Raw genomic sequence first — 115,343 nt, 5'->3', positions numbered from 1 at the left:
TTTTATCTTTAACTAATTTCTTGTCTTCGACAGCACTTGATGGTACGGAAACCTTAGTAGAATCTTCAAAATTCCCTGGTTCATACTCTAAAGAATTTATTTTAGCCGAAGTTTCCTTCCTTACAGGGTATGGATTGTATTTATCGTCCCCAGCATTACTAGCAGTAACATGAGTGCCATTATCGTAATCTGCCTGAAAAGAACCATCGTCTAATTGATACCAGTAAATCCCTGGTTTAGCTGGTGCACTAGCGCTAACTTTCTTTGTAACTACTTGTCGTACTTGGGGGCCTGGCGGATTGATGATACTGTCAGACGGGTAGCTCTCTCCTGATACAAAACTAATATCAACTACTGCCATAAGGATAACTGTGTGAATGAGGGAGATTAAAAATACTATTTTTAATAACTTCATATTCTTTATCCCTTAATTTCACTTTGTTTCTGATGTGAAAATGCCAGCATATGTACCATCATCTGAATAAATGGTCTTTCCAACAGAGATGTCATCTTTCCCACGATATCTCTCTACTGAGGATGTGGTCCACAACCTAGTTTCTTTCCCAACTTTAAAGAAATCACTTCCTCCATCTGTAGTGAGCGTTTTAAAACCAAACCGCTTCGATGTAGAGCTAAACAATCTGTAACCTCCCTGCAAATCGGTTTTCAGACCGTTTGTATAACTCCGATTATTGAACCCTTGTTTAAGCGGTAGCACAGAAGAATCAATGAACACTAAATAAGACTTCTCAAAAAAGGGTGTCTGCTCATCCACAAACATCCGTCCATAAATACTTCCCGTCTGGTCCGCGCTCAAACCACTCATGAAAATATAATGATATATTTTAACTTTTCCAGTATTGTTTCTTAGGCTTACGTCCTTGCCCAGGATCGTTTTAAGCTCATGACCCTCAGCATACTGATACGCCGGAATCACCGTCCGGAGATTCGTCCCCGTCATCCCCACTTCCCGCAGCTCGTTCAATCCCTTGAACGCGCTTGGCGCCTTCGTCTGCGTCGTCTCGTAACGCTGAATAATCACCGCCACCTCCGCGCGAGTGGTCGTTTTGCCGCCGCCAAAGCTGTCGTCCGGGTACCCGGACATCAGTCCCGTTCCCAGCATGACCGACACATACGGATAGTCGGCCTTGTTCAAGCCGCCCTTGTAATACTCCGTCACCGGAACGATAGTGTCCTTCGTGTCCTCGATCGCCTGCTTGTACTCTCCGTCGCGGGCCGCCAGTCCCGAGGCCATCCACTTCGCCATTTCCACTCGCGTCAGCGGAGTGCCGGGCTTAAAGCCGTTTGCATAATCGGCCGGACTGAAAAAGCCCTTCCCCGCTGCCTCGCTCACTTCCTTTTCGCTCCAGTGCCCGGCCAAATCGGAAAATGCCGCTGCTCCGCCAGCGTTTTCGTTCTTCGACACCCTGGCCAGAATTGCCGCAAATTCAGCCCGTGTAACCGGGTCGTTCGGTCTGAATTTTCCGCTGCCGTCTCCTTTGAGGTAACCTTTGGTTACCGCATCGTTAATGGCCTGATACGCCCAGTGGGACGCCGGCACATCCTTAAAGGCCGCCGCCGCTGCGGCCGGCACGGGCTGCTCGATTGCTCCTGCCGTTCCAAGAATTATCGCCCCGGCAAAAATGGTCATCAACATCGCTTTGAACATACTTCTTCCGCTCCAATCTTTTAAAATATGCAGCTTCTTGAATTTCCTATTTCCTCAAATTCCCTGATCCACTAGCTTCCTTATCCTCCCTGACATTCTGGTACAATCTAACTTTCTACTTATTCCCGGACCGTCTGTGTTGCTGTTCGCTTTGTAGTTCTAAACTTAAACTCTCTTGCTAAAAAATATGTTTTCTTAACCGACGGGACTGCTTGCCCACGCGTGGCCCTAAGCAGCCACACCTCCTTATGTATTCCTGTGAAACTTCTTACCTATTTAGCATAGGACTACTTGCAGTATACTACAGGATTTTCGCAAAATTTGTCATTAATTGTCATTATACATCATCACCTCAATTATATGGGTTTAATGGATATATAAGATGTGTGTTCTACAAATAGTTTTACGACGCCCGACACAAAAAAACAAAGCAGGAATGCATTCCTGCTTTGCCATGTGCTTCATGCCAAACGAATAACTTTATATTGTCCGTACTTTTATCAGCTAGAACAAGCAATATTTAACGACGCCAATCCTTTATTTGCCCGAAAAAGCGCCCGCCTGAACCTCACCGAACCGGTTCGGCCGAAACGCTCCACACCACTCCGGCAGCGGCTTGCCCTCCACGCTATCGGCGATCAGCGCGGCCGTGACCGGGCTGAGCAGGATGCCGTTGCGGTAATGACCCGCAGCCACAAAAATATGGCCGGCATCGTTCAGCCGCCCGATCAGCGGCCGGCCGTCCAGCACCGCCGGGCGCAGTCCCGCCCAGCGGTGAAACGGCTGCACCTCACCAAGAACAGGCAGCACCTGTTTGTTCCACTCCGTCAGCCGCCGGATCCCTTTGTCCGTGACGGACGTATCGAACCCGGCGATATCCTCCGAGGCGCCGCAGACAAGCGTTTCGTTTGCTTTTTGGACCAGGTACCCTTGGCTGGTGAACACCAGATGCCGAAGCGGCTCGCGCTCCTCGTTCCAAGTGTAGGCGCAAATTTGCCCCCGGATCGGATGTACAGGAATCCGGATGCCAAGGGGTTCCGACATCTCCTGTACCCACGCACCGGTGCTGATCAGCAGCCGATCCGCTTCAAACCGATCGCCACTCTGCGCCCTCAGCGCAACCCGCTCCCGCCATTCAGCCAGCTCGATCCGGCCAAGATGCTCATGAATCTGCACGCCGGAGGCCAGGCAGGCCCTTTTGACCGCTTCCGTCAAATCCGGGGCATACACATGGCTCTCCACCGGAGTCCGCAAGGCAGCAACTGCCTCGCGGGTCAGCCCCGGCTCGGCATCGAACAGCGCGCTCCCCGTTAATATTTCGCCACCGGAGCCCCAGCTCCGCTGCCATTCCAGCCGGCTCTCCAGCGCCAGCAAATCCGCCTCGTGCCTCGCGACGTACAAGCTGCCGGTTTCGGCATATTCGAAGGAGACGCCGGAGATGTCCTTCACCGCCTGCTGCCACTGCGGATACAGCGACAAGCTCTCGCGGCACAACCGGAAGAACTCGTCCGGCGACTCCACGTTCTCCGAATACGGAGCAAGCATTCCTGCCGCCGCCCCAGAGGCCTGCCCGCCGCAGGGACCCTTTTCGAGCAGCGTGACGTTCAGGCCGCGGCGGCGCAGCTCCAGCGCGCAAGATAATCCGATGATGCCGCCTCCCATGACGATGATGTCTCCGCTCATTGTTACAGCCCCCTGTCCATCCTTTTTTATTCGATGACGAGCGATTCCAGGCCGCTGCTGGCCGAAGCATATTTCTTCTTCGGAATCCGCCCGGACAAGTAAGCCAAACGCCCCGCCTCAACCGCCAGCCTCATCGACCGGGCCATCATTACGGGGTCTTTGGCTTTGGCCACCGGGGTATTCATCAGAATGCCGGAGACTCCCAGCTCCATCGCGAGCGCCACGTCGCTGGCTGTCCCGAGCCCCGCATCCACGATGACAGGGACCGACAGCTCCTCCACGATCAATCCGAGATGGTACGGATTCAGAATGCCGAGGCCGGTCCCGATGGGCGCTGCGCCGGGCATAACCGCGGCTGCTCCGGCCTCCTCCAGCTTTTTGCAGATCACCGGATCGTCGGAGATATACGGCAGTACCGTAAAACCTTCCTTGACCAATATTTCCGTCGCTTTTAACGTTTCAATCGGATCGGGCAGGAGCGTGCGCTTATTCGCGCTAATCTCCACCTTGATCCAGTCGCTGAGTCCCGAAGCCCGCGCCAGGCGGGCAATCCGGACCGCCTCATCAGCCGTTGTCGCTCCGGAGGTGTTGGGAAGATAGATGTATTTCTGGGGCTCCACATGCTGCAGAATCGAGTCATCCTCCACCGAATCGAGATGGATCCGGCGGATGGCGAACGTCAGCACCTCAGTTCCCGAAGCTTTGATCGCCTCCATCTGCACATAAGGATCGGGGAACAGCCCGGTCCCCAAAAACAACCGCGACGACAGTTCCTGTCCGCCAACCTGCCAATTATCTATGCTCATTTTTCCCCTCAACCTCCCGCTACGAAATGGACCAGCTCCAGCTTCATTCCAGGTACAACCGGAGTCGTCTCCCACTGCTCAATCTTCAGCACCTGTCCGTCCGCTTCCACCATGACCGGCCTGCCGGACAGCCCCAGCAAGCGGAGGACATCGGCTACCGTCTCGGCCGCCAGCTCCCGCTTTGTTCCGTTAACGACCAGTTCCATCCGCCGCTCCTCCTCTACCTTCAAGCTTGTGAATGAACGCCCGGCATACCGCTTCCGGGTCAGGGCTGCCGACGATTTCGCTCACCGCGCAGACGCGGCTCGCACCGGCCCGGATCACTTCGTCCACGTTGCCCAGCTTGATGCCGCCAATCGCCACAAACGGGATGTTAATGACCCCGGCGACTTCCCGAATGTACGAAAGACCGACCGGATCCACCACATCGGCTTTCGTAGCCGTCGCATAGATCGGCCCGACGCCGATATAATCCGCCCCTTCCGCTTCGGCGAGCTGCGCTTCGGAAATCGCATGGGTGGATATGCCGATGATCTTGGAACCGACAAGCTTTCTGGCTTCCGCGATCGGCATATCGCCTTGACCGAGGTGAATCCCGTCCGCATCCACCTCCATCGCGATATCAACGTGATCGTTCACGATAAAAGGAACGCCGTAGCGGCGGGTCAGCTCCCGCAGCTCTGCTGCCTTGCGCAGCAGCTCTTCCCTGCCGCTTGTTTTGTCGCGGAATTGAACGATGTCCGCGCCTCCCCGAATAGCTTGCTCCATCACGTCCACCAGCCGGCGTCCCGGATGGAACGTCTCGCCGGTAATCGCATACAGACGAAAATCGACCATGACTGCTTCTCCTCTCTTCCCTTTGCCATTCCCTCCATTTCATGCCGGCTTCTATCATCGCGAAGGGTAAGCCCTCGTCTTGCGAAAGCGCCCTCTTACCCGGTTAACACAAAAAAACCATTCGAGAAATACACGAATGGCACCGCAATTCGAATGATATTCTCTACGCCAGCATTACCTGGATCAGATTAACGGTCCGCAGCATAAGGCTGCCATCTCAGCCGGACTTCATCCAGCACCCGCATTCCTATTTAATTTCACAACCACTATAGCCCAAACTGCTGACTTTTGGCAATAGCCAGAGTGAGATCACCGGCATCGGAACGCTTATCTCATCCATAGCAGCGATTCTCGCAAAATTTCATATATTTGGGTGCGGCAAACTTCTTATTTTATCTCTTGCGTCATCACATATCGTCCCCGCCCGTGAATATAAATGTTTAACAAGCCAAAGTTTGTGCTGAGTATGGGAACATGGGAGGTGCCTGAACATGCCATCAGACGATCATTCGCTGTTTGTGGTGTCCAAGGAGGACTGGTCACTGCACCGGAAAGGGTACCAGGATCAGGTCCGCCATCAGGAGAAGGTTAAGGAAATTATCAAGCAGAACCTGCCCGACCTGATCACAGAAGAAAACATCGTGATGTCGGACGGTAAGCAAATCATCAAGGTGCCCATCCGGAGCCTCGATGAATACCGTTTCATTTATAACTACCAGAAGCAAAAGCATGTCGGCCAGGGAGACGGCGACAGCCAGGTGGGAGACGTGCTGGGCAGGGATCCGGTGCAAAAGCCGGGTCAAGGCGAAAAAGCCGGTGACCAGCCCGGCCAGGACATTATGGAAGCCGAGATCAGCCTCGAGGACTTGGAGAACATGCTGTTCGATCAGCTGGAGCTGCCGAATATGAAGCCGAAAGAGCAGCAGGAAGTCGAAACCGAATCGATCACGTTCAACGACATCCGCAAAAAAGGCATGCAGTCCAACATCGACAAGAAGCGGACGATCCTGGAAAATCTGCGGCGCAACGCCACCAGCGGCAAGCCGGGAATTCACCATATCAGCCCCGACGATCTGCGTTACAAAACGTGGGAGGACATCGTCGTTCCCCATTCCAGCGCGGTCATCATTGCGATGATGGATACGTCCGGGTCGATGGGCACGTTTGAAAAATACTGTGCGCGCAGCTTCTTCTTCTGGATGACCCGCTTCCTGCGCCGCCAATACGAAAAGGTCGACATCGTCTTTGTGGCCCACCATACGGAGGCCAAAGAAGTCACCGAAGAAGATTTCTTTACCCGGGGCGAAAGCGGGGGCACGATCTGCTCGTCCGCCTACCAGAAAGCGCTGGAAATTATCGACCGGCGCTACCCGCCCGCCAAGTACAATATTTATCCGTTCCATTTCTCGGACGGCGACAACCTGACTTCCGATAACGAACGCTGCGTGCGGCTGATTGGCGAGCTGCTTAAAGTCAGCAACATGTTCGGTTACGGAGAGGTCAACCAGTACAACCGGAGCAGCACGCTGATGTCCGCGTACCGGAATATCAAGCTCGACCAGTTCATGTATTACGTCATCAAGGAAAAGGGCGAGGTCTACCAGGCGCTGCGTACGTTCTTTAAAAAGCAGGAAGGCGCACTGACCTAAGCCGAAACACCGCCTCCTCGAACGCAAAATTATGGCATATAAAAAGGTCGTTGTCCCGTTACGCGAGTAACCGACAACGACCTTTTTGCATGGCCGGGTGACCTCTATATAGCATGACCCTCGATTTGCAGCCTTTTTCCCACAGTCGACTGATCCTGACTCCTGCCAGGCCCCTCACTGACGGCATGCTCCTCATTGCCAGCGTGCTCCTTACTGCTGCCAAGTTCTTCACTCCCGCTAGGCCCCGCACGCACGACGTGCATGTTTCGTACTTCCGCTAGACTTCTTCCGCCTGCAGACGGTCCCGAACCTCCATCAAGGCAAAGCCAAGCAGGTTCTTCCCTTTCCACAGCAGCGGGTTAAGGACCGCTTCGTCGTCCGCGGCCAACCCAACGCCCCAGATCGAATCCACGGGACTTGCCTCTACCAGCACCCGCTGCCCGGTGCCCAGCAGAAATTGCTTCAAATCGTCGTTTTGGGAAAACTTCGCTTCATTTCCCCGGACCACAATGGAGTACCCTTCCCGGTCCCATGCGGCTGGATCGAATCCTCTCACCTTCCGCCCCAGATCTTTGGCCTGCTTCGGATGCTTGGCAGCAAGAATCTGTTCCCGGATCTCTTCGTCACCGAACAGCCTGGCTTTCTCGGCCATCATATAATGCTCGGCACTTGCATATTCCACACCGTCCACGGTAAACTTTGCTTCCCACCACTGGCTGAAGCAGCTCTTCGTAATAGATCCGTCCGCCGCGGGCTGGTGCCCCCAGAAAAAAACATATTTCAGCTTGGTCCCTTTCCGGAATGCCTTCCGTAGTTCTTCCAAGGTATACATCCAATTCCCCCCTATAAGAGCTTCGGGCGTACTTAAGCCCTACAATCTAAAGGTCCTGTGACCCGCAAGCCCGTTGATCCCCGCCTCAGGCATCCAGACTGGCCGATCCCTTGCGGTACGCTGCTCGTTCGCCTCCCGGTTCAAGCGGAATATCCCATGGCGCCTTCCGGGAAGCGAAGGTACCCATCCCCAGAAGCGTCTGCCCGCGGGTCATGATGTGGACCATATTCCCAAACTGCTCCTCCGGTTTCCAAAAGCGGCTGGCGGCCATAAATGCGATCAAATACTCTTCCCAGCTGCCGTAGTGCTGCTGCACGTACCCGGCGGCTTCCAATTTAATGGCCCAGGCCTCTTCCTTCGTCAAATATCCGTAAGCGAGCCCAACCCGGCTCAAGAAAATCGCCCAACCGCCCCCGAAGGCAGCTATTTCTCCGGCAGGCAGCTGCGGCAGAAACGTCTGAATCACGCTCATCCGCGCATATTCCGGATGATCTTTGGACGCCTCCATCCAGTTTTGCCTTGCCTGTTCCGGCAGCGCCGACAGTTCGGCGTGCAGAGCCTTATAATCGTCACGGTTCCCGTCCTCCAGCAGCCAGCGAATCCGGGTCTTTAAGGACTCGGCATCCTTGATGTCCCAGAGCCGCAGCCCCTTTTTCAAAACCCGGTTCCCGAGGTAACGCTCAAATTTCAAAAACTCGTACGGCACATAATAATAAGCCAGCACGCTGTCGATGCATACGCTGGAGAGACTGCGGAAGTACAGCTCCAGCTGTTTGATTTGCTTCTTCTTGTAATCGCTGCGCATGTCGTCCTCCATTATCTAGGTTGATAGCACCCGGTGTGCTCTTAACGTTCTGTATAAATACCACAGCAGAATGGCCACGAACACCCCCGTGACGATAACGGGCACGTCAAAAAACAACTGCAGCACGATATACACAAAAATATAAAGCCAAGTTAACCGAAGAAATAAAAAACCGTCGAATATAATATTGTTTTTGACCACTTTGCGGTGCTCGGCCGGGTCGATCTTCCCCTGATCGTAGTGATGCTTATTTGCCGTAGACGACCAGTACATCAGGGTGCTCATATGCTGATTGTTTGTGTCAAAAGAACGCTTCATCCGTTCCTTGGCCTCCGATATCCGTCCCATCGCGGTGAGGCACCGTCCCGCCAAACAGAGTGCATCCTGATCTTCCGGATGGGCAGCCAAAATGCGCTCGCAATCCGAAAGCGCCTCTTCATACCGCTGATCATCGTATCGAAGCTGTGCCGCGTAACGATAAGCCTCCAGATCATCCGGCTGCAGCAGGATCGCATGGCCGAAACATTTCAGCGCTTCCTGCCGGTTGCCCACGGCCAGGTTATATTTTCCCCATAGCAGCTGCAGATCCAGATCGTCGGCAAACCACGCCGAAGCTTCGGACAAGCACGCTTCCGCTTCTTCCAGCTCTCCTTCCATCAGCATATCCAGCGCTGACTCCCGCAGATCCAAAAATCTCTCAATGTCCGCGCCATCCCCTACGGGAGCGTTAGCGAGCGAGCCATAACGCAGCTCCCGTGATCCGTCCAGCTGCTGCAGGATGTATTCGGCAAAATACGTTGGATACCGCTCCCGCAGTTCTTCGGGATCTTCCGTAAAGTAAAACGTGCCGTCCAGCAGCTGCCAAACGTCTCGCGGGAGATGCCTGCAGGACATCAGAAAGGACACGAACGCATGCTGCAGCTCCGGCCCGCGTTCGACGTCCCATACGATATCCTCGTTCAGCAGCCGCTCCCACGACTCCACCCGAATCCGTGCCGGAAAGTCGTCGTACAGCTCCCCTGCCTGATGAATCCACAGGCTGATTGGATCTGCGCTTGCTGTGGCTTGGAATATTTCATTTGAATATGTGGTTTGTGCAATAGGCGCGCCATGTTGATCAACTTCCCCTTTGGTATCCTCCGGCGGGTAGAACGGCATGGAAAGCTCATCCTCAGCCTCAGCCGGCTCACGTACCGTTGTACTGGCCTCCTTGGCGAACTTGGATGCCGCCTCATAAGCTTCCCGAAGCTGCTGATAGCCCTCGGGATCGTCCTCGGGATGATGCTGCTTCAGCTTGGCGGCATAAGCCTTCTTGATGATGCGCAGCTCCGTGGTCCGCTCGATCCCCAACCTTTCCCAGATGTTCATGTGAAGCTCAACCACCTTTCCAGCTGTTCCAATCGATCCTTGAAGACCTCGGCAGCTTTTTTGATTTCGCGGTCATCCTGGGTATGCAGTGCCTTTTCGAACTGTCCGATATAGGCAGCGATCACTTCCCTGCTCTCGCCCAGCGCCTCTTCATACAGCCGCTCGCCCCTGGCCAGCAGCAGCCGGTTTTCCGCCCGGTCTCTCGGGTGAATTTTGATATCCTGAAGCTCCAGCAGCCGCGCCTCGATCTCTTCCTTCGTCATGCTGCCGGCGTTCTTCTCGATGACGGCGCGCTTCTTCTCGCCGGTCGCAACGCTGGTCACCTCGACCTCCAAAATCCCGTTAATGTCATAGGTATAACGGACGTCAATCTTCTGCTCGCCGGCAGGGGCCGGCGGCACCTTAATGTGGAGCTCGCCGAGCTTGATGTTGTTCTCGACACGCCGGCTCTCGCCCTGATAAATATCAACGGTTAACCGCCGCTGATTGTCAGACACCGTGCAGAGCCGCTCAATCCGGCTGACCGGGATCGGCGTGTTGCGCTCGATGATCGGGAAGAAATGCCCCGATGAGAATCCCCCTTTGCCCAGTTCCTGCACAATGCTGGTACCCAGGGTATAAGGGCACACGTCGGTAAGGATCATCTCGTTCAGCGCCTCATTTCGCTCCTTCAGCGCCGACTGGATGGCCGCGCCGACGGCAACCGTCTCATCCGGATTGATGTCGCTGTACGGCATGCGGCCGAACATGCGGCCGATGACGCTTTTTATAAGCGTCATTCGGGTGGCTCCTCCGATCAGGATCACCGCATCCAGATCGGACGGGGACAAGGACGCGTCTCGCAGCGCCCGCTCGATCGGCTGGCGCAGCCTCAGGAGCAGCGGATGGGCCAGCTTTTCAAATTCGTTACGGTCAAGCCGCACTTCATACCGGGTTCCATCGATCGTCAAAGCCATTTCAGCCGACGCCTCCCGTCCCAGGGCAAGCTTGCAGCTCTCCGCCTGTTTATGTATAGCCGATCTTGTTTTCGGGTCCAGCGCCTCCCACTCCATTTGGTGCGTCTCCAGAAAATGCGTCACAAGCAGCTCCGTAAAGTCCTCACCGCCAAGGAAATTGTCCCCCGCGATAGACTTCACCTCCATGACTCCCTCGAACAGTTCCAGGATGGAGACGTCAAAGGTTCCTCCGCCCAGGTCGAACACGAGAAACTGGGTTTCCGGCTGCTCTTGGTGCAGACCGTAGGCCACCGCCGCCGCGGTCGGCTCGCTGATCAGCCGCTCGACACGCAGACCGGCGATTTCGGCTGCGTGCTTCGTCGCTTTGCGCTGGGCATCGTTGAAGTATGCCGGGACGCTGATCACCGCCTCCGTCACGGGTTCGCCCAAGTAGCTCTCGGCGTCCTCCTTCAAAGCCTTTAATATAAAGGACGACAGTTCCTCTGGTGTAAAGGAGTGAGGGCCAAGCTCGTATTTTTTCTCTGTTCCCATAAACCGTTTAAAAGTGGCAGCCGTCCGCTCCGGATGGGTAATCAAGCGCTCCTGGGCAATCCGGCCGACCACAATTTCGCCGTTTTCGTCCACGCTGACGATGGACGGTGTCAAATGTTCTCCGAGCACGTTGGGAATGACCACCGCACGGTCCTGTGCCCAGCAGGCCACCAGGCTGTTGGTCGTTCCCAGATCGATTCCGATCACAGCCAATGAAATCCCCCTCTTTCCTGTTGAATGTTACCTATTCATTAGCCGGCCCGAGCCTTAGGCTCCAGGCCAATCTAGCAATCCGTTCTCTATTCTACCAGCAGCCCCCTCTTTAATCCAATAATTGGGCTGGCTTAAACAAGGCTTCCAAAATAGTTGCTGTACGGAACAAACGCCTTCAGTACCTCCTCGACCCGCTTGATCCGCTCCTCCAGCGATCCCCTTAATGGGATGTAAGGAATCCGGCGCTCCTTCAAATCGGCGATAATCTGCTTGTGGAATACATGCCGCTTCTGGTCCCCGCTTCGGTCCCACGTATCGTCATATGGGATATCGTCCTCGCACAGGAAAAAGAGATCGTATCTGCCGGCGTTCTCCAGCGCCAGCCGGGTCAGCAGCTCCGGAGCCCGGCCGTGATAATCCAGCGCGAACATATAGGTCGTGATGGCGTTCGTGTCCACGAACAGATACCGGTTCGCTTCCAGCAGCGCCTTCTCTTCGCGCTCGATATGCCCCGTTGCAATCTCGCCAAAAGCCTCGAAGCTGATCCGCCGGTCCACCTGATGCTCCGTCCAATAATCCCGGCCGTACTCGCTGGCATAAGTTGTGTTGTATTTGCCGGCCAGCGCCTCCGTCAGCGTTGACTTGCCGGTCGACATCGCTCCGACGAAGACCACCTTCGTAATGAGATCACGGTATACGATGTCGCTTACAAATTGCCGGTGCTTATACGGGTCCTCCCGGATCATCGTCGCCGAAATCGGCACCACGCCCCTCGCCTCATCGACGCGGCGGTCCACGGCGCCGAGCGCCTTGCTCATGTGCTCGCCGTAAAACTCGCTCGAGTAGAAATGCGTAACCTGCTCGCCGTCAAGCAGCCCCAAAATATACTGCTCCTCCCGAATTTCATGCTCCCAGTCATTCGAATAGCCGTCCGGACCGTCCCACGCTTCGATCACCCTGACGCCCGGATACAGCTTCCGGATCCAGCCTGCGCGGATATGCAGCGGAATGGTCGTGACCGTCGTATCGTAAATGACCACGATCAGTTCATCCACTTCCTTCAACGCCGTCTCCACCATGTATTGATGCCCTTTATGAAAAGGGGCGAATTTCCCCAACGTCAGTCCCAGCTTTTTCATCGGTAAGCCTCCTTTGCCCCTTTGGTCCAAGTGTAATAACCGTACGCCGCATTGATGAGATACGCGCTCCACATGACGATCATGAGCAGCCCGTCAGGACTGCCGTCCAGGGTACGCAGCACCCACAGCAGCACGGTAAAAGCATTCAGTACGATATACACCAGCCATTGTTCCTTATAACGCCATACCATCAGGAAGGTTGAGACAACCGACAGCACGTTGGTGATCGCATCGATGTACGGCGAATTTTGCGTCGGTATCAGCGACAGGAAAAAACCGATCATCACGCTGCCCAGCACGCAGGCGGCTCCGGTCCACAGAATCCCTCGAAGGCTCATGCGGCGCATCTCAAGCTTGCCGCCATCCTGATGCTTCCGCCACAGGAAAAAGCCGACCACGTTCATCGGAACGAAGAACAGCAGATTCAGCAGCATCTCCCCGTAAATCCCGTTCGTATAAGCCAGGTACGCGTACCCGAACGTGTTGTACATCCCGAATACATAACTCATCAGGTTGCCCTTCGCTGCCAGCACCACGCACAGCACGCCGGTCAGAAACACGGTAAACCCGAACAGGCTATCCTTCATGATCACCGTAAGTCCCACCGCAATTCCGCAAAATACGCCGAGCCATACCAGCTCGTAGGCGCTCCATCCTTTAAACCATTTTCCCATGTCCGTTCCCTCCAGCTGCTCCATTACGCCTTCACAGATCACCGTGACCGATGAGGGTAATGATGAGATATCAATAATATCAATTTGATATTATCAATTTGTTGTTTACATCTTAGCAGGATGTTCTCCCGGAAGCAATGGTTTTTTGGAAAAAAACAAAAAAGGGCCCCGGGATACATCCCGGGACCCTCGTTCCTCTGATCAGGCCGGCTTATTGAGCGCTTCCGCTCCAGAGCTCGACTCTTTCCTTGATCAGTTCCGTATATTGTTTTTCGATTTCTTTAGCCCCTGCAGCATCCAGCTCTTTCAGCATATTGTCATAAATGCTGTCGAACTGTTCCGGCTTCGCCAAGATGGCTTCCGGAATCCGCTTGCGGATAATATCCTGCGTTTTTTGGTAGATAACATTATAATTGCCGTCCTGAGGAGTAGCCATATTGTAGGCTGCGCCCCAAGGTTTGACAGGGAAGTCCTTTTCAGACGGGAACAGGTCTTTCCAGGTTGTTGCGCCATACGCTTTCAAGGTATCTTTCTCCGGCTGCGTATAGGAAGCTACGATTTGATCCGGGAAGTTCGTCGTGTAGTAGTTGCCGGATGGATCTTTCACGCCGTCGCCGTAGTGAGCGGAGAAGGTGGTGTACAGACCGATGCCGGACGTTTTCGTAAAGTTGGCGTTATCGTTGACTTTCTTGTCCTGCACGTCATCAGGAATAACGCGCTTGCCGTCCACCATGTTGTAGTGTTTGCCTTCGATACCCCAGTTGCGCAGCACTTGGCCTTCGTCGGATGCAAGGAAGTCCAGGAACTTGATCAAGCGGACCGGATCCTTACATGCCGTAGTAATGCCTACGCCCCAACCAGCTACAAATCCGGTATCCTGGAAGGAATGGTCTTTGTATTCATCCGACAGCGTTACAGGGAAATGAGCATAAGTGCGCTCCGCTTTGCCGGCGGTCTTGAGCGCATTCTCGGCGTCGGAATAGCCCCACTCTTGGTCAATCAGACCCAGGACGCGGCCGCTGGCGATCTTGGATTTATATTGGTCACTCTTTTGCACGAACGTATCCTTATCCAGCAGACCCACATTGTACATATGATTCAGCCAGCGGAAGTATTCTTTCTCTTCCGGACGCTTGTAGTGCAGCTGAGCTTCGTTGGTTTCAGGGTTAATGAAGTATTCTCCGTCATCCGGAGCGCCTGTCGTCAAGAAGGCCGGGTTCGTTACGGTGATCATGATTCTCCAGTCATCCGCGTCCAGTGTCAGCGGAATCGTCGGCTTGCCGTCGATCGTCGGATGTTTGTCTTTATATTGCTGGAGAACGTTTTCAAAATCCTTAACGGTTTTTACTTCCGGATAGCCAAGCTCTTTCAGGACGGCATTCTGGATCTCGAATCCGCCGCCGGCGTCAAAGTACTGCTGATCCACCGCTCCGTTCGTTGGAAGCACATAGATGGCTTTATCATCGTTGCTGTACGGCAGACGGTTCATGTACTTGCCGTATACCTTCTTGAGGTTCGGGCCGTACTTGTCGATCAAATCGGTCAGGTCGATCATCGCGCCGGCTTCCACCAGCTTGTCGACATCGCCTTTGGCAAAGATAAAATCAGGATATTCTCCGCTCGCAGCCATCAGGGATATTTTATCGGTGCCTGCGCCGGATACGGCATACTCCGCATTGATGGTCACGCCAGTTCTCTTCGTAATTTCTTTACCAATCTCATCCTGCATCTTGTTCCAGTTCGGGCTGGCGTCAGCGCCAAAGAACGAGAACGTGATCGGGCTCGTATCGTCAGCCTTCGCATCCTGCGCCGCATTGGAAGACGAGCTGCCGGAACCGGCGGATTTGCTGTCGCCCCCTGAGCTGCTGCAGCCTGCGGAAACGAGCAGCACACTGGCGAGGAGCAGCATTCCAAACTTCTTCTTCGTGTTTCCCTTCATGTGAATCATATCCCCCTTCATTACTAATGGAATTACTTCGTGCTGCATTCAAGAGCCGGCATTGCATCAACGTCGTACGGACGCTGGGCACTGCCGCATGTTGTGCCGAAACCCAGATGAATTGAATACGTTTACAAAACTCAGATAACTAAACTTCCTCACTTCACATCTCTGGTTTCTTGTTCGACTCCACCTCTTTGTTTAAAACGTTTTCGAAAACAGCCTGCAGGGAAAATGTGTAATGAAAGTGCTTTCACATTTGAATCATAAAAGATTTAAAAACGACTGTCAAGTCATTTTAATACATATTTTTAAATTTAATTTTTGATGCGTTTACGATCGGCAATTCTAATAAAAACGTTGATAGAACAGTAAATTTACATCTTTATATTATATAAGGTATAGAGATAAATTAAGTCACAAAAATCCATCACAAATAGGACCTACTGCTATGAGCAGGCCCTACCTGATGAACTTATTGCTCTTTTTTAAAAATTCGGATTACTTCGCTTCGGTCGTTCCGCCCCACAACTCGACACGGTCCTTCACCAGCTCGGTGTATTGCTGTTCCATTTTTTCCGCACCGGCTGCATTCAGTTCCTTGATCATGTTGTCATAGACTGCGTCGAATTTGTCCGGCGTCGTCAGGATCGCTTCCGGAATACGCTTGCGGATAATGTCCTGCGTTTTCTGGTACGTTACCGTGTAATCAGAACCTTCTTCAACCGAAATGTTGTACGCTGCTCCCCAAGGCTTCACAGGGAAATCCTTTTCCGAAGGGAACAGGTCTTTCCAGGTCTTAGCGCCGTAAGCTTTCAGCGTTTCTTTCTCGGCTGGTGTGTAGCTGGCTACGATTTGATCCGGGAAGTTCGTCGTATAGTAGTTGCCGGATGGATCTTTCACACCGTCACCATAGTGGGCGGAGAAGATCGTGTACAGGCCGATGCCCGATGTTTTCGTAAAGTTGGAAGCGTCGTTGATTTTCTTATCCTGAATTTCTTGAGGAATGACGCGCTTGCCGTCCTCGACATTGTAGTGCTTCCCTTCGATACCCCAGTTGATCAATACTTGCCCTTCGTCGGAAGCGAGCCAATCCATGAATTTAATTGCCCGAACCGGATCCTTACAGTTGTTCGTTATGCCGATCCCCCATCCGGATGTAAAGCCTGTATCCTGGAAGGAGTGGTCCTTATATTCTTCCGACAAGGTTACCGGCAGGTGAGCGTAAGTTCTCTCGTCCTTACCTGCAGCTTTCAGCGCGTTCTCCGCGTCGGAATAGCCCCATTCCTGGTCGATCAGGCCAAGCACGCGTCCGCTCGAAATTTTGGACTTGTACTGGTCGCTCTTCTGTACAAACGTTTCCTTATCCAGCAGGCCTTCGTTGTACATATGGTTCAGCCAGCGGAAGTACTCTTTTTCCTCCGGACGCTTGTAGTGCAGCTGAGCCTCATAGGTTTGCGGATTGATAAAATATTCGCCGTCGTCCGGTGCTCCTGTTGCGAGGAACGCCGGGTTGGTAACGGTGATCATGATTCTCCAGTCGTCCGCATCCAGCGTCAACGGAATGGTTGGCTGGCCGTCAATCGTCGGATGCTTCTCTTTATAAGCCTTCAGCACGTTCTCAAAATCCTTGACGGTTTTTACTTCCGGATAGCCCAGCTCTTTCAGCACGGCATTCTGGATTTCAAATCCGCCGCCGGCGTCAAAATACTGCTGGTTCACCGCCGCATTGGTCGGCAGCACATAGATGGCTTGGTCATCATTGCTGTACTTCAGACGGTCCATGTAGTCGCCATATACCTTCTTCAGGTTCGGCGCGTACTTGTCAATCAGATCGGTCAGGTCGAGCATTGCGCCGGCATCCACCAGCTTGTTAACGTCACCTTTAGCGAAAATAAGGTCCGGATAGTCACCGCTTGCGGCCATCAGGGAAATCTTATCCTGCCCTCCGCCGGATACAGCGAACTCCGCATTGATCGTAACGCCTGTCTTCGCAGTGATTTCCTTGCCGACTTCATCCTGCATTTTGTTCCAGTTTGGACTCGCATCCGCACCGAAAAAACTGAAGGTGATCGGCGATGTCGTATCACCTGTATCTTTGGCCGCGGTATCCTCCTTGCCTCCGCCGCAGCCCGCAACCGCTAGCATTGATGCGATGATCAGAGAAATTGCGGTTACCTTGAACGCTTTCTTTGGCATTGCGTAAACCCTCCCCATGATGTCTAATCTTTTTCTTTATCTATTTTGTATAACAGGCTAGCCTGCTGATACCTCTATATAAGAATGTAACTTCTAAAAAAGCGTTTTTTACGATTTGACCGCGCCCAGCGTCATGCCACTCACAAAATATTTCTGCAAGAACGGATAGACGATCAGGATCGGCACGGTCACGACGATGGTAATGGCCATCTTGATCGATTCCGGCGAAATCTGGGCCATTTGTTTGGCCATATCGTTGGCGTTGATCGCTCCGCCGCCCTGCTGCGTGCTCTGCAGCACCTTCATCAGCTCGTACTGCAGGGTGGTCCAGGTGGCGTTGCTGCCGTTGTACAGGTACGTATCGAACCAGGAGTTCCACTGACCTACGGCAAGGAACAGCGCGATCGTCGCAAGCACCGGTTTACAGAGCGGCAGGATAATGCGCCAGTATACCGTAAAATCGTTGGCTCCGTCCAGCTTGGCCGATTCCTGAAGCGCATAAGGCAAGCCGTCGATAAAGGAACGGACGATAAATACGTTGAATGCACTGACGAGACCCGGCAGAACATATACCCAGAACGTGCCGATCAGGTTCAGGTCGCGCATCAGGATGTATCCCGGGATCAAGCCGCCGGAGAAGTACATCGTCATCGCCAGGAATGTCGATACGAACTTCCGGGCCTGAAAATCAGGCCGGCTGAGCGTATAGGCCAGCATCGATGCGCTGAGCAGCCCCAGAACAGCACCGACGATCGTACGCAAAATGGAAATTTTCAAGCCTTGAAGCAAAGTGTCATAAGCAAATATCGTCTTATAGTTTTCAAATGTGAACGCACGCGGCCAGATGGTGATGCCACCACGCACCGTATCGATGGAATCGTTCAGCGATATGGCGAGCACGTTCAGAAACGGATACAGCGTAACGATCAGCACGATCGCCATGAAGATGATGTTGCATATATCGAAGATCTTATCGGATCGGGTCGCATTAAACGCTTTGTTTGGCATCTCGACTTCTCGCCTCCTACATAATGCTTTCTTTCGTAACCTTTTTGAAAATGCCGTTAGCCGTAAACAACAGGATGATGCTGACTACGGAGTTAAATATGCCAATGGCGGTACCGTATGAGAACCTGCCCATATTCAGACCGTAATTCAGTGCGTACAGATCGAGAACCTCCGAGTAATCCGTCACCAGGTTGTTGCCGAGCAGGAACTGTTTCTCGAAGCCGATGCTGATCAAGTGGCCAATCGACATAATCAGGAGAACCGAGATCGTCGAGCGGATGCCCGGCAGCGTAATGTGCCACATCTGTCTCCAGCGGCTCGCGCCATCGACACGGGATGCTTCGTACAGCTCCGGATCAATCCCTGTAATCGCTGCCAAATAGATGATCGTATTCCAGCCTGTTTCCTTCCAGACATCGGAACCGGTTACAATGTACCAGAACCAGCTTCCCTTCGCCATGAACTGTATAGGTTCGTCCGTGAGGTGGAGCGCCATCAGAATCTGGTTGACCGCGCCGCCGTCGATTGAAAGCATTTTCGTAATAATGCCTGCTACAACGACCCAGGATACAAAGTGCGGCAGGTAAGAAACCGTCTGCACGAACCGCTTGAAGAACATACCACGCAGCTCATTAAGGAGAATCGCAAAGAAGATCGGAACCACGAATCCCAGAATGAGGCCCATGAAGCTCATCGCCAGCGTGTTCCGCAGCACCAGATAAAACCGGTCGTCTTGGAACAGCTCGTGGAAATATTTAAATCCTACCCATTTTTGCTCGGAAAATGACCTTGCCGGTTTGTAGTTTTGAAAGGCCATCGTCCAGCCCCAAAGCGGCAGGTAACTGAACACGAACACCCAAATGACAAAAGGGAGCGACATTAAATATAAATATTTTTGCTGGAGCACCGTACTCCAGAAGCCGCGCTTTCGTTTACGCTTTGGTGCTTTAGCAGTATCTTGACCGCTGCGGGGAATGGTGTTAGGTGTGAGCGCTTCCATTCAATAACCCCTCCTCTAATTGATAACTCAATCTTACTAAATGAAGCGCTTATAAAAATACCCATCGGATTTCACCTAAAATCATATAAAAATTAGATATAACGCTTTCAAAGTCGAAATTTGACATGACTTTACACAAAAACCCCCCCAAAAATCTAATTTTCAGGGGGGGAATTCGCCTCGAAAACGTTTTTGAAAGACGGTATAGCCAAGATCTTCCCGCAGGCTCTTGAAAGCTAAGAGACTACTCGGAAGGCTCCTTTTTCCGGAAGGACGACGGGGACGCCCCGACGTATTTCTTGAATTTGCTGTGAAAATAGTCCACGTTCGCATATCCGACACATGCCGCCACTTGATGCACCTTGAGTCCCTGGGATAACAGCTCCTTCGCATGCTCAATCCGCACGTTGTCGAGGAACGCGTTGAAATTCTCGCCTGTATAGTTTTTGAACATTTTCCCCAAATAAGCGCTGTTGTAATTAAACACCTGGGCCAGGAGCTCCAGCTTCAGGTTCTCCTTGTAGTTCCGGTGAATAAAATCGATCATCTGCTTCAGCACCGCATCCTTGCTCCCGCCGCCGATCCTCTCGATAAGACTGCTCAAATGGGCGGCCGCTACTGCTTTCAGCTGCTCCCATGTCGGCTGGCGGAACGCTTCCGTAATGAACAGCGGCGCATCCTGCAGCAGCGGATACAATGCCTGGTTCTGTCCCGACAGCTTGTTGATGGCCATGGTCAAAATATGGGTCACCGCCGACTTCACGGCCTGCTCGGCCTGCCCGAAACCGACAACCCGCTCCTCCAGCTCGTCAAAAAAGCGGCCGACCGCTTCCATGCTCCGGATGTCCAGCGCATAATACAGCATATCCGACAGTTCGATTTCTCCCGTTGGATCGAGCGGCGCCTTCTCCGGGTATGACTCTGCCATTAGGGTCAAATCCCCGGGCAGCATCAAACGCTCTTCATGGAACAAAAAACGATGGTGCAGCAGCTCGGCGGCCTCCGCATACGATTGTCCAATGAGCGAAATATCGGTGACCGTTCCCCCGGCGGCGGCAAACCAGCCCTTGTTATCCGGCAGCAGCGCATTCCATACCGCGTAACAGTGGGCAGCATCGTCTTCCCGGGACATCCCCCGGTCCCACAGCAAAGCTTCATATGCCCCCGCTGGAAACACAATGACGCGATCCGCTTCGTCAAAATGGCCCGACAGCTTTCGTCTTAAGGCGGCTAAAGGTGCATCGTCCGCCGATCCATGGATTTCGAGCAGGACGATCTGATACCTCGGCCAGTCCAGCCCCAGCTGCATGACCGTCGCCGGATCCCGAAGCGCTTCTTCCTGCAGCAGAAAGGATTCAAGCAGATGCGCACGGTAGACATGGTCCTCTTCCGCGGAACGATGCGATTGCTTCTCCCGGGTCAGAATCGCCCCGATCCGCTGCAGCTCCTCCCCGAGCTCCTCCTCATCCAGCGGCTTCAGCAGGTATCCGTTTACGCCGTAACCGATTGCCCGCTTGGCATAATCAAAATCGGCATATCCGCTCAAGATTAGAAAATGCGTCGAGATCATGGCGGCCCGGGCCTCTTCAATGACGTCGAGACCGGTCATGCCCGGCATGCGGATATCGATGATGGTCAGATCGGGCTTCAGCTCTTTGATTTTATCCAGCCCATCCCGGCCGTTGGCCGCCGTATCCACCACCGTAAACCCGAAGCTCTCCCAGTCGATGATCGTCTTGAGACCTTCGCGGATCATCGGTTCGTCATCCACAATCAAAACGTTAAACATGTATTTCTCCCCCTGTTGGTATCATGAATTCCATCTTGGTTCCCTGTCCTGGGATACTCGTAATATGCAGTCCGAAGTCGTCTCCATACGTCAGCTTAATTCGCTGATGGATGTTCCGCAAGCCGATGCGGTTGCCTTCCCCTTCTTCCGCATCCAGCGTCGCCAGAACAAATTGCCTGCGTTCCTCCGACATGCCGGCCCCGTTATCGATAACCTCGACATGCAGCATATCTTCCTTCATCGAGCAACGGACGCGCAGCATCCCGTCCACTTCCTTGCCTTCCAGGCCATGGATAATCGCATTCTCCACCAGCGGCTGAATAATCAGCGGCGGAAGCAGCACCCGTTCGGTTTCCGGCTCGACGATCAGCTCGTAGTTCAAGCGGTCCTCATAGCGGAATTTCTGGATTTCCAAATACGCGCGGACAATTTCCATTTCCTCTTTCAGCGTTTTTTTCACACTGCCGATTTCGAGATTTTTGCGCATCAGCTTACCCAGCAGCCGCACGATGTTGGCGATCTCCTTCTCCCCGTTCAAATGAGCCTTCATCCGGATCGATTCCAGCGCATTGAACAAAAAGTGCGGGTTGATCTGGCTGGCCATCATTTTGAGCTTGATTTCTTTTTGCGCCACTTCAAGCTTGGTGTTCTTCTCATTGCTCTCGTACACCTGGTTCAGCAGGTCGTTGATGCTTCGGACCATATAGTTGAACTGGCGGGAGAGCTGCCCGATTTCGTCGTTGCCGTCCAGGAAGGAAATCGTATCGAAGTTCCCCCGGGCCACCTTGTTCAGCTGTCTGCTCAAATGCAGAAGCCGGTTGGTCGTCAGCTTGGATACGACGAATATCAGCGTAAGTGCCAGGATCAGCACACCGATCACCAGCGCCATGCCGATCCATCCGACCTTTTTGGCGTCCTGGACAATGCCCTGGGTCGAAAAGACCGACACGACGCTGAGCCCGTTCAAGCTCGTCTGCGGCGTCAGCTTGTCCACGATAATGTTGGAGGACACCCCGTTGACGCGCCGGCTGATCGTCTGTTCCTGTCCTTGATGCATATCGATGTTCAAATCCAGCTGTTTCAGCGTTTTGCCGACGTTCTGCGGATTTTTGGCGGCCACAATGTATCCGCTATCATCCGCGATGAGCGTATTGAACGTTTCCTTGCTCAGGATCGAGTTCAGCATGCTCTGGTTGAGCGTAATGACCAGCACTCCCGGGGTTCGGTAATCCTTGAACTTGATCCGGCGCACCAGGCTCAGCTTCTTTTCGGTGCCGATGTCGCTGCCTTCCATAAAGAACCAGCCGATCCGCGGGTTGTTCATGGCCGTTTGGAACCATTCTTCCCCCTCAATCTTGGCGGTAACGTTAATAAACTGAGTGTTGTTGATCATCGTCCTGTTGTAATGGTAGAAGCGGACGTTGCTGATTTCGTTATAAAGCCGCGGAAGCTCTTCAAAATCGTTGTATTTCGAATAGGCCTGCACCATTTGCAGAATAGTCGTGTAATTTGTATTGACCAGGTCCTTCAGGTTATCGTCCAAGTACAGCTTGTTGGAAATCGAGATCGGCACGGACAGCATGGTGGACAGCTGGCTTTTGATTTTATCCACATCGTTGGCTGTCTGCTCTATCGCATTGTCTAGTGCATCCTGTCTGAAATAGGCGGTAATGATGCCCCCAACGATCAGCACGGGGATCATGACGACGAACAGGTAGGAAAAGATCAATTTATTCCGGATCCTCATGTTGTTGGTTGCTTGCACAAAGTACTTCCACATGGTAACACAGTCACCGCCCGCAAAAATATAAAACGCTTTCGTAAATAGGAAACCTTAGAGTCATGCTCTTATATTCTAACATAAATCGACATGAAGACTGCATTAATTTCCGGGCTGCTGGGATTTGCCAGCAACATGATCCGGGACCGAATCCGGACTTTCGGCCGGCCATGTCAGTTCATACTTGAGGTGCTGCTGAATATATTGAAATATAGTCCCGATATCATATTTTATTCTTCCGCAGAAGGAAGGAGCAATGAACGAATGAGCGACGAGATCAAACAGCTGGAATACGCCATTAGTGAAATTATGGAGATCGCTGACGGCTTCGGCCTGGATTATTATCCGATGCGTTACGAAATTTGTCCGGCAGACATTATTTACACCTTCGGTGCTTACGGGATGCCTACCCGTTTTTCACACTGGAGCTTCGGCAAGACGTTCAACAAAATGAAAATGCAGTACGACTTCGGCCTGAGCAAAATCTATGAGCTGGTCATCAATTCCAATCCGTGCTACGCCTTTCTGCTCGACGGCAACTCCCTGATCCAGAACAAGCTCATCGTGGCCCACGTCTTGGCGCACTGCGACTTTTTCAAAAACAACTACCGCTTCTCCGCCACCAACCGCAACATGGTCGAGAGCATGTCGGCCACCGCGGAACGGATCAGCCAATACGAACTCGAGCACGGCACCGAAGTTGTGGAGCGTTTCATCGATGCCGTACTGGCCGTCCAGGAGCATGTTGATCCCCAGCTGATCAAGCCGCAGCACCTGGATAAGCAGCGATATATGGAAATGAAGCTGAAAGCGCAAAAAGAGTCCGGCAAAATCCAGACCCAGCCTGGCGAATACGACGACTTGTGGAACCTCGATCACAAGCCGGAGCCCGAGGCCCAGGAAAACACGACTAACCGTAAATTCCCGCCTGAACCGGAAAAGGACATCGTCTGGTTCATCCAGGAATTTTCCGAAGTGCTGGAGGACTGGCAGCGCGACATCATGACGATGCTCCGCGACGAAATGCTCTATTTCTGGCCGCAGATGGAGACCAAAATCATGAACGAAGGCTGGGCTTCGTACTGGCATCAGCGGATCATCCGCGAGCTGGACCTGACAAGCGACGAGACGATCGAATTCGCCAAGCTCAATTCTTCGGTCGTGCAGCCATCCCGGCACAGCCTGAATCCATACTATTTGGGTCTGAAAATCTTTGAGGACATCGAGCGCCGCTGGGACCATCCGACCAAGGAGGAGATCGAATTCGGCGGCCGCAAACCCGGGCAGGGCCGCGAGAAAATTTTCGAGGTGCGCGAATTCGATTCGGACATTTCCTTTATCCGCAACTACATGACGAAGCAGCTGACCGAGGATCTGGACCTGTACGTCTTCGAGAAAAAGGGCCCCGAGTGGAAAATCACCGACAAAAGCTGGGAGAACATCCGCGACCAGCTCGTCTTCGCCCGAGTCAACGGCGGCAGCCCTTACCTCGTCGTCGAGGACGGCGATTATCTGCGGACCGGCGAGATGGTGATCAAGCATATGTACGAGGGCATCGAGCTCGACCTGAAGTACATGGAGCGCACGCTGCCTTACGTGTACCAGCTGTGGGGCCGCACCGTACATCTCGAGACCATCGTCGAGGACAAAAAGGTAATGTTCTCCTACGACGGCAAGAAGCTGCATCGGCGGTTCGTGTGAGGGAGGTTCTCTCGCCCGTTGCTGCATACTCCGGTGGCCACTTTGCTTTTTAGCCGATCGTAGGCAGTCTTCTTATTGCATAATCAAAGAAGCGGGTCTTACTGATGCCAAATGTTGAGCTTCGATGACCGCTCCGATGCCGGATCGTTCTTCCGATCGCTGTTGCCCCCAGATTTCCTGATCGGTAACATGCCTAGGTGGAAATCCGGGGACAAAGGCGACCGCTGCCCGCTTCTCCAGAACGATTCCGTCCTCTCCGCTAGTTCGTGCAATCCCGGTACGTGTGTTTAACATCCAGTACCTCTGACCAAAAGAAATCTTTACGCAAAAACCTCCCAAGCTGCATGGTGAACCCTATGCACACTTGAGAGGTTTTTGGGTTGGTAAGGAAAAGCCCGAACAACCGACACTCAATCAGAGTATCATCCGCTACATATCACGCTAACTGATGAGCTATGCAACTATGCAAACCTAACGCTCTGCAGCCAAGCATAACTCCGCAATGATGATCTTCATCCTCCCTATCAAAAAGAAGCTTCTGACCCCCCAGCTTTCTTGGGCTTCATCCTTATACCCAAAATGATAAAGGCCACATAAATTACGATCGCAATCGAGTCGATTAACGTATCCGTAAGGGACGAAGCGTCTTGAAATGCGGTTACGCCTAGAATGACCATCAGCCGTACGATCAGAAGCGACACGATCATCCAAGCGACAAACCGGACCTTTGATCGATCGCTTTGGAATGACATCCAAATAAACATGACCCCGAAAACCAGATTTTCCGCCGTAATTATGTGCCAAACACACATGAATACCGTCCGTGTCCCCATCGTGATCGCACCTATCTGGAGCTCCGGAAGAACAGCGGATTGCCCGTTCCATGCGTGCGTAGCGGCAAACAGTAATGCAAAAATGCCTGCGATCAGGTAATAAAAATTGCTAACTTTGATGCCCATCACATCCCTCCCCGAAAATTTGAGTTTCCTTCTTACGGATACCCTGATAAATTTCGCGCACGATCTCCGCCAGCCGCTGGTCTTTTTCTGGATTGAAGTCTCTTAACGTATCGGCGGCAACGTCGAGCAGCTGACTGACCTTCTGAAGATGCGCAATCTTTTTGCGTGTCTCGGCATTCTTGGCATCGAGGAACGCAGCAATCTCCTGGCAGTAAGCAGGGTCTACCTTCTCCATCCTGTGGAACCCAAACTTCCCCTTGATTTCGTCGAGAGAAAAGTCCGCATACTGCATAATTTGAATGTTCATCAAGTCGATGAGGTCGTTCTTCGAGTACCTGCGGTACCGATTGTTTTCCCGCGTCGGCGAGACAATTCCGAGACGGTCATAATAGCGGAGCGTATCCTTCGGGATCCCCAGCATCCGTGAAGCTTCTTGTATAGAATAAAGTTTTTCCATGAGTTCACAATAACATTGGAGCAGACTCCAAGGTCAAGTCGGTTTTTACATTTTTTTCTTATAAAAAAATCAAGAATCGCCCTCTACCTCCATTCGTTGAAGTTCTCCAGGTGGACTGAACTCCGGGGCTCGCTAACTATACAAAAAAGCCACCACATTGAGTGGTGACTTATTTTCTAAATATGACCGCCATCGCCTCGAGCATAAAGCCAGATCGGCACGTTCCAAGTTTCACCTGCTAACATGCCCTCTACAAAGCACTACCCCTTGCCTGCCCTCGTCCTTGCGGTGCTGCACAGCCACCGCAAGGACCTTACTCCCCCACTCGCCGCTGGCAGCAGCGGAGCGGGCTTCCCCGCACACATGCGCTCATCCGTCGAGCGCTCAGAACGCGCAACCTGCAGCGCCGCCGCTCTGCTTCGAAGCAGTATCACGCGCTCACTGTCGTCCCGCAAGAAGCCTGCTCAGCAGCACGCATAGCACGCGCCAGCCGAACACTCTGCATCGGAGCATCGCCCACACCCACTAGCAGGTCCTTGCGGTGCCGCACAGCCACCGCAAGGACCCTACTCCCCCACTCGCCGCTGGCAGCAGCGGAGCGGGCGGAATCATGCCGGAGAAGCGGCAGCGGTCGCCTTTGTCCCCGAATTTTTACCTTCGGTTCCATTCCCGAAAAATTCGGGGGCAACAGCGATCGGAGGCATGATCCGCACGCGGAGCGGGCTTCCCCGCAGACATGCGCTCAACCGTCGGACGCTCTGAACGCTTTACCTGCTCCGAAGCGCCAACGCTCGAAGCACGGCCCGCGCTCACTGTCGCCCGCAAGAAGCCTGCTCAGCAGCACGCACTTCACGCGCCAGCCGAACACTCTGCATCGGAGCATCGCCCACACCCACTAGCAGGTCCTTGCGGTGCCGCACAGCCACCGCAAGGACTTACTCCCCCACTCGCCGCAGGCAGCAGCGGAGCGGGCGGAATCATGCCGGAGAAGCGGCAGCGGTCGCCTTTGTCCCCGAATTTTTACCTTCGATTCCATTCCCGAAAAATTCGGGGGCAACAGCGATCGGAGGCATGATCCGCACGCGCAGCGGGCTTCCACGCACATATGCGCTCAACCGTCGAGCGCTCAGAAGGCGCAACCTGCAGCGCCGCCGCTCTGCTTCGAAGCAGTATCACGCGCTCACTGTCGCCCGCAAGAAGCCTGCTCAGCAGCACGCACAGCACGCGCCAGCCGAACGCTTTGCATCGAAGCACAGCCCGCACCCATCCCCGTCCTTGCGGTGCTGCACAGCCACCGCAAGGACCTTACTCCCCACTCGCCGCTGGCAGCAGCGGAGCGGGCGGAATCATGCCGGAGAAGCGGCAGCGGTCGCCTTTGTCCCCGAATTTTTACCTTCGATTCCATTCCCAAAAAATTCGGGGGCAACAGCGATCGGAGGCATGATCCGCACGCGGAGCGGGCTTCCCCGCACATGCGCTCATCCGTCGAACGTTCTGCATCAGAGCATCGCCAACGCTCTGCAACGAAGCACAGCCCGCACGAAGCCTGCCTAGCAGCACGCACAGCACACGCTCCGCCGCTGACCGCGGCGATCACTTCAGATGGACCACATACGTCACATTGATCGAATTCTCGCCTTCGTACACGGTCTGGTACACCATCAGCGACTTGCTGTCCGGGCTCCAGACGGCCGGGGAGTCATAGGCCTGGATTTCCGTGGACAGCGGCGTCGTTTTGCCGCTCGCCTTGTCGAACACGTACATGCCTTTCATCCCCTGCTCGCCCTCGGTGTACACCGAGAAAGCGATTTTGCTGCCGTCCGGCGACCAGCTCGGCCGGCCGAGAAGCGTTCCTTTGGCCACGGTTCCGAGCTTCTTGCCGCTGGCATCGATGAGCTGAAGCTCGGCGTCCTTGGTCGTGTTCCACTCGCGTTTCTCCAGGGCGATCGCGCTGCCGTCCGGCGACAGGCTGAACGTCACGACGCCTTCCTGGATCGTCTTGGCCTCAGGCGCCGATGCCGTAAACGACTTCAGCACGGTGTAGCCTTCGTGGACGCCCAAATAGTAATAACGGTCGCCCGCTTTGCTCGCCATGCGCGGCACGTTGTCGGACAGCTCCGGATCCGAGAATTGGACCGGGTTCCGTTTGCCCTGCAGGTCGATCAATTGAAGCTTGCTGTCATCCGTGCTGACGAGGACATGCTGCGGATCGGCCCAGAACATATCGGACAGCATGGAAAATGCGCCCGTTTTCGTTACGGTTCCGGAAGCCGCATCCAGGAGATACCCCCCGATATCATACTTGTCTTTCGGGTTGCCCCCCGTAAAAAAGACATGCTCCCCGTCCGGCGACGCGGCGGCCAGATATTGACCGGCCGTGGCCGGATTTTCCGTCAACTTGCGTTCGATATTGGAGGCAAAGTCATGGATCATCAGCACATGATTTCGTTCCACGATAGCTTCGTGGTCCGACAGCCAGGTCCGGCCGTACACGTCTATAAGCTTTTCGATTTGCTCCACCTGGATTTCTCCGGTATTTTTCCGGCCCTCGGCAGCCGTATCTATAACAGTGATCTGCTTGCCCGGCTTGTCAATGACCTCGCGGCTTGCATTACTCTGCGGCGAACCGCAGCCGGCCAAAAGCGCACCTGCCATCATCACGCCGATCACTGGAGGAAGTAGTTTATGTCGTTTCATCATGAGCTTCATCCCTTCCTGATTTCTTACCCCCATCCTACACGCCAATGATATCCGGCATACGTCGAAATGTTTCCAAGTTGTAAACTTTTATTAAAAAAGCATCAGCTGAAGCTCAGTTTACTCCCTGTGTGAGAAACATCGGCAATGTTCTCCTAGTTCTCCCGGCTGGATTGCCGCGGAAACGAAACGGTAAATTCGGTCTCCTCCGCAACCGAACGGACGAGTTCAAGCCGGCCCCCCTGCTTCTCCGCGAGCTGGGACGCCAGCGGCAGGCCCAGGCCGGTTCCGCCGGTGGAGCGGGCGCGGTCTTGGTGCAGGGTGGAGAACGGCTCGAACAGATGCGCCCACCATTCCCGAGGAATGATCCGTCCCGTGTTGCGGACCGATACGCTCACTTCGTCTTCCGAAGCCCGGCTTTGTATGACAATCCGGCCGCCGGGCCGGTTGTATTTGATCGCATTATCCAGCAGATTCATAAAAATATGAATGAAATGGTCCCGGTCTCCCCATACCCGGACAGGCACGAAGTCAGTCTGTATCGTTAAATCGTATTTGGTGGCCTTGGCGCTGATCCGGGATACGACATCCTGCAGCAGATCCGCAAGCTCCACCTCTTCCGCCTGGGATTCAAAATCGTACTTTTCCAGCAGCGACAGGCGCAGCACGTCCTCGACCAATTGATACAACCGCTCGGACTCTTTGGCAATCGCACTGCGCGCTTCCTCGATCAGCTGCGGATCGTCACCGTACATGCCCAGCAAATCCGTATAAGCCTGGATCGACGTCAGCGGCGTTTTAAACTCGTGGCTCACGTTATTGATAAACTGCTTCTGCTGCTGCTCGAGCGCCTGCAGCTTCTCCACGGCCAATTGCAGATGGTGCTTTTCTTCCTGGAGCGCAGCCATATGCCCTTTGATGTCACGGCTCATATGCAGAATGCCGGTTCCGAGCTGCCCGAGCTCGTCTTTCCGCCGCAGCGGGGAGCGCTCCGGGTACTCCCCGCGGGAGATCCGGTCCGCCTCCGCCTTCAACTTCACGATATCCCTGACCTGACGGTATACATAAATAAATCCCAGAATAAAGCTGAGCAGCAATACGATGCCGCCGGTCCAAACCAGCCGGTACGCCATCCGGTTATAAAATTCATGCTGCGCTTTCAGCGACGTATGGAGCTGGACTACCCCCAGCATGCCGTCAGGCCCCTGCATCGGCGCAAGATAGATCAGGGAATCCGCTTCGGTAATATAGGCGATTTTACCTTTCAGCGCATAAGACAGGGCATCTCCGACATCCGGTTTTTCCGCCAGCGGCAGGGAATTGCCCACCTCTTGGCCCTTCGCGTCGTACAGGATCACCCGCATATTGGTGGAAATGCCAAGGTCCACGGCCAGCTCCTGCCCCTGTTTTCCCATAAAATCCACCGGTTTCAGCCGTTCACCTGTCAAATAATCCTGCTTGACCCTCATTTCGGCTACGTCGGCCTGCCGCTGCAGGCTCTCTTCCATCTGCTCGCGCTGATTGGTCTTGATTCCGCTGAGTACAAGCCAGCTGAGCACGCCGGTCGTAAACACCAGCAGCACCGCCAGGAACAGCGGAAACTTCCATTTCAGGCCGAGGCTCATGTGCCCTCCTCCAGCGCCTTATAGCCGATCCCGTATACCGTCTGCAGCATATAGTGGGCGTCGCCCAGCTTTTTCCGCAGCCGCTGGATGTGAATGTCCACCGTTCGGGTGCCTCCCGCATACTCCATTCCCCATACGAGATCCAGCAGATCCTCACGGGTGTACACCCGCCCAGGATGAAACACGAGCAGCGACAGTAGATCGAATTCCTTCGGCGTCAGTTCCAGCAGCCGGCCGCTGAGTTCTGCTGTGCGCTTGGCGGCATGAACGGTCAGCTGTCCAAGCACGGCCTTTTTCCCGTCCGGCGCAGGCGCGGGATCTTCCACTTTATCCAGCCGGCGGACGATCGATTTCACCCGTGCGACCAGCTCGCGGATATCGAACGGTTTGGTCATAAAATCGTCGGCCCCAAGCTCCAGCCCCAGAACCTTGTCGACGATATCGTTTTTAACGGTCAGCATCAATATGCCGAGTCCTTTGCGGTTTTCCAGCCGGCGCAGCACCTCATAGCCGTTTGCCTTGGGCATCATGACGTCCAGCACCAGCATATCCGGGCGGAAGGCATCCGCCTGCTGCAGCGCCTCCTCACCGTCCGCGGCCGTCTCAACGACGAACCCCTCCCGTTTGAGCGCATAGGAAATCGCGCTGCGGATGCTAGGCTCATCGTCGGCCACCAGAACTCTTTTTTCCTCCATCGACTATCACGTCACTTTCATCCGTTGATTATAAGCAGTGCCTGATTTTCTATCATTATAAGATATTGTGCACCATTCACAACATTTCTTGACCTAAGCACCTGTCCTTTGCAACACGCGGAAATTAAATCCGATCTTAAATGACCAGACAGGACGCAAAAAGGGACATGCCTGCCCGGCACATCCCTTTTAACGCGATTGATCTTCAGAAACCTTCACTTTGCCGGTCGATTGGCGGATAACCAGGCTGGCCGGCTCCATAATTTCCGGTGGCGAGTATTCCGGATTTTCGATCATGGAGATCAGATGCTCAATCGACCTTGCGCCGATATTGTGTATGTTCTGGTTCACGGTCGTCAGGCTTGGCTTAAACACCTTGGCCTCAAAAATGTTGTCAAAGCCGACAACCGAAACATCCCCGGGAACGGAAAATCCCCATGCTTCAATTTCATGAATCGCCCCCATCGCAGCCATATCCGAAGTACACACGACAGCCGTCGGGGGAGACTGAAGATGAAGGAGCTTTCTCATGGCGACCATGCCGCCTTCAAAAGAATAATCACACACTTCCAGATACTTGTCCCTGTATTCGATGGAACAGTCCGCAAGGCCCTGCTTGTATCCCTGAAGCCGCCGTTCGGCTACCGTATGGCCGAGGGTACCGGCGATATAGGCGATATCCCGGTGACCCAGCCCGTACAGATGGGAGACGGCCATATGAACACCGTTCACGTTATCCGACGTAATATTTCCGACCCGGTTTCCCATGACGTCCGTATCCACAAACATGGTAGGAATATCGGAGCGGATCAACTCGCCGATAATCCGGTGGTCCCGCTCCACGCCGAAGATGACGACCCCATCCAGATTTCTGCTCTCGCAGTGGTCGATAAAAGAATAACTTTCGTCGTTAAGCCGGGCCGAGAGGCGCATGAGATCATAGCCGCTGTTCTCCAGCGCCGTTTTGATGCCTTCCAGCAGCTCGGCCACATAAGGGTTCGTAAAGGGAATGTTGATCAGCACACCCACGGTCCACGATCTCCCGGTGACGAGTCCGCGTGCAATGGCATTGGGCCGGTAACGAAGAAGCTCAATCGCCGATCTTACTTTTTTCCTTGTTTTATCGCTGACGTCCGGATAATGGTTAATGACTTTGGAAACGGTTGCGACAGATACTCCAGCCTCTTTCGCCACATCATGAATGGAAGCCACTATACAATCACCTCAAATACAAATCAGTTGCCGATCAATTCAAAAATTTACGATTTCGAATATTCATGATGACGAATCTATTATACCTGAATGGCGAATGATGAGGTACTGGAACAAATGAAGCTTCCTTGACGCTCCTCGTCGGCGTTTACTGGTGATTCTGAATCTCCGCAAGATCCAGCGTCAGCTTCTCGATCGTCTTCACGAAAGCCGCCAGCTCCTGGGAGCTCTCCGCCTGTGCCCGGGCATGGACCGATGTCTGCCGGGTTTCCTGCTGCACGCTCTCCAGCCGGACCATGATGCCCGACACTTTATCCTGGATCGTCTCCAGCGCTTCCCGCGAATGGGCTGCGAGCTTGCGCACCTCGCCGGCCACGACGGCAAAGCCTCTGCCGGAATCCCCGGCATGCGCCGCCTCGATCGCCGCGTTCAGTCCGAGCAGATGCGTCTGGTCGGCGATGCCCTTGATCAAGCCGCCCATGTTCTCGATTTGGGTGACATCCTCCTGCAGCTCGTCCATCAGCGAATGGGCCAGGTCCTGGGAAGCCGCGGTCACTTTCGCAGTTTCGGCGATTTGGCCGGCACTCTCGTTCAGCTCGGCAATCATGCCGGTCAGCTGCAGAACGACTTCGGTTACCGCCCGAAGTACCTGCTCCCGCTCGTCGGCAAGCTCTTGGATCTTTTCCTTTTCCTTCATATCATAAGCTTCCAGAACCAATTGCGAATCGAGGTTGAACATCTTGGTCAGGGGATGGATCACCTCGATCCAGCGGTCCGGAATGGCCTTCTTGAACAGCTCAACAGCGATGTCCAAATAAACCATGTAGCTGCCGAGATAATAATCCGTATTTAAGCCAACGCGCGAATGTACCAGTCCGATGGCGATTCTTTTCTCCAGAAACGGCTCGTCAATGACACCTTCAGCCAGCGACATCCAGTATTCCCGCTGGGTCGTCTTCAGTCTGTCGATCGTCGTTTTCCGTTCAATGATGCGCATGAGCTCCGGCTCCGAAGTGATATGCCGATAAAAATGGTCCACGACTTCATCGACCACCTTGCTGAATACGGGCTGGTGCGTCCGCAGAATCTCCAAATCCTTTTCCGTCAGTCCAATAAATTTCAGCTGCTTATGCCGCGCTTCCGATACTTGAATCATGTAGAATGGCTCCTTTAGAATTTCCCTGATTATACCAATTTTAAATAATCTAACTTTGTCTATTATAGTCTATATCGACGACTAAACAACTAAAATATAGTGCATCCGACTTATATTTTTAGTACGGCTTTACGAATGAATGGGTATAGCTCACGGTCCATTCCAAAATGAAGGGCGTATAATAATTTTCAACCATAAAAAAAGACCCCTGAAATGAATCAGGGGCCATTTGACGCTGGAATAAATAGAGTTTCTGCTGATTACCGGTTCAGCAAACTTCCCACATAGCGCAGCAGCTCGTTCGCGCATACCGGGCAGTAGCCGTGCTCGTCGATCAGCCGTTTGCTTACTTCGTTAATCCGCTTGAGCTGGGCGGCATCCGGCGTTTTGGTCGACGTCGTTATTTTTACGATATCCTTGAGGTCTGTAAACAGCTTCTTCTCGATCGCTTCGCGCAGACGGTCATGGTTATGGTATTCGAACTTTTTGCCCTTGCGGGAATAAGACGAAATCCGGATGAGGATTTCTTCGCGGAACGCTTTTTTGGCATTTTCGGAAACGCCGATCTGCTCCTCGATGGAACGCATCAGCCTTTCGTCCGGATTCATCTCTTCATCGGTGAGCGGGTCGCGGATCTTCGTCCAGTTGCAGAACGCCTCGATGTTGTCGAGATAATTCTCGAACAGCGTTTTGGCCGACTCCTCAAAGGAATACACAAAGGCTTTCTGTACTTCTTTTTTCGCCAGCTCGTCGTATTCTTTCCGGGCCACCGCGATGAAGTTCAGATAACGCTCCCGTTCGTCCTTCGTAATGGAGGCGTGCTGGTCAAGACCGTCTTTGATGGCCCGCAGCACATCCAGCGCGTTAATGCATTGAAGGTCCTGCTTAATCAAAGCACTGGAAATCCGGTTGATGACATACCGCGGATCGACACCGGACATGCCTTCTTCCAAATATTCAGACTGCATTTCCTTCAAATCGGCTTCTTTATAGCCTTCAATCTCTTCGCCATCGTACATTCTCATCTTTTTGACGAGGTCCATTCCCTGCTTCTTCGTCTCCTTGAGACGGGTCAGAATGGAGAAAATCGCGGCGGAACGCAGCGCATGCGGCGCAATATGGATATGCTTCATGTCGCTTTGCGAAATGAGCTTGCCGTAAATCTTTTCTTCATCCGATACCTTCAGGTTATAAGGAATCGGCATGACGATCATCCGGGACTGCAGCGCTTCGTTTTTCTTGTTGGCGATAAAGGCCTTGTACTCCGATTCGTTCGTGTGGGCAACGATGAGCTCGTCGGCGGAAATAAGCGCAAACCGGCCTGCCTTGAAATTGCCTTCCTGTGTGAGCGAGAGCAGGTTCCACAGAAACTTCTCGTCGCATTTGAGCATTTCCTGAAATTCCATCAGGCCGCGGTTGGCCTTGTTCAGCTCTCCATCGAAACGGTAGGCGCGGGGGTCAGATTCCGAACCGTATTCCGTAATGGTAGAAAAGTCGATGCTGCCGGTCAGGTCGGCGATGTCCTGGGATTTCGGATCTGAAGGGCTGAACGTACCGATACCGACACGGCTGTCTTCCGAGATCAGCACCCGGGTAACAGGCATTTTCTCGATATCGCCGTCGTATTCGGTTCTCAGGCGCATCTGGCAGGAAGGGCATAAATTGCCTTCGATCCGCACACCCAGTTCTTTTTCCACTTCTGCCCTCAGTTCCAGCGGAATGAGATGAAGCGGTTCCTCATGCATCGGGCAGCCGTCAATGGCATATACCGCGCCTTGCGGCGTTCTCGAAAATTTCTCAAGCCCCCGCTTCAGCAGGGTCACAATCGTCGATTTCCCGCCGCTGACCGGTCCCATCAGCAGCAGAATCCGTTTACGGACGTCGAGCCTGCGGGCCGAGGAGTGGAAGTACTCCTCCACCAGCTTTTCAATGGCACGATCCAGGCCGAAAATTTCCTGCTCAAAAAATTTATAACGTTTATGGCCGTTGACCTCTTCCACGCCGTATGATTTGATCATGTCATAGACGCGGGCATGCGCCGTCATCGCCGGTGATGGGTCCTGACGAAGAAGGTCGATGTATTCTTTAAAGGTGCCATTCCATGCCAGTTGATCGCTCTCTGCCCGATATGCCGCTACGCGTTCGAAAATATCCATGCAAGTACCTCCTATGACTCGGTTATGAAATCGCAAGCTACTCCTACAAAATGCGTCAAGGGTCAACTGCTCCCATCGATTCTTAAAAAGTGTATTACATACCTATGCGGGACCGTGGGATTAGTTGACCTCTTTTTTCGCCCATGTCAGATTGTCTTTTTCTATAAAAGCAAGGGTGCTGCGACTTTCCCGGCGGGATATCTGCCCTTAGGATTCGGGTTCTTCATTTGAAATGATATAATGAACAAAGAATTCAGAAGCGGATCACCGCAGAAGGAGAGCCTGAACATGTCCGTCCAGCATGAAACCGAACTTTACGAGCCATTGAAGGCTTTTTTTGAGCGGCAGGGCTACGAGGTCAAAGGCGAAGTTCGCCACTGCGACCTGGTGGGCCTGCATCCGGACGAGGAAGAGCCGCTGATCGTGGAAATGAAAAAGACGTTCAACCTCTCCCTGCTGCTGCAGGGAGTCGAACGTCTCAAGCTGAGCCCTCATGTATATTTGGCGGTGGAGCGCAACCGCAGCAAGCGGGGGGCCGTGAACCAGCGCTGGGATGACATCACCGGTTTATGCCGCAGACTGGGCGTCGGTCTGATCACCGTCACCTTCTATAAAACCAAGAAGCCGCTGGTGGAAGTGCTCTGCGAGCCGGGAACGCCTTACGTGCCAACCCGCAGGATGAAAGTCCGCAAGTCCCGGCTGCTCTACGAATTCCGCGAACGCAGCGGCGATTATAACGTCGGCGGCACCACCCGGGCGAAGCTAATGACGGCTTACCGGGAAAAAGCGCTTCGCGTCGCCGGCGCCCTCGCAGGCGCACCGGAAGGCGGCCTGTCGCCCGCGCATTTACGGGAGAAAAGCGGCGTGCCGAATGCGGCGGCCATCCTGCAGAACAACTATTACGGATGGTTCCAGCGGATCTCCCGCGGCCGCTACCTCCTGACGCCGGCAGGCACCGCCGATCTGGAGCGCTATGCCGGCATCCTGGAGACGGGGGCATCCAGTTCGCCCGCTCTTGTGGAAACGGCCACGCCGGCGCGCGCCTCACGCCGCAAAAAGACTTAGCTGCGCGCCGTAAATTCGCCGATCGCTTCGCCGATCAGATTCATGCCCAGCAGCAGCTCGTCACGGCCGGGATGGGTGAAATTCAGCCGAATCCAGCCGCTTCCCCGCCCGTCCGGGTAGCACAGCGTGCCGGGGAGAAAAGCTGCGCCCTTACCCAAGGCGCATTTCAAGAGGGCCAGACTGTCCAGCCCATCCGGCAGCTGAAGCCAGATAAACATCCCCCCCTTAGGGATGACGTAGCTGGCATCCTGCCAAGCCGGCCGCTGCAGCAGCCCGTTCATCAGCTTCAGGCGGGTGTCGTATTCGCGGTTCAGCATTTTGATATGCTCATGAATATCGAAAGCGGAGGATTCCAGCATGTTGTGCAGGAAGCGCTGGTTCAGCGTGCTGGACTGCCAATCGGCCAGCTGCTTGGCGGCGGCCAGCATATCGATCAGCGGCCGGCTTCCGGCGGCCCAGCCCGTACGCAGCGCCGGGGCGATCGTTTTACTGAACGAACCGATGTAAAGCACCCCCTGTCCGCTGCCCGAGCCGTCCAGCGCAAACAGAGAGGGATACAGACTGGTGAATTCCCGCTGCGATAACTTTTCAAAATGAAGATCCCCGTATGAATTGTCTTCTATAATGAGGATACTGTGCTCCCTGCACAGGTCAAGCACTTCCTTGCGCCGTTCCAAGCTCCAAAGGACCCCCGTCGGATTGGAGAAATTCGGTGAGGCTACCAGCAGCTTCGGCTGCGTCCGCTCAATCTGTTCCAGCAGGCGTTCCGGAATCAGGCCATTCTGGTCGCTGTCCACCGGAATGACGACAGCCCCCTGCATCTTGAACACCTGCAAATATCCCGGCGAAGCCGGACTTTCCACAAGGACGCGGTCCCCCGGCTCCACATAGACGCGGGCGAGCAGATCCATTGCCTGCTGCACGCCGGTCGTCAGCAGAATTTGATCCGGACCCACATCGATGCGCTTGGTGCGCTTCCAGTCCTCCGACAACCATTCGCGCAACGGCAAAAAGCCCTGCGGCTCCCCATACTGAAGTGCCGTAGGACTATTCGAAATCACTGCTGCCGCTGCTGCCTCCAGGGAAGATACGGGAAATAGCTCTTCGGCCGGAAGCTCCTCTGCAAAAGAAATGAAGGATTCCCGATTTGCCAAGGACCGGATGAGATGAAGCGGTGACGACAGCATGACCTCCGTACGGGCTGCAAAGGAATACTGCATGGTCTCTCCTCCCATTTATCTCTTATTGGGTTCGGTCTCTCTATATAATTTACAACCCTAAAGTATGTATTCAGAGACGCATGGAATTATGCCGTATTCAAATGTACATCGCTCGCTTCTGGCGTGAATGAAGCGCAAATTTTTCGATGGCCTGGGCTCGTGTGGACACCCCTAGCTTGACGTAAATTTTGCGCAGGTAGTTATCGATGGATCTTCGGCTGACGGTAATTTCCGTTGCGATCTTATCGTAGGTAATCCCCTGTACGATCCGTTCCATAATAAAAATCTCCGTCTCGGTCAGATCAAACATTCCTTCCGCCGAGGGAGCCGCCTGCATCTGCCAGATCCCCTGCTTCAGCCATTCAATCGGCAGGGCGGCAAAGCCTTCGCGCAGCCCGTCGATCATCAGCATGAGCTGGGAGGCCGAAGCCTGTTTCGACAAAATCCCGCTTCCCCCGTGATGAATGATCGGATGCAGCAGCTTCAAACCGTCATGATCCGTCAAGATGAGGACATGACTCTCCGGAGAACTGCTCTTCAGCTTCTCCAGCAGCGGTTCCGCCGTTCCCTCGGGCATCTGGTAGTCCAACAGAACCAGATCGGGCTGGTGCTCGATCACCAGCACCAATCCTTCGTCCCAGGTTGAGGCCATCCCCGTTACCTTCAGATTCTCTCGTTCCTCCAGTATCAACTTGGTGCCCAGCATACTCGTGGGGTGGCTATCGATAATCACAACCCGCCAAACTCTCGTCATTTCAATGGTAACCTCCTGGTACTGATCGTATTGAATATAAAGTACAGCAGCGTTTCTCCTCCGCTCACAAGCGCGTTAAACGCTTGTTTTAAGACGTTTCTATTTTCATATCAAGGCTCGCTAAACGGTTATGTATAATATAAATCTATCAGTCTTAAACAGATTGTATCGCACCCCTATTATTTCGTGCAATCTATTTTTAGGTATTTTTATGACTTGTATTCATTTTTGCGAAAATAATAGGGTAATGATAGAATGGGGACTGGAAAAAATTCTACGAAAACCGAGGTGATGACATTGCAAACTTCGACAGGGCCTTCCGCACCATTCGGAAACCAGCCCAAGAGGGAGAAGCAACCCTCCGTCAAGTTCGTGCTCCTGATATGGATACTGCTGATTGTACTGGGCATCGGCGCTGCCTATTTATATAGCAATCACGTAAAACAGGAAATGATAAAGCAGCTTCAGGCAAGTACGGAAAACCAGATGAACGATTTAAAAAAGAGTTACGAGGCTCAGTTTAACGAACTGGCGGGGCAAGTTAAGGAGCTGGAGAGCAAGGTGCAGTCTTTTAACGAACTGCTGACGTTCACCAAGGATAACGCCACGAGCAAAACCGATAACAGCAACAAGCTGTACACCCAGCTGAACGAAGTGAAGAAACAGCTGGACACGCTGCAGAAAAAGATGGATCTGCTCAAATGAATGTAAGCATCAAACAGATCAACCGCTTTTTTCTGCTCGTGACCGCTCCGTTCGTTGGATTGTTCATCTATTTGCTGTTCAGCTTAGGTTCCCTACATATCCAGGTCGATACCGCAGCGTACGTTCCGGCAGATACGCTTAAGCCGCATACCGACTCGCTGCTGAAGGAGCTGGACAAGGCCGACAAAACTGTGAAAGTAACCATTTCGTCCATCAGCAAGACGTCCAGGCTGTACAAGCAGACGACTTCAGCGATGAATGCGATCGAGGCAACGGCCAAGACACAAGCCGGACGTCCGGAGTTCATCTACAATAAACGGATTACGTCCAAGCTCGGCGTCCCTATTGAACGCGTCGATAGCGACCGAATCCGGATCGAGCTCTACAAGGTCAACCCGGGTGTGTATAATGGATATGCCATGAAGGTGAAGCTCAAGGATTCCTCTGCCATGGGCATGAGCCTTGCCAAGGACAAGCTGGGAAGCTCCGAAACGACGCTGCAGGCTGTAAGCCGGCATGGCGCCGTGGCCGGGATCAATGCCGGAGGATTTGCCGACACCAGCGGCAAGCGTTATCCGCTCAGCACCACCGTCATGAATGGAGAGTATCTTACGGGATTCCAGTCCAGCTTCAAGGATCTCTTCTTCGTGGGGCTGAACAAATCCGGCAAGCTTATCGGCGGCAAGTTCCAGAATCAATCCGAACTGGATCGCCTGCAGCCCAAATTCGGGGCGACCTTCGTGCCGATGCTGCTAAAAAACGGCCAGCCCGTTGAAATCCCGCTCAAATGGAAGCAGTCTCCCAACCGTGCGCCGCGGACCGTGATCGGCAAATACAAAGACGATCAGCTGCTGATCATCGTCGTGGACGGGCGCAACGAAAACGGCAGCTCGGGAGCCACCCTCCAAGAGCTGCAGAGTAAAATGTTCCATCTCGGCGTCATCGATGCCTATAATTTGGATGGGGGGGGCTCTTCGACCCTGGTGCTTAACGGCAGGGTGGTCAACCACCCGTCGGACGGCAGCATGCGCCCGGTCCCGACCAACTTTTTATTTTATAAATAATGTATCCTTAAGCTGCAAAAAAATTATGAACAAAATGACGAATTCATTTATTTTTCCAGCAAGTGTGGGTATAATAGGCTTATTGAGCAATGGTAGTTCAGCGGGAGGTGGCCTTAAATGTCGTTCTCATTAACTTTTTGGATTTGTATGGTGGTGCTGCTAATGTTCCTGGTCGGCATCCTAACCGCAGCTTATAACGATGATAAAACTAAAGGACTGTAAGGCCGAAGAGGCTTCCTGTATAGGAAGCCTTTTTTCATGGAACCTGATCTGATCCATAAAAGCGATCCAGGTTATTAACAGAACTGGCTATAAAAGAAAAACACCACGAAAACTCGTGATGCCCAAATGAATGTTATGCATGCTTTTGCAATTGCAGCATGTCGGATTGACACTGGCCGCAAATATACCGCTCTTTGAATTCCGTCACTTCGTCCATCGAACCGCAAAACACGCATTTCGGACGGTAACGTTCCAAAATGATGTGGTCCCCCTGCACCAGAATCTCGACAGGATCTCCTTCGTTCATCTGATAACGTTTTCTAAGCGACTTCGGCAGGACGATTCTTCCGAGCTGATCTACCTTGCGTACAACACCGGCAGGTTTCATGTTCAACACCTCTCCCTATGACTAATCGAATGTAAAGTGATTAGAAAGTACCCCCTGTGATCATTATTCATACTTTCCAATCCAGAAATATGGGTCTTTTCTAATAGTTCGATGTGACGATGTCGAATCCTGCTCCGGATTAAAATTTTATTACTTTATTTTAGAAGCTGAATTTTTCCGTGTATGGAATCCAAATACAGTCCTTATTCCATCCCCGGATAATCGAGCTGCCGCAGCGCTTCGTACACGATGATCGCCGCCGAATTGGACAGGTTCAACGACCGGACCTTATCCGTCATCGGCATACGCATACACGTATCTGGGTTGGCGGCAAGCAGTTCTTCCGGAAGTCCCTTCGTTTCCTTGCCGAACACGAGAAAATCCTCGTCCTGGAACTGAAAGTCCGTGTATCGATTGTCGGCTTTTGTCGTCGCATAGAAGAAACGCCGGCCGGCGTACATCTCCTGCACCTCTGCAAAAGATTCATGGTATTCAATATGAACCGCATACCAGTAATCCAGACCCGCGCGCTTCAACGTCGCGTCATCGGTGCGAAAACCAAGCGGTTTCACGAGATGCAGATGAGCTCCTGTCGCTGCGCAGGTTCTGGCGATATTGCCGGTATTAGCGGGAATTTCAGGTTCAACAAGTACGATGTGCAATGCCATAGATCGTTTTCCACTCCATTCATTTTCTATACAAAATGAACTAAAGGTTAATCATGCTTCACCTTTTTAGTTCAAATGATATTGCTAAAGTTTAAAAAGCCTCTCGCCGAAAAACGGCGAAAGGCGCTCACTCATGGATGTTCTGGCTTCAGGCTTCATTACCCATGATTCTTTTGAAAATGGTTCATAAAATCAGCCAGTGCTTTAACATTCTCGTAAGGAACGGCGTTGTAAATCGAAGCGCGCAGACCGCCGACACTGCGGTGTCCCTTCAGACCTACAAAACCTTCCTGTTCCGATTCCTTAATAAACTGCTTCTCCAGCTCTTCGGAAGGAAGACGGAATGTAATATTCATAATCGAGCGGCTGCCAGCCTCTACCGGTCCGCGGTAGAAGCCTTCGCTGCTGTCTATTGTATCATAAATCAAGCCGGCTTTCTCCCGGTTGATCTTCTCGACTCCGGCTAGAGAGCCTTGTTCTTCGATCCACTTCAGCACTTCGTTGACCATGTATACCGAAAAGGATGGTGGGGTGTTGTAAAGAGAGTTGTTCGCCGCATGCGTGCTGAAGCGCAGCATCGTCGGAATATGTTTCGGCGACTCAGCCAGTAGCTCTTCCCGGGCGATGACGACGGTTACGCCGGAAGGTCCCAGGTTCTTTTGCGCTCCTGCATAGATAAAGTCGAACTGATTGACGTCGAACTCGCGGCACAGGATGTCGCTGGACATGTCCGCAATCAGCGGTACGTTGCCTGTATCTGGGTACTGCTGGTACTGGCTGCCTTCGATCGTTTCATTGGACGTTACGTGCAGGTATGCGGCATTTTCCGGAATTTCGATGCTGCTCAGATCCGGAATCGACATAAACTTATTGTTCTCCGAAGAAGCGGCAATATGCGTCTCCCCGATCAAGCGCGCTTCCTTCTCCGCTTTGCTGGCCCAGCTTCCTGTCAGGACATAGCTTCCGGTCTTGCCGGCTGTCAGAAAGTTCATCGGCACCATCGCAAACTGGGTGCTGGCACCCCCCTGCAGAAACAGCACCTTATATCCCGAAGGATTGCCCAGGAGGGACAGCAGACGGCTTTGCGCTTCGTTATGGACTTCCTCGTAGACCTTGCCGCGGTGTGACATCTCCATGATGGACATCCCTGTCCCCCGGAAATCCACGAATTCAGCTTGTGCGCGTTCCAGCACTTCCAGCGGCAATGCAGCAGGGCCGGCGTTAAAATTGTATGCTCTCTTTGTCAAAACAACTCCCCATCCTCTCTCTTATAGCGAATGATAATATGGCAATGATAGCAGTATTCCCAAGGGCCATCAAGTACAAAAAAGCACATAGTATGACGCCTTGCGGACGTTTGTTTTTATCTATTACTTTAACACAGTTTATTTAACGGAGTAAAGCACTGCAGAAAATGGCAGATCAAATGTCGACAGCATTCGGCAGAACCAGTTGGGGGGTCCTTCGACGGTTAAAACAACACGCGAGTAGAGGGATGCGGTGGACGCGGAGCGACCCCACAGAATGCGGTGAGAGCGGAGCGCTGCTGACGGCGTTGCTTCATGATCTACCTGCAGCCCTGCCTCCCTGAACAACCCAGACCGCTTCCCGAACAACCCACACTTACTCCCTCGCCCAGCGGAGCGGACACCGCAATTCCGGAACAGCGCAGCGGTCGCCTTTGTTTTCCCGTTTCTACCGCGGTCAGCGGCTAGTTCAAGAAACGGGAAAACAACACGCGAGTGGAGGAATGCGGTGGAGGCGGAGCGTCCCGCAGAATGTTCGCGAACGCTGGCCCTGCATGGCATATGCTGCGCATGCAGGCTTGGCTCTCCTTAGCAGACAAATCACCCTCATCGTGAAGTCTGCTGTCGTGTTGTCTCCCTGAGCACCAGCACAACTGCTTCCCCGAACTACCCACACTTACTCCTCCGCCCAGCGGAGCGGACACCGCAATTCCGGAACAGCGCAGCGGTCGCCTTTGTTTTCCCGTTTCTACCGCCGACAGCGGCTAGTTCAAGAAACGGGAAAACAACACGCGAGTGAAGGAATGCGGAGTACGCCGAGCGCTTCTACAGAATGCGGTCAGAGCGGAGCGCTGCTGTTGCTTCCTGAGCTACCTGCAGCCCTGCCTCCCTGAACAACCCAGCCGCTTCCCCGAACTACCAACACTTACTCCTCTGCTTAGCGGAGCGGACACCGCAATTCCGGAACAGCGCAGCGGTCGCCTTTGTTTTCCCGTTTCTACCGCCAGCGGCTAAATTCAGGAAACGGGAAAACAACACGCGAGTGGAGGAATGCGGTGGACGCGGAGCGTCCCCGCAGAATGTACGCGAACGCTGGCACGGCATGGCATATGCTGCCGCATGCAGGCTTGGCTCTCATTGGCAGACAAATCACCCTCATCGTGAAGGCTGCTGACGTGTTGTCTCCCTGAGCACCAGCACAACTACTTCCCTGAGCCGCCCACACTTACTCCTCTGCTTAGCGGAGCGGACACCGCAATTCCGGAACAGCGCAGCGGTCGCCTTTGTTTTCCCGTTTCTACCGCCGACAGCGGCTAAATTCAGGAAACGGGAAAACAACACGCGAATGGAGGAATGCGGTGGCTGCGGAGCGCCCCCACCAACACGCGAGTGAAGGAATGCGGTGGACGCGGAGCGTCCCCCAAACAAAGAAGCTGCCCTCTCCAGTCATCCCTGACCGGAGAGGGCAGCCATTTCTTGATACGAATTAGCAGTCGAAGTACAGACCGTACTCGTGCGGATGCACGCGGATCGAAACGGCTTTCGCTTCAGCACGCTTCAGGCTAACGAAGTTATCAATGAATTCTTTGGTGAATACGCCGCCTTCCAGAAGGAAGTCGTAATCAGCTTCCAGAGCGTCCAATGCTTCGTCCAGGGTGCCCGGTACGCTGCGGATTTCCGCTTTTTGATCGTCGGAGAGCTCATAGATGTTTTTGTCCATCGGTCCGTATCCGAGCTCAACCGGATTGATTTTGCGCTTGATACCGTCCAGACCAGCCATCAGCATAGCCGAGAAGGCCAGGTAAGGGTTCGCCGTGGAGTCCGGTGTACGGAACTCGATGCGGCAGCCTTTAGGCGTTACAGCGGCGACTGGAATACGGATCGCTGCCGAACGGTTACCTTTCGAGAACACGAGGTTAACCGGTGCTTCGTAGCCAGGAACCAGACGCTTGAAGGAGTTTGTCGACGGGTTCGTGATGGCAATCAAGGCCGGAGCATGGTACAGGATACCGCCGATGTAGTTCAGCGCCATTTCGCTCAGGTTCGCATATGCGCCTTTTTCATAGAACAAAGGCTCGTCGCCGTTGAAGATAGACTGGTGAACGTGCATGCCGCTTCCGTTGTCGCCAAAGATCGGTTTTGGCATAAAAGTAGCCACTTTACCGTATTGACGGGCTGTGTTGTGAACGATGTATTTGTACAGCAAGAGGTTATCCGCTGTTTTCTTCAGGGTATCGAAACGGAAGTTGATTTCCGCTTGGCCTGCAGTGGCCACTTCATGGTGATGACGCTCGATGCGGAGGCCGGCTTCTTCCAGCAAACGACACATTTCGCTGCGGATGTCTTGTTGGGTGTCGACCGGTGCAACAGGAACGTATCCGCCTTTCACGCGTACTTTGAAGCCAAGGTTGCCGCCTTCTTCTTTACGGTTCGTGTTCCACGAAGCTTCTTCGGAATCCACGAAGTAAGAAGAACTGTTCATGCCGCTTTCGTAACGGACATCGTCAAAAATAAAGAATTCGGATTCAGGTGCAAAGAAGGCTGCCGTACCAACGCCGCACTGTTGCAGATACTCTTCGGCTTTGGCTGCAATGCTGCGCGGATCGCGCTCATAGCGCTCGCCGTCCGGCGTGTTGATGTTACACATGATGTTCAGTGTCGGATGAGCGGTGAATGGATCGACAAAAATCGATTCCGGATCTGGCATCATAACCATATCCGATTCTTCGATTCCCCGGAAACCGGCGATGGAAGAGCCGTCGAACGCAACCCCGTTCACGAACGTTTCTTCATCCACTTCAGAGGCAGGCAAAGAAATGTGATGCGCACGGCCAGCCAAATCTACGAAACGGAAATCCACCCACTCAATTGCTTTCTCCTGAATTGTTTTTAATACGTTTTCAACCGACATGCTCTCTTCCTCCCAATTTCCGAACATTTCCCCGCATTTAAAACGTAAACGTTCAGTATCTAATGATTTATGTCGTCATTATAAAACTTCAAACCTGACATCGTCAATATGTATGTAAGGTATTTTTAAAAATGGTGTGAGGTATCCTTACACTTTTCAACACTTTATTTGCACTAATTGCAAATAGCCTGCACGCACCGATTTTCTGGGGAAAATCAGCCGGCAGGCTTAGATGTCTATACGGTATTACCGGGGAAATATTATACCCCTACTTTAAAGGCTTCAGCAGGCGCCTTGGACGTACTGAATGTGCGCCCGACGAGCGGAGCCAGCTTCTCCAAGTCTTTAAGGAGCGCGGCGAACTGGTCCGGGAACAGAGACTGCACGCCGTCTCCGGTCATCGAGTTGTCCGGGTCTGTATGCATCTCGATAATCAGTCCGTTAGCCCCAGCTGCAACCGAGGCTTTGGACATAGGCTCAACCAGCTCTCTGCGGCCCGTGCCATGGCTCGGATCGGAAATGACCGGCAGATGGCTCAGCTGCTGCAGGACAGGAATAGCCGACAGATCCAGCGTATTGCGGGTATAGCTTTCGAATGTACGGATTCCGCGCTCACAGAGCATGACGTCCGGGTTGCCGCCAGCAAGGATGTATTCCGCCGCATTCAGCAGCTCATCGTAGGTGGCGCTGAAACCGCGCTTGAGCAACACCGGCTTACCGCAAGTTCCCAGCTTGCGCAGCAGGTCAAAGTTCTGCATATTCCGCGTACCCACCTGCAAAATATCGGCATATTCGGCGCAGATATCCACGTATTCCGGTGTCATGACTTCCGTAATAGTCAGCAGGCCGTGCTTTTGTCCGGCTTCAGCCATCATAATAAGACCTTCGACACCGATCCCCTGGAAGCTGTATGGTCCTGTCCGTGGCTTGAAGGCCCCGCCTCTCAGCACCTGTCCGCCGGCAGCCTTCACCAAGCCCGCAATTTCATCAATCTGCTCAGGGGATTCAACCGCGCAGGGTCCTCCCATGACGACGAGCTCGTCGCCGCCGATTTCCACGCCTTTTATCTTGATCACCGTGTTCTCCGGATGAAAATCACGGCTTGCCAATTTGTATGATTTGGTAATCTTCACTACATTCTCTACTCCCTTCATTTGACGCAGGTGCTCAGCAAGCTGCGGGTTGACCTGACCGATCAGCCCAATGACCGTCCGGTCTGCGCCTTTGGAAACAGAAGCCTGCAGTCCTTCCTTCTCAATCACACGCACAATATCCGCAATTTGTTCTTCCGGAGTTGTATTGGATGTAATTACGATCATGGCTATCATTCCTCCTGTGAAGCGCCTCGCTTCAGCGCACGCTTCTAGTATATTTTCAAATGATTCGGTATCTTTATCTGGTCTACCGTTCTCGCCTCTCACTTCACTAATACGCTTAAACGCGTTTTCGCTTTTAAGCTTTTATCCGCTAAAGCAACTATATCGGAAATCCACCTATCCGTCAACCCTAAATCTAAAATGGGCATCCTCCCCCTACCGATCTGTTCTATTTTCTTCTGTAGGGCCAGATCATATCAGGGACAGCAAATCATCATGGTCTAGAAAAAAAAAGAAGCAGGCCTCCATTAAAAGGAAGCTCTGCTTCATCTCATTCGTCATTACGCCTTGGTGCTACCTGCCGCTTTTACGGGCGGAAGCAGTTTCTTCATATTGACCGTGCGCTTGGTTTCCCACGTATCCGGGTTCTCCGGATCGTATTGTTCCAAATATGCGATCACTTCCTTGGTGATCGGGGTCGGCGTGGAGGCGCCGGAAGTAACAGCGACTTTGGATATGCCTTCAAGCCATTCGCGTTTCAGCTCGGTAATGTCGGCAATCCGGTAAGCCTTGACGTTGGCAATTTCTTCGGAGACCTGAGCCAGCCGGTTGGAGTTGTTGCTCCGCGGGTCGCCGACAACGATCACCAGATCCGCTTGTCCAGCCTGCTCCGCGACCGCTTCCTGTCGCACCTGGGTGGCCAGGCAGATCTCATTGTGGACCTCGGCGGACGGATACAGCTCCAGCAGCTTTTTCATAATGGCCTTAATGTCCCATTGGCTCATCGTCGTCTGGTTCGTAATGATGATGCGGGAGGCGGATATGCGCAGATTGGCAATCTCGTCTTCCTTCTCGATCAGATGAACGTGATCCGGCGCAATGCCGATGGCGCCTTCGGGTTCGGGATGGCCCTTCTTGCCGATATAAATCACCTCATACCCTTCCGCCACCTTCTCGCGGATCAGGTCATGAGTCTTGGTGACGTCCGGACAAGTCGCGTCAACGGTCGTAAGACCTTTGTCCCGGGCCAGCTTCCGGACTTCCGGCGAAACGCCGTGGGCGGTAAAGATAACCGTGCCTCTGTCCACCTGGTTCAGGATCTCCATCCGGTTCGGTCCGTCGAGCGTGATGACCCCTTCGTCTTCAAAAGAATTCGTGACATGACTGTTGTGCACGATCATGCCCAATATATAAATCGGTCGGGGGAGGTCCAGGTTCTGGGCCGCCTGGCGCGCCAGCACCATGGCATCGACCACGCCGTAGCAGTACCCCCGGGGCGAAATTTTAATCACTTCCATGACTTTCACCTGCTTTCTCTGGCATGCCTTAACCTAACCATTATACCCTATTCCAAAGGGACGGGAAAGACGACCGGCAGCCAGATAATGAAGGTAGTACCTTCTCCTTGACGAGTAACGACCTCGACCGAGCCGTTCAGCTCGTCGATAATCCATTTGGCGATGGACAGGCCCAGCCCGATGCCCTCCGTCATGCCGCGGGACTGATCCGCACGGTAGAACCGGTCAAAGATATACGGCACCTCGTCCTTGTCCATGCCGATGCCCGTATCGGCAATCCGGATGCCCACCTGATCTTCATACAGCAATGCGTCAAACGTCACTTGGCCTTCAGGCGTATACTTAAATGCGTTTTCAATAAAAATGAACAGCATCTGCTGCATATAGTCCTTATTGCCGTTGACATAGACACCGTTCAGGATCGAAAAGTCACCGGTAATCCAATCGGCCTGCCGCGGCAGGAATTGGGCCCTTCTGGCCACTTCCTCCACGAGAATTTCGAGCGGAATCGGCTGCTTGTCAAACGTCCGTCCCGTGTCGGCCCGGGCCAAAGAGAGCATGTCGCCGACCAGCCGGCTCATCCGCTTGGACTCGTCGGCAATGTCGCTGATGGCCTCCCGGGTCATCTGCTTCAGCGTCGCTTCGTCCAGCTTCGGACGGTCTCCTTCCTCGTCTGACCACATTTTCTCAAGAAGATCCACGTTGCCGCGGATTGTTGTCAGCGGTGTCCGCAGCTCATGCGAAGCGTCGGATACGAACCGGCGCTGCGTCGCGTAAGATTCCTCGAGGTTTTTATAAAAGCCCTCCATCCGCCCCAGCATGCTGTTGACCGTATCGATCAGCTGCCCGACTTCATCCTGGGGCCCGTCGTAATCGATGCGGACGCTGAGGTCCTGGCCGTTCTGGATCTGGCTCGCCGCTTCAATGACGTTGCCGATCGGGCTCATGGATTTGCGGGCCAGGAACAGCCCGAGCGAGGAGGCCACGATGATCATGATCGTTGCGCTGATGACCAAAATATTCCGCAGCAGGGTCAGCAGCTCCACTTCATGCCCCGTATAAATGGCGATCTGGAGCATTGCAACCACTTGACCGGTACTGCTTTCCGTAATGACACCCTGGTATAAATAAAATGGATTTCCCTGGATGTACACGGTTTTAAAACCCTGCTCTTTTACCGCATGGTCGTAATCGGGATAAGGGAACTTAATTTTCTGCTCTCCGAGTTTTTCGGACACAGATAATTTATTATTGACGTAATCAATCATCTGCACAAAAGTCTGCGAAGCCAAATCGGAAGGCGCCGAAAAACTCAAATAATTACTATTCCAGTTCAAAACCACGGTCGGCTTGATTTTGTTATACTGCTGAGCCAGCCGCTCTCTTACGGAATTATACGTATTATAATGAACGACCCCATAGACCGCCGAACCGAACACGATCAGCGTTACGGCCAGGATGGCGGTGTACCAGGCGGTCAAGCGCAATCTTATGGACATCTCTTATGAATCCCCTCTCAGGATATAACCTGCGCCGCGGATCGTTTGAATGACACGCTTCCCTCCGTGTTCTTCCGTCTTCTGACGGAGCATCGCAATGTACACTTCCAGCACGTTGGACTCACCGCTGTAATCGTAACCCCAGATTTTATCCATAATTAAGTCGCGGGACAGCACCCGTTTCGGATTTTGCATAAACAAATGAAGGAGCTCAAATTCCTTGGCCGTCAGCTCGAGGCGCTTGCCGCCACGCAGCACTTCCCGGGAGTCGACGTCCAGCACGATGTCCTCATAGGTCAGCCGGTGGTCGCCGGCTTCCTCCTGCCCCGGCTTCCGGCGCAGCAGCGCGCGCACTCTGGCCAGCAGCTCTTCCAATGCAAACGGCTTGACGAGGTAATCGTCCGCCCCAAGGTCAAGCCCTTTGACCCGGTGCTCGATTTCATCCTTGGCGGTGAGCATCAGGATCGGCACCTGACTGCCGCCCTCCCGAAGCCTGCGGCACACTTCAAATCCATCCACCTGCGGCATCATGACGTCCAGCACGACGATATCGGGCTCCCCGTTCAAAATGACCTTCAGTCCCTCTGCCCCATTGTTAGCGGTAATGACGTCGTACCCTTCAAATGCCAGCCCCCTGCGCAGCATGGAAATGATTTTTTCATCATCGTCAATAATCAAAATTTTCGATCGCATGAACGGACTACTCCTTTATCTCTTTATCTTGTATCATGGCACAAGCCTCTGCTTCTTATTGTAGCAGTGAACATTTTCCTTTGCACCATGGTACGACAACAGCGGAAGGGAGTTCCCTTCCGCTGTCATCTCGAAGCGTATGGTTTACTGGCCGCTGACCGCGCTGTTGTCCGTGAATTTATTTTTGTCGCCGATGGTGACCTGCAGATCCATCTTCTTGTTGTTGCGGACGATGTTCAGCGTTACTTTCGAGCCGACCTTTTGTTTCTGAATATACTCAGTCAGTTCGGTGTTGGTTTTAAAACTCGTACCGTTCACGCCGGTAATAATGTCGTAAGGGCGGAGGTCCGCTTCGTATGCTGGGGATTTGTACACAACCTCGGCTACAACGGAGCCTTCTTTTACATCGGTGTCCATTTGTTTAGCCACTTCTTCGGTCAACGTCATCAAAGAGGCGCCAATAAACGGAACCGGATCCTTCGGAATTTCCTGGTTTTTCTCCAGCTTGTCGACGACGTTCTTGATCGTGCTCGTCGGAATCGCAAAGCCGATGCCTTGGGAATCGGCGCTGACGGCCACGTTCATGCCGATGACTTGGCCGCTCAGGTTGAGCAGCGGTCCGCCGGAGTTCCCCGGATTGATCGAAGCGTCGGTTTGCAGCAAATGCTGATATTTGCGTGTACCGCTTCCCGATTCCTCGCTGATATCGATGGAACGTTCACGGGCGCTCAGTACGCCTGTCGTTACCGTATGGTCAAAGCCCTGCGGGTTACCGATTGCTACAACCGGCTCGCCGACTTTCAGGCTCGAAGAATCGCCGAGCGGTACTGTCGGGAAGTTGTTATTGCCTTCGATTTTCAGAACGGCAAGGTCGAGATCCTTGCTGCTGCCCAGAAGCTTCGCTTCGTAGATCTTATCGTCGTTCTCGATGGTGACCTGAATGACGTCGGCATTCTCGACCACGTGCTGATTGGTCAGGATATAACCTTCCTTGTTATAGATAAAGCCGGAACCGATGCCGTATGGAACAAGCTGCGAAGAATTCGAACCCGAACCCGAGCCTTGGGATTGGGAATCCGATCCCGATCCGCCGTTACCCGAATCGCCGCCGAACTGGTCTCCGAAGAAATAGGAGAACGGATCGTTCAGATAAGGATTACTTTGGGAATTGCTGCGGCTGCCTTGCTTAACGAGCGTTTCAATTTTAACGACCGCCGGACCCGCTTCTTGAACTACCCCGGATACATCCGTCGGCTTCGAAAGCGGCAGCGAAGTCGTATTCGCCTTGCCGGTAGTCTCGCTGTTGTCGGCTGCAGCCGATACTGTCGTGGCTGCTTCTGATGTGAGCGACGTATTAGGCGTAAAAAGATTCATGCGATCCGCCGTAAACATCAGCCCGGTGATGACAACCATGCCGGCGAGGAAGGAAATCAGCACTGTTTTAACCGATGTCTTCGGACGTTGGTTAAACTGCCAGTTACTGCCGTTACCGCCGCCATTGTTACCGCCACCGCCACCTGAACCTCCACTGCGTCCGGGGCTGCCGGACTCGCCGGAGTTGTGGTACTGGCTGGAGGTTACCGGAAGCTGTCTGACCGGATTCGGAGGAGTGATCTCCACTTCCTCCGAGTGCGGCCTGTCGGAGGACTCACTGCCTGGATGCTCTGTATTGTTGTCTTTTCCAAGGGACTTAAACGGCCCGTAGGAATAGTAATAAGATGAATTATTCGAATCGGAAGACGGCTGTTCACGCTTTGTTGGCTCTTGATCAAACGAATCTTCCGGCTGGCCAAATCTGTTTCTTTCGTCCATGTGATTCATGCCTCCTGCTTTCCCTGATTTATAGCGTTCCGTAAGGGATATTGTTTAACTGTTTATATCATGTACTATAAACCTTAATGACAGATTAAAAACAATTAAAAAGCAGATAAAACATGTCGGGAAAGGCTATGACTGCACCCATCCTTTGCGGTGGGCATAGATGGCCAGCTGCGTCCGGTCTTCCAGCTCGCATTTCATCAGCAGGTTACTCACATGGGTCTTAACTGTTTTGATGCTGATATGCAGCTCCTCAGCGATATCCTTGTTGCTTTTGCCTTCGGCGACGAGCAGCAGCACTTCCTTCTCGCGTTCGGTCATCCCGGTGGAATCCCCCTGAACGGTCCGCTGGCGGATGCCTCTAGTCAGCGCCTGGGACACATCCCCCGTCATGACCGGCATGCCCCGGTTGGCCCCTTGCAGCGCATAGATCAGTTCGTCGGCGGAGACGGTCTTCAGCACATAGCTGACAGCTCCGGCTTCCACCGCGTCCACCACCAGGTCGTCTTCGAGAAAGCTCGTCAAAATGACGATTTTGATCGAAGGGTATTTCGCCAGAACGGCCCGCGTCGTTTCGGCACCGTTCATTACCGGCATCATCAGATCCATCAGCACCAGATCGGGATGCTCCTCCTGCGGCCGCTGGTCCAGCCAGTCCAGCAGCTCTTTGCCATTGCCTGCTTCCCCGATCACTTCAAAGGAGGGCTCCAGCATCAAATATGTTTTCAATCCCATTCTGACCATATCGTGATCATCCACGATGACCACCTTCACGCTCTCTGCCATTTCGATTTCCCCCTGCCTGTATTGATGAACCGTTCAAGATAAACTTATGTAAACTTCGGTATATGTACACGGATGGTCGTGCCCGAGCCTTGGCGGCTCATAATTTCGACCTGTCCGCCCAGCTTCTCGGCCCGCTCCCGCATCGTTGAAAGTCCGTACGATCCCGGTCTGTGCGGAATCGAGTCAAACCCCTGGCCGTCGTCACTGATGCTGAGCACCACTTGCCGGCTCTCTTCGCGAAGCGACATGCTGACCAGTCTGGCGTGGGCATGCTTCACAATGTTCGCCACCGCTTCCTGAATGATCAGAAACAGCTGATGCTCGATCGCTTCCGACAGGCTGCCCTTCAGTTCGACCTCCTTCATGCCTTTGAGGCCGTTCTGCCGGCAGTAGTCCGGGAACCACACTTCCAGCGCCTCGGCAAGGCTCTTGCCCTCCAGCTCGACGGGACGAAGCTGTGCAATCAGCGCCCGCATCTGCTTCTGGGCCATCTGGGACATCGTGATGAGCTGCTCCATAACGACTTTGCCCTGCTCCTCATTCCGTTCAAGCACCCTCGGCAGCGACGACGCCGACATATGAATGGCGAACAGCTGCTGGCTGACGGTATCGTGCAGATCCCGGGCCATCCGCCGGCGCTCCTCGATAACAGCCGATTCCGCGGCTTTTTCCTTTTCGATAACTTCCTGCTCGCCCATCCGCTGCAGCAGCTCCATTTTCTTTTCAATCGAATCCATCACATTGTTGAACTCATGATAGAGCCGGGCAAACGTCGGGTCATCGGTTTCGCCGATCCGCACCGACAGATTCCCTTTGGAAACCTGAAGCATGTTAAGCTCCAGCACATCGATGCGCCTCTGAATCCGCTGACCAGCCATGTATCCGATGATGATCGACAACAGCAGAAACCCCAGGCAGGAATAAATCCATACCCAGGTTCCTTTAATAACGAGATATCCGCTGTCGCTGCCGATATAGAAAATCGCCGTCATCAGAAGGCCGGTCAGCAGAAAGTAAAACAGCAGCATCCATTTGGTATTTTTCATGATACTTTTCATACGATCAACCTACTTTGTTTACTTTAATATCACCGATAAACGCGCTGATGTTAATTTTGATTTTTTTGCGCGCTTCCTTGTAATACGGCGTTCGGGTCGAAATGTTGCCTGCAAATCCGCTCCGCGATTCGTTCAGCACCGACATATCCCCGATAAAGGAGCTCGAGTTCACCGTGACGCCCAGATCGGTATCATCCGGGATGTACACCTTGATATCGCCGATAAACGCAGAGATGTTGATTTTGGTTTCCCCATAAGGAATATGCGCCCGGGTCAGATCCAGTACCGTGTCTCCGATAAATTGGGACAAGTTGGTCGGCTTCAGCTGGAAGGAATCGCGTCCGAGATAAATATCCCCGATAAAAGAGGACTTGTTGATTTTCCCGTCGTGGTCGGATTCGCTGAAAGGACCGTGGTGGTCCCAATCATGATCATCCGGTTCACGGAACGGCCCGCCCCGGCGGGCTTCCTCTCTGGCGTAGTGCTTGTAGTATCTTTTGTAGTGCCGCTTGTACTTGTTCTTGTAGTGCTTCTTCATCCGGTCCATTTCGTCGTCATCGTCCGAATCAAAATCGTCCATATCAACGTCTTCCTCATAGGAGGATTTCGGCGGAACGCCCTGCGGTCCCTTCTCCTTGCTGTACGGAATGCCAAACTTTTCCTCGAACTGCCGGTCCAGGGACGAACCGTCAAGCTCTACCGGCTCCGGCGGTACCGGAGGTTCCGGCGTAAACGCAGGCTCCTCGGGACGGCGCTTGTCGGCTGGCGGAGGAGTCCGGTCATTCGGTTTGAAAATGACATACAGTCCGCCGATAATCAGCAGCGCAGGAATGATGATTTTAAACAGATTGCCTGGCGAGATCCAGAGCCATCCCAGATTACGGCCCAGGAAATAAGCCCCGATCAGGAGCAGGATCGCCCCGCCAAAGAATGAGCGCCGGCCCTTGGCCAGCTCTTTGAGCCCCAAAACAACCAGAATCACCGGCCAATAGTCTCCGATCAGTCCCCAGAAGCTGACGTCGATATATCCGAGCTGATTCAACAAAAACACAACTCCGATCGCAATCAGCACCAGGCCTCCAAAAAGGCGGTCCACCCATTTTTTTTGCATAACCGTATCTCCTTTAACTCCATTGTTCATATCCTATAAAGTTCGCATCGCTTGCGAATCTGATATCAGTGTACAATAATGGCGACCAGGCCGACAGCGGCGGCGGAATGATCCTGTTCTCGGTCCCCAGACCGAGGCGGATTACTTTTTTTTCCAAACAAAATAAAACACCCGCTTTTCAGCGGGCATTTTAGCAAACTTGACGAAAGAATGATTATTGTTGATCGTTTTGTTTGAATTCTTCGTCAAACTTTTGGTTAGGTGTTTTGAAGTTGCTGCTTTGGAATTTTTGTTTTTGCGAAGTGGAAGATGCGCTCTCGTTTCCGATTTCTGCAAACTCCTCGTCAAACTTTTCGTTTGGCGTTTTGAAGTTGTCTTGTTTCTTTTGCATTTGGGTTCACCTCCCTGTAGCTTGTCTGGCCGGGGATCCAAGCATCGCTTTGCCCCTGTCGTAGTATGTGAAGCCTCCTGGAATTTATACCGTTCTACGGCAAATTTGAAGAATGGAAAACGATACATAAATGGCATCCAAAAACAATAAAAGCCCTGGAGCGCCGCATTTCGGGCCCAGGGCTTCCTTCTTATTAAGTTTAAACCGCTTCATCCAGCAGCGAAGCCGGGACGGTCTTATACGTCTGGATCGCTTTCCCCAACGTCTGCAGCATTTCCTCGCTGCATTTGCCGTTCCCCCGCTTGATCACAAACACGTCCACCTCTTTTTTTCCCCACTCCTTATATACCTGCTTGGTCGTGGAGAAATACAGGTCAATCTTACGGCCCTTGATGGCCGAACCGGTATCGGCAACAACACCATAACCGTAGCCTGGAACATACAGGATCGTTCCGAGCGGGAACCATTTCGGGTCGGCCGCGATCGTCGAAATCGTATTTTTGTCCCTGCGCACCTTTACACCGGAATACGTAATGCCGTATGACGGATGGCTCGGATGTTTGCCCGTGGATTCATAACCCGCGGTGTATCCAGTCGCCGTGACTTTCACCTTGCGGATGACCTGCTCCTGACGCGGCATCAAGACCGGCATGGACGGCTCCTTAACGGCACCTGCCTCCTGCTGCGGCTTAACCTCGGCTTTGCTGATCGCGGGAACAGCCGCCTTGGCCGTATATTTGGGCATGAACTCATTTTGCTTAAATACGTTCTGCTCCGCCCGCTTTTTCAAATCAACCACCTGAAACATTTCCGGCTTCGTTGCATATTTTAACGGCTTTTGATAATAGTCATTCGCCGCCAGCATCGGATTCTTTGCACTTTCATTCCCCGTAACCCCGTCACTCTCCAGCAGCGAGAAGGATGCCGCATACATCTTGGGCGCCCCTGCAAGCATGCCAAACAGAAACATACAACACAAAATCCTCTGCCATGTTTTCACCTTGTTCATATGAAATCCTCCCCCTTTACTTGCGAGGATGTCCATATGTTCCGGCGTTTATACATGTAAAAGTGAAGTCGTCTCACTTTGCAGAGGATTGTGCAAGCTTATCAAGTTATCGTTTTACACGAGTTTGTAGCTTAGAAAATTTCGCGTTTCGCGATTTGTTCACGGAGCAGCAAAATCGCCTCATCCACGGTTTTGGCCCCGATGTCGCCTTCGCCGCGTTTGCGGATCGACACGGTTCCCGCGTTCATTTCGTTATCGCCGACGATGAACATGTACGGTACTTTCTCAAGCTGGCCTTCGCGGATTTTGTAGCCGAGTTTCTCGTTGCGCACGTCCGCTTCCACGGATACGCCCTGAAGCTTCAGCTTCTCGGCCACTTCCTTGGCATAGCCTTCGAATGCGATGGAGACCGGAATAACCTTGACCTGCACCGGAGACAGCCACAGCGGAAGGTTGCCCGCAAAATTCTCCAGCAGGAAGGCCGTAAAGCGTTCCATCGTGCCCAGAATGCCGCGGTGGATGACCACCGGACGGTGCTTCTGCCCGTCGTCGCCTACGTATTCCAGTTCGAAGCGCTCAGGCAGCAGGAAGTCCAGCTGTACGGTGGACAGCGTTTCTTCCTTGCCAAGGGCGGTGCGGATCTGCACGTCGAGCTTCGGACCGTAGAAAGCGGCTTCGCCTTCGGCCTCGAAGAACGGGATGCCTGTCTCTTCCACAACCTCGCGCAGCATGCGTTGGGACATTTCCCACATGGCATCGTTCGGGAAGTACTTCTCGGTATCCTCCGGATCGCGATAGGACAGGCGGAAACGGAAATCGTGGATGCCGAAATCTTCATACACCTTCGTGATCAGCTGAATAACACGCAGGAATTCTTCCTTGATCTGATCCGGACGGCAGAAAATGTGAGAATCGTTCAGCGTCATCGCGCGTACGCGGTGCAATCCTGTCAGTGCCCCGGACATTTCGTAACGATGCTGCATGCCGAGCTCGGCGATCCGGATCGGCAGATCGCGGTAGCTGTGCATTTCGCTCTTGTACACCATCATATGGTGCGGACAGTTCATCGGACGGAGCACCAGCTCTTCGTTGTCGAGCTCCATCTTAGGGAACATGTCCTCTTGGTAATGCTCCCAGTGGCCAGAGGTCTTGTACAGTTCTACGTTACCGAGAACCGGCGTGTAGACATGCTGGTACCCCAGGCTTTCTTCAAGGTCCACGATGTAGCGCTCGAGGGTGCGGCGCAGCTTGGCGCCTTTCGGCAGCCACATCGGCAGGCCTTGTCCCACGAGCTGGGAGAAAGTGAAGATGTCGAGCTCTTTACCGAGCTTGCGGTGGTCGCGCTTCTTGGCTTCTTCAAGGAAGTGAAGATGCTCATCCAGCTGCGCTTTCTTAACAAAAGCGGTTCCGTAGACCCGCTGCAGCATTTTGTTCTTGCTGTCACCGCGCCAGTAGGCACCGGCCACGCTCATCAGTTTGAACACCTTGATTTTGCCGGTGGAAGGCAGATGTGGTCCGCGGCACAGGTCGAAAAATTCGCCCTGCTCATAGATGGTGATGACACTGTCTTCAGGCAGCGCGTTGATCAGTTCGAGCTTGTAGGGATCCCCGAGCTCGCCGAAAATGTCCAGCGCCTCCTTGCGGCTGACTTCCTTGCGGACGATCGGCAGGTTTTCGCCTACGATACGCTCCATTTCTTTTTCGATCTTCTGCAGATCTTCCGGATTGAGCGGATGCTCCAAATCCATGTCGTAGTAGTATCCGTCCTCGATGACAGGTCCGACGCCGAGCTTGACCTCTTTGGCCCCGAACAGGCGCTTCACGGCTTGGGCCGTCAAGTGCGCCGTACTGTGGCGCATTACTTCGAGGCCTTCCGGCGAATCAAGCGTAACGATTTCCACCGCGGCTCCTTCCACGAGCGGGGTGGACAAATCGACGACAATGCCGTTCAATTTCCCTGCGGCCGCATTTTTCTTCAGGCCGCTGCTGATCGAAGCGGCGACGTCTTCAATAGTGCTTCCGTCCGCATATTCGCGAACCGAGCCGTCTGGCAGTTTGATGCTTACTGACACGTTGTATTCCTCCTTGGCATTTCGGCGGACAGCCGCCCTTTTCAAAATCGTACAGGCAACGCAAAAAACACCCATCCCTATACAAGGGACGAGTGTTTGTACCCGTGGTTCCACCCAACTTCGACAGACCTCCATATTCCCTGTTCCCGGTGAATACGAGATGGCTGTCCTTCAGCATCAGATAACGGAATGACCCGGCGGCTTATACTGAGCTTCCCCGACTGATCAAGAATCCGGGTAAACAGGTTCCAAACCGCAGCTGTAGAGGGGTAGACCGAAGCCGGAATTCGTGAGGAAATTTCAGCCAAGTTCCCTCTCTCTGACCGTCCGTATCTTCAGGTCCATGTCTCTGTCGACGCTTTTATCGAATTATGTGTAATTATAAATCCCTGTCCAGCGGCGAGTCAAGCTATATCTTCCCTGTTTCGCGGAAATAGGCATGGCAGTCCGGGCAGTAACGGCAAATTTCCACCCGCTCATCGAAAATTTGCATCAGCGTGCGAACGACGGTCATATGGGGTTCCCGCGTATGAATGACGATTTTGGCAGGGGACACGGAAATCAGCGTCGTGACGACCGTATCCTCCATTTGCAGGTCCTGCTGGTCCAGCCGCTCCACCACAACACCTTCGTCATGACGGTACTCCAGCGGCCTTAAGTCGCCGTCCAGCACGAGCAAATCCTGGCCTCCCTTATGAATGACATGGGCGATCGGCACCTGCGGCTGCTGGAAATAGACGAAGTATTTCAGAATACTGACAAACTCCTCATACTGCCGGTCCATCAAAAACTCATCCACCGCGTACTCCACGACTTCCTTCAGCTCTTTAATGTAAGCAGCGGCACGAAAGGTCAGAAAACCGTCAACATGGAGCAGCGGCCGTTCGCTCAGGCACTGCTTGATGCCGCGAACGAGCATATCGTAACGGCGGGACCATGCGCCCCCTTCGGAGCTTTTTTCCAGGCTCATCCGGCAGTGCTTCAAAATTTGCTTTTTTTCCTCCGGATCGGGAAAATCAAAATCATCGGCCAGAATCTTCTCGATCAGCCGCTGCTCTTTTTCCTGCAAAATATAATGGGCCACCGTCTTGGCGGCAGCGGCGTACACCTGCTGCAGATGATGCTCCTTGAAGAACCGCGGATCGTCCTCCCGGCAGCTCCACAGCATCATCTCCTCATGGACCGTACAGCTGATTGCGAGTGATTTGTACTTGTTATGTAAAACCTGGTTCGCTTCCGAAACCATGCGCTTATATTCCTCCGCTTCCCGCGGACTAAAGGTTCGGGCTGCTATGCTGAACAGTTCCATGGAGAACACTCCTTTCAAATTCCTTCTTACAAAGTATATGTTTTAGCCGGGGGGATATACGGGAGGGATCGATGGAAAACAGGCTAACATTTCTCAGTTAAAATCGACATGAAATGCTTGGTAAACGGGGGTTTCCGCTGAATAAAAAAGGTACCTTTTGCCGGGAAATAATAAGGGGCCTCCCCCTTTGAACACCAAAGGAAGAGGCCCCTATTCATATCTGAAATCGATGGGTTGTCAAGTCAGCCGGCCCGCGGCCTTGACCTTTACGAGCAGTGCGTTGCCCTGCACCGGTACGTACCCTTGGCCTTTTGTACAACACAAAAAACCGCCTCGCATAAACGAGGCGGCCGGTCGTATCAAAAAATATTTAAGATCCGTTCTAGTTCTGCATGACGAAGTCGCGTTCCACCTGGGAACCTTCTTCAAAGACGCGAAGCGTTTCGTATCTCGTGTTCCGCTGCGCCGGGATTTTACCTGCTTCGCGGATGAGCTGCAGGATGGAAGTGATGTTAACCTTGTGCACCGCACCGGCGGAGGACACGACGTTCTCTTCCATCATGGTGCTGCCGAAGTCGTTGCAGCCGTAGCTGAGCGACAATTTGCCCACTTCCGGTCCCATCGTGACCCAGGAGGACTGCAAATTCGGCACGTTGTCCAGCACCAGGCGGCCGATCGCCACCGTCTTCAAATATGCTTCCGGCGTTTCGCGTTCCCGCTTCAAGCCCGTATTGTCCGGCTGGAACGTGAACGGAATAAAGGCGAGGAAGCCTTTGGAGTCGTAGCCGTTCGCAATACATTCGTCCTGCGCGTCGCGGATGCGCAGCATATGCAGGGCGCGCTCTTCCATCGATTCACCGAAACCGATGACCATCGTGGCCGTCGTGTTCATGCCGATTTTGTGCGCCATCTGCATGACGTCCATCCAGTCGCGCCAGGTTCCTTTATGCCGGCTGATCTTGGAGCGAATCCGGTCGTCGAGGATTTCGGCGCCGCCGCCCGGCAGGGAATCCAGTCCCGCCGCTTTCAGCTCGCGCATGACTTGTTCCAGAGACAGCCCCGATACTTCCACCATTTTGCGGATTTCCGCCGGCGAGAAGGAGTGCATCGTGATGTTCGGGAACCGCTGCTTGATGCCCTTCAGCAGGTTCGTGTAGTAATCGAACGGAAGGTACGGGTTCGTTCCGCCCTGCATCAAAATTTCCGTGCCGCCTACGTCTTCGGTTTCCTTGATTTTTTGGAAAATCACTTCGTCCGGCAAGGTATACCCTTCTTTGTGCCCAGGGACACGGTAAAATGCGCAAAATGTGCAGTATGTATCGCACACGTTTGTATAATTGACGTTCCGTCCGATGACGAAAGTCGTAATTGGATCGGGATGAACCCTCTTCATCATGATATCGGCAGCATGACCCATTTTCTCCACTTCGTCGCTTTCGAACAATGTCACGCTGTCTTCCAAATTCAGGCGTTCGCCCCGCAGTGCTTTATCCAGGATACGGTCAACCGCACTCATATTTGGCAGCCTCCTATCATATGTGAATTTTGTAACATAAATTAAAACATGACCAATACCATCTTAACACAATTGGCGCACAGGGCAAACGAAATTCATAGAATCCGTTGGCCGAACGCAGGCTGACGCGGGCATCTCGGGCTGGACGAAGGAAAGGCACCGCCGAAGCGGTGCCTGTTTGATGATTTAACCTTGAAGCGCCTGATCCAGATCGGCGATCAGATCGTCGACGTCCTCGAGGCCGACCGAGAAGCGGAGCAGCCCGTCAGTAATGCCGCGCTCCAGCCGAACCTCTGCCGGCATTGCCGCATGGGACATCATCGCCGGATAGGACAAAATGCTCTCCACCGCGCCCAGGCTGACGGCCACGAGCGGGATCTGCGCGCGGTTCAGCACCTGCTTGGCCCGCTCGCCGGAGCCCACGTCAAACGAGACGACGGCCCCGTAGCCGGTGGACTGCTTCTCGTGAATTTCTCTGCCGGGATGATCGATGAGCCCCGGGTAAAAGACCTGCGTAATATCCTGGCGCCCTTTGAGCCAAGCGGCCAGTACGGCCGCGCTCTCTTCGCTGTGCTTCATGCGTGCCTGCAATGTTTTCATGCCCCGCATCAGCAGCCAGCTCTCCTGTACGCCCAGCACCGTTCCCAGGCCGTTCTGCAGCTGCTTCAGCTGGCGGCCGATTTCCTCGGTACGGGCGACGGCCAGACCGGCCAGCACATCGCTGTGTCCGCCAAGGAACTTCGTGGCGCTGTGCAGTACGATATCCACACCCACCTCGATGGGACGCTGGTAATACGGCGTCATAAACGTGTTATCTACCATGGTGAGCAGATCATGTTCCTTGGCCCACTTGGTGACGGCTTCGATATCGGTAATTTTCAGCGTCGGATTCGACGGGGTTTCCATATATACAGCCTTGGTGTTCGGCTTCAGCGCAGCCTTCACCTGATCCAGGTCGGTCATGTCGACGAAAGTGCTCTCAATGCCGTGCCGGTTCAAAATGCTTGTAAGCAGGCGGTACGTTCCGCCGTATACGTCCTCGGTCACGATCATGTGGTCGCCGGCCGACAGAAGCATAAACGTGCTCGAAATGGCCGCCATGCCCGACGAATAGGCGAACCCGCGCACCCCGCCTTCGAGCAGGGCGATATAGTCTTCCAGCGCCTGGCGCGTCGGATTGCCCGAACGGCTGTAATCATGCACCGGCGGATTGAAGATATCTGCATGGTGGAACGTAGATGCCTGATAGATCGGCACGCTGGAGGCTCCCGTCGCGCCATCGATTTCCGAGCCGAAATGGAGCAGCTTGGTCGCGAATTTCCGCTCCTGCTTGCCTTTGTCCTGATGTCCTTTGCCCAAATCACTCATCCTTGGCTGCTCCCTTCCACTTCCTTGATCGCGGCATCCAATGCGCCGCCCAGATCCGCAATCAGGTCATCGATATGCTCGATGCCCACCGAGAAACGGAGCAGGCGGTCGTCGACGCCGACGGCTTTGCGGATTTCTTCCGGTATATCGGCATGCGTCTGCACGGCCGGATAGGTCATCAGCGACTCGACGCCGCCAAGGCTTTCCGCAAAGGCGATCAGCTGGATGTGGCGAAGCACGGGCTCTACGTACCGGGCATCCTTCACCTTAAAGGAGAAGATCCCCGTATTCCCCCGGGACTGCCGGCTTTGGATGTCATGTCCCGGATGGTCCGGAAGCGCCGGATAGAACACTTCGGCAACCGCAGGATGCGTCTGGAGGTACTTGGCCATCGCCGTTGCGTTGCTTTCATGGCGCTCCATCCGCAGGGCCAGCGTCTTCATTCCTTTCATGAGCTGATAGGAATCCGTCGGCCCGAGCACTGCCCCGATGGAATTGTGCAGAAACGCTATTTCCTCGGACAGCTCTTTGCCTTTGGTCACGATCAAACCTGCAAGGACATCGTTATGTCCGCCCAAATACTTGGTCGCGCTGTGTACGACGATATCCGCGCCGAGCTCGATCGGACGCTGGAAGAACGGCGTGAGGAGCGTATTGTCCACGATGGACAGCAAGCCGTGGCGGTGCGCCCAATTGGAGACGGCCTCGATGTCCGTAATCATCATGAGCGGATTCGTCGGCGTCTCGATAAACACCGCTTTTGTATTCGGGCGTCTGGACTGTTCCAGCTCGTCCAGATTGTTGGTGTCGACATACGTCGCGGTAACCCCGTATTTGGAAAGGATTCTTTCCAGCAGACGGTATGTACCACCGTACAGGTCCAGCGAAACGATCAGGTGATCGCCCTGGCTGAACAGGGTGAAGATGGTTTGCAGCGCAGCCATGCCTGAGCTGCAGGCAAAGCCGGCGTCCCCGGATTCCAGCTTCGCTGCCGCGGCTTCGAGCACTTTGCGGGTCGGGCTGGCGGTCCGTGCGTAATCAAAACCGGTGCTTTGCCCAAGCTTCGGATGGCGGAAGGCGGTTGCCTGATAAATCGGGAAGTTTACCGCTCCGGTCACGGGTTCTTCGACGGAGCCGATTTGGGCCAATCTGCTTTCAATTTTCCATGGTTCCTTTTCCATATGCGTATCCTCCTGTAGGGTCGACTAAATTTGCGGCCAGACTTCAAGACTCTCCCCGATATCATAAGGAGTCTCCTGATATACATAGTAATTCAGCCAATTTGAGAATAATAAGTTGGCATGCGAGCGCCAGATGGCGAGCGGAGCCTGATTCGGATCGTCGTTCGGGTAGTAGTTGACCGGAATTTTCATGTCCATGCCTTTCGCGATATCGCGCTCATACTCCCATTTCAGCGAATCCGGATCGTATTCGGAGTGGCCTGCCACAAAGATCTGCTTGCCGTCCTTGCTTGCTACCATATGGATGCCGGCTTCCTCTGACTCCGAGAGGATCTCCAGCTCCTCCACATGCTCAATATCCTCGCGCCGCACCTCGGTGTGGCGGGAGTGCGGTACATAGAATACATCGTCGAAGCCGCGGAGAAGCTTCACGTTGTTCTTCATCACCCGGTGCGGGAATACGCCGAAGCATTTCTCCTTCAGGTCCCACTTCGGAATGCCGTAATGGTGGAACAATCCGGCCTGGGAGGCCCAACAAATATGCATCGTCGAAGTGACGTTCGTTTTGGTCCAGTCCATAATCTCGCGGAGCTCATCCCAATAGTTCACGTCTTCAAAATCCATTTTTTCGACCGGCGCGCCGGTGATGATCATACCGTCAAAACGGCGGTGCTTCACTTCCTCGAACGTTTTGTAGAACGACTTCAGGTGCTCCGAAGGCGTATTCTTGGAAATATGGGAGCCCGGATGAAGCAGCACAATGTCGACCTGCAGCGGCGAGTTCCCAAGCAGGCGGAGAAGCTGGGTTTCTGTCGTTTCCTTGGTCGGCATCAGATTGAGAATCGCGATGCGCAGCGGACGGATGTCCTGGTGATACGCTTTGGTATCGTCCATGACGAAAATATTTTCCCGGGTAAGGACTTCTTTCGCCGGTAAAGTGTCGGGAATCTTGATCGGCATCGTTATCATCTCTCCTTTTTTCTGAAGACCGCGAAAATCGTAGCTTGAGAAGAAGCCGAGTATACAAAAATGACCTTTCCCACACAAAAGAGAAAGGTCATTACACGCTCATTACCGCGCCTCTCTCATCTGTCAGGAGACAACGCCTAAAGGCCGCTGCCATGCTCCTGCAAGAATTAGCACCGTGCGTAAATACCGCCGGTTGCCGGGTTTCATCGGGCTAGTCCCTCCACCTGCTCTTGATAAGATTTCGCTGTATTCAATTTTTCATTGTCTTGTTCCTTACTTTAAATCATAAGCCCATCCTTCGTCAAGACGCGGATTTGTCATTTTCGGCAGCATTTCGTGCACCGATCGAAGGTCGCTTCCATACCCTGTTATCGGGACCTGCCGGCCGCCATTTTGTTCTTGAAAGGAATAAAACCCGGCGTTATACTAGACAAGTGTTTCATACCCCCGATATGACTGAGGTGACATGAAAGATGGAAGGCGACCCGAGCCCGAAGCTGAATGCATGGAAAACACAACTGCATAGACCTGAGATCAGCTTGCCGGCAGAGGGAAGTTTTCGTTTTCATGCCCGTACGTTTATTCAGTACTCCCCCAAATCCCGCTGACCGGCAGCGCTGATTTCTTTTCTATGCTCAAACATCTTGAGCAAGGAGTGAAGTCATATGAAAATCCGGTTGGTAAACGAAGGAGTATTTACTCCGATCGATGACCTTCAAACTGTACTAACCCCGCCTTTGGCCGGCTTTTACTGGATCGACGCCGACGTCGACGACCTCGCGGAGCTGCAGCCGCTGTTTTCGCTGCATGATCTGGCGGTTGAAGACTGTCTCAGCGAAGAGGAGCAGCGCCCGAAGATCGAAATTTACGAAAACCACTATTTTATCGTGGTCAACAGCATCCGGTTTGACGACGAGGAGATTTTTCTGCGCGCACTGAACGTTTTCCTCGGAAGACACTTCATCATTACGGTGACGAAACAGAAAATCAACGAGCTGCGGACGCTGAAGCCGATCCTGTGGGAACAGGAAGTCAGCGGACCGGACCGTTTTCTGTACCTGCTGATCGACCTCGTGGTTGACAACTACTTTGTAGTCGGCGACCGGATCGAAGCCAAAATCGAGAAGCTCGAAGAAGACATTCTCATGCACACGAAAAAGTCCCATTTGAACGAAATTATCGGTCTCCGAAGCGAGATTCTGTGGCTTAAAAAAGTGCTGGGTCCGCAGAAGGATGTCATAAATACGTTAAATAAAAAAGACCTCCGGCTGATTGACGATCAGCTGCAAAAATATTTCAGCGACATTTACGAAAATGCGGTCAAAATTTCCGAAACATTCGATACGTACCGCGATCTGATGAGCAACTTGCGCGAGGCCTACCAGTCAAGTATCGCCAACCGCGCGAACGAGATCATGAGAGTGTTTACGGCCATGACCGTGATTTTCATGCCATTGACGATCATTACAGGAATCTATGGCATGAACTTCGATAACATTCCGGAAATTCATTGGAAATACGGTTATTTCATGATCCTCGGCATCATGCTCGTCCTTGGTCTCGGCATGGTTGTCATTTTCAAGAAAAAAGACTGGATTTGAAAGTCAGCGCATCACCCCATCATCATGCATTGGAAAACAGGACGAAGGAGACGGCCGCATGCGGTTAGAGCCTTCGTCCTTTTTGCATGGTCACCATCCGTAACTCCGGCGGGGAAGCATACCGTTCACCCCACGCTTCTGCGGCTGCCGGGCTGCCGGCGGTACCGGATGCGGATCAGCCGGATCCGCTCATAACGCTGCTCCATGCCGCTTCCCGAGGCGGCATCCTCTCCGTATACTTGCAGCAGCACCGGCTTCAAGAGCGCGTCGCCCAGCTCCTCCAACGCGGCCCACACCAGCTCCTGCTCCTCATTCGGCACCTCCTCCAGCTCGCTTTGGATCAGCCGCTCGGTATCATACCCTTCCTTCTCCAGCTGCTCCAGCGCCTCCACCAAATCTCTGCGCGGCAGACCGCATTCCTGTTCCAGCTGCTGCAGGTTCATCCCCTCATAAATTCCCTTCAGCATGGTGCGCCGGGTACGATATTTATCCAGGTCCTGCTTGTACTTATGCTCCTTCTGCTTGTAGGTCCACGATAGATATGACTGGTCGTCCAGGGCGTCATTCACCCAATCCAGCGGAAATTCGTGGCTGCGCTCCACGGTTCCCGCAATCTCGATCAGGTCGGCTCCGTACTCCGACGCCTTGCTCTCCCCGACGCCAGGAAGCTGCAGCAGCTCTTCGATCGTATGCGGCACGAAGGCGCTGATCAGACGGAGCACCCGGTTGCTGGCGATAAAATAAGGAGCCTTGCGTTCGCTGGCCGCCTTCCTTCTCCGCCAGGCGGTGAGTTCGGCGTACAGCTCCTCGTTGTTGTGCAGTTCGCTGTAGCAGTACAGCTTCTGTACAGCATGACTGCGGCCCTTCAGCTCCTCTTCCTCATGGAACGTGCCGTCGATCAGCGGGCGGAATCCTTCGCCGAGCTTGACCGCCAGGCCGTGTCTGTAAATGTACAGCATCTCATTCCAGGAACCGCCTTCATACCAAGCGGTATCCATGGCTTCCCCGGTCATCTCCAGATCTCTCCATCCGAGATGCCAGGTTCCCTCCTCTTCGCCGATCCATACCTGCGCGAGCTTTTCTCCCTCGCTTCCCGCATCCTTCACAAGCCGGTTCATAAAAACGATTTGCATGTTCACCAATTCCTCCATCCACGTAGGGTAATCAGCACAACGCAAAAAAGCACCTCTCTTAAATTAAGAGAGGTGCTTCCCCATTCGTGCAGATGTGCTGTTATAGTTGATCATACCATATTATGTAAAATGGTCAATGGGTTTTTCGCCAATTTCATTCCGGTTCATCGTAAATGCCCGGATTACTTGGTAAAAAATAAATCATGCGATTCCAATCCGAGAATTTTCCTGGAAACCAAAGCAACTCCGCCAAAGAGCGTTAATTCATGAATATGGTGGTCAAGCGAAATAATTTGTGTGGAGCCAAGCGGATCAAGTGAAGAATATTCTTTAATAATCTCGTCTAGTAGGTATGGGAAAAAGGCGATAAATCGTGAGGAAAGGAACACAGCATCCGGAGCGCTGTATTGGATTAAATTATAAGAGATTTGTGCAATGGCTATGACCCATTCCTCCATGATAGCCGCAATTTGTTCATCCTTGATCTCCATTAAAAGAATAAAATCCTCTAACGTAAATCCTGGTCTGTTTTTCAATTTGCCGATCCGGTCAAGCACCGCTTTTTCGGAATAAATTTCTTCTAAACGCCGATTTTTTTTATTTTCCGACATGATAATGGATCGTCCGATTTCGCCGGACAATCCGTTTAAGCCTTTATACAGGCGTCTCTCGATAATCGTTCCTACGCCTATTCCGTTATGAATGTTTAAAGCTAGAATGTTATCGAATTGAATATCCTCGGTATGGCGGTAAAAATCCCGGATATAAATCGCCGTAAGATTGGCTTCATTTTCGATGATGACGGGAACGTCGATCAGCTCCTTCAACGCGTCAATCAAATCAAAGGACTGAAAGTCCAAGAACGGACTATACAGGATCTGATTGTCCAGTACCGGCGCGTGAAGCGAAATGGAGATTCCAACCAATCCGTTAATCGTATCGTACTTTTCCAAATTCAAAATCACGTTTTTCATCAATGCAAAAATATCTTTTACTTTGTTCGTATATAATTTAATGGAAACATGGTGAATAAGCTCGCCATTAATGTAGTTGACGGAATATCTTAAATGATGAATGCCCATATCGAAAGCCAGTACAAACCCAAACTTACGATTAAAACGTATTAAATTGGGCCGACGCCCCCCAATGTTGGATGCTTCCCCCGCTCCTAGTTCTTCAATCAAGCCTTGGTCTTGAAGCTCGCGTACGATGGAAGAAACCGTGGACTTTTGAAGATTGATTTGGTCGGCTATTGAACTTCTAGACGTCTGATCAGTATTAAATAGAGTTTTTAATACCAATTTTTTGTTATTTTCTCTCATAACATCCTGATCAGTTTTCATAATCATTTGTTGTAATCCCTTTCAAATGTTATTCGTACTTAGAAGTATAGCATATTAACTAACATTACTACTAAGAAAGAGCCGGAAGTCATATTCTTCCAGCTCTTTCTTGGGATCATGATTCATTATTTTCAAGCTCTTTATACGTAAAATAATCGAAATCTGCCGGCAATTCATAACCGGAATAATCAACATTAGCCATCCCGACAAACGCTCCCGTAAAAAATCCGCCGTAGGACTGTACCACGTAATCGTCGGACAAAATCGCAGCATCCAGCGTTACGTCGATATCCGTCCACTGTTCGCCGTCAAAGGAATAGGCGTAGGTGTACGTTTCTTTCCGGACCTTCGCTTTAAAATGCACGTATTCCACATGTTCGGGAACTTTAACGGCTTTATCCTTCAGAAAGCTCGTGAGAACGCCACGGTCATTTTGCGTCACTTCAATGACGCGTCCATTGATTTCGTTCCATGTCACATGGATCATCGACCAGTGTCCCGTATTGTAATAATTAACAAGGCCGGCCATCTGCTGGAAGGTGTAAGGCGAATACGCAACTGCCGTCTGTGCGTCGAAATAAAAGGACTGCCAGCGTCTTGCGACAAGCGACTGCTCGTGCTCATTGGTTAAGGAGCCTTTGCCGAACAAGCGCAAGTTCCCCGGCTTTTCCGTCAGAGAACCCATTCGCTCGTCAAACGGAACGCGCAGCGTGCTAAAATTGATATTTAATGCTGCGGAATCAAAATGATCCGTTTCCGGATAGGTCGGCGCATACTTCGTTTCCGTGCAGCCTTTAGGAGCTTCGACAAAACGGCTTCCCCGCTTGCCGCCTACGATATACGGCCATTTTTCCTCGTTCCACTCCACTTTTTGAATCGCCGTTTCTCTTCCCAGCGTACACCAGCCGCGCGGATCGCGGATCGATTCGGTCTCGCGGTGCCAGGGGCGTCCCGTCAAATGCGCGAAATACCATTCGCCCGACGGCGTATCCACCAGTGAGCCATGGCCGCATTTTTGCAGCTCCCCGTCAGGCGAATCGAACGCGGTCAGGAATACGTCGCCAGGCTGCGTTTCGTAGGAGCCGAACAGTTCTGCCGAACGGGCAACCACCTCTTGGTGGGTATAAACCGTTCCGCCTTCCGCGCAAAATAAATAATAATAACCAAATAGTTTATAAATATGAGGGCCTTCCACCAGCTTAACGTCTGTCCCTTTATAAATGATCTTTGCCGTCTCCGGAAGCAATCTTTGCTGCTCAACCGAGTATTCCGTCAGCTTTATGCCGTTAAACGGATGGCGATACTCGCGATGATCCCACTCCATCTGGACAAGATATTTTTTCCCGTTGTCGTCATGGAACAGCGAAGCGTCAAACCCCACTCCGTTCAGCTTAATCGGATCGCTCCAAGGGCCTTCGATGCTTTCGGCGGTAGTCAAGTAATTGGTCATGTCCTTAAAGGCGCCTTCGGTTACTTTCACGTCGGTATAAACCAGCCAAAATTTCCCGTCGGCATAGGACAGATCTGGTGCCCAAATGCCTGCCGAATCCTTATTCCCTTTCATATCCAACAGCGTTCTCGTGGAGAGCGGGTGCGTAATCAGCCGCCAGTTGACCAAATCCTTTGATTCGTGGATTTGCACGCCCGGAAACCATTCGAAGGTTGAGGTTGCAATATAATACGTATCGTCAACCCTTACGATGGACGGATCTGGATTGAACCCCTTTAATACCGGATTTTCGATTTGCATAAAAGTATCCCCCTGATCTATTCAATCTATCATTTCGTGAAATCGTGTTCAAAATCACCTATAGAGGCTGCGATTCTTTTAATGGACCTCTGGTTGGCCGTGAATAGTGCTACCTTTACGCTTTCATTTCAGCGCGTTTTGCGTCAAGTTGTTTGTTAATGCTGTCAACGTCTTTATCAGACAATGGATAGAGTTTCATCACAATCATAGCAACAACAGCAAGAGCAGCAGGTATCCAAATAGCAGTCGTATTAATTCCTGAGACGGCGAGAGCTGTTTGGTGATCGGCATGTTCGTCAAATCCGTAAGCGGCAAGGAACCACAGTGGAACGGCACCGCCAATCGTGAAGCCAATCTTGAAGAACAGCCCCATAATCGCGTTGATAATAGCCGCATTACGTTTCCCCGACTTCAACTCGCCATATGAAACCACTTCAGGAACAAGGGCCCACATGAAACCAGTCGCTGAAGTCAATCCCCATTGCTTGATGAATGTTGAAACATACGCTAACCAAAGTTGATCGTGCATACCGTCAAGACTCCAAACCCAAGTCAGGATTTCGCCGACCACAAACATACCGAGGAAGAAATAGAAGAAGCCCTTTTTACCCAATACTTTCTTAAGTTTTGGCCAGAATGCTGCAAAAGCGATACCAGGTATGGAGGCAATCAGCCCCACAGCCCCCATCCACTCCGAGTGATCGACAGTGTATTGGTTAAAATATCCGTTAACCGTATTCATGAAGAACATAAATGTAAATGCCAACATGAAGAACATTCCCAAGATAACCAATGGCTTATTATTCTTAAATTCAACAAAGAAATCAGAAACTTTAACATGTGCCGATTGTTCAGCATTGGCGACAACGCGTTCTTTCGTCAGCTTGTAGCAGAAGAACAGCGCAATGGCTCCAATAACCATATAAACGGCATAAACGCCAAACCAAGCATGACCTGCAGAAGGGTCAGTGTAAGTTCCCATATGAAGTTTTAGTCCAAATAAGCCAGTGTCTTTGAGTTCACGATCTTTAGGGGCAGCCATTTGAACAAACATTGGGAACAATGTATAGACAAGTAGATTGGCACCGTTTGCAAGCATCATACGCGTCGTTGTGATTTGGTCTACAGATTTAGGATCGCGGGTTAATGAAGCGTTCAACGAGCCGTAAGGAATATTGACGACGGAATAAACCAAGTCAAGCAAGAGATAAGTGATGAAGGCATAGGGCACTGAATCGCGAACCGCAGGAATCGGCGCAAACAGCAGTGCAGCCAAAATAACGAGCGGAATGCCTGCACGAAGTAGCCAAGGACGATATTTACCTGCTTTTGATGAGCGTTTATCGACATAGGTTCCGACCATTGGATCCCATATAACATTGATGATCCGGACTATGGCGAAAATAAAACCTGCTGTTGCTGTACCGATAGCATTGACAGTCGTCATGTAGAGGGCAAGGAAGCCTCCAACTGTACCAAAGACAAGGTTTTGAGCAAAGTCTCCAAAACCGTAGCCAAGACGTTCAGCAAGACTAAGCTTGTGATACTCATTTTGCTGAATTTTATTTGTGTTATCGCTCATGATGAAAACTCCTTCTAAGATGTAAATTTTAGATTTACTTTTCACTTCACTTAACTTCTAAACCTAGTTAATCCTCTCACTTCGTTAGGGGAAAGATTGGAATACGAAACCAAATAAAAGCCCTTACATTTTTACGAACTCACATAAAGCTTTTATTTATAAATAAAAAACTGCTCAATTTCTTATTCATCTTCCGACTCATTATTTTTCCCCTGATAGATTACACCCTTGAACTTATATTAGTTCGTTCATCAAACCAACTAAGAATAAATTTAACACAATCATTATCAATTATCAACTTCATGATTTAGACATTTATAATATTCACTACTTTTGGCACGATTTATTAATCATCTCGGAGCAGCTCAATCGGAAGAAAAACTCCAAACGAAAAATGTTAACACTCTGAAATCATCCCTCTAGACAGTCGTTGAATACGCGACCCAATATAACATTGTATTCGTGTCCAGTTTCACCCATCTGTATCAGTTCAGAAAACATAAAAAACCCGTAATTATTTATAAATACGGGCTCAAACTTATAATTTCTGTTATTTTTCCTGTCACGTGTAAAAAATTCTACCGAAATGATTCTCTACTTCATTCGGCATAAATGCGAAAAGAGGGCTCTTCAGCCCTCTTTCCTCTTTTTCGGTGCAAGCCATCTCATGAAGGCCCGTCAGTCAATCAAACCTTCGGCTTAACCCGAAGCCAGCGCCTTCTTGGCGAGCGCGAGCGCGCCGCACAGGCCGGCGTTGTCGCCAAGCTGCGGCGGAACGATGTAATTCTCGATATCCTCCATGATCGCTGGAACCTGTACGTAGCCGTTCAGCTGTTTGCGCAGCTCGGCATGAATCAGCGGGAACAGCTGCAGCTGTTTCATGACGCCGCCGCCCATGACGATTTTTTGCGGAGACAGGATTAAAATGTAGTTCATCAGCGCCTGAGCGAGATAGTAAGCTTCCATCGCCCAAGCCGGATGGTCCGGCGTCAATTCCGCACCCGGAACACCCCAGCGTTTGGACAAGGAAGGTCCGGCTGCCAGCCCCTCCAGGCAATCGCCATGATAAGGGCAGAAGCCTTCGAATTTGTCCTCCGGATGACGGCGGACCAGGATATGTCCCATTTCCGGATGGGACAGGCCATGGATCAGCTCACCGCCCACAACCGCACCGGCGCCGATACCCGTGCCAACGGTAATGTACAGGCAGCTTTCGAGCCCTTGGGCTGCTCCCCAAGTCGCTTCGCCCAAGGCGGCCCCGTTCACGTCGGTATCAAATTCGATCGGCAGATCGAAGTGCGAGCGCAAATGTCCGACCATATCGAAATTGCTCCAATAAGGTTTCGGCGTCGTCGTAATCCGTCCGTATGTAGGACTTCCCTTCACCGGGTCAATCGGCCCGAATGAACCTGCTCCGATCGCCGCGATGTCTTTGCCCTTAAAGAAATCGACCACCTGGGCCATCGTTTCCTCCGGCGTCGTAGTCGGGAAGCTGATCCGTTCCACAACGGTACCGTCCTCTTGGCCGATTCCGCATACGAATTTCGTTCCCCCTGCTTCAATTGCTCCTAATAAACTCATCGTAGTCGTTCCCTCCTGCAGCGGGCCTCCCAAGCCCTGTATAAATGCCATATTACCTTCTATCTTTATATCAAAACAATCACGGGCATTATAGCCCAGTTAATCCTTGAAAGTCAATCGACTAGAGCACAAAAGAGCCGGCGCTCCAAAAACGCCAGCACTCTGTACCCATTTAGCTGATGGCCAGTCCCATAAGAGAACACAGGCTCTTCATTTCGAGTTCTTCAAACTTGCTGATCACCTGATGGTGATCGAGCGACAGCTGGCACACATCCAGCGAACAGGCGACGGGCACGCAGCAGTGAATCTCGGCAAGCTTGCGCGACAGGTGCAGCATGTCGAGGTCGGCCTCGATCTTGGCGCGGACACTCTTGGACAGCTGGTCCAGATTTTCGAGAATCCCTTCAACGGATTCGTATTCCTGCACAAGCTTGATCGCAGTTTTCTCGCCGATGCCCTTCACGCCGGGGTAGTTGTCGCTCGTATCGCCCATGAGCGCCTTCACGTCGATAATCTGCCGCGGGCGCAGCTGCTTCTCTTCATACAGGGATTCCGGTGTATACACTTTGTAATTGCCGTGCCCTTTTTTCATAATAATGACCGTCGTCCGATCGCTGACGAGCTGAAGCAAATCGTTATCGCCGGACAGGACCATCACGTCCATCTCCCGTCCGAACTGGTCGGCCAGTGTCCCGATGCAGTCGTCCGCTTCATACCCTTCCGCGCTGATATTCGGAACGCCGAGGCTGTCCATCACGTCGCGGATCATCGAAAACTGCGGAATCAGATCGTCCGGGGCGTCTGGACGGTTGCCCTTGTAAGCGGCAAACTGCTGTCCGCGGAACGTACCGCCGCCGAGATCCCAGCAGCAGACCACATGCGTCGGATTAAACGTTTGCACTGCATCCCAAAAATAACGAATAAAGCCGTAGATCGCGTTTGTCGGAACCCCCGCCTTCGTGCGGCGAATGTAGCCGCTGGACGCGGTCGCGAAATAAGCTCTGAATAATAAGGCCATGCCATCCACGAGCATCACGGATTGGCGTTGTTCATTTGCTGTCACTTCTTGTTTCTCCCCTTGTCTGCCTGTTTCCCCTGGATTCCAAGGTTCGGCACTGCTTCCTCTAGTATAGCATATCCGCCAGGGCATGAGGCCCTTCCTGATATCACCATTCCCGGCTTATTCCTGCTTTTTGTCCCGCCCGTTCAAGTCATAAACCAGACAGCCTGTAACATAAAATTTGTGAAGAAGATCTCCCTTCATCCTGAATTATCCGGCAGGAGTTATTCTCCAAATATCGAATCTTGAAAAGGATAAACCCACCTAACAAGCAGGAGGAATGAATATGGGAAAAACGATCAAGGTCGCTGTCATCGGCTGCGGGACCATTGCCAGAGCGGCGCATATCCCCAACTATTTGAAACATCCGGACGCCGAAATCAAATATTTTTGCGACACGGACAAGAAGAAGGCGGAGCAGGCGGTCAAGGATTATGAATGCGGCACCGCCGTGGAAAATTATCGTGACATCCTGGACGATCCCGAGATCGATGCCGTCTCCGTATGTACCCCTAACGATGCTCATGCCGCCATCTCCATCGATTTTTTGCGGGCGGGCAAACATGTCCTGTGCGAAAAGCCTGCGGCCCGCACCTACGCGGAAGCGCTGGAGATGCAGAAAGTGCAGCACGAAACGGGCAAAGTGCTGAATATCGGGGTCGTGAACCGGTTCAACAAAAGCGTGAACATGATCAAAAACCTGATCGAGAGTGGCGAGCTTGGCGAACTGTACCATATCTATGCAAGCTTCCGAGCTCACCGCTCCATTCCGGGACTTGGCGGCGCGTTTACCACCAAATCAATTGCCGGCGGGGGCGTCCTGATCGATTGGGGCGTCCATTATCTGGACATCGTCATGTACTGCGCCGGCGATCCGCGTCCGTTGACGGTATCCGGCCAGGCATACTCCAAGCTGGGGCGGGACCTGCCAAATTACGCCTACCTGAACATGTGGGCAGGGCCCCCGAATTACGCCGGTACGTATGATGTCGATGACTTTGTCACGGCCATGATCCGCACCGAAGGGCCGGGCATTACGATCAACGGCGCCTGGGCGCAGAACATCGGCACACCCGAAACCTACATCGATTTTCTGGGCGACAAAGCAGGGATCCGCCTACAATACGGAGGCGACTTCACTATTTACGGGGCCAAAGACGGAGCTTTGCTGGAAACGAAGCCCAAGTATTCATCGAGCGACCATTTCGAGAACGAAATCAACGGCTTTCTCGAATGCATCCAGACCGGCGTAAAGCTGCCATCCCATATCGATACCGTCATCGTCACCTCCAAGATGATTCAGGCAATCTACGACTCTTCCGAGCAGCGCAGGGAAATCGAGCTGTAATAAGCGATTGAGGGGGATTGCTGCTTGAAAACGATCGGTTTTATCGATTATTACCTCGATGAATGGCATGCCGAGCATTATCCGAAGTGGATTGAACAGGCATCGGGCGGCACGATGAAGGTGGCCTATGCCTATGGAATGGCCGATTCGCCTTCCGGGCGCACCAACGTACAGTGGAGTGAAGACAAAGGAATCGAGCTGCTCCCTTCGATTGCCGAGGTCGTGGATCGAAGCGATTACATCATTGTCCTTTCGCCCGACCATCCGCAGTACCACGAGTCGCTCGCCCAGCTTCCGCTTCAATCCGGCAAGCCTACCTATATTGACAAAACCTTTGCCCCGGACCGCCAGACCGCTCGGCGCCTGTTCGATCTAGCTGAGCAGCACGGGACGCCGCTGTTCTCCAGCTCGGCGCTTCGCTTCGCCGCGGAGTACGCCGGGGCCGAGCGCGCCGGCATCGAAAACATCATCAGCTTCGGGCCGGGGCGGTACGACAACTATTCGATCCACCAGATCGAACCGATCGTCTCGCTGCTGGGCCCCGGCGTCCGCCGGATGATGTATACCGGAACGCCTCACGCCCCGTCGTGGCTGATCGGATTCAGCGGGGGCCGCCAGGCCGAGATCCATCATCTCGGCGGGGGATGTCCTTTTTCGCTGACGGTCAGCTATACATCTGGCGAGACGAACATGCTGAAAGCGGACTCCGATTATTTCGGGCTGTTCGCTGGGGCGCTCGTCCGCTTCTTCGAAACCGGCGTTCCGCCTGTCGATCCGGCCGAGACGGTAGCGATCATCACGATCATCGAACAGGGCTTTAAGACGATGGAAACGCCCTATCAATGGGTAGAGCTCCCTTCGGAATAGATCCTCGAACACAAAACAAAACGGTGGCAAAGCCTCAGGGAAATGCTAGAACCCTCCCCTGTCGGTCATGCCACCGTTTTTTACGGAATCCCAAGCTACGCCCAGTTCTCCTTGTACATGTCCTCTTTAAAGCCGACCGTCACCTTGCTGCCGTCGGTTACGATCGGACGTTTGATCAACCGGCCGTTACTGGACAGCAGCTTGATCTGCTCTTCCCGGCTCATGGCCGGCAGCTTGTCCTTCAGACCCAGCTCCTTGTACGCCTCTCCGCTGGTATTAAAAAACTTCTTCAAATCCAGCCCGCTCTTCTCGACCAAGCGGGATAGCTCGTCCGGAGCCGGCGGCTCCTCCCATAAATGCTGGAGTTCCAGCTCGTGGCCGTGCGCTTCCAGCCATTTAACCGCACTGCGGCACGTACCGCATTTGGGATAATGGTATACTTTCAATTTGCTCATCGTTACTCACTCTTTTCATTGATCAAGTTCATGTTGCTTCGCCTCGCCAATAAGGCGGGTCATGTCGGGCGGCAGCGGTGCCTGAAAGGTCATCCGCTCCCGGGTGACGGGATGCTGGAAGGACAGCTCCCAGGCGTGGAGCGCCTGCCGCGAAATGCTGTGATCCAGCAGCACCACGGTCCGCTCGGATGGGGTTAATCCCTGCGGCAGAACGGGCTCCGGAGCCGCCTCTTCCTCAGGCGGAAGCATACGGTAGACCGGATGCCGGTACAGCTTATCGCCGATCAGCGGGCAGCCGATGCTGGTCATATGGACGCGGATCTGGTGGGTTCTGCCTGTTTCCAGCTTCAGCTGGACGAGCGAAGAAGACGAGCCGTACGCCTCAACGACCTTATACCGCGTCAGCGACGGATACCCGTCAGGCGTGACGATACGCCGATGCGGCTCTTCCGGGTCGCGGTCGATCGGTCCGTCCACCTCTCCTTCATCCGGAGACGGAACGCCATGAACGAGGGCCAGGTACCTTTTGTCCACCTCGTTTGCGATCATTTGCTCCGAAATATGCTGGTGGACATACGGATTTTTGGCGATAGCGATGACGCCCGAAGTTTCCTGGTCCAGCCGGTGCACGGCTCGAAAGCGGAACGCCTCGCCCTTGTCCCGCCAATAGTGAACCACGCCGTTCGCCAAGGTTCCCGTATAGTGTCCGTGCGTCGGATGCACGATGATGCCGGCTTCCTTGTTCACGATCAGCAGGTGCTCATCCTCGTACAAAATGCGAAAAGGAATGGGCTCTGGCAGAATATCATCCGAAATTTCTTTCTCCATCCGGATTTCCACCACATCCCCATCCCTGACCGGAACGCTGATGTACACTCTTTGGCCATTCACGGTAATCCCCTGTTCCGTCAGCTTCAGGCGGGACTGCAGCTTGCGGGATACGTGGAGTCTCTTCTGCAGAATCGTCTTCAGCAGCCACCCGTCTTCCGAAGGCGGGACGGTATATGAAATCGGGGGATAATATTCGCTCATTTTTTCCGTCCGAATACCTTTTTGCTGCGCACGTATTCGATATCCGCCACGCCGCTGCGGGCGTTGGCCGTCCGGGCCACAACGAAGAAGTAGTCCGACAGACGGTTCAAATACCTGCGCACGTCGGGATTAATTTCTTTCTCCCGCCCCAGCGTCACGACTCTACGCTCTGCGCGGCGGCAGACCGTGCGACATACGTGCAGCGTGGATGCCAGCAGGGTGCCTCCAGGCAGAATAAAGCGCTCCAGCTCCGGCGTTTCCTCCATGTAAGCATCCATCCACTGCTCGAGCCGCGTTACTTTGTCGGGGCCGACTTTGTATTTGCTCTCGCTCAGCTTCACAAAAGCCAGGTCGGAGCCGCAGTCAAACAGCTCATGCTGAATCTCGATCATATTTTCTTTCAGGTCCTGCAATGACTCCGCTTCCATCAGGCTGATCGCCTGGCCCACAAAGCAGTTCAGCTCATCGATCGTGCCGTAGGCCTCGACCTGCAGGTCGTCTTTCAAAACGCGCCCGCCAATGACCGACGTTTCGCCTTCATCGCCTGTGCGTGTGTAGATTCTCACGGGCTTCTTCTCCCCTTTATCGCGTATTATCATACATCAAAGGAATCGCGGAAGCCGCGTCCTCTGTGCTGGCTTCTTTACTCCGTCAATGCCTTAAGCGCCTTTACCGCATTGTCGACCGACTTGGCCGAAATCGGGATCGTGGCGTACAGCTTCTCCGGAACGTATTTCTGGTCTTTGAAAAATTTCATTTCACGAACGGGGATGCCGTACAGATGCTCGGTCGTATCCGTCGTGCCGTCTTCTTTTTCCTCGTTGCTCGCGAACACGCCATCCGGATATTTTTTCGGGTCAAAATACGAATCCAGCACGGTATGACCGCCCATTTTGGCGTAATTTTTCATATCGTCTTCCGGCAGAAAAATGATGTCATGCCCGCCGGCAGCATATTCAACCATCAGCTTCTCCGGGTTATAAATCGGACTGGCCGATACTTTGACCTTCAGGTCGGGCCCCATCACTTCCTGAAGCTTGTCCTGCACCTTCTCATATACCTGAGACGGATCGGACTGATTGTCAATCATAAAGACCGATAACTCGTTTTTATCTCCCTTGCCGCAGCCCGTCAGCAATAAAACGGCAAAGACAACCAGCAGCGCCAGCTTCCCGTATACCTTCAACTCCTGCTCCCCCTTTTCTCCGATAGGTTCAATATATCACAACCTGATGAGAGAAAAAAAGAAGACCCCGTTCCGGGGTCTTCCTACTGCCGATTATGACTTCTTCTTCGGGCAGCTTTTCATATATTCGTTTATTTTCAAATCCAGCAAACTGCTGATTTCGATTACGATTTCCGATGTAAAAGACTGTTCCTGCATAAAGATCTGTTCCATTTTTTTGCGGAGCATCATGATTTCGTCTTCCAAGGATAAAGTTTTCGTCTGATCTGTCGTTTTGGTTGACCATTTTACATTATTGCTGCCTTCAGCTGCGTAATGTCCGCGGAATGCAGGCAAATCGTATTCAGCGCAAAACAAGGTCATCCCTCCTTGGCAAGTCAATTTTTGCTCCCAAAATAGAATTATAACATACAAATAAATAAATAAAAGTGAAATTTATGTTAAATTCTACTAGAAACAGGGAATTTTTGTTCAGCTGGTTTTCAGTTTGTGGACAAATTCTCCAATGCGCTCCAGAGCCTCAGTCAGCTGGGCGACGGAGGTGGCGTACGAGCAGCGGAGAAAGCCTTCTCCTCCTTGTCCGAAAGCCGTTCCAGGCACCGCAGCGACCTTTGCTTCCATCAGCAGGCGCTGGGCGAACTCATCCGAGGACAGCCCGGTCTCAGCGATGCTAGGGAAGGCATAAAAGGCCCCTTGCGGCTCATGACACGGCAGTCCGATATCGACGAAGCCCTGCACGATCAAACGTCGCCGCTGGTTGTAAGACTCGATCATCCGGTCCTTCTCTTCCAGCCCGTTGGTCAGCGCCTCCAGCGCGGCCACCTGACCCATCACCGGTGCACACATCACTGTGTATTGGTGAATCTTCAGCATGGCGGCGATCAGATCGGGATGGGCGCAGGCATAACCCATACGCCAGCCGGTCATGGCGAATGCTTTGGAAAAGCCGCTGACCAGAACCGTCCGGTCCATCATGCCCGGAATCGAGGCAAAGCTGACATGCTTTTGCGTATACGTCAGTTCGGCATAGATCTCGTCAGAAATGACGATCAAATCATGCTTCTCCACCACTTTGGCGATCGGCAGCCAGTCTTCATACGTCATGATGGCGCCGGTCGGATTGCTCGGGTAGCACAAAATCAGTACCTTGGACTTCGGCGTGATTTTGGCCTCAAGCGCCTCAGCCGTCAGCTTGAAGTCGTTCTCTGCGAACGTCTCGATGCCAACCGGAACCCCGCCGCCGATCGAGGTGATCGGGGAATAGGATACGTAGCAGGGCTCGGGGATGAGAATTTCGTCCCCAGGCACGATCAGCGCCCGCAGCGCCAGATCAATCGCCTCGCTGCCGCCAACGGTCACTAGAATCTGATTGGACGGCTGGTAGGAGACCTGAAAGCTGTCATACAAATACTGGGCGATAGCTTCCCGGAGCTCGATCATCCCGGCGTTGGAGGTGTAGGCCGTGCGCCCCCGCTCAAGGGAATATACGCAGGCTTCTCTCACATGCCATGGAGTCGTGAAGTCCGGTTCCCCTACGCCCAGTGTAATAATGTCCTTGCTTCCTTCGGCCAGGTCAAAAAATCGGCGGATTCCGGATGGCGGAATATCGCGGACCAAAGGAGCCAAATACGATTGCATCGATTTCGAATTCTGCTGTTTCTTCGTTTCTTCATTCACGATCATGACACATCTTCCTTTACGGTGAGATCATGAGACGGTTATCTTCTTCACGGTCTTCAAAAATAATTCCGTCCTGCTTATATTTCTTCAAAATGAAATTTGTCTTCGTCGACAATACCGAATCAATTGGCGACAGCTTCTCGGAAACGAAGTTGGCCACTTCCCGCAGGTTGCGCCCTTCCACTTCCACAAGAAGGTCGTAGGCTCCCGACATGAGATACACGGATTTGACCTGCGGATACAAATAGATCCGCTCCGCGATCCCTTCAAAGCCCCGCCCGCGCTCGGGCGTAATCTGCACTTCGATCAAGGCGGTTACCGTCTCGTCTTCAATCTTACTCCAGTTCACGACCGCCGCATATTTTACGATGACATGGTCTTGTTCCAGCTCCGCGATCGCTTCCTTGACCGCTTCCTCTTCAACGCCGATGAGCGTTGCCAGCAGGGCCGGGGACCGTCTCGCGTCTTCGTTCAACAGGTCGAGGACCTTCAGTTTCAAATCCGTCAGTTGTTTCATACAGCATCCTCCAGCGCTTGTTCCACGGGCTTTCTTCACTATTACGACAAAGGGCCCGGGTTCGAGATTAATACTAATATTACATGAAATTATCATGCATGCAAAGCAAAACCGTCTCCCCGGCGTGGGCCGAAATGGAGACGGCAAAATGGGTCCATGCTTCATAGAAGCAGGATTTTGGGTACTTATTGTTATCCGCTTGGTGACGCCGCACATGAGAACTAAACGGCGCCTGCACCTCTGGCAAATTACATGTAATACGGGTTTTGGGAGCTTTGCTGCTGCTGGTACGGATTGGATGCCTGGGCATATTGGCCCATGCTGCTTGTTTTTTGCTGCACGAACTGACGGTTCTTTTGCTGCAAATTTCGCGCATCCTGAATCGACTTGTCCACATCTTGGCGAAGCGCCTTGGATGACGTGGAGTACATATTCAGCTGCTTCATCAGATTGTACAAATCTCCCTGCATGCGGAGCGTATCGTTCGTCAGCTGCGTAAACATCTGCCGCACGGTCGGACAGGAGGATTCCGTCGTTGCCGTAGTGTATTCGCGGACCGTTCTTTTCAGATCGGCCAGGATGGTGTACAAGAGGTCCTCGTCCTGCATGAACTGCGAGTTATTGGAAGTTTGATAATACATTGCGCAAATGCCTCCTAAGCTATCATTGTTGGGGACTCGTCGGCGCCAGCGGCTGGTGCTGCTGAATGGCCTGTACGAGCAAATCGATATGGTGGTCCATCGACCGGATGTATTGCTGGCACGCCTGCTGAATCGTCGGGTTCTGCGTAGCAGCGGCCGTTGCCGCACACTGCTTAATCAGCAGATCCTCATTGGAAATCGAATCGACGATATATTCCAGCTCCTTGCCGGTAATCGCCTGCATTTGATTGGACTGCATCGGTATTCCTCCTCTGGATATCTCTAACTTCATCCGTATTATGTCCCGGGAAAGCTTTTCTATGTATTGTCAGGCATGGCCTCTTCCACCAGCCTGATCTGCCGGAACGGGCTATAAATTGTGCATGTGGAGCAAATACTTTGAATACTACCGATAAGGGGCGAAACACTTATATGATTCTGAATAAAGGGAATTTGGCATGGCCGTCTACGTTGAAGCCGACACCCGCTTATCCGGAACTTGATGAAGATCTCTCCTGCGACGTGCTGATCATTGGCGGCGGGATGGGTGGAGCCCTTCTCGCCCACAAGCTGTCCGGGACCAATCTTCAGGTCGTTCTGCTGGAAAAAGGACGGATCGCTGAAGGAAGCTCTTCAGCCAATACCGGACTGCTTCAAAGCTTCAACGATAAATCGTTGACCTCCATCATCCATACGTTTGGCGAGCAGGCCGGCATCACCTTTTATCAAATGTGCAGGGACGCGATGAGCAAGCTCAAGGAAGCAGCCAGCGGCCTCAAACTGGAACCCGAGTTTATTTCCCGCAGCAGCCTGTATTACGCAAGCAGCGAAGAGGATGTGCCTTACCTCAAAGAAGAATATGAAACCCTTCGCAGGCACGGCTTTGCAACGTCTTATTGGAATCAGGCCGATATCGCTACGCGGTTCCCCTTCTCCAAGCCCGCGGCGTTGTATACGACCGGCGATGCCGAAGTCAACCCTTTCCGGTTCGTGCACGCCCTCGTCCAGTATGCAGTGGATCATGGGATACGGGTGTACGAAAACAGCCCGGTGATTCATTTGGAGTATGGAGAAGACGGCGTTGTTTGTTATACGCGGAACCGTCGGATCTTTGCCCGGAAAGTCGTCCATGCGGGCGGCTATGAAACGCAGGAGGAGAAACCGGACCGAAACGCGCTGCTCCAGACCACCTATGCGATCGTCACGAGCCCCGTACCCGATTTTGCCGGTTGGCACGAGCGCTGCCTCATCTGGGAGACGGCACGGCCGTACCTTTATATGCGGACCACCCCGGACAACCGCATCGTAGCAGGGGGCCTGGACGAGCATCCGGTCGATCCGGAGGAGAGGGAAGGACGAATCCGGCATAAAAGCGAAATGCTGCTGAACGAGATCAAAGCCCTTTTCCCCCGTTACGCCGGCATCCAGGCCGACTATGCATGGGCTTCACTGTTCGGGCACACCCACGACGGACTGCCCATGATCGGTCCGCATTCCCGGTATCCTCACAGTTATTTTATTGAAGCCTATGGCGGCAACGGAACCGTCTACTGCATGATTGCGGCGGATCTGCTAAGCGATGTTCTTTGCGGGAAAACGCGCCCCGAGCTGGAAATTTTCTCATTGGAGCGGACCTCCAAACCGTCCCCCAATGCTCAGGTTCCCGGCTCCTGATTGGCGGGTTATCCACGCAGCCAGTCTGGTCTTCCGGAAGTTGGATCTCTTCCCAACAGAAAAATCCCCTGACTCCGAATGAAGGAATCAGGGGATTTGCTGTGTAACGCGATTGTTCAAGTGCGTGCCGATTTCCCCGGCTTAAGCAGCCGTCTCACGCAGATCCAGCTGAGGATCGGTGATGCGCCGAGCACGAGCATCAGCACGGTTATGGTGCTCTGGTCTTTGCTGAAGGACAGCACGATGATGAATATTATCGTACCGAGAAGGCGGCCGACCATCAGACTGAGCTCACGCAGAACGACCAGCTCGACCCGCTTTTCCACGTTTTCGTCGCTGGTCCCCATCAAGTCGAAGCCGGATGAGACCATCGGCAGGATGTACAGCGGCATAAAGATAGCCGTACCTATGCCGAGCAGCAGCAGGGTGAAATAATTGACCTTCCAGATCAGCGGCACCATGACCACCCACAGCAGTAGCGCGCCCACCAGCATGCCCGCGCTCCGGTAGGCCGGTTTGAACCATTTGCCCGCCAGCCAGTACGTTGCCAGGGAGACTGCGGACGTAATGAGCGAGAACTGCCCCAGCTTCGACTCCTGTTTCGTGGCAACAAACACAAGGAGATTGATCAGAAAGGCGAACACTCCTTCCCGAATCCCCTGCGCCGCCAGACCGGGGGCCATAAGCCGCCAGGGGCTGCCTTTGTCCTTCAGCTGCTTCACAGGCTCGAGCCAGGCATAGGTTCCGCCCTTTTTCCTCTTTTTCAAAAAGAAGCTCAGCACCACGCCGAGCGCATAAATGATCAGGGACGTCGTAAAAATGATCCGATACCCCCGGTCGCCCTTCAGCATGGAAATCAGCAGGCCGGAAAACCAGGGCCCGACAATGCCCGTAATGGAGCCGAGCAGGCCGACCCACCCGTTAAACAGGTCCCGGTTCTCAGGATCGGTGACTTCGAAATACACCACGTTAAAAGCAATCCAGAACAGCCCGATCGCAATCCCGAGCAGTATCCCGAGCGGCCATATATAATAAATTGCCTTTTCCCCAACCCACAGAACCAGCAAATAAAAAAGGCCCGTCAGCCCGATCCCCAGCCTGAGGGCGTTCATTTTGTTATACTCCTTCACCCATTTGCCTGCCAGCCAAAAGGTGAGCCCGACGGCCAGCTGCTGGGCGACGGTAAACCATCCGATCATCGCGTAATCCTGTTTGCTTTTCCATAGATATACGTTGAGAAACGTGCCCGACAAGGCGCCGGATAAAACGATCAGCCCGTTAACGGCAAGCAGCAGTATCGTTTGCCGGTTCAGCCGCGCAGATGACTTTGATTTCATAATTACCCCCTTCATATCCGGGTCTACCTCATTAGTAGTTCCCTAAAAGGGGGCAAATCATCGATTGGTTTGCTTTTTTTACGAATTCTTCTTCTCTTGGCTCAAGTGGTTGACCATCCGCAGCCGGTCTTCTTCGGCCAGATTGTATTCGACATGGAAGCATCCCGTGCAAATATACATTTGAACTTGAAAAGGCGGAGTCAATACCGGACCTTGGAGCACGCCGAAGGCCGCTGGCTGAAATGGGTCTCCCACCTGATGCGTGCCGGCAAGCACCATATAATCCCGGCATTTCGGGCATTCCGGCACTTCCTCCTGCTCATCCAGAATTTGCTCCACTGTCTCCTCGTAGTTCATGAGGTCATGGCTGTCTTCATACTTATCGAGCGTCCGGATCGACGGAGGCAGCTGCTGCATGTCTTCCTGATTCCAAAAAGGAACGGCTTTATCGTCATCCTCAGGAAGCTCCCAATCCGTACCTTCGATTCCCTCATGCTCTTCGTCTACGTCCGCTTCCTCTTCATCCGCACCCAGTTGGATGCTCAGCGTCCGGTAACCTTTCAGCTCATTGTGGCAGTAAGGGCATTCATCCTCGGGGCCCAGTTCCTCGTCCCATACGATTTCCGTCTGGCACCAAGGGCAAACCGTGGTTTCCATATGATCCATCTCCTTAATGTTTCATCAAATATACGACGCCCACAACAAAGAAGGCGACCGCAGCGACGAACAAAATCCTCGCCAAATTTTTCATGTGTTCCTCCTACATTAAACAGGCTCCAATCACATATGAAAGGGACACCGGGATCAGCATAGAGATCAGGCCGACCGCCCGGTTATCCCGTTTAATTTCTTCGTCCACGGAAAACACCGGGGTTAAAAATTCGTACAGCAGGTAGGCGATAAACAGCAGCAGAAAGCCGTAGAAGGCCCACTTCATCATGTCATAGATCGACGTTTTGGACTCGATGCTGTACCTCAGCACATTGCAAAGGCCGAATATTTTGCCTCCGGTAGCCAAAGCGGCGGCAATATTGCCTCGTCCGATTTCATCCCAGCACTTGTACCTCGCCACGATTTCAAAACAGTACAGAAAGACGATCAAGCCCAGAATCGCTACCGAAAAATAACCAATCAGCGTACCGATCGGATAGGCCAACAGCAGATCAGCCCCGTTCTTCACTCCCAACATCCCCCTGTTCCCGCCGAAATTCAGGCTCACACCCATATTATTTAAGCTCAACCACCGTCACGCCGGTTCCGCCTTCACCGTAATTTCCCAGACGGTAACTTTTAATATGCTTGTGCTTGCGGAGATATTCCGAGATTCCCTGTCTCAAAATTCCCGTGCCTTTCCCGTGAATCAGGTATACTTGGCCGAGGTTGCCCAAAAACGCTTCATCGATAAAACGGTCGACTTCGATCAGCGCCTCTTCCAGATTCGCGCCCCGAAGATCCAGCTCGCTGCGGATGTTGTCATCCCGCGTGCGCTTGACTGTAGTCGCATGCCGCTGCACCTGCTTCTCGGCCGGTTTGTTCGCATTCACCAGCTCGAGGTCATCCAGGCTGACCTTCATCTTCATGATGCCGAGCTGCACCACGGCCTCCTTCGCGCCGGACAGCTCCACGACATGGCCCTTCTGGTTCAGGCTGTAGACCATGACTTCATCGCCGGGCTCGATCTGGCGCGGCGCCTTGGCCTTCGGTTTGGCCGCTCCCTTCTTGCGCTGCTGCGGCTCAGCCTCATCCAGCTGCCGGCGGGCGGCGATCAGCTTATGCTCCTTGACCGAAGCCCCTTCCTCTTTGGCCAGCTGCCGCAGATCGGCGATGATCTGCTCCGCTTCGCGGCGGGCTTTGGCAATGACTTCCTTGGCCTCGCCCCGGGCCTTCTCGATCAGCCGGTCGCGCTGCTCCTCGAGCTTCTCGAGCTCCTGCTGGTGCCGGCTCCGGAGCTGCTCCATTTCCTGGCGCAGTTTCTCGGCCTTCTCGCGCTCGCTTTCGGCGCCCAGCCGGTTTTCCTCCAGGGAGGCGATCATATGCTCGACGCGCTGATCTTCTTCTTTCACTTCCCCGCGGGCATAATCCAGGATCACCTGCGGAAGTCCGAGCCGCTCCGCAATCGCAAATGCGTTGCTTCGTCCCGGAACGCCGACGAGGAGCCGGTAAGTCGGACTCAGCGTGTTGACGTCAAATTCCATGCTGGCGTTGATGACGCCTTTGCGTTCATAGGCATAAGCCTTGAGTTCGCTGTAGTGGGTAGTAGCCACCATCCGGCAGCCCAGGCTGTGGATATGCTCCAGAATGGAAATAGCGAGCGCCGAGCCTTCGGCCGGATCGGTCCCGGCCCCCACTTCGTCAAGCAGCACCAGGCTCTTCGGCGTCATATGGTTCAAAATACGGATAATATTGGTCATATGGCTGGAGAACGTACTCAAGCTCTGTTCGATGCTCTGCTCGTCCCCGATATCGGCGTAAATGGCGTCGAACACGCAGAGCTGGCTTCCTTCCTCCGCGGGAACGAACAGGCCGGACATCGCCATCAGGCTCAGCAATCCGATCGTTTTCAGCGTGACGGTCTTACCGCCGGTATTCGGCCCGGTCACGATAATGGAAGTGTACGAGTTGCCCAATTCAACGTCGATCGGCACAACCTTCTCCATGTCGATCAGCGGATGCCGTCCTTTCTTCAGCTTCAAGTATCCACGGTCGTTCATTCTCGGCTGGCTGGCCTTCATGACATGCGCCAGACGCCCCTTGGCAAAAATAAAGTCGAGCTGTCCCAGCAGATCGATATCGAGCAGAAGAAGATCCGCTTGTTCACCGACGAGCGCCGTCAGCTTTTGCAAAATAATTTCAATTTCGCGTTCTTCCTTCATCCGGGTTTCGCGCAGCTTGTTGTTCATCGCCACGATCGACTCCGGCTCAATAAAGAGCGTCGCCCCCGAACCGGACTGATCATGCACGATCCCGCCGAAATACGAACGGTATTCCGCTTTAACCGGAATGACAAACCGGTCCCCCCGGATCGTAATGAGCTGGTCCTGCAGCATTTTAGCCACGCTGGAGGAACGGATCATCGAATCGAGCTTCTCCCGGATCCGCACCTCGCCGGATCGCAGCTCCCGCCGAACCTGGGCAAGCCCCGGACTGGCGGAATCAAGCACTTCGGCGCTTTCGTCGATGCATGCTTTAATAGCATCTTCCAGCGGCTTCTGCTCGGATAAATTTTCACTGATCCCCTCCAGCAGGGGAATCGGCTCGTCCTCGTGAACATTCGCAATGAACCGCTTGATCCGTCTCGAACCGTTCACGGTGTTGCCGATGGCCAGCAGCTCGTGCGGGCTTAAGGTGCCGCCGATTCTGGCGCGCTTCAGCGGAGCGGCGATGTCTGTGATGCCGCCGAAGGACGGATTTCCCTTCAGACGGTCCACGGTATACGCTTCGTCGGTTGCCTGAAGCAAACGCTTTACCGATTCCAGATCGGTATCGGGCTTCAAGGACTCGGCCGCTTCCCTCCCCATTGAGGTTTGGGTATAGGCAGCGCATTTATCTAAAATCTTGCGGTATTCGAGCGTATGCAAAATCTTGTCGTCCAACAGTATTCACTACTCCTCTCGTGCAATGCCTTTATTATATACGAAATGTTTGCCGCTTCGCCATTTGCAGCGCTAAATCATTCCATACATAACATGGCGAAAATTGAATACAATAAGGTTTGCATAACACAGTATCTCATGTGTAAAGGAGGCCAGTTGCATGCATTTTCTGGGTCATGTCGTTCGCTTTATCGTGTCTGCCATCGTCCTGCTGATCGTAGGCTGGATCGTTCCCCAGTTTTCCGTCGGAGGGTTCTGGAGCGCTCTGCTGCTCGCTTTGGTTATCGCACTGCTGGGGTGGATTATTGAAGGAATCTTCGGCAAAAGGGTTACTCCCTTTGGACGCGGGATCGTCGGTTTCATCGTCAGTGCCCTCGTCATATACATCGCCCAATTTATTGTCAGCGGCGTTGAAGTTACCATCCTTGGCGCCATTCTCGCCGCCCTCGTCATCGGTATTATCGACCTGTTTATCCCGGTATCCGCATTTAATGCCGGAAGGGACAAGCGGTAAACCGTTTCAAGAATGAAAACCCCTGCCTAAGGACAGGGGTCTTTCCTTTTTTATCCGGCATAATCGGCTGCGTCTTCACCTGCGGTCACCACTTTATTTTTTCCCGTCCGTTTGGCCTGGTACAGCGCCATGTCCGCTTTTCGAAATAATGATTCCTTGTCGTCCCCCTGCTGAAAATTGCAAAGTCCGATGCTCACCGTAACCGGCTTCACCGTATGCGGCAGCTCGGTTCGGGCGATCCGTTCGCGCAGCTGCTCAGCCATGCGTTCTGCTTCTTCCAATGTCTTATCCGCCATAATGATGGCAAATTCCTCTCCGCCATAGCGGGCGGCAAAATCATTCGGCGTCATCGTCGACATCACCTTCGAAGCAACCTCTTTCAGCACGACATCGCCCACCCGATGCCCGTAATTATCGTTGACCTTTTTAAAATTATCGATATCGATAATTGCCAGCTGCAGCGGAAGCTGATACTTCTCGCATTGCTCCAGCAGAGCCTCCAGGTATTCGTGAAACGCCTTGTGATTGTATAGCCCGGTCAGTGCATCGATTTTGAGCAGCTTGTCCGATATCGTTCTTTCCACCAGGAGCTGCTGCTCCGACTTCATGACCGATTCCAGATGGCGCATAAATTCCTTGACTCGGACCAAAATCGTATGACCAATCATGATGCTGACAATAAACACGCTTTGGATTTGGATGAATTCCTGAATGGGTTTCTGATAAAGGGAGCGTTCGGTGAGATAGATGAGACAGTACAGGAGGATCGTTAACGAGCCAAAGCCATATAGAAGTTTGCGGTCAAAATAAACGACGGAAATCAGAACGGGCAGAAGGAGCGCCATCTGTGCCCCGTCCACGATCGGCTGAATGATGAAATAGAACAGGTAGGAGAGCAAAAATCCGCAACCGACCACAACCTGTTTTCGGTATTTAGGTTCGAATCGCAGCCAGGTTTGTGCCGCCAGCATGAGCAGCAGGATGCAGCCGTCCGGGATGCCCAGACGCAGCCAGTCCTCCGGCCCGTCCCCGGCGGTCACGGAAGGAATGCAGCCCAGCAGCAGCAGAACCGCCTCAGCCGCGAAAAACATCAGCGTCACGATCCAATAGGCGTTCAATATTTTGCGATGCCATAAATCTTCCAAAATCAACCCCGTGCGATTCATTGGAATGTCATTCCCCTAATCTTCTAAACAAGAATATTTGCGGGCTTCGTACATCGTCAATGCTCATTATATCTTAAATCCAAGATAAGCACTATCTTTTTTCCAGCTGATCCTTTTCCTGGGCGCGGCAAAATCAACGGGTTCTGCGTTCACCAATTTTTCAAATGAGCCTCGCCCAGACATATCCAACTTAAGGTATGATAAGGCATGGAACCATTAAAATGATGAAGGTATACATAAAGGAGGATCACAAGTGAAGAAGACCCTGGCTGTCGTCCTTTCCTGCGTGCTGCTTCTGGTGCTGGCTGCTTGCGGACAATCCAAGAGCGGCGATTCCGCATCGGGCAGCGGAGTCACCGAAACCGGTGTAGCCCCGAGCGAGGAATTAGTGATCAAGGCGACAAACTATGCATTCGATCAAAAAGAATATCATCTCAAAAAGGGCGTACCTGTCAAAATTACGCTTGAAAACGATGAGGGAAACCACGGCGTCCTCATTCCGGGTCTCGAGCTTCAGCTTGACGGTAAAAACAAGTCCGCGGTCGTCACGCCGGAAAAAGCCGGCACGTTCGAAATGGCCTGCTCAGTGTTCTGCGGAGCGGGACATTCCGGCATGATTGCCAAAGTCATTGTGGAATAAAAGTTAGGCAGGCTTGAACCCAAAAGTCAAAATCCCCTCGAAGTATGCTTCAGGATGATGAATGATCCGTCCTGCCGCTTACTCCGAGGGGATTTTCATTTAAGTGTGAAATGTGGGTGGTCTACAGAAGTCAGCTCTGATCCTGTTCGATCAGCTCGATCCACTCGTTATATTCGGTCTGCAGCTTGGAATACTCGTCCTTGAGCAAGCGGTACTCTTCCTCCAGCTTGCCGGTCTTCTCCAGCTGAATTTCATGCTCTGCCTGCAGCAGGCGGTATTGATGCGTCACCAGCTCAAAGCTTTCGCCCACCTGGCGAAGTTCATCCGCGACCGACTCCTTCTCGCTCTGGATCCGGGTAAGCTGCTGCTCGCCGGCAGCGATCTGCTGCTGCCAAGCCTCAAGCTCCTCTTGCAGCTCCAGCTCCCGGCTGCCCCACGCTTCCTGCTGGTCCATCATATCCTTCAGCTTATCCTGATAAGACTGCATGGATTGCTCGGCACTGCGCAGCAATCCGCGCAGCTCGGTCTCCCGGTCGGCTGCTTCATCCAGCTGCAGCGATGCTTCCTCCAGCTTCTTCACCGCGGCCTCTTTCTCCTCCAGCAGAAGCAGGTATTCGATTTCGGTATCCTCCTGGCGGCTCTGCGCTTCCTTCACCTGCCGCTGCAGCTCTTCATACTGCCGCTGCAAGCCCTGATACTGCTGGTTCAAGCTGTTGTACTGTTCTCGCTGGGCTTCGGTTTGGCTCCGCAGCTGTTCATTTTGCTCCTGAACTGCCCGGTTCACCCGCTGCAGTTCTTCGTACTGAGCCTGAACGTCTTTGGCTTGAAGCTCCAGCTCTTCAAACCGTGCTTCAGCTTGCTCTTGCTGCTGGCGCAATGTGCCGTTGTCGCGGGCATATTCCTCGGACTGCAGCCGCAGGCGCCCGATCATTTCCCGGCTGTCCTCCAGCTGCTGCTCCAAATCCGCCAGCTGCTCTGCTCTGGCGTCATGCGCCTGCTGCAGTTCCTGATACAGCTCCTGGTGGTCATCATATTCCATCCTAAGCTCGTGATACTGCTCCTGCCGTTCTTCCAGCCGGAGCTGCAGCGCACGATACTGCTCTTGATGACCTTCGCTCTGCTGCTGCAAGGTTAAATATTGCTCTTCGAGATCTTCCAGCGCCCGGCGGGCCGTCCGATGCTCCGCCTGCTGTTCCTCGAGCTGCTCCTGAACCTCCAGGTACTGATTCTCGAGGTCTTCCAGCGCCTGGCGGGTCGTTTGGTGCTCCTGCCGCTGCTCCTCCAGCTGTCGCTGTACCGCTCGATACTGCTCTTCGCGCTCCTTCAGCGCCTGGGCAGCTGTCTGCTGCTGCTCACGCTGCTCTTCCAGCTCCTGCTGCAGCAATGCGTACTCCTCTTCGCGTTCCTTCAGCACCCGAGCGGCCGTTTGCTGCTGCTCACGCTGCTCTTCCAGCTCCTGCTGCAGCAATGCGTACTCCTCTTCGCGTTCCTTCAGCACCCGAGCGGCCGTTTGCTGCTGCTCACGCTGCTCTTCCAGCTCGTGCTGCAGCGCTGCATACTGATCTTCGCGCTCCTTCAGCGCCCTAGCGGCCGTTTGCTGCTGCTCACGCTGCTCTTCCAGCTCCTGCTGCAGCAATGCGTACTGCTCTTCGCGCTTCTTCAGCGCCCGAGCGGCCGTCTGCTGCTGCTCTCGCTGCTCTTCCAGCTCCTGCTGCAGCAATGCGTACTGCTCCTCGCGTTCCTTCAGCGCCCGAGCGGCCGTTTGCTGCTGCTCACGCTGCTCTTCCAGTTCCTGCTGCAGCGCCGCATTCTGCTCCTGCTGCTCTTCTAGCAGAAGCTGGGCGAGCTCGTATTGCTCTTCATGCTCAGCTACTTGCTTCCGCAGCTCGCCGCACTGCTGCTCGTATTCGCCTGAACGGCTCTGCAGCTCGGTATACCTTGCCTGCTGCTCTTCCCACTGCTCTTTCAGGCCGGCATAACGTTTCCGTTCCTCTTCCGCCAGAAGCTCCAGCTCTGCGTGTACTTCCCGTCTTCTCTCCAGCTCCTGCTGCAGGTTTTGTACGTTCTCCTGCTGCTCCTCCGATTGGATTTCGAGCTCGAGATACAATTCCTGCTGTTCCTCCAATTGAAGCCGAAGGTCCTTGAGCTGCTGAGCATATTGGCTCGACTGCCGCTCTAGGCCTGCAATCTGCTCCTCTTTGGCCTCGATCTGCCGGCCGTAATCCTGCAGATCCTGCTCCCGTCCTTGCAGCGCCTGCTTCAGCGATTCCAGCTCTTGCTCCTTCGCGGCCAGCACCTCCTGCTGGGCTTCCAGCCGCTCCTCCAAACGCTGAAGTTCCTCTCCCTGTTCCGAGGAAGAACGCTCTTGCGCCTGCAGTTTCTGCACCTGGGCTACGAGCTGCTGCTGCTTATCTGCCAGCTCCTGCGCAAGCTGCTGCAGCCGTTCTTCTTTCGCGGCCAGTTCCTGATGGAGCTCTTCACGCTGCTGCTCAGCTTCCTGGCGGAGCTTACTCTCGCCGTCCGCCTGCTCTTTCAGCACGCTCAGCTCGTCATGCAGCGAAGCCATGCCCGTTTCCAGCGTCTCGTTCTGCTCGCCGGCTTCCAGCACCTGCAGCTCCAATTCGCCGATCTCTTCCTTCTGCTTCTCGATCGTGCCTTGAAGGGTTTCGGCTTCGGCCGTAAGCTGGGCGATTTCGCCAGTCATTTTCTTGGAAGCCTCGCTGTAATCCTCAAGCAGCTTCTGCATGCGGCGGTGTTCCTCTTCCGAAGCGGCCGCCTCGTCCTTCAGCTTGCTGATCTGTCCGTTCAGCGCTTCCTCCTGCTCGGTCAAAGCCTGCACTTGCGCCTTGGCCTCCTCCTCGCGCACCAGCACGACTTGATGCTGCTGCCTCAGTCTGGAATAGGCCTCCTTGGCGTTCTTCAGCTCCTGCTCCATGTTCTGCAGCTTCTCCTGAAGCTCACCGCTGCTGCCGCGAAGCTCGGTCAGCTGCTCCTGCAGCTCCTGAATAGAGGCTGCATGCTTCTCTTCGAGCTCCTTGACGGCTCCCTGATGCTTTTGCTCCAGCTCGGTGATCTTCGCGCGGTTGTTCTCCTCCGCCTCTTTCAACGCTCCGACCCGCTTCTGCTCGGCGGATTGCAGCGCTGCCGCATGCTTCCGCTCAAGCTCCAGCACGGCCGCTTTATGCCGTTCCTCCACAGCCTGCTTGTCCTTCTGCATTTGCTCCGCGGCCTGCTTCTCCTTGCGGAGCAAGGATTCCTTCTGTTCCGTCTCCCGCTTCAGCGAAGCGCGGAGCTGATCCAGCTCCTTCGTCAAAGAATTCCGGGTCTGCTCCAGACGCGCCGTAAGCTCGGACTTGGACTGCTCCAGCTCTTTTGCAAGCGCAGCCTTCTCCTGCTCCAGCCGCTTTTGCAGCTCTTCCTTCTCCTTCTTGATCTGCTGCGCTTCTTCCTTCTGCTTGTTGACCTCCGCCAGCTGCTCGTCCCGCTCGGACTGCAGCCTGGTGAGCTCCGAGCGCAGTTCGCTGCGCTCGCCGGTCAGCATCTTCACTTCGTTGCGGAGATCCTGCATCTGCACGGCTTCCTCCGCCATATGAACAGCGGCCAGAACGGCAATCCTAGGGGTGTCCAGCCGGGAATTGCTTTTGGAAATGGCATTCATCCGTTCATCGACATAACTGGCAATCTTTCGCATATAATCGGCACTGCTGCCGACCAGTTTATAAGAAGTCCCGTAGATCTCCACGGAGACGCGTGTACGATCAGGTGTAGTCACAGTTGTGCCCTCCTTCATATGTGTGTTGACTCTAAGATGTCTTGTTCTCTCCAATAAAAAAATCACATCGAATCTCTGTGTCTAAGGATTCGATGTGATTGGATTCAATTCCTGCTATTTTCTTAATTCCGCTTGAAACTTTTGCTCAAGGGCGCTGACGACTCCGGCATGCGCCGCGGTGACTTCCTCATCCGTCAGCGTGCGCTCATTGTGGCGGTAGACGAGCGAAATCGCGACGCTCTTCTTGCCTTCGCCGAGCTTGCTTCCGGTAAACACATCGAATACCTGTACGTTCTGCAGGAGCTCGCCCGCGGCTTCGCGGATCGTCTCAAGCAGGGAGCCCGCTTCCACGGCGCTGTCCACCACGACTGCAATATCCCGCTCCGAAGCCGGGAAGCGCGGAAGCTCCTGATATCGGATATCGAAATCGGCGTGATCGTACAGCGGCTGCAGCAGAATTTCGGCAACGTACACATCGCCGAGTCCGCGCTCCTGCTGCAATTCGGGATGCACCTGACCGAGCGTGCCGATCAGCACCTGCTCTCCGCCGCCATTGATCAGGTAGACGGAAGCCGAACGTCCGGGATGATATCCGGCCGGCTGGTTCGCCACGTACCGGATCGCTCCCTCCAGACCCAAATCTCCGAACAGCGTCTCCAGGGCACCCTTCAGATCGAAGAAATCGACTTTCTCCGGCGCATGGTTCCACTGTTTCTGCCCGCGGCTGCCGCACAGCAGCAAGGACAGCACGTTCAGCTCTTTCGGCTGAACCGTCAGCGTCTCCTCCTGCGAGAAGAACACGTTGCCCACTTCGAACAGCGCCAGATCGTACTGCTTCCGGTTCGCGTTGTGCACCGCGATATCGAGCAGCTGCGGCAGAATGCTCGTACGCAGCACGCTGCGCTCCTCGCTCATCGGCATCGACAGCTTCACCGGCACGCTTCCTTCCGTCAAGGCCGGGAACAGCGCGGCCAGCTCCGGATGGGTGAAGGAGTAGCTGATCACTTCCTGCCATCCGCCATGGGTGAACAGTCTGCGGATTTCGCGGCGGATCGCCTGAGGCTTCGTATAGCCCCCCGGCGTTGTAGGCCCTTCGATCGCCGTCGTCGGGATATTGTCGTATCCGTACAAGCGGGCGATTTCTTCAATCAGGTCGACGTCTTTCGTAATGTCTCCGCGGCGCGTCGGCACCTGCACTTCCAAAATGCCCTGGGCGGTATCCGCAGCGTGGAAATGGAGACGGCCAAAAATCGTCTTCACTTCCAGCATCGACAGCTCCGTTCCAAGGAACCGGTTCAGCTTGTCGAAGGACAGAACAATCACCTTTTCTTCCGCCTGCGCGGCACCGGCTTCGACGATGCCCTTATGAACCGTTCCTGCGCAATAACGGGCGATCAGCGACGCAGCCCGGTTCAGCGCCGGAATGACCGCACCCGGATCGACTTCCTTCTCGAAGCGCTGGCTCGCTTCGGAGCGCAGTCCGAGCTGACGGGACGTCTTGCGGATGGTGCCTCCGTCGAACTTGGCGGATTCGAGCAAAATGTTCACGGTGCTGTCCGTAACCTCGGAATCCAATCCGCCCATGACGCCGGCTAATCCAACCGGCTTCACGCCGTCGGTAATGAGCAGCATGTGAGGCTCCAGCTTGCGTTCCTGGCCGTCCAGCGTCACGAGTGTCTCACCTTCACGAGCCAGGCGAACATCTACGGCCCCGCCTGTCAAGCGGTCCGCATCGAATGCATGCAGCGGCTGACCGTATTCAAGCATGACATAGTTGGTGATGTCCACGATGTTGTTGATCGGACGGACGCCAGCAGCCATGAGGCGATTCTGCATCCACTGCGGCGACGGAGCGATCTTCACGCCCGTAATATAACGCGCGGTGTAATGGCTGCAGTGCTCAGGCGAGCTGATTTTGACCGAGATATGGCTGCTTGCCGCATCAGCTACCTCAACCAGTTCCCTTTCGGGATCAGGCAGCTTGACGTCGCGGCCCAGAATAGCCGCCACTTCGTAAGCCGCTCCGCGCATACTGAGGCAGTCGGAACGGTTCGGCGTCAGGTCAAAGTCGAGTACTTTGTCGTCCAGGCCGAGCACGGAGGTGATCGGCGTTCCGATCTCCGCGTTCTCCTCCAGGACGAGTATGCCTTCCTGCTGCTCCTTCGGCAGCAGCTTGTCGTTCATGCCCAGCTCTTTGGCGGAGCAGATCATGCCTTGAGAAGCGACGCCGCGCAGCTTGGCTTTTTTGATCTCCAGACCGCCGGGCAGCAGAGCGCCAACCAGGGCAACGGGTACTTTTTGTCCGGCATCCACGTTTTTCGCGCCGCAGACGATCTGCAGGTCTTCGCCCTGTCCCGCGTCAACGACGCAGACGTTCAGCTTATCCGCATCGGGATGCTTCTCCTTGCTTTTTACATAACCCACGACGACTTTCGAAATACCGTGATTGCGGTGCTCAACCTCGTCGATCTCGATGCCCGCGCGCGTAATCTGCTCGGCCAGCTCTTCGGCCGTTACATTTTCCAGTGATACATAATCGGATAACCATTCAGTTGATACTTTCACTTGCGTTCCCTTCCTTCTTCCCGTATTCGCTAACCTTACGCTTACATGCGGGCAAACTGCTTCAAGAATGCCACATCGCCGCCATAGAAATGACGGATATCGTCGATTCCGTACTTCAGCATCGCAATCCGGTCCGGCCCCATGCCAAACGCGAAGCCGCTGTGCACTTCCGGATCGTAGCCGCCCTTGCGCAGCACTTCCGGATGCACCATGCCGCAGCCCAGAATTTCCAGCCATCCCGTATGCTTGCACACCCGGCATCCGCTGCCGCCGCATCTGGCACAGGTTACGTCGACCTCCGCGCTCGGCTCTGTGAACGGGAAGAAACTTGGACGAAGGCGGATCTGCGTGTTCGGTCCGAACATTTCGCGGACGAATTGCAGCAGCGTGCCTTTCAAATCGCTCATACGGATGTTTTCGCCGATCACCAGGCCTTCAATTTGGTAGAACTGGAACGAGTGTGTCGCATCGTCGTCGTCTCTGCGGTATACTTTGCCCGGGCAGATGATCTTCACCGGCACCTTGCCCTGCATGCTCTCCATCGTGCGGACCTGCATCGGCGACGTCTGCGTCCTCATCAAGAGCTCCTCGGTAATGTAGAACGTATCCTGCATGTCGCGGGCCGGGTGGTTCTTCGGCAGGTTCAGCGCTTCAAAATTATAATAGTCAGTCTCCACTTCCGGTCCTTCCGCAATGTGGTAGCCCATGCCGATGAAAATCTCCTCGATTTCCTGGATGACTTTGTTGAGCGGATGAGTGCCCCCTTGGGTCATTTTGCGGCCGGGGAGCGTAACGTCCACTTTCTCCGCCTGCAGGCGCTGCTCAGTTTCGGCCTTTTGGAAAGCCTGCTGCTTGGACTCGATCAGTCCTTCGATCGCTCCGCGCACATCATTGGCCACCTGGCCGATCAGCGGGCGTTCCTCCGCGCTAAGCGCGCCCATGCCCCGCAAAATCTCGGTTAGCGCCCCCTTTTTCCCCAGATACTTCACGCGCAAATCGTTCAGCGTCTGTACGTCAGCGACGTCATTCAGCTGCGCGATCGCTTCCTGCCGCAATGCTTCCAGCTTTTCTTTCATGAACTTCCTGCCTCCTTCTTGAAATCGCCAATACATTTTTGACCAACAACGCCCCGCAAAGCAGGGCTTTTGCCCCGGGTGACTGCTCAGGTACTTGGCGGGGATCCTCAGAAAAAATTCCCAAGAAATACAAAAAGGCCTTTTCTCCCGAAAAGGGACGAAAAGACCGTGGTACCACCCTTGTTAGACAAGCGAAAAGCCGTTTGCTACGCACACGCGCACCTCTGGCCAGCTTGATCTCACTCTCATTCGATGTAACGGATCGAAAACCGTTATCCCCTACGCGGAATCCTGTCAGCAAACATGCTGGCACGTGGATTCGTTCAGGGAACTGCTCCGGAGGGAATTTCAGCAGCCTGTTTCTGTAGAGACGCTCTCAATCTCCGGCGTCCCCTCCCTGTAAAGAGGCACTGCTTACTTATCTCCATCAACGCATTTGTCTTGACATATAAATTGGATTGCAACGGCTGATCCATACGGGTCATTCATACACTGGGATCAGTCCGTTGACTATAGTCAATAATTATAGGCAAAAAAAACTGTATTGACAAGTCCGAATCGCCTAAATCTATAGGCGTTCCCCTTCTCAGCATGCCCATTTTTTGCGGAACCAGACTTCATTCCTCAAATTAGAGCTGTTCCAGCTCGCTCCGGAGCCTGCGAATATTCGTAATCCGTGCCGCAGCCTCCTCGTCGCTCCCGCCGTCTTCGTTCAGCAGCCGGGTCAGCTCCCATTCCAGCGCCAGCCGGGCGTTTTCCCGGTCGGTATCCTCCTTCAGTGCTCCGTTATGTCTGGCCAGCTGCTCTTCCTCTTCTTGAACCGTGCCCTCAAACAGATGCGGTTCTTCCGTATGGGAGACGGTCAGCAGCCGGTCCGCGAGCTTGCGGATCAGCATCCGGTCGTGGGACACGACGACCAGAGCACCCGGATATGCGGATAACGCCTCCTCGATCACTTCCCGCGTCGAGATGTCCAAATAGTTCGTCGGCTCATCCAGCACGAGCAGATTGGCCCCGGAGAAATACAGCTGCACGAAAGCCGCGCGGCATTTTTCCCCCATGCTCAAATCCCCGATTCGCTTGAACACGTCCTCCCGCTTGAACAAGAAGCAGCCCAGAAGCGTCCGCGCATGCGTCTCGGTCATCGAAGGCAGGCGGAGCAGGCTGTCCAGCAGCGTCTCCTCTTCGTTCAGCACCTCCAGCTCCTGCGAGAAGTAACCGATCTTCAGGGCCGGATGCTGCCATACCGTTCCTTCGCTTGGCACAAGCTCGCCCATAATCAGCTTGAGCAGGGTTGATTTGCCAGCTCCGTTCGGACCCCGCACGGCCAGCCGGTCGCCGCGGGAGAGGATCAGGCTGAACTTGTCGAACAGCTTCTTCGTTCCGTAGCCGAAGGACAGCTGCTCTAGCCGCACCAGCACACGTGCGGAGAAACCACCCTCGCCCAGCTGCAGGTTGACCTTCGGTCCGCTTTTCGGCTTCTCCACGCTTTCGCTCTCGAGCCGCTCCAGCTCTTTTTGCTTGGCGTGATACCTGGAAATGTTTTTCTTGGCTTTCGCTTTGTAGTAAGGCAGCGCCGCCTTCGTTTCCGTATTTTTGTCCGCCGATTTCTCGGCCTGGTGGAACCATTCCTGGTATTTGCGGATCGATTCCTCCAACGCTTCCCGGGCCTGCTTCTGCTTCTTATAGAGCGCCTCCTGCTCCCGAAGTTCGCGGTCCTTTTCCCGCCGGTAATCGGAGTAGCCGCCCTTATATTTTTTCAGCCCGCTCTCGGTCAATTCGCAGACTCCTGTCACCACCCGGTCCAAAAAGGTCCGGTCATGGGAAACGACAATGACGGTGCCTTCGTAGTGACGGAGCCATTCCTCCAGCCAGTTCATACTCTCCTCGTCCAGATGGTTGGTCGGTTCGTCAAGGAGCAGCACCTCCGGCCTTTTGACCAGTAGTGCCGCCAGCCTGACCCTGGTTTTCTGGCCTCCGCTCAGATCCGCAAAAGGGACCTGCCACAGCTCGGGACCAATGTGGAGCATGGTCAAATGCTTCTCCAGCCCGGTCTCCCAGTCAAAACCGCCGCTGAGCTCATACTGCTCAAGCCGCTGTCCGTATTCCTCCAGGAGATCGGAACCGACTTCGCCCGTCGCCATCGCCTGCTCCAGCTCCTTCAGCCGGCGCTTGATCTGCCACAGCTCGCCGCTTTCGCGCCCCGCCGCATCCAGTGCGGTCAGATGCATCAACTCTTCCGACGTCTGCGTCATATATCCCCACTGCTCCAGCGGGACTCCGCGTTCCACGGTGCCCCGGTCCGGTTCCAGCTGCCCGGTCAGAATCTGCAGCAGCGTCGTCTTCCCCGCGCCGTTGACGCCGAACAGCGCCAGCCTCTCGCCTTCATAGATTTCCAGGTCAATATTTTCAAAAACGGTCTTCCCTTTAAATTCTTTGGCTATATGTTTCGTTTTTACGATATTCAACATTAAGCATCACCCTTTAAAACATAAATTTGAATTTCCGTCGTTTCAGACAAACCAGCCGTTTCAGTCCAGCCCCGGCCACTGATCCATTTCACGAATCAGAAAAGCCGCAGGCAGCATCGCCTACGGCAGGAAATTCGTTATTATTGTCTATGTCAAAAAAGGGTTTACCCGTCCGAAATACCGCCCCGAACATGATGATCCGGGCACGACATTACCCCATGAACACGTCAAAAACGCACAAAAAAAGCATTATCCGTATCCATCGGCGAGGTATCCAGTCTCTGAAAATAGACATAACGATTCTCTTCCCTGCGGCAGGCGCAGAAACTGCATGGTTTCAACATTAAGTTGGTTTGCAGATTAGAGAGATCAGTCATGTTTATCCATCGGCTGTGTGGTTACCTCGTTTTCTTCAGGATGAAATGCTTGCTGCCATTTTAACAAAATTATCGGAAAAAGAAAAGCCCAAACCTGTTCGTCCACAGTCATGTACATCTCCGGATGTACATCGGCCGAAAGAAAATCACCACACGGTTCGATTACGCGGCCGGTCCTCCTTGGTATGCTGGACTCATCACGATAAATGAATGAGGTGCTAGCGATGGATCAATACTCAACTTATATTATTATCATCCTGCTTGTCATTTGGCTTACTGCAAGGGAAAGAACCTTCCGCCCTTCCAGCGTGTGGATCGTCCCCTTGTTATGGGGAGGAATGACCCTTTCGTCCATCCCTTGGACATCGGTTGGTCCGGTTGAAGTCGTGCTGTTCGCCGTGTTTGCCGCTGCCGGTTTGGCAACAGGTATCATCCGGGGTAAAATGGAAAAAATGCGCATGGGAACGGACGGCCAGGTTACCGTGCAGGGTTCCATTGCCAGCATCCTGCTGTTTCTCGCCGTGCTGGTTTTGCGGGTGCTTGCGCAGTCCTGGGGGCAGTCACACGCCTTCTATCACATCGCCAATGCGCTGATGTTCATGCCGCTCGGTTCCATCTGCGCACGCCGGTACGTCATTTACCGGAGATATCAGGCGTTGATGGGACAACGGGCATAAAGAACTGAAACACCGGCGTCAATGTGCCAGCTAAAGGAGACCTGCTATGGAAACAGGCACCGATGAACGAACAATACTGTCTTCCAATCCGGCCAGAAGGGCGCTGCTGAGTTTGCTGATCGTGTATTCCGCGATTCAGAACGGCATGTACGGTGAGCCCCGTGCGTTCGTTCCCGGCGTGCTGTTGACGTTGGCCGCTCTATGCCTGCAATGGCGTTCCCGGTGGTTTACCCGCCGGGGGCCGGCTCCCGCTTTTACCGTGTGTGCCTTGCTTGGTATCTCTTCGATTGGGGTCATCCTGGGGCTTGACGGCAGCTTGTATATTATCGTCTTTTTTCTGCTGGGATGGGTGAGCTACAGGCTGCCGGCATCGTACTCGGCCTCATATACCGTTCTAAATATAGCAGCCGCAGCGTGGATCCTGCTGGATCAGCATCGGACTTTGGAAGCAGTGATGACCCACTGCCTGATTCTCGCGGCGGTCTATCTTCTATTTTTGGCCGGCAGGCTGCGCAGAACGACCCGAACGATGAAAGAAAGGCATCTGCAGGAGCTGACGTCAGCTCATCAGGAGCTGGAGGCGGCTTACCGCAGCCTGCGCCAAGCTCACGAGGAGCTGGAGGAGACTTCCGAGCAGGCGCTGCGCTATGCGGTACTGGAGGAGCGCAGCCGGATCGCAGCCGACATCCATGACAGCATCGGTCACGGCCTGACCTCCGTGATCGTGCAGCTGCAGGCGCTGCCGTATATGATCGAAGCGGCGCCGGACGAAGCCCGCTCAACGCTCAGGCAAGTGACGGATGTGGCCCGCGGATGCCTTCAGGACGTCAGAACGGTCGTCCACGAAATGGGGCTTGTCCGGCCTGGCGAAGGGCAGAAGGAGCTCAGGAAGCTGGCGGACACCTTCAGCGAGCGAAGCGGGATTCCGGTGGCCTTTACCATGGATATCCCCGGCACCATCGCCCCGGAGCAGCTGTACGTCCTTTACCGCATCCTTCAGGAGGCACTGACCAACATGATGCGCCATGCCCAGGCCACCCAAGCTGAGGTCCGGCTTATAGGTAACAAGGAAGGCCTGGTCTTGACCATCCGGGATAACGGCGTGGCGCAAGGTCCAATCCAGCCGGGATTCGGACTGACCACCATGCGGGAGCGATGTGCAAAATCCGGCGGACGCCTGACGGTCACCCCCCTAGCTCCCCATGGCCTGGAGATTACCGCAAGCCTGCCGTTTTCCGCAGCGACACCCAATAACAGAGGGGAATGAATGCTAATATGGACCCAGAACGTATCCGCATCATCATCGCGGATGACCAGCCCCTGATCCGGCACGGCATCGGGTTTATTATTAAGGCACAGCAGGACATGGAATGGTGCGGGGAGGCGGGCGACGGCCGCGAAGCCGTAAACCTTGCGCTCCGAACGCGGCCGCATATCGCCCTCATGGACGTGCAGATGCCCGGCATGAACGGGATCGAGGCGACACGGGAGCTTCGGCGGCAGCTGCCGGAGTGCAAAGTCATCATCCTCACCACCTTCGATCTCGAGGAATACGTGTACGAAGGCATTCGGGCCGGAGCCGTCGGCTATTTGCTAAAGGATGCGGCGCCGGAGGAGCTGCTCCATTCCATTAGGGCGGCGAGCCGCGGCGAAGCCATCTACCGGACGGGAGCCGCGGCCCGGATGATTTCGGAGGCGCTGCGCCAGACGGAATCGTTCCAGGACCGGCAGGACATGCGGCTGTCCCTGCCGGACCCGCTGACCGACCGCGAGCTGGAAGTGCTGCAGGAAATGGCTTACGGCCTGAAAAACGAAGATATCGCCGCCAAGCTCCACATCAGCGAAAGCACAGTCAAAACCCACGTACACCGCGTCCTGCAAAAAATCGGCGCCGAGGACCGCACCCAGGCCGTCGTGCTGGCCATACGCAATCAATGGGTGCAATAAATTGCCCTTACAAAAAAGCAGGCTTTGCCGGGAAGTCCCGCAAAGCCTGCTTGTATTGGAATGGAAACGTATTTTAGCTGCGATACGTTGTCTTTACTCTGCTTCCTCCAGAATCAGGACGCCGCGTCCCGGCACCTCGGCCGCTCCGTCTACGGTTACGCCGCTGAGAAGATCCCGGCGTTTAACGTCCCCCGTGCGAACCGTCGCACTCTCCGCGTTATGGTTCAGCACGAACAGGAACGAGCGTCCTTCTTTTACGCGGCGGGCAACCTCTACGCCGGCCGGAAGCTCCGGCACCAGCGGCTGAACGCCTTTCTCGGCACAGACGGCACCGAGGAATCCTTCCATGAAGTCGCTGTCCGCGCTGGTCGCCACATAGTACGCTTTGCCTTCGCCAAAGCGGTTCACCGTGAGCGCAGGCATGCCTTTGTAGAAGTCCGAGCCATACTCGGCCAGCACTTCCGCGCCTTCGGCATGGATGAGATCAAACAGCATCTCGCATTTATAGCTGCCCGTAAGCTTGCCATACGGCTGCTTCATGACGATTTCATTGTACTGCCCAAGCGGCAGTGCGTCGATTTCCTCCGCCCAGATGCCGAGCAGGTTGCGGAGCTCGCCCGGATATCCGCCGAGGGTCACGAGATCGGTCTCGTTCACGATGCCGCTGAAGAACGTCGTAATAAACGTGCCGCCGGCAGCGGTGTACGCCTCCGACTTTTCAGCAAAGCCCGGCTTGACCATATACATGACCGGCGCGATCACGATGTCGTACTTGCTGAAGTCGGCTTGGGCGCTGATCATGTCCGCCTCAATGCCCTGCTTGAAGAGGGCGTCGTAAAACTTATGCACCTCGCGCACATAATTCAGCTCAACGGTCGGACCGCTTGAGAGCTCCATGGCCCACCGGTTTTCCCAGTCGTACACGATGCCAACCTTAGCTTCCGTCACAGCATCCAGCAGCGTGTCCCCCAGGCGCCCCAGCTCCTCCCCGAGCTGCGCCACCTCACGGAATACCCGCGTATTCTCATGACCGGAATGCTCAATGACGGCACCGTGGAACTTCTCGCAGGCGCCCTTGGAGCGCCGCATTTGGAAGAACATCACCGTATCCGCCCCGCGGGCAACGGCCTGATAGCTCCACAGGCGCATCACGCCGGGACGCTTGAGCGAGTTGTACGCCTGCCAGTTCTGCTGGCTCGGCGTCTGCTCCATCAGCATGAACGGCGCCCCGTGCTTCAGACCGCGCATCAGGTCATGCGTCATGGCGGTTTCACTGACCGGCGTCGTCAGAGACGGATAGTTATCCCACGAGACGATATCCATATGCTTCGCCCAGTCGAAGTAGTTGAGCAGCGGGAACAACCCCATCAGGTTGGTCGTGATCGGCACGTCCTTCGAATGCTCGCGGATCGCTTCCGCCTCAATGTTGTAGCATTCCAACAGACTATCGGACATAAACCGGCGGTAATCCAGGGAAATGCCCTGGAACGCGCTGACGTTGCCTTCGCCCTCCTCGCTCAGCCCGTCCGGAAGCACGATTTCGTCCCAGTCATAGAACGTGTGGCCCCAGAAGCGGGTGTTCCATGCTTCGTTGACGGCATCCAAGCTGCCGTAACGCTTTTGCAGCCAGACGCGAAATTCAGTGGCACAGTTGTCGCAGTAGCAGAAACCGCCATACTCATTGGATACGTGCCAAAGCAGCAGCGCCGGATGATCCTTGTAGCGCTCGGCGAGCTTGCCCGCCATCAATCGGGAGTATTTGCGGTAAGTCGGGCTGTTCGGGCAGGAGTTATGTCTTCCACCGAACTTTCTTTTTCGTCCGTAAAAATCGACACGGGTCACATCCGGATGCCGCTTGGCCATCCAGGCCGGATGCGCCCCGGTACTCGTCGCCAGTACGACGCCAACGCCGTCCTTGTGCAGACGGTCCATCGTTTCGTCGAGCCACCCGAAATCGTAAGTATCCTCGTCAGGCTGGTTTAACGCCCAGGAAAAGACGTTGATCGTCGCCACGTCGATCCCGGCCAGCTTGAACATCCGCTGGTCCTCTTTCCATTCTTCCGGTCCCCACTGTTCAGGGTTATAATCTCCGCCGTACCAAATTTTAGGCAGTTTATCGTTAATCACGTACCCACTTCCTTTCTCTTGTTGAATCGCCGATAGCCCGTAACCTTGGCCCTTGACTTAGCCTGTTACTCTTAGCCAGTAACAAATAAACTGTCTTCACCGGCTTCTTGTACCGTAGAAGGTTTCCCACGGTTTTTTTCGGCCTTCTTCGGTTTTCTTAGGTTATCTTTCCGCTTCCTTCGGCTTCCTTAGCTTTCATTTCAGCCTCAGCCTCAGCTTCAACTCACCGATACCTTTTCCTTATCCCGTGGTGTAATTCGGTATGTTTCGCCTGCTGTCGTAATAAATCCGTCAGCCGGTAGCTCCTGCCCATCTGGTCCCTGCACCCGGTACAGGGAATGGTCCGCGATCCGGCAGGTCCCGCCGTGCGTGGAGGTTACTCCTGCTTCCTTGATCGTTCCGGCGCTCCACTTCATGTCCACCACAAAGCCGCCTCGCGCCCGCAGACCTTTGGCTTCCCCTTCGTTCCAGGCTTCCGGCAGAGCCGGCAGCATCCGGATCTCGCCCTGGTGGCTTTGCAGCAGCGATTCCGCAACGCCGGCCGCATAACCGAAGTTGCCGTCAATCTGAAAAGGCGGGTGGTTGCCGAACAGGTTCGGCAGGCTGGAGTCGCTGAGAATCCGCCGGATGGAGCGATACACGTTAGCCGGCTCTTTAAGCCGCGCGTAAAGGTTAAAGATCCAGGCCGCACTCCAGCCCGTGTGCCCGCTTCCCGCCTCCATCCGCTTCTTCAGCGACAAGGAGGCGGCTTGCATCAGCTCCGGCGTATTCTCGTTTACGGCGTCTCCCGGGTACACTCCGTACAAATGGGATACATGGCGATGCCCCGGCTCATTCTCGCCGAAATCGCGCTCCCATTCCCGCATCCGCCCGTCCGGACCCATGCCGGGATGTGCCAGCCGCTCCCGTTTTGAAGACAGCTCCTGCCGGAAATCCTCATCAATTCCAAGCACTTCAGCTGCATTGATGCAGTGTCCGAACAGCTCGTCAATGAGCGCCATATCCATCGCCGATCCGGCAGCCGTACTGCAAGGCTCTCCCGATTCGGTCAGGAAGACGTTCTCCGGTGAAGTCGAGAGACCCGTCGTCCATCGTCCGTCTGGAAGCTGGACAAGCCAGTCCAGGCAGAACAAGGCGGCTCCTTTCATCAGCGGATACGCCACCTCCTGCAGGTATGCCGCATCCGGCCGGAACGCATACCGTTCCCACAGATGTCTGGACAGCCACACGCCGCCCATCGGCCAGAACGCCCACATGGCCCGCCCATCCGAAGGCGTCGACATCCGCCACAAATCGGTGTTGTGATGAGCCGTCCAGCCTCTTGCACCGTAATGGATCGCCGCGGTCCGGCTGCCGGTGACGCTCAGTTCCCGGATCAGGTCGAAGAGCGGCTCATGGCATTCTCCCAGACCGCATACCTCGGCCGGCCAATAGTTCATTTCGGCATTAATGTTCGTCGTATAATTGCTGTTCCAAGGCGGCTGCTTGTGCGGATTCCAAATGCCCTGCAGGTTCAGCGCCTGCGTACCCGGACGCGAACCGGCAATCATTAAATAGCGTCCATAATGAAACAGCAGCGTTTCGAGGGCCAGATCGACTCCTCCTTGGCGATACAGCTGCAGGCGCTCGTCCGTCGGCATTTCCGCTTCAGCCTGCGGCAGCTGTGGGCTCAGACCCACCTGCAGGTCCACCCGGTCGAACAGCGCGCGGTAATCATCCAAATGCCGCTGTTTCAGGTGCAGATAATCACTGTCCGCCGCGTCGGCATGTTCCCGGCACAAGCGTACCGGATCGATGCCGGATGCGCCCGGCATGACGTCAAAGCCTGCGAAATCGGTCGCCGCAGCCAGCACAAAGGTGACCGTACTCGCTTTTTCGATCCGCAGCCGCCCTTCTTCCGTCTGTACCTCTCCATCGGTCCGCACCGTCAGCACGGCTGCAAACCGGAGTCCCAGTCCTTCTTCGTAGAGAACCGACTGAGGATGATCCCCCAAGTAATTGTCCGCGACATGCGATGGAGCTTGTCCTGTCAGGACCAAAGACGCCGGCTCCGTGCTCACATCGCTGAGATGCGGAGAGGTAAGCCATGCCGACAATTCCGGCAGCTCCGCCTTCCCGGCCGAACCCCCGCCCTCTGCGGGCTCCGCCCGGAAATGGACGACGATAACTTCATCCGGCCGGCTGGCAAAAGCTTCGCGGATGACGCGCACCCCGCCGGTTTGAAAAGAAACCGATGCGACCGCATGCTCCAAATCCAGCTCCCGCTCGTAATCGTTAATTTGATCCATGCGGCCAAACGCAAAATGCAAATCGCCGAGCGGCTGGTAAGATTCCGTGCGCCGTCCTAGCATCCCGGCTTCGATCAGCGCCTCCGCTTCGGCATACCGGCCCTCGGCGACCCATGCCTTGGCCTGCTCCAGATGCCGCAGGGCATTATAATTAACCGTGTCCCGGGGAAATCCGGACCACAGCGTGTCCTCGTTCAATTGAATTTTCTCTTCTTCCGCCCCGCCGAACACCATGCCTCCCAGCCGTCCGTTTCCGATCGGTAGCGCTTCCTCCCACACGGAGGCCGGCTTGCGGTACCACAGCCTTTTATTGACGGCGCGTTTGCTGCTTTGCTCCACGCTTATCTCTCCCTTTATCCGCGATGAACGGTTGTTTCTTCGAGCACCTTGCCGGACCGGCGGCCGAAGCGTGTGCTTTCGTCTATCGACGTACCTTCATAGAAGACAGACCGCTTCTAGAGGAGGTTTTTCTTGCGAGATCAGAAAGCAGAAGCTCCGAAGCTTATACTTTCTGATCTCTTAAGAAAATTACGGGAAGCCCGATGTATTGGATCAGACTTCCCGCCCTATTTGCTTTTCAGCATTTTAAATGAATGATCTTCAAAACGTTATTGGCAGCACAACGCCAAGCCGAACAGAGCCTTACGGTCCGCAGTTTTGGGTATTCCCCGCTATTTTTACCGCCATATAGGCAAGGTACTGATGATCTAACCTTATTCTAAAGTTCTGAAAGCGATTGCAGTACCCCGAAAATTCGATAAAAAATCATGTCTAAATTAGACATTAAGCAGGGCTTTCCGCATCTCATCCGCGCAAGGGAGGCACCGGCTTCCTAGTTCCGGTAAGGAACCAGCTTGCGGTTCAGCTCGCGGGTTTGGCTGTATACTTCCTGATACAGGCTGAACAAGCCGCTGTACAATTCGGCCCGCTCCGCATTCGGCGCGTACGTTTTGGCCGGGCGGATGAACGCCTTGGCACAGTCCGTCAGCGACGGGAACCAGCCGCAGCCGTATGCAGCCAGCATCGCCGCTCCCATAGCCGGGCCCTGCTCGCTTTCTAGCTTGATGATCGTCGCGTTGAAAATATCCGCCTGCATCTGCAGCCACGTTTCGTTCCGCGCACCGCCGCCTATGGCCACGACCTCATGGATCTCTTTGCCGGATTCGCGTACGATGTCGATCGATTCCCGAAGCGAGAACGTAATGCCTTCAAGCACCGCTCTGGCAAAATGGGAAAGCGTGTGGCCGGAGTCCATGCCGATAAAGCTTCCGCGGATATCCGCATCCGGATGCGGGGTTCGTTCCCCGGAAATGTACGGCGTGAACAGCAAGCCGCTGCTGCCCGCAGGAATGGACCCGATGCCTTCAAGCAGCTCATCGAAGCTTTTTTCCTTGGCGAACGTCTCCTTAAACCAGGTCAGGCTGTGACCGGCCGCAAGCGTGACGCCCATAACATAGTACGCGTCCTTTTCGCTGTGATTAAAGAAATGCAGCTTGCCGTCCACCTCCAGTTCCTTGCGGCTTTCAAAAGAGAGGACGACGCCTGATGTGCCGATACTGCACATCGTTTGCCCTTCCTGTAAAATCCCTGCACCGATGGCGCCGCAAGCATTGTCCGCTCCGCCCGCGAAGACCTTGGTCGACGGCAGCAGGCCGGACGCCTCGGCGATGTCAGGCAGCAGCGTGCCCGTTTGATCGAAGGATTCCACGAGCGGAGGACAAAGCGACAGCGGCAGATCAAATGCTGCGGCAATGTCCTGGCTCCACGTTTTGCCCGAGACATCCAGCAGCAGCGTGCCTGCAGCGTCGGAGTAATCCATCGCGTATTCGCCGGTGAGCCGGTATCTTACGTAATCCTTCGGCAGCAGGAACAAGCTGGCTTGGGACAGAATGTCCGGTTCGTTCTCCTGCACCCACAAAATTTTAGGCAGCGTAAAGCCTTCCAGGGCGCGGTTTTTGGCAATACTGAGCAGCTTCGATTCCAGCGTGTTCTCGATCTTGCGGCACTGTGCCGTCGTACGCGTGTCGTTCCACAGAATGGCCGGACGCAGCACCTTGCCTTCCGCATCCACCAGCACGAGGCCGTGCATTTGGCCTGAGAAGCTGAGGCCCTCCACTTCCTGCGGGTCTGCACCCGACTTTTCCATCAGTTTGCGGAGACTGACCAGCGTCTTGTCCACCCAATCCTCCGGATTCTGCTCGCTCCAGCCCGGCTCAGGTCTGCTCAGCGGGTAAGCTTCAGAGTGCTCGTGCACGACTTCTCCTTGGGGATTCACCAGTACCGTCTTGACGGCGCTTGTTCCCAAATCAACACCAATAACGTATTTCATACTTTTTCCTCCTGTATGGATCGAATGGACATCAACGACTAACCAAGGATGTTCCGCATGGAAATCCGGTTCAAAAAAAGGCTGCCCGAAGAAGCTTTCTTCAGGCAACCTTCGTTGCATTTCAAAGAGATTTCATGATCGGTCTTGTAACCAGATGTGACTGACGCTTGCTGCTACTCAGCCAGGATGTACTGGTTCAACTGAGCTTTCAGCAGCTCTTGGCGGCTGGACTCGTTGCGGCGCGGATTTTCATTGTTCAGCGCATACTCGGCCAGGGAAGCCAAGGTGGCTTTGCCAGATACAACGTCTGCGCCGATGCCTTCCTTGAAGCTGGCGTAGCGCTTGTCGATGAAGTCGTCGAACACGCGATCTTCGATCAGCTTAGCGGCTACCTTCAAGCCTTTTGCGTAAGTATCCATACCTGCGATATGCGCCAGGAACAGATCTTCCGGCTCAAACGACTGACGGCGTACTTTGGCGTCGAAGTTAATGCCGCCTTTGCCAAGACCGTCGTTCTTCAGCACTTCATACAGCGTAAGCGTGGAATCGTAAATGTTCAGCGGGAACTCGTCGGTATCCCAGCCGAGCAGCATGTCGCCTTGGTTGGCGTCCAGGGATCCGAGCATACCGTTGATACGGGCTACGCGAAGTTCGTGCTCGAACGTGTGTCCGGCCAGTGTTGCATGGTTAGCTTCTAGGTTCAGCTTGAAGTGCTTGTCGAGATCGTATTTTTGCAGGAACGAAATCGTCGTCGCCGCATCAAAGTCGTACTGATGCTTTGTCGGCTCCTTCGGTTTTGGTTCGATCAGGAACTGAGCGTCAAAGCCGATTTCCTTCGCATAATCCACAGCCATGTGGAACAGGCGGGCCATGTTGTCCATTTCAAGCTTGAGGTCCGTATTCAGCAGGGTTTCATACCCTTCGCGTCCGCCCCAGAATACGTAGTTTTCCGCACCGAGCTGTTTGCCGACTTCGAGGCCTTTTTTGACTTGGGCTGCAGCATGGGCATACACGTCCGCGTTGCAAGTAGAACCGGCACCGTGCATGTAGCGTGGGTTTGTGAACATGTTGGCTGTGTTCCACAGCAGCTTCTTGCCGGAGGTCTTCATGCCTTGGCCGATCAGGTCGACGATGGTGTCGATGTTGCTGTAGAACTCACGCAGGCTGCTTCCTTCCGGTGCGATGTCGATATCGTGGAAGCAGAAGAACTGCAGGTTCATTTTGTCCAAAAATTCAAAAGCGGCTTCCACGCGGGCTTTAGCCTTGTCCATACCGTCGTATTTGTCCCAGCTGCGGACAGCGGTCTCTACGCCGAACGGATCGGAACCACCGGCAGTCAGCGTATGCCAGTAAGCCATCGCAAAGCGAAGATGCTCTTCCATCGTTTTGCCTGCTACCACTTCTTGCGGGTTATAAAATTTGAACGCGTACGGATTGGTCGAACGGCTTCCTTCATAAGCGATCTTCCCAACGTTCTCAAAGTATGCCATGTATAATCCTCCTCAAAATTTGCTTTTCGCAAACGTTTACAGGAACATAGTAACACATCAGACCGACTTTGTATATTGGTTAAACAAAGTTTTTTTAAAAAGTTGATTTCGGGTTGCTTTTTGCCGCGGATGGCTCTAGACTAATTGATTATGTGCTAATGGGATAACTTGAAGGATGTGCGATATACATGAAAGTCACCGGCGACCAGGCTCTGGTCAAAAAAATAAACCGCTCGCTTGTGCTTCACACGATCCGCAAGCATTCCTCCACCCTCTCCAGAGCCCGGGTATCGGAAATGACCGGTCTGAACAAGGCGACCGTCTCCAACTTGGTAGCCGAGCTGTGCGAACAGCAGCTGGTCACCGAGGTCGGGCCGGGCAAGTCCAGCGGTGGGCGTAAGCCGCTGCTGCTGCATTTTAACGCGATGGCCGGCACCGTCATCGGCATTGAGCTGCGGGTGAAGCAGCTGACGGCCGTGTTGTGCGACCTGGGAGGCAACGTACTGGAGGAGCGCGATCATACGCTTGCGCGTCACGATTTGTCTTATGTGCTTGAAGCAATGAAGAAGGTGATCTCGAGTCTTATGGAAGCGGCTCCGGACACGCCATACGGCACCGTCGGGATCGGGGTCGGCGTGCCCGGCATGGTGGATGAGAACGGGATCGTTTTATTTGCTCCCAACCTCGGCTGGGAAATGGTTCATTTGCGCCAGCTGCTGGAGGAAGCCTTTTCGGTGCCCGTCACCATTGATAACGAAGCTAATGCCGGGGCGCAGGGTGAGCTGAACTTCGGCGCGGCAAAGGATGTGCGCCACCTGCTCTATATTAGTGCTGGCTCGGGTATCGGTTCGGGTATTATCATCGGCGGGGAGCTGTACAAGGGTGCACGGGGGTACGCCGGGGAGACGGGCCATATGTGCATCGAAGCCGACGGAAGGCCCTGCACCTGTGGAAGCCGGGGCTGCTGGGAGCTCTACGCCTCGGAGAAAACGTACGATACGGCCGGCACTGCCTTGCCGGCCCACAATACGCCGGAGCTGGTGCGCCTGGCTTCCGAGGGAAACGAGGCTGCCCGGGAACAATTCGCCCAGATGGGCAAATATTTGGGCATCGGCGTAACCAACCTCATCAACAGCTTCAATCCCGAGCTCATCGTGATCGGCGGGGCGCTGTCCGAAGTCAGGGATTGGCTGGCCGGGCCGATGCAGGCGGTCGTCGCGGAGCGGACGCTGCCTTATCATAAGCAGCAGCTCGAGATCACCTTCTCCCGGCTTGGCAGCCGGGGAACGATGATCGGCGCAGGCTTCGCCGCCGTCATGCATTTTCTCGGCCACGCGCGCGTCACGCTGTAACCGAGGCTGTAAAAAAGGCCGGAGATCCATGGATCTCCGGCCTTTTCATCTTTGGTGCGGGGTCATCGCCCGCACGGACGGTAATCGACATCCTGTTCCAACAGCGAACCTTTGGCTCGCCCTCAACTAGAAGTTGACGCGCGTCCTGTAGAAGCATGTAAGAAGCTAATTTTTATAATATCCAGATTACACAAAAGCTCGTAAGATGGTGTCATATGGAGGTGGTGATGTTGAACAACAAAAACATTAAACTCAGGATTGGCTGGATTATTCCAAACGTTTTTATGTACCTTCTTTTTATAGGTGCTGGAACCTTTGTACTTATTAATGCAGATGGTCTAAGAGATATCAATCGACTTGGCATTTGGGTATTCATGCTGATTCTTATACTATTTGCGGCCTTGTTTGGTTCATATCGAATTTGGACTTGGATAAAGCAAGGAAAAATATAGCATAAAAAAGGGAGCCTGCACGGACGGTACTCAACATCCCGATCCAACAGCGAGCCTCCGGCTCGCCCTCAAGGTAGATGTTGACGCGCGTCCTGATTGGACTCCTTCATAGATGCTTGCACGGACGGTCGCACCCACGCGCGTGGGTTCTCTCCCACACAACCGCTCAACAACAAAAAAACGCCTTCCGGCGTTACCTTTTTTTGTTTATGGAGCGGGTGATGGGAATACTCAACATCTCCATCCAACAGCGAGCCTCCGGCTCGCCCTCAAGGTAGATGTTGACGCGCGTCCTGATTGGGCTCCTTCATAGATGCTTGCACGGACGGTCGCACCCACGCGCGTGGGTTCTCTCCCGCACAACCGCTCCAAAATAAAAAAACGCCATCGGCGTTGTTTGTTTTAATTAATATGGAGCGGGTGATGGGAATACTCAACATCCCGATCAACAACGAGCCTCCGGCTCGCCCTCAAGGTAGATGTTGACGCGCGTCCTGATTGGGCTCCTTCATAGATGCTTGCACGGACGGTCGCACCCACGCGCGTG

General features: G+C 53.7%; 93 protein-coding genes, 2 riboswitches and 1 other annotated feature. Of the genes, 18 read left to right on the top strand and 75 right to left on the bottom strand.

Features of this window, described 5'->3' with window-relative positions; genetic code table 11:
• Nucleotides 1-433: 433 nt before the first annotated feature.
• The 5 genes from ABID47_RS08570 to thiE all read right to left on the bottom strand — a co-directional run bounded on the left by ABID47_RS08570 (nt 434) and on the right by thiE (nt 4,995).
• Nucleotides 434-1,669 carry an S-layer homology domain-containing protein gene (locus ABID47_RS08570; protein WP_354495909.1) on the bottom strand — a complete coding sequence of 412 codons (1,236 nt, stop codon included), beginning with the start codon at nt 1,667-1,669 and terminating at the stop codon, nt 434-436.
• A gap of 537 nt (nt 1,670-2,206) precedes the next feature.
• Nucleotides 2,207-3,352: a glycine oxidase ThiO gene (gene thiO, locus ABID47_RS08565; RefSeq protein ID WP_354495907.1), complete on the bottom strand. Its 1,146-nt coding sequence runs from the start codon at nt 3,350-3,352 to the stop codon at nt 2,207-2,209.
• A 26-nt stretch (nt 3,353-3,378) separates the two neighbouring features.
• Complete coding sequence (locus tag ABID47_RS08560; RefSeq protein WP_354495905.1) at nt 3,379-4,158, bottom strand: thiazole synthase; 780 nt, start codon at nt 4,156-4,158, stop codon at nt 3,379-3,381.
• An 8-nt stretch (nt 4,159-4,166) separates the two neighbouring features.
• Nucleotides 4,167-4,364: a sulfur carrier protein ThiS gene (gene thiS / locus ABID47_RS08555; protein WP_076170544.1), complete on the bottom strand. Its 198-nt coding sequence runs from the start codon at nt 4,362-4,364 to the stop codon at nt 4,167-4,169.
• The gene (gene thiE, locus ABID47_RS08550; RefSeq protein WP_354495903.1) at nt 4,348-4,995 is read right to left on the bottom strand and encodes a thiamine phosphate synthase; all 648 of its coding nucleotides are present in this window, start codon (nt 4,993-4,995) and stop codon (nt 4,348-4,350) included. Before thiE ends, thiS begins: the two co-directional genes overlap by 17 nt.
• 143 nt (nt 4,996-5,138) lie before the next feature.
• Nucleotides 5,139-5,248: riboswitch (TPP riboswitch) on the bottom strand.
• A 238-nt stretch (nt 5,249-5,486) separates the two neighbouring features.
• Here thiE and yhbH point away from each other — a divergent pair.
• Nucleotides 5,487-6,644 carry a sporulation protein YhbH gene (gene yhbH / locus ABID47_RS08545; RefSeq protein ID WP_076170546.1) on the top strand — a complete coding sequence of 386 codons (1,158 nt, stop codon included), beginning with the start codon at nt 5,487-5,489 and terminating at the stop codon, nt 6,642-6,644.
• 277 nt (nt 6,645-6,921) lie between these two features.
• Here the strand turns inward: yhbH and ABID47_RS08540 are convergent, their stop codons facing one another.
• The 12 genes from ABID47_RS08540 to ABID47_RS08485 all read right to left on the bottom strand — a co-directional run bounded on the left by ABID47_RS08540 (nt 6,922) and on the right by ABID47_RS08485 (nt 22,877).
• Nucleotides 6,922-7,476: an NADAR family protein gene (locus ABID47_RS08540; RefSeq protein WP_354495901.1), complete on the bottom strand. Its 555-nt coding sequence runs from the start codon at nt 7,474-7,476 to the stop codon at nt 6,922-6,924.
• 85 nt (nt 7,477-7,561) lie between these two features.
• Nucleotides 7,562-8,281 (bottom strand): DUF1266 domain-containing protein, encoded by a 720-nt coding sequence (locus ABID47_RS08535; protein WP_354495899.1) that lies wholly within the window; start codon nt 8,279-8,281, stop codon nt 7,562-7,564.
• Nucleotides 8,282-8,296: 15 nt separating this feature from the next.
• Nucleotides 8,297-9,649 carry a tetratricopeptide repeat protein gene (locus ABID47_RS08530; protein WP_354495896.1) on the bottom strand — a complete coding sequence of 451 codons (1,353 nt, stop codon included), beginning with the start codon at nt 9,647-9,649 and terminating at the stop codon, nt 8,297-8,299.
• Nucleotides 9,646-11,349, bottom strand: coding sequence for a molecular chaperone HscC (locus tag ABID47_RS08525; protein ID WP_354495894.1), 1,704 nt, complete (start codon nt 11,347-11,349; stop codon nt 9,646-9,648). Before ABID47_RS08525 ends, ABID47_RS08530 begins: the two co-directional genes overlap by 4 nt.
• Before the next feature lie 131 nt (nt 11,350-11,480).
• Complete coding sequence (locus tag ABID47_RS08520) at nt 11,481-12,488, bottom strand: AAA family ATPase (protein WP_354495892.1); 1,008 nt, start codon at nt 12,486-12,488, stop codon at nt 11,481-11,483.
• Complete coding sequence (pnuC, locus tag ABID47_RS08515) at nt 12,485-13,162, bottom strand: nicotinamide riboside transporter PnuC (RefSeq protein ID WP_354495890.1); 678 nt, start codon at nt 13,160-13,162, stop codon at nt 12,485-12,487. Before pnuC ends, ABID47_RS08520 begins: the two co-directional genes overlap by 4 nt.
• A 211-nt stretch (nt 13,163-13,373) precedes the next feature.
• Entirely contained in the window at nt 13,374-15,101 is a 1,728-nt protein-coding gene (locus ABID47_RS08510; RefSeq protein ID WP_116232204.1) for an ABC transporter substrate-binding protein, read from the bottom strand.
• Nucleotides 15,102-15,602: 501 nt separating this feature from the next.
• Nucleotides 15,603-17,300 (bottom strand): ABC transporter substrate-binding protein, encoded by a 1,698-nt coding sequence (locus ABID47_RS08505; RefSeq protein WP_354495888.1) that lies wholly within the window; start codon nt 17,298-17,300, stop codon nt 15,603-15,605.
• Nucleotides 17,301-17,408: 108 nt separating this feature from the next.
• Nucleotides 17,409-18,308: a carbohydrate ABC transporter permease gene (locus tag ABID47_RS08500; protein WP_076170554.1), complete on the bottom strand. Its 900-nt coding sequence runs from the start codon at nt 18,306-18,308 to the stop codon at nt 17,409-17,411.
• Between the two features lie 16 nt (nt 18,309-18,324).
• Entirely contained in the window at nt 18,325-19,308 is a 984-nt protein-coding gene (locus ABID47_RS08495) for an ABC transporter permease (protein WP_354495886.1), read from the bottom strand.
• A gap of 244 nt (nt 19,309-19,552) precedes the next feature.
• Nucleotides 19,553-21,097 carry a response regulator transcription factor gene (locus tag ABID47_RS08490; RefSeq protein ID WP_354495884.1) on the bottom strand — a complete coding sequence of 515 codons (1,545 nt, stop codon included), beginning with the start codon at nt 21,095-21,097 and terminating at the stop codon, nt 19,553-19,555.
• A complete protein-coding gene (locus ABID47_RS08485; RefSeq protein WP_354495882.1) occupies nt 21,090-22,877 on the bottom strand; it encodes a sensor histidine kinase in 1,788 nt (595 codons plus the stop codon). The genes ABID47_RS08490 and ABID47_RS08485 overlap by 8 nt, the downstream gene beginning before the upstream one ends.
• A 264-nt stretch (nt 22,878-23,141) precedes the next feature.
• Between ABID47_RS08485 and ABID47_RS08480 the strand changes: the two genes are divergently transcribed.
• A complete protein-coding gene (locus tag ABID47_RS08480) occupies nt 23,142-24,578 on the top strand; it encodes a SpoVR family protein (RefSeq protein ID WP_354495880.1) in 1,437 nt (478 codons plus the stop codon).
• A gap of 524 nt (nt 24,579-25,102) precedes the next feature.
• Here the strand turns inward: ABID47_RS08480 and ABID47_RS08475 are convergent.
• The gene (locus tag ABID47_RS08475) at nt 25,103-25,537 is read right to left on the bottom strand and encodes a hypothetical protein (RefSeq protein ID WP_354495878.1); all 435 of its coding nucleotides are present in this window, start codon (nt 25,535-25,537) and stop codon (nt 25,103-25,105) included.
• Nucleotides 25,521-25,994 (bottom strand): MerR family transcriptional regulator, encoded by a 474-nt coding sequence (locus tag ABID47_RS08470; protein ID WP_354495876.1) that lies wholly within the window; start codon nt 25,992-25,994, stop codon nt 25,521-25,523. Before ABID47_RS08470 ends, ABID47_RS08475 begins: the two co-directional genes overlap by 17 nt.
• Nucleotides 25,995-26,900: 906 nt before the next feature.
• Between ABID47_RS08470 and ABID47_RS08465 the strand changes: the two genes are divergently transcribed.
• Nucleotides 26,901-27,548: a hypothetical protein gene (locus tag ABID47_RS08465; RefSeq protein WP_354495874.1), complete on the top strand. Its 648-nt coding sequence runs from the start codon at nt 26,901-26,903 to the stop codon at nt 27,546-27,548.
• Nucleotides 27,549-27,587: 39 nt separating this feature from the next.
• Here the strand turns inward: ABID47_RS08465 and ABID47_RS08460 are convergent, their stop codons facing one another.
• The 6 genes from ABID47_RS08460 to ABID47_RS08435 all read right to left on the bottom strand — a co-directional run bounded on the left by ABID47_RS08460 (nt 27,588) and on the right by ABID47_RS08435 (nt 35,535).
• Entirely contained in the window at nt 27,588-28,694 is a 1,107-nt protein-coding gene (locus ABID47_RS08460; protein ID WP_354495872.1) for a TolB-like translocation protein, read from the bottom strand.
• A gap of 152 nt (nt 28,695-28,846) precedes the next feature.
• Nucleotides 28,847-30,316: a sensor histidine kinase gene (locus ABID47_RS08455; protein WP_354495870.1), complete on the bottom strand. Its 1,470-nt coding sequence runs from the start codon at nt 30,314-30,316 to the stop codon at nt 28,847-28,849.
• Nucleotides 30,313-31,011: a response regulator transcription factor gene (locus tag ABID47_RS08450; protein WP_145160273.1), complete on the bottom strand. Its 699-nt coding sequence runs from the start codon at nt 31,009-31,011 to the stop codon at nt 30,313-30,315. Before ABID47_RS08450 ends, ABID47_RS08455 begins: the two co-directional genes overlap by 4 nt.
• A 189-nt stretch (nt 31,012-31,200) precedes the next feature.
• Nucleotides 31,201-32,223 (bottom strand): LacI family DNA-binding transcriptional regulator, encoded by a 1,023-nt coding sequence (locus tag ABID47_RS08445; protein WP_145160275.1) that lies wholly within the window; start codon nt 32,221-32,223, stop codon nt 31,201-31,203.
• Nucleotides 32,224-32,371: 148 nt separating this feature from the next.
• Nucleotides 32,372-33,379, bottom strand: coding sequence for a globin-coupled sensor protein (locus tag ABID47_RS08440; RefSeq protein ID WP_354495867.1), 1,008 nt, complete (start codon nt 33,377-33,379; stop codon nt 32,372-32,374).
• Between the two features lie 260 nt (nt 33,380-33,639).
• Nucleotides 33,640-35,535, bottom strand: a complete 1,896-nt coding sequence (locus tag ABID47_RS08435; protein WP_354495865.1) for a PrkA family serine protein kinase — start codon at nt 35,533-35,535, stop codon at nt 33,640-33,642.
• Nucleotides 35,536-35,823: 288 nt separating this feature from the next.
• Here ABID47_RS08435 and ABID47_RS08430 point away from each other — a divergent pair, with 288 nt between their 5' ends.
• Nucleotides 35,824-36,600, top strand: a complete 777-nt coding sequence (locus ABID47_RS08430; RefSeq protein WP_212969904.1) for a DUF2161 domain-containing phosphodiesterase — start codon at nt 35,824-35,826, stop codon at nt 36,598-36,600.
• On the opposite strand, the gene ABID47_RS08425 is transcribed toward ABID47_RS08430, so the two are convergent.
• A complete protein-coding gene (locus tag ABID47_RS08425; RefSeq protein WP_116232187.1) occupies nt 36,597-37,820 on the bottom strand; it encodes an aminotransferase-like domain-containing protein in 1,224 nt (407 codons plus the stop codon). The two genes, ABID47_RS08430 and ABID47_RS08425, sit on opposite strands and share 4 nt — an antisense overlap.
• 97 nt (nt 37,821-37,917) lie before the next feature.
• On the bottom strand, nt 37,918-38,574 hold the full coding sequence (locus ABID47_RS08420; RefSeq protein ID WP_076170630.1) for a response regulator transcription factor: 657 nt from the start codon (nt 38,572-38,574) through the stop codon (nt 37,918-37,920).
• 297 nt (nt 38,575-38,871) lie between these two features.
• Between ABID47_RS08420 and ABID47_RS08415 the strand changes: the two genes are divergently transcribed.
• Together ABID47_RS08415 and ABID47_RS08410 are read left to right on the top strand one after the other, a co-directional pair.
• A complete protein-coding gene (locus ABID47_RS08415) occupies nt 38,872-39,279 on the top strand; it encodes a hypothetical protein (protein ID WP_234490003.1) in 408 nt (135 codons plus the stop codon).
• Nucleotides 39,276-40,343, top strand: a complete 1,068-nt coding sequence (locus tag ABID47_RS08410; RefSeq protein ID WP_354495862.1) for a phosphodiester glycosidase family protein — start codon at nt 39,276-39,278, stop codon at nt 40,341-40,343. Before ABID47_RS08415 ends, ABID47_RS08410 begins: the two co-directional genes overlap by 4 nt.
• 355 nt (nt 40,344-40,698) lie before the next feature.
• Here the strand turns inward: ABID47_RS08410 and ABID47_RS08405 are convergent, their stop codons facing one another.
• The 3 genes from ABID47_RS08405 to serC all read right to left on the bottom strand — a co-directional run bounded on the left by ABID47_RS08405 (nt 40,699) and on the right by serC (nt 42,868).
• On the bottom strand, nt 40,699-40,953 hold the full coding sequence (locus ABID47_RS08405) for an AbrB/MazE/SpoVT family DNA-binding domain-containing protein (protein WP_076170632.1): 255 nt from the start codon (nt 40,951-40,953) through the stop codon (nt 40,699-40,701).
• Between the two features lie 203 nt (nt 40,954-41,156).
• Nucleotides 41,157-41,621 carry a tRNA (uridine(34)/cytosine(34)/5-carboxymethylaminomethyluridine(34)-2'-O)-methyltransferase TrmL gene (trmL, locus tag ABID47_RS08400; protein ID WP_354495860.1) on the bottom strand — a complete coding sequence of 155 codons (465 nt, stop codon included), beginning with the start codon at nt 41,619-41,621 and terminating at the stop codon, nt 41,157-41,159.
• Nucleotides 41,622-41,779: 158 nt separating this feature from the next.
• Nucleotides 41,780-42,868, bottom strand: a complete 1,089-nt coding sequence (gene serC, locus ABID47_RS08395) for a 3-phosphoserine/phosphohydroxythreonine transaminase (RefSeq protein ID WP_354495858.1) — start codon at nt 42,866-42,868, stop codon at nt 41,780-41,782.
• A gap of 1,055 nt (nt 42,869-43,923) precedes the next feature.
• On the opposite strand from serC, the gene ABID47_RS08390 reads away from it, so the two are divergent.
• Nucleotides 43,924-44,058: a hypothetical protein gene (locus ABID47_RS08390; RefSeq protein ID WP_354495856.1), complete on the top strand. Its 135-nt coding sequence runs from the start codon at nt 43,924-43,926 to the stop codon at nt 44,056-44,058.
• Between the two features lie 296 nt (nt 44,059-44,354).
• Here ABID47_RS08390 and glnA read toward each other — a convergent pair whose 3' ends face one another.
• The 17 genes from glnA to metA all read right to left on the bottom strand — a co-directional run bounded on the left by glnA (nt 44,355) and on the right by metA (nt 65,164).
• Nucleotides 44,355-45,779, bottom strand: coding sequence for a type I glutamate--ammonia ligase (gene glnA, locus ABID47_RS08385; RefSeq protein ID WP_076170635.1), 1,425 nt, complete (start codon nt 45,777-45,779; stop codon nt 44,355-44,357).
• A gap of 260 nt (nt 45,780-46,039) precedes the next feature.
• Nucleotides 46,040-47,098: a 3-deoxy-7-phosphoheptulonate synthase gene (gene aroF / locus ABID47_RS08380; RefSeq protein ID WP_076170636.1), complete on the bottom strand. Its 1,059-nt coding sequence runs from the start codon at nt 47,096-47,098 to the stop codon at nt 46,040-46,042.
• A 338-nt stretch (nt 47,099-47,436) separates the two neighbouring features.
• Complete coding sequence (locus tag ABID47_RS08375; protein ID WP_354495853.1) at nt 47,437-48,393, bottom strand: 4-hydroxy-3-methylbut-2-enyl diphosphate reductase; 957 nt, start codon at nt 48,391-48,393, stop codon at nt 47,437-47,439.
• A gap of 47 nt (nt 48,394-48,440) precedes the next feature.
• Nucleotides 48,441-49,892 carry a sensor histidine kinase gene (locus ABID47_RS08370; protein ID WP_354495851.1) on the bottom strand — a complete coding sequence of 484 codons (1,452 nt, stop codon included), beginning with the start codon at nt 49,890-49,892 and terminating at the stop codon, nt 48,441-48,443.
• Nucleotides 49,893-49,895: 3 nt separating this feature from the next.
• Complete coding sequence (locus ABID47_RS08365; protein ID WP_076170639.1) at nt 49,896-50,585, bottom strand: response regulator transcription factor; 690 nt, start codon at nt 50,583-50,585, stop codon at nt 49,896-49,898.
• A gap of 144 nt (nt 50,586-50,729) precedes the next feature.
• Nucleotides 50,730-52,397: a S1C family serine protease gene (locus ABID47_RS08360; protein ID WP_354495849.1), complete on the bottom strand. Its 1,668-nt coding sequence runs from the start codon at nt 52,395-52,397 to the stop codon at nt 50,730-50,732.
• 135 nt (nt 52,398-52,532) lie between these two features.
• The gene (locus tag ABID47_RS08355; protein ID WP_076170641.1) at nt 52,533-53,189 is read right to left on the bottom strand and encodes a response regulator; all 657 of its coding nucleotides are present in this window, start codon (nt 53,187-53,189) and stop codon (nt 52,533-52,535) included.
• A 44-nt stretch (nt 53,190-53,233) separates the two neighbouring features.
• A complete protein-coding gene (locus ABID47_RS08350) occupies nt 53,234-54,247 on the bottom strand; it encodes a sensor histidine kinase (protein WP_105441833.1) in 1,014 nt (337 codons plus the stop codon).
• A 4-nt stretch (nt 54,248-54,251) separates the two neighbouring features.
• On the bottom strand, nt 54,252-55,358 hold the full coding sequence (gene liaF / locus ABID47_RS08345; protein ID WP_354495846.1) for a cell wall-active antibiotics response protein LiaF: 1,107 nt from the start codon (nt 55,356-55,358) through the stop codon (nt 54,252-54,254).
• A gap of 214 nt (nt 55,359-55,572) precedes the next feature.
• Nucleotides 55,573-55,749 (bottom strand): hypothetical protein, encoded by a 177-nt coding sequence (locus ABID47_RS08340; RefSeq protein WP_186320162.1) that lies wholly within the window; start codon nt 55,747-55,749, stop codon nt 55,573-55,575.
• A 199-nt stretch (nt 55,750-55,948) separates the two neighbouring features.
• On the bottom strand, nt 55,949-56,494 hold the full coding sequence (locus ABID47_RS08335) for a 3D domain-containing protein (RefSeq protein WP_435530613.1): 546 nt from the start codon (nt 56,492-56,494) through the stop codon (nt 55,949-55,951).
• Nucleotides 56,495-56,889: 395 nt separating this feature from the next.
• Entirely contained in the window at nt 56,890-58,830 is a 1,941-nt protein-coding gene (thrS, locus tag ABID47_RS08330) for a threonine--tRNA ligase (RefSeq protein WP_145136238.1), read from the bottom strand.
• Nucleotides 58,831-59,239: 409 nt separating this feature from the next.
• The gene (locus tag ABID47_RS08325; RefSeq protein ID WP_354495841.1) at nt 59,240-60,139 is read right to left on the bottom strand and encodes a putative sporulation protein YtxC; all 900 of its coding nucleotides are present in this window, start codon (nt 60,137-60,139) and stop codon (nt 59,240-59,242) included.
• Between the two features lie 382 nt (nt 60,140-60,521).
• A complete protein-coding gene (mqnC, locus tag ABID47_RS08320) occupies nt 60,522-61,655 on the bottom strand; it encodes a cyclic dehypoxanthinyl futalosine synthase (RefSeq protein ID WP_163878707.1) in 1,134 nt (377 codons plus the stop codon).
• 186 nt (nt 61,656-61,841) lie between these two features.
• The gene (locus tag ABID47_RS08315) at nt 61,842-63,023 is read right to left on the bottom strand and encodes an aminotransferase class I/II-fold pyridoxal phosphate-dependent enzyme (RefSeq protein WP_105441838.1); all 1,182 of its coding nucleotides are present in this window, start codon (nt 63,021-63,023) and stop codon (nt 61,842-61,844) included.
• The gene (locus ABID47_RS08310) at nt 63,020-64,204 is read right to left on the bottom strand and encodes a PLP-dependent transferase (RefSeq protein WP_076170649.1); all 1,185 of its coding nucleotides are present in this window, start codon (nt 64,202-64,204) and stop codon (nt 63,020-63,022) included. Before ABID47_RS08310 ends, ABID47_RS08315 begins: the two co-directional genes overlap by 4 nt.
• 24 nt (nt 64,205-64,228) lie before the next feature.
• A complete protein-coding gene (metA, locus tag ABID47_RS08305) occupies nt 64,229-65,164 on the bottom strand; it encodes a homoserine O-acetyltransferase MetA (protein WP_076170650.1) in 936 nt (311 codons plus the stop codon).
• Between the two features lie 122 nt (nt 65,165-65,286).
• A riboswitch (SAM riboswitch) is annotated at nt 65,287-65,413 on the bottom strand.
• Nucleotides 65,414-65,838: 425 nt separating this feature from the next.
• Between metA and corA the strand changes: the two genes are divergently transcribed.
• Nucleotides 65,839-66,774 (top strand): magnesium/cobalt transporter CorA, encoded by a 936-nt coding sequence (gene corA, locus ABID47_RS08300; RefSeq protein ID WP_076170651.1) that lies wholly within the window; start codon nt 65,839-65,841, stop codon nt 66,772-66,774.
• Nucleotides 66,775-66,899: 125 nt separating this feature from the next.
• On the opposite strand, the gene ABID47_RS08295 is transcribed toward corA, so the two are convergent.
• The 6 genes from ABID47_RS08295 to ABID47_RS08270 all read right to left on the bottom strand — a co-directional run bounded on the left by ABID47_RS08295 (nt 66,900) and on the right by ABID47_RS08270 (nt 75,196).
• Nucleotides 66,900-67,907 carry an HRDC domain-containing protein gene (locus tag ABID47_RS08295; protein ID WP_354495837.1) on the bottom strand — a complete coding sequence of 336 codons (1,008 nt, stop codon included), beginning with the start codon at nt 67,905-67,907 and terminating at the stop codon, nt 66,900-66,902.
• 182 nt (nt 67,908-68,089) lie between these two features.
• Complete coding sequence (locus ABID47_RS08290) at nt 68,090-69,256, bottom strand: ROK family transcriptional regulator (RefSeq protein WP_354495835.1); 1,167 nt, start codon at nt 69,254-69,256, stop codon at nt 68,090-68,092.
• A 109-nt stretch (nt 69,257-69,365) separates the two neighbouring features.
• Nucleotides 69,366-71,000, bottom strand: coding sequence for a glycoside hydrolase family 43 protein (locus tag ABID47_RS08285; RefSeq protein ID WP_354495833.1), 1,635 nt, complete (start codon nt 70,998-71,000; stop codon nt 69,366-69,368).
• A gap of 115 nt (nt 71,001-71,115) precedes the next feature.
• Nucleotides 71,116-72,582 (bottom strand): MFS transporter, encoded by a 1,467-nt coding sequence (locus ABID47_RS08280; RefSeq protein WP_145136250.1) that lies wholly within the window; start codon nt 72,580-72,582, stop codon nt 71,116-71,118.
• A gap of 699 nt (nt 72,583-73,281) precedes the next feature.
• The gene (locus ABID47_RS08275) at nt 73,282-74,163 is read right to left on the bottom strand and encodes an ROK family protein (protein ID WP_354495831.1); all 882 of its coding nucleotides are present in this window, start codon (nt 74,161-74,163) and stop codon (nt 73,282-73,284) included.
• Nucleotides 74,164-74,335: 172 nt separating this feature from the next.
• Complete coding sequence (locus tag ABID47_RS08270) at nt 74,336-75,196, bottom strand: 5'-3' exonuclease (RefSeq protein ID WP_089550059.1); 861 nt, start codon at nt 75,194-75,196, stop codon at nt 74,336-74,338.
• Between the two features lie 313 nt (nt 75,197-75,509).
• Between ABID47_RS08270 and ABID47_RS08265 the strand changes: the two genes are divergently transcribed.
• Both ABID47_RS08265 and ABID47_RS08260 read left to right on the top strand, forming a co-directional pair.
• Nucleotides 75,510-76,571 (top strand): Gfo/Idh/MocA family protein, encoded by a 1,062-nt coding sequence (locus tag ABID47_RS08265; RefSeq protein ID WP_116232169.1) that lies wholly within the window; start codon nt 75,510-75,512, stop codon nt 76,569-76,571.
• Nucleotides 76,572-76,595: 24 nt separating this feature from the next.
• Nucleotides 76,596-77,438, top strand: coding sequence for a Gfo/Idh/MocA family oxidoreductase (locus ABID47_RS08260; RefSeq protein WP_354495829.1), 843 nt, complete (start codon nt 76,596-76,598; stop codon nt 77,436-77,438).
• A 95-nt stretch (nt 77,439-77,533) separates the two neighbouring features.
• On the opposite strand, the gene ABID47_RS08255 is transcribed toward ABID47_RS08260, so the two are convergent.
• The 9 genes from ABID47_RS08255 to ABID47_RS08215 form a co-directional block, all read right to left on the bottom strand.
• A complete protein-coding gene (locus ABID47_RS08255) occupies nt 77,534-77,893 on the bottom strand; it encodes an arsenate reductase family protein (protein WP_354495827.1) in 360 nt (119 codons plus the stop codon).
• A 15-nt stretch (nt 77,894-77,908) separates the two neighbouring features.
• Nucleotides 77,909-78,925: an RluA family pseudouridine synthase gene (locus tag ABID47_RS08250; protein ID WP_354495825.1), complete on the bottom strand. Its 1,017-nt coding sequence runs from the start codon at nt 78,923-78,925 to the stop codon at nt 77,909-77,911.
• Complete coding sequence (locus ABID47_RS08245; RefSeq protein WP_076170668.1) at nt 78,922-79,491, bottom strand: cob(I)yrinic acid a,c-diamide adenosyltransferase; 570 nt, start codon at nt 79,489-79,491, stop codon at nt 78,922-78,924. The genes ABID47_RS08250 and ABID47_RS08245 overlap by 4 nt, the downstream gene beginning before the upstream one ends.
• A 77-nt stretch (nt 79,492-79,568) precedes the next feature.
• Entirely contained in the window at nt 79,569-80,111 is a 543-nt protein-coding gene (locus ABID47_RS08240; protein WP_116232165.1) for a hypothetical protein, read from the bottom strand.
• A 93-nt stretch (nt 80,112-80,204) separates the two neighbouring features.
• On the bottom strand, nt 80,205-80,468 hold the full coding sequence (locus ABID47_RS08235) for an aspartyl-phosphate phosphatase Spo0E family protein (RefSeq protein ID WP_076170672.1): 264 nt from the start codon (nt 80,466-80,468) through the stop codon (nt 80,205-80,207).
• A 114-nt stretch (nt 80,469-80,582) separates the two neighbouring features.
• On the bottom strand, nt 80,583-81,794 hold the full coding sequence (locus ABID47_RS08230; RefSeq protein ID WP_076170674.1) for an aminotransferase class I/II-fold pyridoxal phosphate-dependent enzyme: 1,212 nt from the start codon (nt 81,792-81,794) through the stop codon (nt 80,583-80,585).
• A gap of 13 nt (nt 81,795-81,807) precedes the next feature.
• Nucleotides 81,808-82,308: an Lrp/AsnC family transcriptional regulator gene (locus ABID47_RS08225; RefSeq protein WP_076170676.1), complete on the bottom strand. Its 501-nt coding sequence runs from the start codon at nt 82,306-82,308 to the stop codon at nt 81,808-81,810.
• Nucleotides 82,309-82,556: 248 nt separating this feature from the next.
• The gene (locus ABID47_RS08220; RefSeq protein ID WP_145136263.1) at nt 82,557-82,949 is read right to left on the bottom strand and encodes a spore coat protein; all 393 of its coding nucleotides are present in this window, start codon (nt 82,947-82,949) and stop codon (nt 82,557-82,559) included.
• A gap of 22 nt (nt 82,950-82,971) precedes the next feature.
• Nucleotides 82,972-83,208 (bottom strand): hypothetical protein, encoded by a 237-nt coding sequence (locus ABID47_RS08215; RefSeq protein WP_145025475.1) that lies wholly within the window; start codon nt 83,206-83,208, stop codon nt 82,972-82,974.
• 173 nt (nt 83,209-83,381) lie between these two features.
• On the opposite strand from ABID47_RS08215, the gene ABID47_RS08210 reads away from it, so the two are divergent.
• A complete protein-coding gene (locus ABID47_RS08210) occupies nt 83,382-84,623 on the top strand; it encodes an NAD(P)/FAD-dependent oxidoreductase (protein WP_354495820.1) in 1,242 nt (413 codons plus the stop codon).
• 116 nt (nt 84,624-84,739) lie between these two features.
• Here the strand turns inward: ABID47_RS08210 and ABID47_RS08205 are convergent, their stop codons facing one another.
• From ABID47_RS08205 to ABID47_RS08190, 4 genes are all read right to left on the bottom strand, one after another.
• Nucleotides 84,740-85,960, bottom strand: coding sequence for an MFS transporter (locus tag ABID47_RS08205; protein WP_076170684.1), 1,221 nt, complete (start codon nt 85,958-85,960; stop codon nt 84,740-84,742).
• Between the two features lie 78 nt (nt 85,961-86,038).
• The gene (locus tag ABID47_RS08200) at nt 86,039-86,617 is read right to left on the bottom strand and encodes a hypothetical protein (protein WP_354495818.1); all 579 of its coding nucleotides are present in this window, start codon (nt 86,615-86,617) and stop codon (nt 86,039-86,041) included.
• A 103-nt stretch (nt 86,618-86,720) separates the two neighbouring features.
• Entirely contained in the window at nt 86,721-87,149 is a 429-nt protein-coding gene (locus ABID47_RS08195) for a DUF350 domain-containing protein (RefSeq protein WP_105441850.1), read from the bottom strand.
• A 37-nt stretch (nt 87,150-87,186) separates the two neighbouring features.
• Nucleotides 87,187-89,553: an endonuclease MutS2 gene (locus ABID47_RS08190; RefSeq protein ID WP_163878733.1), complete on the bottom strand. Its 2,367-nt coding sequence runs from the start codon at nt 89,551-89,553 to the stop codon at nt 87,187-87,189.
• Between the two features lie 160 nt (nt 89,554-89,713).
• On the opposite strand from ABID47_RS08190, the gene ABID47_RS08185 reads away from it, so the two are divergent.
• A complete protein-coding gene (locus ABID47_RS08185; RefSeq protein WP_076170692.1) occupies nt 89,714-90,067 on the top strand; it encodes a phage holin family protein in 354 nt (117 codons plus the stop codon).
• 50 nt (nt 90,068-90,117) lie between these two features.
• Here ABID47_RS08185 and ABID47_RS08180 read toward each other — a convergent pair whose 3' ends face one another.
• Complete coding sequence (locus ABID47_RS08180) at nt 90,118-91,233, bottom strand: GGDEF domain-containing protein (RefSeq protein ID WP_076170694.1); 1,116 nt, start codon at nt 91,231-91,233, stop codon at nt 90,118-90,120.
• A 253-nt stretch (nt 91,234-91,486) separates the two neighbouring features.
• Between ABID47_RS08180 and ABID47_RS08175 the strand changes: the two genes are divergently transcribed.
• Entirely contained in the window at nt 91,487-91,873 is a 387-nt protein-coding gene (locus tag ABID47_RS08175) for a cupredoxin domain-containing protein (RefSeq protein ID WP_076170696.1), read from the top strand.
• 130 nt (nt 91,874-92,003) lie between these two features.
• Here ABID47_RS08175 and zapA read toward each other — a convergent pair whose 3' ends face one another.
• The 4 genes from zapA to abc-f form a co-directional block, all read right to left on the bottom strand.
• On the bottom strand, nt 92,004-95,645 hold the full coding sequence (gene zapA / locus ABID47_RS08170; RefSeq protein WP_354495814.1) for a cell division protein ZapA: 3,642 nt from the start codon (nt 95,643-95,645) through the stop codon (nt 92,004-92,006).
• Nucleotides 95,646-95,759: 114 nt separating this feature from the next.
• The gene (gene pheT / locus ABID47_RS08165) at nt 95,760-98,210 is read right to left on the bottom strand and encodes a phenylalanine--tRNA ligase subunit beta (RefSeq protein WP_354495812.1); all 2,451 of its coding nucleotides are present in this window, start codon (nt 98,208-98,210) and stop codon (nt 95,760-95,762) included.
• 41 nt (nt 98,211-98,251) lie between these two features.
• Nucleotides 98,252-99,286, bottom strand: a complete 1,035-nt coding sequence (gene pheS, locus ABID47_RS08160) for a phenylalanine--tRNA ligase subunit alpha (protein ID WP_354495810.1) — start codon at nt 99,284-99,286, stop codon at nt 98,252-98,254.
• A gap of 150 nt (nt 99,287-99,436) precedes the next feature.
• Nucleotides 99,437-99,726: a binding site (T-box leader), on the bottom strand.
• A gap of 189 nt (nt 99,727-99,915) precedes the next feature.
• On the bottom strand, nt 99,916-101,757 hold the full coding sequence (abc-f, locus tag ABID47_RS08155; protein ID WP_354495808.1) for a ribosomal protection-like ABC-F family protein: 1,842 nt from the start codon (nt 101,755-101,757) through the stop codon (nt 99,916-99,918).
• A 601-nt stretch (nt 101,758-102,358) separates the two neighbouring features.
• Between abc-f and ABID47_RS08150 the strand changes: the two genes are divergently transcribed.
• From ABID47_RS08150 to ABID47_RS08140, 3 genes are read left to right on the top strand one after another with little or no spacing between them, the layout of a single operon-like run.
• Nucleotides 102,359-102,811, top strand: coding sequence for a hypothetical protein (locus ABID47_RS08150; RefSeq protein ID WP_354495806.1), 453 nt, complete (start codon nt 102,359-102,361; stop codon nt 102,809-102,811).
• Between the two features lie 46 nt (nt 102,812-102,857).
• A complete protein-coding gene (locus ABID47_RS08145) occupies nt 102,858-104,078 on the top strand; it encodes a sensor histidine kinase (RefSeq protein WP_354495804.1) in 1,221 nt (406 codons plus the stop codon).
• 8 nt (nt 104,079-104,086) lie between these two features.
• Entirely contained in the window at nt 104,087-104,758 is a 672-nt protein-coding gene (locus tag ABID47_RS08140; RefSeq protein WP_145136298.1) for a response regulator, read from the top strand.
• Nucleotides 104,759-104,851: 93 nt separating this feature from the next.
• On the opposite strand, the gene ABID47_RS08135 is transcribed toward ABID47_RS08140, so the two are convergent.
• The 4 genes from ABID47_RS08135 to xylA form a co-directional block, all read right to left on the bottom strand.
• A complete protein-coding gene (locus ABID47_RS08135; protein ID WP_354495801.1) occupies nt 104,852-106,885 on the bottom strand; it encodes a beta-galactosidase in 2,034 nt (677 codons plus the stop codon).
• Between the two features lie 218 nt (nt 106,886-107,103).
• The gene (locus tag ABID47_RS08130) at nt 107,104-109,512 is read right to left on the bottom strand and encodes a glycoside hydrolase family 95 protein (RefSeq protein WP_354495799.1); all 2,409 of its coding nucleotides are present in this window, start codon (nt 109,510-109,512) and stop codon (nt 107,104-107,106) included.
• A 493-nt stretch (nt 109,513-110,005) separates the two neighbouring features.
• Entirely contained in the window at nt 110,006-111,502 is a 1,497-nt protein-coding gene (gene xylB / locus ABID47_RS08125) for a xylulokinase (protein WP_354495797.1), read from the bottom strand.
• A gap of 173 nt (nt 111,503-111,675) precedes the next feature.
• Nucleotides 111,676-112,992 carry a xylose isomerase gene (gene xylA / locus ABID47_RS08120; protein WP_076170725.1) on the bottom strand — a complete coding sequence of 439 codons (1,317 nt, stop codon included), beginning with the start codon at nt 112,990-112,992 and terminating at the stop codon, nt 111,676-111,678.
• A 188-nt stretch (nt 112,993-113,180) separates the two neighbouring features.
• Between xylA and ABID47_RS08115 the strand changes: the two genes are divergently transcribed.
• A complete protein-coding gene (locus tag ABID47_RS08115) occupies nt 113,181-114,344 on the top strand; it encodes an ROK family protein (protein ID WP_354495795.1) in 1,164 nt (387 codons plus the stop codon).
• Between the two features lie 227 nt (nt 114,345-114,571).
• On the top strand, nt 114,572-114,796 hold the full coding sequence (locus ABID47_RS08110) for a hypothetical protein (protein ID WP_354495793.1): 225 nt from the start codon (nt 114,572-114,574) through the stop codon (nt 114,794-114,796).
• Nucleotides 114,797-115,343: the final 547 nt, after the last annotated feature.

Source organism: Paenibacillus favisporus, assembly GCF_040545415.1.
Lineage (GTDB): Bacteria > Bacillota > Bacilli > Paenibacillales > Paenibacillaceae > Paenibacillus_AQ > Paenibacillus_AQ favisporus.
This window is presented reverse-complemented; position numbering and strand designations above follow the sequence as displayed.

What these genes read in the sequence shown, in the direction of transcription:
- ABID47_RS08360 (WP_354495849.1), bottom strand. Translation starts at nt 52,397, where the DNA reads ATGGACGAAAGAAACAGATTTGGCCAGCCGGAAGATTCGTTTGATCAA.
- liaF (WP_354495846.1), bottom strand. Translation starts at nt 55,358, where the DNA reads ATGCAAAAAAAATGGGTGGACCGCCTTTTTGGAGGCCTGGTGCTGATT.
- ABID47_RS08115 (WP_354495795.1), top strand. Translation starts at nt 113,181, where the DNA reads ATGAAAGTCACCGGCGACCAGGCTCTGGTCAAAAAAATAAACCGCTCG.
- ABID47_RS08205 (WP_076170684.1), bottom strand. Translation starts at nt 85,960, where the DNA reads ATGAAATCAAAGTCATCTGCGCGGCTGAACCGGCAAACGATACTGCTG.
- ABID47_RS08145 (WP_354495804.1), top strand. Translation starts at nt 102,858, where the DNA reads ATGGAAACAGGCACCGATGAACGAACAATACTGTCTTCCAATCCGGCC.
- aroF (WP_076170636.1), bottom strand. Translation starts at nt 47,098, where the DNA reads ATGATCGTAATTACATCCAATACAACTCCGGAAGAACAAATTGCGGAT.
- ABID47_RS08510 (WP_116232204.1), bottom strand. Translation starts at nt 15,101, where the DNA reads ATGAAGGGAAACACGAAGAAGAAGTTTGGAATGCTGCTCCTCGCCAGT.
- ABID47_RS08210 (WP_354495820.1), top strand. Translation starts at nt 83,382, where the DNA reads ATGATTCTGAATAAAGGGAATTTGGCATGGCCGTCTACGTTGAAGCCG.
- ABID47_RS08295 (WP_354495837.1), bottom strand. Translation starts at nt 67,907, where the DNA reads ATGCAAATCGTTTTTATGAACCGGCTTGTGAAGGATGCGGGAAGCGAG.
- ABID47_RS08420 (WP_076170630.1), bottom strand. Translation starts at nt 38,574, where the DNA reads ATGACGAGAGTTTGGCGGGTTGTGATTATCGATAGCCACCCCACGAGT.
- ABID47_RS08495 (WP_354495886.1), bottom strand. Translation starts at nt 19,308, where the DNA reads ATGGAAGCGCTCACACCTAACACCATTCCCCGCAGCGGTCAAGATACT.
- ABID47_RS08435 (WP_354495865.1), bottom strand. Translation starts at nt 35,535, where the DNA reads ATGGATATTTTCGAACGCGTAGCGGCATATCGGGCAGAGAGCGATCAA.
- ABID47_RS08270 (WP_089550059.1), bottom strand. Translation starts at nt 75,196, where the DNA reads ATGCTCGTGGATGGCATGGCCTTATTATTCAGAGCTTATTTCGCGACC.
- ABID47_RS08265 (WP_116232169.1), top strand. Translation starts at nt 75,510, where the DNA reads ATGGGAAAAACGATCAAGGTCGCTGTCATCGGCTGCGGGACCATTGCC.
- ABID47_RS08450 (WP_145160273.1), bottom strand. Translation starts at nt 31,011, where the DNA reads ATGGAGGAAAAAAGAGTTCTGGTGGCCGACGATGAGCCTAGCATCCGC.
- ABID47_RS08520 (WP_354495892.1), bottom strand. Translation starts at nt 12,488, where the DNA reads ATGAAAAAGCTGGGACTGACGTTGGGGAAATTCGCCCCTTTTCATAAA.
- ABID47_RS08440 (WP_354495867.1), bottom strand. Translation starts at nt 33,379, where the DNA reads ATGATTCAAGTATCGGAAGCGCGGCATAAGCAGCTGAAATTTATTGGA.
- ABID47_RS08570 (WP_354495909.1), bottom strand. Translation starts at nt 1,669, where the DNA reads ATGTTCAAAGCGATGTTGATGACCATTTTTGCCGGGGCGATAATTCTT.
- ABID47_RS08460 (WP_354495872.1), bottom strand. Translation starts at nt 28,694, where the DNA reads ATGATGAAACGACATAAACTACTTCCTCCAGTGATCGGCGTGATGATG.
- ABID47_RS08150 (WP_354495806.1), top strand. Translation starts at nt 102,359, where the DNA reads ATGGATCAATACTCAACTTATATTATTATCATCCTGCTTGTCATTTGG.
- ABID47_RS08230 (WP_076170674.1), bottom strand. Translation starts at nt 81,794, where the DNA reads ATGATCGTGAATGAAGAAACGAAGAAACAGCAGAATTCGAAATCGATG.
- ABID47_RS08290 (WP_354495835.1), bottom strand. Translation starts at nt 69,256, where the DNA reads ATGATTATGAAAACTGATCAGGATGTTATGAGAGAAAATAACAAAAAA.
- ABID47_RS08275 (WP_354495831.1), bottom strand. Translation starts at nt 74,163, where the DNA reads ATGAGTTTATTAGGAGCAATTGAAGCAGGGGGAACGAAATTCGTATGC.
- mqnC (WP_163878707.1), bottom strand. Translation starts at nt 61,655, where the DNA reads ATGAGTGCGGTTGACCGTATCCTGGATAAAGCACTGCGGGGCGAACGC.
- ABID47_RS08425 (WP_116232187.1), bottom strand. Translation starts at nt 37,820, where the DNA reads ATGCAGTATTCCTTTGCAGCCCGTACGGAGGTCATGCTGTCGTCACCG.
- ABID47_RS08250 (WP_354495825.1), bottom strand. Translation starts at nt 78,925, where the DNA reads ATGAGCGAATATTATCCCCCGATTTCATATACCGTCCCGCCTTCGGAA.
- ABID47_RS08335 (WP_435530613.1), bottom strand. Translation starts at nt 56,494, where the DNA reads ATGCCCAAATATACGGCCAAGGCGGCTGTTCCCGCGATCAGCAAAGCC.
- ABID47_RS08470 (WP_354495876.1), bottom strand. Translation starts at nt 25,994, where the DNA reads ATGGAAAAACTTTATTCTATACAAGAAGCTTCACGGATGCTGGGGATC.
- ABID47_RS08480 (WP_354495880.1), top strand. Translation starts at nt 23,142, where the DNA reads ATGAGCGACGAGATCAAACAGCTGGAATACGCCATTAGTGAAATTATG.
- ABID47_RS08535 (WP_354495899.1), bottom strand. Translation starts at nt 8,281, where the DNA reads ATGCGCAGCGATTACAAGAAGAAGCAAATCAAACAGCTGGAGCTGTAC.
- ABID47_RS08410 (WP_354495862.1), top strand. Translation starts at nt 39,276, where the DNA reads ATGAATGTAAGCATCAAACAGATCAACCGCTTTTTTCTGCTCGTGACC.
- ABID47_RS08370 (WP_354495851.1), bottom strand. Translation starts at nt 49,892, where the DNA reads ATGTCCATAAGATTGCGCTTGACCGCCTGGTACACCGCCATCCTGGCC.
- ABID47_RS08365 (WP_076170639.1), bottom strand. Translation starts at nt 50,585, where the DNA reads ATGCGATCGAAAATTTTGATTATTGACGATGATGAAAAAATCATTTCC.
- ABID47_RS08430 (WP_212969904.1), top strand. Translation starts at nt 35,824, where the DNA reads ATGTCCGTCCAGCATGAAACCGAACTTTACGAGCCATTGAAGGCTTTT.
- ABID47_RS08340 (WP_186320162.1), bottom strand. Translation starts at nt 55,749, where the DNA reads ATGCAAAAGAAACAAGACAACTTCAAAACGCCAAACGAAAAGTTTGAC.
- abc-f (WP_354495808.1), bottom strand. Translation starts at nt 101,757, where the DNA reads ATGTTGAATATCGTAAAAACGAAACATATAGCCAAAGAATTTAAAGGG.
- ABID47_RS08195 (WP_105441850.1), bottom strand. Translation starts at nt 87,149, where the DNA reads ATGTTGGGAGTGAAGAACGGGGCTGATCTGCTGTTGGCCTATCCGATC.
- ABID47_RS08220 (WP_145136263.1), bottom strand. Translation starts at nt 82,949, where the DNA reads ATGTATTATCAAACTTCCAATAACTCGCAGTTCATGCAGGACGAGGAC.
- ABID47_RS08405 (WP_076170632.1), bottom strand. Translation starts at nt 40,953, where the DNA reads ATGAAACCTGCCGGTGTTGTACGCAAGGTAGATCAGCTCGGAAGAATC.
- ABID47_RS08375 (WP_354495853.1), bottom strand. Translation starts at nt 48,393, where the DNA reads ATGGAAGTGATTAAAATTTCGCCCCGGGGGTACTGCTACGGCGTGGTC.
- ABID47_RS08540 (WP_354495901.1), bottom strand. Translation starts at nt 7,476, where the DNA reads ATGTATACCTTGGAAGAACTACGGAAGGCATTCCGGAAAGGGACCAAG.
- ABID47_RS08530 (WP_354495896.1), bottom strand. Translation starts at nt 9,649, where the DNA reads ATGAACATCTGGGAAAGGTTGGGGATCGAGCGGACCACGGAGCTGCGC.
- ABID47_RS08285 (WP_354495833.1), bottom strand. Translation starts at nt 71,000, where the DNA reads ATGCAAATCGAAAATCCGGTATTAAAGGGGTTCAATCCAGATCCGTCC.
- ABID47_RS08355 (WP_076170641.1), bottom strand. Translation starts at nt 53,189, where the DNA reads ATGGCAGAGAGCGTGAAGGTGGTCATCGTGGATGATCACGATATGGTC.
- ABID47_RS08560 (WP_354495905.1), bottom strand. Translation starts at nt 4,158, where the DNA reads ATGAGCATAGATAATTGGCAGGTTGGCGGACAGGAACTGTCGTCGCGG.
- metA (WP_076170650.1), bottom strand. Translation starts at nt 65,164, where the DNA reads ATGCCGATCAAGATTCCCGACACTTTACCGGCGAAAGAAGTCCTTACC.
- ABID47_RS08185 (WP_076170692.1), top strand. Translation starts at nt 89,714, where the DNA reads ATGCATTTTCTGGGTCATGTCGTTCGCTTTATCGTGTCTGCCATCGTC.
- trmL (WP_354495860.1), bottom strand. Translation starts at nt 41,621, where the DNA reads ATGGCATTGCACATCGTACTTGTTGAACCTGAAATTCCCGCTAATACC.
- ABID47_RS08490 (WP_354495884.1), bottom strand. Translation starts at nt 21,097, where the DNA reads ATGTTTAACGTTTTGATTGTGGATGACGAACCGATGATCCGCGAAGGT.
- thiO (WP_354495907.1), bottom strand. Translation starts at nt 3,352, where the DNA reads ATGAGCGGAGACATCATCGTCATGGGAGGCGGCATCATCGGATTATCT.
- ABID47_RS08215 (WP_145025475.1), bottom strand. Translation starts at nt 83,208, where the DNA reads ATGCAGTCCAATCAAATGCAGGCGATTACCGGCAAGGAGCTGGAATAT.
- ABID47_RS08455 (WP_354495870.1), bottom strand. Translation starts at nt 30,316, where the DNA reads ATGAGCCTCGGCCTGAAATGGAAGTTTCCGCTGTTCCTGGCGGTGCTG.
- ABID47_RS08255 (WP_354495827.1), bottom strand. Translation starts at nt 77,893, where the DNA reads ATGAGCAAATTGAAAGTATACCATTATCCCAAATGCGGTACGTGCCGC.
- yhbH (WP_076170546.1), top strand. Translation starts at nt 5,487, where the DNA reads ATGCCATCAGACGATCATTCGCTGTTTGTGGTGTCCAAGGAGGACTGG.
- ABID47_RS08310 (WP_076170649.1), bottom strand. Translation starts at nt 64,204, where the DNA reads ATGGAAAAGGAACCATGGAAAATTGAAAGCAGATTGGCCCAAATCGGC.
- pheS (WP_354495810.1), bottom strand. Translation starts at nt 99,286, where the DNA reads ATGAAAGAAAAGCTGGAAGCATTGCGGCAGGAAGCGATCGCGCAGCTG.
- corA (WP_076170651.1), top strand. Translation starts at nt 65,839, where the DNA reads ATGAAAATCCGGTTGGTAAACGAAGGAGTATTTACTCCGATCGATGAC.
- ABID47_RS08505 (WP_354495888.1), bottom strand. Translation starts at nt 17,300, where the DNA reads ATGCCAAAGAAAGCGTTCAAGGTAACCGCAATTTCTCTGATCATCGCA.
- xylA (WP_076170725.1), bottom strand. Translation starts at nt 112,992, where the DNA reads ATGGCATACTTTGAGAACGTTGGGAAGATCGCTTATGAAGGAAGCCGT.
- ABID47_RS08325 (WP_354495841.1), bottom strand. Translation starts at nt 60,139, where the DNA reads ATGGAACTGTTCAGCATAGCAGCCCGAACCTTTAGTCCGCGGGAAGCG.
- ABID47_RS08110 (WP_354495793.1), top strand. Translation starts at nt 114,572, where the DNA reads ATGTTGAACAACAAAAACATTAAACTCAGGATTGGCTGGATTATTCCA.
- pnuC (WP_354495890.1), bottom strand. Translation starts at nt 13,162, where the DNA reads ATGGGAAAATGGTTTAAAGGATGGAGCGCCTACGAGCTGGTATGGCTC.
- ABID47_RS08180 (WP_076170694.1), bottom strand. Translation starts at nt 91,233, where the DNA reads ATGAATCGCACGGGGTTGATTTTGGAAGATTTATGGCATCGCAAAATA.
- ABID47_RS08140 (WP_145136298.1), top strand. Translation starts at nt 104,087, where the DNA reads ATGGACCCAGAACGTATCCGCATCATCATCGCGGATGACCAGCCCCTG.
- thiE (WP_354495903.1), bottom strand. Translation starts at nt 4,995, where the DNA reads ATGGTCGATTTTCGTCTGTATGCGATTACCGGCGAGACGTTCCATCCG.
- ABID47_RS08225 (WP_076170676.1), bottom strand. Translation starts at nt 82,308, where the DNA reads ATGAAACAACTGACGGATTTGAAACTGAAGGTCCTCGACCTGTTGAAC.
- thiS (WP_076170544.1), bottom strand. Translation starts at nt 4,364, where the DNA reads ATGGAACTGGTCGTTAACGGAACAAAGCGGGAGCTGGCGGCCGAGACG.
- ABID47_RS08485 (WP_354495882.1), bottom strand. Translation starts at nt 22,877, where the DNA reads ATGTGGAAGTACTTTGTGCAAGCAACCAACAACATGAGGATCCGGAAT.
- ABID47_RS08200 (WP_354495818.1), bottom strand. Translation starts at nt 86,617, where the DNA reads ATGGAAACCACGGTTTGCCCTTGGTGCCAGACGGAAATCGTATGGGAC.
- ABID47_RS08315 (WP_105441838.1), bottom strand. Translation starts at nt 63,023, where the DNA reads ATGAGTGATTTGGGCAAAGGACATCAGGACAAAGGCAAGCAGGAGCGG.
- ABID47_RS08280 (WP_145136250.1), bottom strand. Translation starts at nt 72,582, where the DNA reads ATGAGCGATAACACAAATAAAATTCAGCAAAATGAGTATCACAAGCTT.
- xylB (WP_354495797.1), bottom strand. Translation starts at nt 111,502, where the DNA reads ATGAAATACGTTATTGGTGTTGATTTGGGAACAAGCGCCGTCAAGACG.
- ABID47_RS08350 (WP_105441833.1), bottom strand. Translation starts at nt 54,247, where the DNA reads ATGAAAAGTATCATGAAAAATACCAAATGGATGCTGCTGTTTTACTTT.
- ABID47_RS08500 (WP_076170554.1), bottom strand. Translation starts at nt 18,308, where the DNA reads ATGCCAAACAAAGCGTTTAATGCGACCCGATCCGATAAGATCTTCGAT.
- ABID47_RS08475 (WP_354495878.1), bottom strand. Translation starts at nt 25,537, where the DNA reads ATGGGCATCAAAGTTAGCAATTTTTATTACCTGATCGCAGGCATTTTT.
- glnA (WP_076170635.1), bottom strand. Translation starts at nt 45,779, where the DNA reads ATGTCGGTTGAAAACGTATTAAAAACAATTCAGGAGAAAGCAATTGAG.